The sequence below is a fragment of the Candidatus Photodesmus anomalopis genome, from assembly GCF_000731785.2.
GTDB lineage: Bacteria > Pseudomonadota > Gammaproteobacteria > Enterobacterales > Vibrionaceae > Vibrio > Vibrio anomalopis.
The window spans coordinates 1-115,343 of the sequence record NZ_JGVJ01000010.1 but is presented as its reverse complement, the minus strand read 5'-3'; the positions used below and the strand labels follow the sequence as shown (position 1 = coordinate 115,343).

Below are 115,343 nucleotides of genomic sequence, written 5' to 3'. Positions count from 1 at the left end.
TGTCTTGGTCATCAGGCTATTGCACAAGCTTTTGAAGGAACAATAGTACATGCTCGTCAAATTATGCACGGCAAAACATCACTCATTGTACATAATCGACAGGATATATTTTATGGATTGAAAAATCCATTTACAGCAACACGTTATCATTCATTAGTTGTTGAAAAAAACACGTTGCCAGATTGCTTTGAAATTACAGCATGGACTGAATTAGCTAGTGGTTGCATAGATGAAATCATGGGCTATCGTCATAAAATATTTGCAATTAATGGAATACAATTTCATCCTGAATCAATAAAAACAGAGCAAGGACATCAGCTTTTATTAAACTTTATTCAATAACTAAGTTTATTTAAGTAAAACTAACTTTTGCTGATTTTAGTTTATTAATATAGGAAACTATAATGATAAGCAAGAATCAGGTTCAGGTAGTGCGTAGTTAAATGATGTAATGGTTCATAATCCAATAAAACCAAATCATACTTGCGCTGTAATTATAGAACCTTTAAAAAAGATTAATCTTATCAAAAAATAAATTTATTCAAACCATTAAGCAACTATGTATGTTATTAACACGATTTTTGATTTTTTGATGAAGTACAAACAAGTAATGTTCATACTGGAAACTTTTATGCATACCAAGGTTTAGGGTTTATCCTAAACCTTCTAAGCATAATAGCTAAAATCACCTGGCTGTTTAATCTTAATTAAAGCTAAATTCAAATTATCAGCTTTTATTACTCCTGGAACTATCGATGTTACTAGTATTACTAATTCACTAGATAAAGAATATTTTGGTCCTTTTCTACAAATAGTATCTTACCAAGGCCTAGTTTAGTTTTGCAATTAAATCTTAAATTCACTATATGTCATATGTCATATAACAAATTTGTTAATTCTATTCACTATAATTTTAGTCTTAATCTATGGCTTATAATGTCACAATAACCTTCATAGCTAAAAATATATTATCGTTAAGTATAGATTTATTAAATCTATTAAATATCTAAAAATATTTAATAACCGAAATCAACGAGTACCATAAACCACAATAGTTTTACCATGAGCTGAAATTAGATTCTGCTCTTCTAACATCTTTAAAATACGCCCAACAGTTTCACGAGAGCAACCGACAATCTGTCCAATTTCTTGACGAGTAATTTTAATTTGCATCCCATCAGGATGAGTCATTGCATCAGGTTGTTTAGCTAAGTTTAATAAAGTCTGTGCAATCCGACCTGTTACATCTAAAAACGCCAAGTCACCTACTTTCTGACTAGTAACTTGAAGACGCCTTGCCATTTGTGCAGAAAGATGCATTAAAATATCTGGATTAACTTGAATGAGTTGACGAAATTTCTTAAATGAAATTTCAGCTACTTCACAAGGAACTTTTGCACGTACCCAAGCTGTACGTTCCTGATCTTCTTCAAATAAACCAAGCTCGCCAATAAAATCACCTTGATTAAGATAAGAAAGAATCATTTCCTTTCCTTCTTCATCTTTAATAAGAACAGCAACAGAACCTTTAACGATATAGTACAAAGTCTCTGATTTTTCACCTGCATGAATTAATGTACTTTTTGAAGGATACTTATGAATATGACAATGTGAAAGAAACCACTCTAGTGTTGGATCAATTTGAAGTTTACCTAGAACCATAATTTTCACTTCCTTTAATAGGTAGGCTATAAACCTGACTATTCTAGCAAAATCTAGAACAAACTTACTAGAGTAAAAATAATTTACAAGAGCTAGAAGCCAACTTAATATTTTACTCAATAAGGAAATGAAAAACAATAATATTACTAACTAAATTACAAGATTTCCATCATATTATATTACATTTATAATACCTAAATTATATAGCTAGGCTCTATAACAAACTAGAAGAATCAGTAATATTAATTACTATAGAATCAAACAAAAAATATTTAAATTTAGTATTAATTAATTTTGTACTTAAACTATTGACTCAATATCTTTAGCTAAAAATTTACCAAAAATAAATGCTAAACAGATCTAACGGAAAAAATTTGAACTTTGCTTAAAAATATTAAAAGTAAAAACTACTTGCCCTCCGATTTTTTATCACGAGCTAGTAAATCTTTAGCTGCTAAATGCACATTTTTCCCTTGATATAATACCTGATATATTTGCTCAACAATTGGCATTTCTGCATTCACACGTTTTGCAAGCATATAAACCTCTTTTGTATTATGATAGCCTTCAATAACTTGACCTATTTCTTTTTGAGCTGTAGCTATGTTTTGCCCTGCTCCTACTGCAACACCAAAACGACGATTACGAGATTGATTGTCAGTACAAGTTAATACTAAATCTCCAAGACCTGCCATACCCATAAAAGTTTCAAGTTTTGCACCTAAAGCAAAACCTAAACGTGTCATTTCTGCTAAACCCCGAGTAATAAGTGCCGTACGAGCATTAGCACCAAACCCAATTCCATCTGATATCCCAGCACCTATCGCAATAACATTTTTTACTGCACCACCAAGCTGCATGCCTGTAAAATCACTATTAGCATATACACGAAATGTCTTATTACAATGAATTTTTTCTTGTAATTCTTCTACGAACTGAATATCAGATGAAGCAACTGATATTGCAGTTGGCATCCCCATAGCAAGCTCTTTTGCAAATGTAGGGCCAGATAAAACTGCTAATGAATACTGATTACCAATAACATCATGAACAACTTCTTCCAAAAGACGACCTGTTTCCGGTTCAAGACCTTTAGTGGCCCAACAAATTCTTGTGTCTTTACGGAGATAAGGTTTTATATCCCTTAAAATACTAGAAAAAACATGACTTGGTACTACAATCAATAGATCACGACTAGCCTGAACAAGCTTTTCTAAATTAGACTCAATGATAAGCGTTTTTGGAAAATTAATACCAGGCAAAAATCGATGATTAGCACGATCTTTAATAAGTTGCACCATATGGTCTAACTTATGTCCCCATAATAAAACAATATTATCGCTATTACGAGCTAAAGAAATAGCTAATGATGTGCCATAGGAACCGGCTCCAATGACTGCCATAGAAACTTCGTTAGTATAATTATTATTAACATTTAGAACCATTATTTTTTCGTACCTAATTATATACAACTCAATCTATCTGATACTAGATTAAGCACTAAAATATTTTGCGTTAATAAGGTTCTTTTAATAGAAAAGCAGGTCACATTCAGTGTTTTCCTTTGTTTTCTTGTTTCTTTAAATAATTTATAAATAGTGCATCAAAATTTACTGGATCTAGATTAAGTTGAGGAAAAGTACCTTTAATAACTAAACTTGAAATAGTTTCTCTGGCATATGGAAATAAAATATTTGGACAAAAAGCGCCTAAACAATGAGCTAGTTTATTTGCTTTTATATTATTTACAGTAAAGATACCACCCTGTTGAATTTCACATAAAAAAGCTGTTTCTTGTGCATTAGTAACAACTACTGTTAACCGTAATAAAACTTCATAAGTACTTTTGTATAATTCAGAACTTTTAGCATCAATCTCCAATTTTACATCTGGTTTCCATGCTTTCTTAAATACCTGGGAGGAACTTGGCACTTCAAAAGATACATCTTTTAAAAAAATACGTTTAATTGAAAAATTCTGTTGTTCTTGGTTTTCATCTTCAAGAGCCATCATATAATCCTTAAATAATACATTTTATACTCCTTAGAATAAATTTGCTAAATAAAATCAAATTTATTTTTTTTAAAATACCTCTAAAAAAAGTCTAGTTTATCTACCTATAGGTAGCATACCTCTATATAATATTATTAGAAATTAAAGGAATATTATCTTCCTTCCAAGCGATTAAACCATTTTTCAAGACATTAACTTTTTTAAACTTAGATTTTATCAATAAATGAGCACTTTCTTTAGAAGAGTTACCAGTTTCACAAACTACAATAATTGGTCTGGATTTATAATTTATAAGGTTACCTAAATTGCCTTTTTTAAGGTCTAATGGTAAGATATTAACAGAATTAATAATATGACCTTTTTTAAATTTATCTTGAGAACGGATATCAATTATAATTCCATTTTCACGATTCATTAATAAAACTGCTTCTGAAGTGGTTATTTCTTTATATAAGATATTGTAAGATTTAAGAAAATGAACGATTAAAGCAAAAAAAAGAGAAAGCCATATTAAAAATAAAATCAAATTTTGTTGAAAAAAATCAATATACTCTTGCATATTCCCTGTTCTTGCAATGTTTAAATAAACTTGATATGGAGTATAACGAAAATACTAATCCAAGGCGAGTAAATGAAAGGTTAATTATAATGTAAATTCATGCTTTATAAAATGGGAAGGCCATTACTTGATCAATATTATCACAGCCTAACGCAAGCATGACTAATCGATCTATACCTAAGGCTACACCCGAACAATTTGGCAAACCAGATTGAATTGCATCAATTAAATGATAATCAATAGGGTTACTTGGTAAACCCATATCTATACGAAGAAGATTATCATGTTTAAAACGCGCTAACTGCTCTTTAGGATTATTAAGTTCATAAAAACCATTAGCTAATTCAATACCATTAAAATATAACTCAAAGCGATCTGCTACCCTTTTATCATTGGCATTGATTCTAGCAAGTAAGGCCTGTGAAGATGGAAAATTATAAACAAATATAGGAACTTGTTTATCAAATGTCTTTTCTACAGCAAAACTAAATAGTAATTGAAGTAACATATCCCTATTTGTTAGCAAATTAGAACTATCATGCAAACCAAACCTCAGTGCAGCTTGTTGTAACTGTTCTATAGGATCTTCCAATGGACATATCCCTAAAGCATCGATAAAAGCTTGTTGATAACTAATACGTTCTGCTAATCTGGAATTTAAAATTAACTGAAGTAATTCATCCACTTCATCCATAAGTTGATGATGATTAAAGTCTACTCTATACCACTCTAACATTGTAAATTCTGGACTATTATGAGAACCACTCTCATTATTACGAAATGATTTACAAATTTGATATATAGAACCAGACCCTGCTGCTAATAAACGCTTCATATGAAACTCGGGACTAGTTATTAAATATATTGGAGTCCCATTAGTATAATTAGGACCAATAAAGGATGTTTTAAAACTACTAAGATGAATATCTGTTACTGTTCTATGACTTAAAGATGGAGTATCTACTTCCAAAATACTTCGTTTAGAGAAAAACGCACGAATATTATTAATAATAGTACTACGTTTTTTTAATTGTTCAATTGTTGCTGTAGGTTTCCAAGTTAATTTCATTCCAAATTATTTCCAGCTTTAAATACTATTTTCGTATTTAGATTATGTTACATTTCTATAGTTTATGGAAACTTTAAGTATAGCCTGATTTAGAATTACCAGAATGACCAATAACGATTAGTATCTATTTTTTTTTGACATTTTTTTAATTGCCAACCATAATCTCTTGCCTGTTCTTCCACTTTTTTCGCGATATTTTTTAAAAATAAATTTGATTGATACCTTTTCTGTTTGTAACCACGTCTGCCTTCATGATATGCAATATACTGATTATAAGAATCCCATTTAGATATCCCTAATTGTTTTTGAGTTTCATTAATATACCAACCGATAAACATAATAGAATTATCAAAATTTGTCCTACTAGCACTTGAATTGATTTCATTCTGAAAATCTTTCCAAGTAGAATCTTTTGCTTGTGCATACCCATAAGCAGTACTTAGTCTCCCCCATGGTATAAAACCTAAAATATACTTCTTTGGAGGACGAGCATTATGCTTATAGTTGCTTTCTTGTGCCATAAATGCCATTGCAATATGAATTGGAACCCTAAATTTTTTTTTCATTTTAACAGCAGCAGCATACCAGTTTGGTTTTTCCTGAAAAATTGCACATATATCGTTTTTTTGTTTTGGTGGTGAACTGACACAACCGGAAAATAAAATAGTACAAATAACTACATATAAACACTTTAATTTCATAACTACCTTTTTAAATATGAAAAATATTCTTCTAGATATTCATCAAAACTTTGAATATCAGTTTTCTCCTGATTAGCCTGAGCATATCGAGAACGAACAACTTCATTTTCTAGCTCTTGGCTAGAATATACCTTATATCGATGATTGAGATATGTAGAACGATACTGCTCTCCCAATCTATAACCTACCTCTTTAAAACTACCATATCTCTTAGTCATTTCCAATAATTGACCTGAAACTGTCAATTCCGGATCATTAATCCAAGAGCTTAGCTTAGTACAAATATCTTGATATTCGGTACTAGAATGAACAATGTCCATAGATTTAGCAATTAATAATAAATCCTTGAATATATCTTTAGCGCACTCTTGAAGAGTAATTATTTTTTCATAATGATAATCAATACGTAATTCAAGTCCTATCTTACGACCTTGAAGAACAACTTTTCTCCAATTATCACAACAGTATATAAATTCAGAATAATCCATGTGATCAGAATCAATTAATGATGCCCATGTTAGAAATATGTCTAAAAAACAAATTTGTTCTTTAGTAATACCAATTGGGCTATATGGATTAATATCCAATGAACGAACTTCAATGTACTCAACTCCAAAATTCTTTAATGCTTCTGCAGGTTTTTCTCCATTCTTAGCTATACATTTAGGACGAATTGGTGTATATAGCTCATTTTCAATTTGTAATAAATTGCTATTCAATTGACGATGCTCACCATTTATTTTGACACCAATTTTTCTAAAATTTTCAGAAGGCATTCTAATAGCTTGATTTAAATCATTAAGATATTGCTCTAGTGTATTTAAACTAATTTTAAATGAATTTTGAAAACTATTGATATAACCAAGGTCACTTAGTCGTAATGATGTAGCTTTTGGTAAATACAAAGTTTTACCGATATTTTTAAATGGTAATGTAACATTTTTATCTTTGACAAACGATGAACATAAAGCAGGAGATGCACCAAAAAAATAAGGAATTAACCAACCAAAACGATAATAATTTCTAATTAATCCAAAATATGTTTTAGACTTACTTAATCTTCTTGAAATATTATCTTGTTCTCCAAACAAAGCATCCCAGAAGCTATCTGGAAATGAAAAATTAAAATGTACACCTGAAATAATTTGCATAAGACTGCCATAACGATATTTTAAACCTTTCCGATATAACATTTTCATTTTAGCTGAATTAGAAGAACCATATTGAGCTAAATTAATATCATTTTCATTGCTAATATGACAAGGCATTGATAACGGCCATAATCTTTCTTTACCTAATTTCGTTTGAGTAAAATGATGCATATCTTCTAATTGAGACAATAACACTGAAATATCATTTGAAACAGGAGTGATAAATTCTAAAAGAGACTCAGAAAAATCTGTCGTTATCCACCTATTAGAGTAAGCTGAACCTAGTCCTTTAGGATGTGGTGTTGTTGCTAATCTTCCATTCTTATAGCAGCGTAATGCCTCACGTTCTATACCACGAGTATACTGTCTAAAAACGTCAAGATTCTTCAGTAGTAAATTGAGTCGAGCAATAAAGTTAGACAAAATTTAATTCACTTATTTTAATTTAAATAGTTAAATTTATACTTAACCTAACTAAATAAAAAACCAATTATTTAATGATAACTTTAAAAGATAATCAAGCCATGCAAAAACTCACCATATATTAGTACCAAAATCTTATGAAACAGCGATATGATATTTAGTCCTAGTCCTATTGCACACAATTGATAATAAAATTAAAAACTTTATTTACTAAACAAAGATGAAAATAGGATAGACTTATATGAACAAGATTTTATGAGATTATTTTTATCGGCCTTAAATCGTTGAATAGATTATTGAAATTAAATACAGAAAAACTAGACCTTATTTCTGAATGTACAATTTTTAACTTACTTGTGGTTAAAAATTGTACCCGGCTCCTTTACTAAATAGGAATGCTTATAAAGTATAATATAAATTAATTTCAATCAGTTTAAAAAAGGCTAGAAAAATTATTCAAAAGAGCTAACAATCAAATTAAAGAAAAATACTTTTAAAATCTATCTTTCTAATTAAATAAATTAACCTTGCATTTGTTTCTCTTTAATTTCCTCAAGTGTTTTACAATCAATACAAAGATCAGCTGTTGGACGAGCTTCTAAACGGCGCACACCAATTTCAATACCACAAGACTCACAAAAACCAAAATTATCATCCTCAATCTTAGTTAAGGTTTTTTCTATCTTCTTGATTAAACGACGTTCTCGATCCCGATTTCTTAACTCAAGACTAAACTTTTCTTCTTGAGAAGCACGATCAACTGGATCTGGGAAATTTGCTGCTTCATCTTGCATATGATGAACTGTTCGATTGACCTCTTCTCTAAGTTGATTTCTCCAAGCTTCTAAAATTCTTGTAAAATGCTGAACTTGCTCATTTGACATATATTTTTCGCTTAACCTTTCTTGATAAGGCTGAACCCCAGCAAGCGCTAGAATGCCTAGCGATTTTTTCTTTAATCCTGGCAAAACAACACCCCCCCAAATTAACACTAAGTCAAAACGCCGTGAGTAGCTCATTTCAAGGTAACTATTTCTATATAAATAACAATAACCTAGCGAATAAACTTACTGTTAATGTTGAAGGATGATATTATTACTTCAAATTTATATCGCTATGAGATAACTTACCTTACATTGATCAAGTTAAGCTCAATACCATAGTATAAATTATAACACTTTTGCTCATTCTTAAACAAACCACCTACCCATAGAACTCATATGTTAATATTCTAGTTTGAATTTAAATAATTGCAAAATAATTATCTCAAACTTTTCCCTCATCATTAATAATTTTTATTTAATCTTGGAAATACTCGAACTAATTTAATTCTGTTGTCTTTAAGTTCAATTATTTCCATCGGATAGTTTGCAATTTGAATACTTAAATGACTTTCAGGAATATCTTCCAAATGCTCTAAAATTAAACCATTTAATGTCCTGGGGCCGTCAGTAGGTAATTCCCATTTTAGCCCTTTATTCAAGCTACGAATATTAACACTACCTTCAACTAAAAAACTACCATCAGACTGTTCTATTATTTCTTCAGATAAACTAGGAGCGATAGAAGTAGTAAATTCACCAACAATTTCTTCCAAGATATCTTCTAAAGTAACTAAACCATTAATATCACCATATTCATCTACGATAAGACCTATACGTTCTTTGTTACGTTGAAATTGAAATAATTGAACATTTAATGGAGTACATTCTGGAATAAAATATACCTTATCAGCAGCGCGTAATAGAGTTTCTTTATTATTAAATTCATTTTTTTCTAACATAAAACGATAGGCTTCACGAAGACGTAATACTCCTACTACTTCATCAATTTGATCACGAAAAAGCACAATTCTTCCATGTGGAGAATGTGTTAGTTGACGTACGATTGATTTCCAATCATCATTAATATCAATAGCAGTAATTTCATTACGAGGAACCATAATATCATTCACAGTAACATGCTCTAAATCTAAAATAGAAATTAGCATATCTTGATAATGATGAGGAATAAGATCTCCAGCATTATTAACTACAGTTCTTAGCTCCTCAGAACTTAGATGGTCACTAATATTATATTGAGTTTGAAAACCTAGTAATCGGATAAAACTATTGGCAATAAAATTAATCAATATTACAAGAGGAGAAAACAGTTTCATCAATATGCTTAAAAAAATACTACTAGCATAAGAGATAGGGCCAGGGTAAAGTGCTGCAATAGTTTTAGGTATAACTTCAGCAAAAACTAATATAATAAGTGTTAATGTTCCAGTTGCAATAACTACTCCAAAATCACCATATAATCGCATACCAAGAATAGTGGCAATAGCTGAAGATAAAATATTAACAAGATTATTTCCAATAAGAATTAAACCAATTAAACGATCTGGTCGAATAAGTAACTTTTCGACCCGTTTAGCACCTTTATGACCACTATTAGCAAGATGTTTTAAACGATAACGGTTAAGGGACATCATACCTGTTTCAGAACCGGAAAAATAACTAGAAATTATAATTAAGCAAATGAGTATAACAAATAATAAACTACTGGAAACAGTATCCAAAATGCATATGTCCCTTATTAAATATTAAATTATAATTAAGCGGACAAGTATAACAAAAAATTAAAAATATTAATTTTAAAATCCTATCCATTTTAACCATATAATTTATATCTAACTAACTATTAAAGAATAATTTCTAGAATGAAACGGCTCCCAAAATAAGCAAGTGTTAACACTATAGATCCAGCGACTGAACACCAAGCAACTTTTTTCCCTCTCCAACCTTTGTAATAATGACCTAAAAGCAAAATGGAATAAATAAACCAAGCAATAAAAGATAATATGCCTTTATGTACCTTGCTTTGTGCAAATATATCCTGAACAAAAATGAAACCAGTTAGTAACGTTCCCGTTAAAAGTATTGTTCCAATAGAAATTATTTTAAATAATTGTCTTTCAACCATCATTAAAGGAGGAAGATTTGGATTAATAACTAATACTTTTTTAGCTTTCAATTGATAATCAAGCCAATTCAACTGAAGAGCGTATAAAGCCCCAACAGTTAATGTAGAGTATGAAAACAGTGCAAGAGAGATATGTACCAAAATTTTAGGGTCATTTTCTAAATGAGTAATAAAGGTGCTTGGTAAAAACATGACTAAAGACAGATTAATAACAGAAAAACTATACACAAAAGGCAACAAAAACCAAAGCCTTATTTTCAGCATTGCTATACTCATGACAAGGGAAATAATAAAACTAACCAATAAAGCTACATTAAGAATACTTAGATTTTGTCCATCATCAATCCAAATAAGATTAGCTACTAAAAATCCATGAAGTACCAGTGCCAACAAAGCGCTAATCAAAGCGACATTAGAGCGAACACCTACTTGATATACTAATCCTAGGATAATAATTGCTGTAGAAAACACGTAAAATACAGCTGCAATAATAGCAATTAAATTGTACATTTATTTTACAAATTTAATGGTGTGATAATATAATTATACCCTGCATCAAATCTGTAGGTTATTGTAGTAGACGAGGGATAAAATCCATAGCGAAATTATAATGTCAATATGATAAGTATAACTGAACGAATAGGTATTGTATACTTTATTTAATTCCTGTTACTAAAAGCAAAGGTTATTAATATGTTTGAAAATTTAACTGATAGATTAACCAAAACTCTAAAATATATCACTGGAAAAAATCGACTAACTCAGGAGAATATAAAAAGCACTATAAGTGAAGTACGAGTAGCACTACTTGAAGCAGATGTTGCACTTCCCGTTATACAGGATTTTATAAAAAATTTACAACAAAAAGCAATAGGTATTGAGGTTTCTAAATCTTTAACTCCTAGCCAAGAATTTATTAAAATTGTACAAGCTGAACTTGAAATGATTATGGGCAACTCTAATGAGACATTAAATTTACTTGCTCAACCACCAGTAACTATTTTAGTAGCAGGTTTACAAGGTTCAGGGAAAACAACTAGCGTCGCGAAATTGTCTCGACTATTGCTGGAAAAACATAAAAAAAAGGTACTAGTAGTTTCTACTGATATCTATCGTCCAGCAGCTATCAAACAGCTAGAAGAACTAACCTTTAATATTTCTGTAGATTTTTACCCATCATTTAACAACCAAAACCCAATTGATATTGCTAATTCTGCTCTGCTTCATGCAAAGAAAAATTTTTATGATGCTCTTTTGATTGATACAGCTGGTCGATTAGCTATTGATGCTCAAATGATGGATGAAATTAAAAGTCTCCACAATGTCACTAAACCAACTGAAATGCTATTTGTAGTTGATTCAATGACTGGTCAAGATGCAGCTAATATAGCAAAAGAATTCAATAACCAACTACCACTAACAGGAATTATTCTGACAAAAGTTGATGGTGATGCTCGAGGTGGTGCTGCACTATCAATACGTAGCATCACTGGAAAACCAATCAAATTTTTTGGAATCGGAGAAAAAACTCATGATTTGGAAGCTTTTCATCCCAAACGAATAGCATCTCGTATTTTAGGTATGGGAGATGTATTATCTCTTATTGAAGAGATACAGCAAAAAGTTTCCAATGAACATACTAAAAAATTAGCTAAGAAATTAAAAAAACAAAAAGGATTGAATTTAGAAGATTTTCGAGAACAACTCAAGCAAATGAGTAATATTGGTGGCATCAAAAATATAATTGATAAATTACCACAACTAAGCCATCTATCTAGTAATATTGAAAATCAAATTGATAACGATATGTTTAAACAAATGGAGTTCATTATTAACTCTATGACTATAAAGGAACGAAGATATCCTGAAATTATAAAAAGCTCAAGAAAAAAACGCATTGCCGCAGGTTCTGGCACTAAAGTACAAGATGTTAATTATTTACTAAGGTATTTCAATCAAACGAAAAAAATGATGCAAAAGATGCGGACTAATGGGATGATGCAAAATATCATGCGTGGTAATTTTAATCTTTAGTTGTAATTATTTAAAAAAACATTGCAATAAACACAAATTAGAGTAAACTTCTTCGGAATCAGATTGAAATATACTGTGTTTATCTAGTAATATTCTTATAAAAAATGCAAAAGGAAGACGTATGGTAACCATTCGCCTAGCACGTCATGGCGCAAAAAAACGTCCTTTTTATCAAGTTGTAGTGGCGGTTGCAAGCAGAGCTACAACTGGTAAGTTTATTGAGAAAGTAGGTTTCTTTAATCCTATTAATCAGGATAAGAGGAAAAACTTATTTTTAAAGACACTGCGTATCAACCACTGGATTAGTAAAGGTGCTTCTGTATCTACTCGAGTAACAAAGCTTATCAAAGATTTTGAAAAAATAACTAAAGATTAATTTTTTCTGAGTTAATTAATAGTGAGTAGAAAAAAATCTCGAATTACTGTAGGTAAGTTTGGTTCTACCTTTGGGTTTCTTGGTTGGATTAAAATTTTTTCTTATACAGATCACGCTAAAAACATACTTAACTATCAACCTTGGCTTATTAAACAGAAAAGTGAATGGAAACAGTTTCAATTAGAACAATGGAGATACTCTTACAAAAATATTATAGTAAAAATAAAGGAAGTAGACACCAAACAACACGCACTTACTTTGACAAATTGTATAATTTATATCCATTCTTTATCATTACCAAAATTATTAGCACGGGATGAATTTTACTACCATGAATTATTTGGTATGAAGGTTGTAACAGTCCAAGGTTATAGTTTGGGTATCGTCGTAGATATACTAGAAACTGGTTCCAATGACGTATTAGTGTTACAAGCGCCTGTTGGGGATGCTTTTGGAAAGAAAGAACGTTTAATTCCCTTTCTCAATGGAGAAGTTATAAGACAAATTTCTCCGAATATTCAAGAAATCAAAGTTAATTGGGATCCTAATTTTTAAAATTCAAGTTATATATAGTTCAGGGAAAGGAATATATGTGGATTGGTATCATTAGCCTGTTTCCTGAGATGTTTCGCTCCATTATAGATTTTGGGATCACATCTAAAGCGATCAGGAAAGGAATAATATCACTTAATATTTGGAATCCTCGTGATTTTACTAGTGATAAGTATTCTACTGTAGATGATAAACCATATGGTGGTGCTCCTGGAATGTTAATGCTAGCTGAACCTTTAAGGAAAGCTATAAAATTAGCTAAGCAAACTTCACCAGGTATGATAAAGACTATTTACCTTTCCCCTCAAGGACGTAAACTCAACCAAGCTAGAGTAAATGAACTTGCTTTGTCTAAAAATCTACTTCTTGTCTGTGGTCGCTATAAAGGTATTGATGAACGTATTATAGAGTCAGATATTGACGAAGAATGCTCAATTGGAGATTTTGTAATGACAGGAGGAGAAATACCAGCCATGGCATTAATTGATGCAGTATCACGGTTTATTAATGGCGTACTCAAAAATAATTCATCAGTGAAAGAAGATTCTTTTTTTAATGGCTTGTTAGATTGCCCACATTATACACGTCCTAAAATATTAGATGGTCAAGAAGTACCAATGGTATTAAGATCTGGCAACCATAAAAAAATTCGTCTATGGAGATTAAAACAATCTCTAGGAAAAACTTGGCTTAAAAAGCCAGAACTTTTGGAAAAGCTATCCTTAAGTCAGGAACAAAAAGAATTACTAGCTGAATTTATTAAAGAAAATCATCTACAAAAAATATAACCTATTTTATTTATATCTAGGAATTTTAAAAATGAGTGAAATTATAAAAGCTCTTGAAAAAGAACAAATGAAACAAGATTTACCTAAGTTCTCATCAGGTGATACTGTTGTTGTACAAGTAAAAGTAAAAGAAGGTGAACGAAGACGCTTACAGGCTTTTGAGGGTGTTATAATTGGTATTCGTAATCGAGGTTTAAATTCTGCATTTACTGTTCGTAAAATATCCAGTTCTAATGGTGAAGGTATTGAACGTACATTTCAAACTCATTCTCCGATTATAGACAGCATCCAAATTAAACGTCGAGGTGCAGTACGTCGGGCAAAACTATATTATTTACGTAAGCGTTCTGGTAAATCTGCTCGTATTAAAGAAAAACTGATTAAGAAGTAAAAATAAATAAATTTGGAAATAGAATGTTTACTAAGGTTTCCGATTTACTCAAGGTAAGATATTGGATAATAGTCTTACTATAAATAAGACAAAAAATGGGTTCTATATTTACATACTTAAAAGTATACAGTAAGTAGTAATTATTTTATTATACTTTCTTATTGTTCTTTATTAGCTTGGTGTTTGTTTTTTAAGAATTGTTAAATATTTTTTATGTAATGCAGTAATCTTATATGATAATGCTTTCTCACTTTCGTTATTATTTTTAATTACATCATCAGCAAAAGAAAGTCTTCGTTTCCTATCACTTTGTGAAAAAATAATAGCTCTAACTTCTTGTTCAGAAATATTATCACGCTGAATAGTTCGCTTGACTTGAACTTGCTCATCTACATCGATTACCAAAATTCTATCAACCATATCTTGTAAAGACCTTTCTACTAATAATGGTAGAACAAGTAAAACATATAACGATTCTGCTTTTTCTAATTCTAAACGTATGCCTTCGAGAATCATTGGATGCAAAAGTTGATTAAGCCAATGTTTACTTTCATGATTAAAAAAAATTATCTTTCTTAATAAAGAACGATTAAGATTTCCATTAGAAAGTAAGATTTTTTTACCAAAGTATTTTGCTATAGCTTCTAAACCAGGAGTACCAATCCTAACAACATACCGTGCAATGAGATCAGCATCAATAATATCAATATTAAATAGTTGATTAAAATAATTAGCTACAGTAGTTTTTCCACTTGAAATACCACCAGTTAATCCAATAATATACATTAAATTAATTCTATAACTGCATCGAAATACCAAGCAATAATTGGTTCACCAAATATTAAGCTTATCCAACCTGCTATAACAAGGAAAGGACCAAAAGGAAACGCTTCATTGTTTTTTTTAAATCGAAATTGACTTATACCAAAGCACAAACCAATTAATGAAGACAGAAAAACAACCATTGGTAAATATTGCCAACCTAACCAAGCTCCAAGTGCTGATAATAACTTAAAATCTCCATATCCCATAACATCCTTTCCTATTCCAAGTTTAAACAACCAATAAATATTCCATAAGAATAGATAACCTACTATTGCACCAATTGTAGAATCTTTTAAAGAAACAGGACTAATGTTCATTAATGCTAATAATATTCCAGACCAAACCAAAAATAAAGTTAACTGATCAGGTAACAACATAGTATCTAAATCAATAAATGCAATAATAATTAAAATAAAATTAAAAAATAATAATGAGATAGAAAAAAAACTAAATCCAAAATGTGTAGCAATTAAAAAACTTGTTATTGCACTTAATAATTCAATTAAAGGATAACGAAAACTAATAGAATTGCCACAACTATAACATTTACCTTTGAGCATTAGCCAACTGATAATCGGAATATTATCAATTAATCTCAATTGAGTGTTACATTTTCTACACTTAGAAGAAGGAGAAATAAGTGAATACTCACAATCAGAAAGTATAATTTTATATTCTGGAAAAGATGTTGAACATTCCTTTCTCCATTCATATTCCATAATAATTGGTAATCGATAAATTACAACATTAAGAAAACTTCCAATAATTAATCCAAACACTGTTGCTAATGAGGGAAATAGCCAAGGAAAGTAATTAAATAAACTTATAATACTACTCAAAAATTAACGCCTCATTAATATCAAATCAATCCTGAATCCAACTAATTAATTAACTTAATCTAATATTTATTATTAAATTAATAGATGCAAAGGAAGATATCCTTTATATATTTTTTATAAAACGAAATAAATTATAAAATACTATATCGATATTCAATAATGAGCAACTTTAATAGGTAATAGAGAAATATTTATCAACTAAACAAAAGTCAAGGAATTAAAAAACAAAAAATGATTTGTTCATTCTCACTATAAAAAGTACTAATAAAAAACAGAATTTATGATAATATGTAGAATATAAAATAGTTTTATTAAATTAAATTAATACCCTTTTGATTCATAAATACAAAGCATATTAAGGTAACTATCAGTTAGTTTATTCATTGCAGCTTCATTTGGAACTCGGTTAGCTTGTACAAATAATGAATAACAGATTCCATGGAAAAGTGTTGCTATTGCTTCTGATTCAAGATTATCGGAGATCTCTCCACGATCTATTCCTTTAATAAAAATATTCTTCACTAACATTTGATTAGTGCGATTTGTTGATACAAATAACGGCCAAACCTCATCGCGAGTAGATGCACTCCATTCAAACCAAACCTTTAACCAATAACAATTCTGAATAACTAAATGGACCATTTCTCGAGTAATATTACGCAAATTTACTTTAACATGTAAATCTAGATCAATATTATCTGATAAGAAATTTGAAAATTGACGAACAACATAATTTAGCACATCATCTACTAAATCTTCACGAGTAGGAAAATAATTAAATACCGTAGCAACTGATACTTGCGCTATTTCAGCAATATCAGCATGTCCTCCTCGACCAATCCCCCGTTTTGCAAATACTTCCAATGCAATTTCCATTAATTGCAATTTACGCTTTTGAGGAGAAAAACGAGTGCGTATCCTTCTTTTAAGTATCGAATCCATCTTTTTTATCCTTGCTAATATAAGTTATTATTTTCATTGGGCTAACCTCCCAATAATTATGTATTAATTAATATCTAAACACGAGTGTAATAGCGCATATAGATCAGGTCAATGTTGGAAAGAACTATTTGGAATACTACTTTATGTTACCTTACAAAAGTATTTTGAAATTAAAGTTTATCTATTATTCAATAATTTTACTCATAACAGTTTGATAGGAATCTTCTAATGATTCTTTATTTGAACAACTCATTCCAATATCTTTAAGTTTACCATTATAAATACTATAAATAAGACCATGTATTTTAAGTTGTTGACCACGTTCCCATGCATTTTTTATAATTAATAATCTTCCTAAATTGTACACTTGCTCAGCGATATTGATTTTACATAGTTTATCTGCCTTTTTTTTTTCAGGTATCTTTTTTAACCAATTTTGGTGTTTTAAATACAGTGCACGAATATAAAATAACCAATCATTAATTAAGCCTAATTGAATATTTTGTACAGCAACATTAATACCTCCGCAGTCATAATGACCACAAATAATAATATGCTTTACTTGAAGTATATCTACAGCATATTGAACTACAGAAATACAATTTAGATCGGTATGGATAACTTGATTTGCTATATTTCGGTGTACAAATAATTTACCAAGAGATAAACCTGTAATCTGCTCTGCAGGAACTCGACTATCAGAACATCCAATCCATAAAAAATCTGGAAATTGCCCTTTTTTAAGCTCATTGAAAAATTCAGGACGCTCTGAATTAATTGAATTAGACCATATCACATTATTTTTTAAAATTTGTTTAATGTTCAAATCCTATTCCCTTTTCAATGTTAATTGAACTTTTTTATTCTAAATGCCATTTAATTCTCATTACCTAAAAAGTATAATTTGCTTTTCTAAAATATAGTGTGAAAATTAGTTATATACAAAATATGAATTCATTTACTTATAAATACTAACAAATATCAGTCTATTTATATGCATATTTTTTTAGATAGACAATTATTAAACATTTATTAAGCAATAGAAATTATTTTAATAAAAGGTTGTTTGAATAAGCTAAGTGTAAGAAAAAACCGTTATTAATAAGATGTTTCTTTAATTTTTCTATATTAATATATTTTTAATACTCTTCCTTCCAATTTAATCATTATAATAAAAACTGGCAACCCAAACATTTGAATTAAAATATCTGGAATTTATGAAAAATTATTCCTTATTAGAAACATAAAGATAAAATCCTTTCTATTTAAAACTTTTATACTTAATAAAAAAAGTTTATCTGATTTAAAATTTGACTCGCTAGAAACACAGTGCTATTTTTGTTGCAAAAATAAACTATACATAATGATGGCCTACACATTAGAGTTTATTTCTACAATTAACTATCTATTAGAAAAGAAAAAGTACACTAATAACAAAATCATTGATTTATTATTTTGTGTTTAACCTTCAGGTATTATCTAACAATATTTTCAGTTTAACGTGTATTAAAATATACTTCTTTTTAAAAGAAGTATATTTATTAACTTAATAAAAATCTAAGGTAGGTTCATATGTCTTTTGAAGTATTAGAACAATTAGAAAAAAAAATTCAAACAGCAGTTGATACTATCATACTTTTACAAATGGAAATTGAAGAACTAAAAGAAGAAAAAGAACAGCTAACTAAGGAAAAAAATGAACTAAAGGACAATCGAGAAACTTTAGAACTTAAAACACAACAAATACAACAAGAACATACAGCTTGGCAAGATCGTGTTAGAAGTCTATTAAAAAAAATGGATGATCTTGGTAATATTAATACTCCATAATAATAGTCGACTATAGATTTACTAATCTAGATTCAATCAGCTCAAAGCAAAATTTGCTCTTACACAATTCAAAATCTGAAAAGATATATAAATTCTAAAATAGTTAATCTCTTCTTATAAAGAGTATTTTTTTTCTTGTTTTATTCAGTATTATAATTATAATGGATAATGCTTTCCCAGGTTTTTGAAATTAATAAGTAATTCTTGGAGACTCAGTTTTCCGTAACAATAAGCTTGCTCACCTGGTCAGATCTGGAAAGAAGCAGCCAAAGCATGCAGTTTGTGTACGATAGTTGACTAGAGTCTCCTCCCAACTAGATCTCGTAACCTTTTCTTTCAGATTGGTTAGATTAGTTTATATCTTCAGTAAAATCATTCGGAAGTCTTGTTCTCATATTATCCCAAAGATTTAGGTTTTCTGTTCCATAACGATGTATAATAAATGGAATCTTGTCTAAATTTAAATTTTCTGTTCCTGCCAAAAGTTGATTATAAAAATTCAAAGCTAATTTTCTAGCTTCTGGATTTGAAAAATAGTAGCTACCAACACGATCATATATTTTTTTGAAACCATTAAAGATAAAAGCATAAATTTGGTTACCTGAATGAAATGCTAAACGTTGAAACAATAGATAATCATAAAAATTAAATGTTTTCGCAAGCAAAAGAAGTTGACGTTTTTTTTCATCTTTTTCGGTATTTAATGGATGTTTTTGATAATATTCATTGATATATGAGGATGATTTTAGAAATTCATCCCAGTCTGTTACTTCAAACAATAATTCACAAGAATTAATTACATCTGAAATGATTTTTCTGGCTATACTCTTGCTTCTTTTAAAAGCATAAACAATAAAAATTGAACTTATACTAGTTCTAACTGAAATCAAATCTTCAACAATAGAATTAACATTAGCAACATCTAATGTTATTAATGTATCTAAAATATTTAAACTAGATGTTTCCATAAATTGGTTTACTCTAGTAGGTTTACCATGACGAATAGTTAACCACCCATCACGAGCTAAACGTTGAAGTACTTCACGCAATGTTGTACGAGTAACACCAATTAATTCTGAAAGCTCACGCTCGGCAGGCAAAATAGAACCAGGTGGAAACCGACCATTCCAAATACTTTCAACAATATATTTTTCCGCAAATACTGATGGACTTTTTGCCTTAATAACCATTTATTAACTTCCAATTTTTGTATATCGAAATAAAATCATGCATTACTACCTAGTAAGAAAAAGAGATCAGGAATAAAAAGTTTAAAATATATCTATGAGACTAAATTACTTTAGAAAGCAAATTATCTGATATAGTTATATTAATTTATACTAAAATTTAGTTTTAAAGAAACGTAATCGACTTGCATTACTTACTATCGTAATCGAAGAAAGTACCATCGCTATTCCAGCAAAAATTGGATTTAATAGAAAGCCAAATATTGGATAAAGTGCACCAGCTGCAATAGGGATACCTAGAATATTATAAAAAAATGCAGCAAATAAATTTTGCTTTATATTTTTTACAGTTACCTTTGCAATCTCTATGATTCTAAGTACTGATATAAGAGAAGAATTAAGCAAGGTTATATCTGCGCTTGCAATAGTAATATCACTACCATTACCCATAGCAATTCCAATATCAGACTGAACTAATGAAGGAGCATCATTAATACCATCCCCTACCATAGCAACAATATTACCATTTTCTTGAAACTTTTTGATATATTCCAATTTTTTATTTGGTAATACTTCTGAAATAATTTCATCGATACCTAATTGCTTTCCTATAGAGTTCGCTACTATATTAGAATCTCCAGTTAACATTACGGTATGAATGTGTCGTTTTTTTAAAGAATGTATAACTGCAGCTGAATCCCTTTTAATTGCATCTGATATTGCAACTATACCTACTAATTTACCATTAATAGCAACAGCAATAGGAGTCCAAAGATTATCAAAACATTCTCTAATAGCTACTATTGCATTACTAAGAGAAATCTTCTTCTTTTCAAAGTAATTAATAGAAGCAACTAAAATAGTTTTTCCATTTACTTCTGCAGTTATTCCACGACCTTCTAAATTCTTAAAATTACTTGACTGAAGTAGATCAATCTTATTAAGTACAGCATAATTACAGATTGCTTTTGCTAAAGGATGCTCTGAATATTGTTCAGCACTATATACTAATTGTAGAATATGATTAGTATTCTTTGCTATAAAAGAATATATATGTTGTACATTAGGCTTCCCTTCTGTCAAAGTCCCTGTCTTATCAAATACTGCCACATTAATTTTATTAGCACTTTGCAATGTATCAGCATCCTTAATAAGAATCCCCATTTCTGCTGACTTACCCATAGAAACAATAATGGATAATGGAGTAGCCAAACCTAATGCACAAGGACATGCGATAATCAAGACTGTACTAGTAACTACTAACATATAACTAATCTTTGGCTCTGGACCAAATAAATACCAAATAAAAGCTGAAAACAGGGCTACTAAAATAACTACAGGAATAAAAACAACTAATATTTTGTCAACAAATTTAGTAATAGAAGGTTTAGTGCTTCTAGCTTGTCGAACTAATTGAATAATTTTTGATAAAGCAGTACCAGTAGTCATACTCCTTGCTATAATAGTAAGACTTCCACTTTGATTTAATGTCCCTGCTGAAACTGGATTCCCTGTTTTTTTATAAATACCAATAGATTCACCTGTTAGCATCGATTCATCTACGTAAGAACAACCACTAATAACTTCACCATCCACTGGAATTCTTTCACCTGGTTTTACAAGTAATGACATACCTAATTTGATTTTCCTAACAAGAATTCTTCGAACTCCTTTTGGAGTAATTAAGGTTGTATGTTTTGGTTGTAAATCAATAAGATTTTTCAAAGATCGGCTCGTTTGACTTTTTGCTTTTGCTTCTATATAGCGACCTAATGAAACAAAAGCCATAATCATTACACTAGCTTCAAAATAAAAATGCTGAGCTTTTTCAGGAAATAAACTTGGGAAAATAACTAATAACATTGAGTATAGCCATGCTATCCCTGTTCCTAATACAATTAATATATCCATAGTAATACGTTGATGCATAAGTGATCGAAAAGCATTAACAAAAAAATATTTACCTGATATAAAAAATGAAAAGAAACAAATAACGCCTATTATACTCCATACTATTTGAACTTGCGTTGTTTTTAGCAAAATATATTCGTTTAAATATCCTAAAATCATAAACATCATAGCCATGATGAATCCAATTAAAAAATTTCTTTTGTGCAATTGTTTCTGATCTTGTAATATTTGGTTTTTTTGTTTGAATATAATAGCGGAGTCATTATCGAAAAATTCAGCTTGATAACCAAAATTCTTAAGTACTAATAATAAATTATCTTTAAAATGTTTATCGTTTTTTTCAGCAACTAATAGAACACTTTGTTCAAGTAAATTAAATTGAACCTTTTTAATTTTTGGTATAGATAGAATTGTTTTCTCTATACCAGCAACACAAGCACTACAAGTCATTTCATGAATAAACAGATGCATGACATAATTTTTTTCGTTCAAGGTAATAACACCTTAAGTCTTTTTAAAACAATTTGTCTTAGAAAATTTCTTGATATAGTAATAGTAAGTAATAAAATAGTGAAGTTAGACAACTCTTATAAAATGTATAGAATAACATATATAATACACTAAACCCAATTGGTATGCCTTTAGGCTTCTTAAGTTTTACGATTGTAGAAACTTCTTAGAATAATGTTAAAATCCTTCATCTTAATTCCTTACACCAATTATTTAATTTACACAAAAATTATAGGATATCCTCATGAAAGTTCGAACTCGATTTGCTCCTAGTCCAACTGGTTTCCTCCATATTGGTGGAATACGTACAGCACTTTACTCATGGCTTTTTTCTAAAAAATATGCTGGTGACTTTATACTACGTATTGAAGATACGGACTTAGAACGTTCAACTAAAGAAGCTATAGATGCAATCCTTGAAGGAATGACATGGATGGGACTAACATGGAACGAAGGTCCTTACTACCAAACTAATCGTTTAAAACGTTATAATCAAATTATAGATAAACTCATTTTTGAAAATAAAGCATTCAAATGTTACGCTTCTAAAGAACTATTAGAGGAAATTCGTACAGAACAAATACTTAATAAAGAAATACCGCGTTATGATGCAAACCATCCAAAAATTAAACTGTTAAACCAAACTCCAAATGATAATACTCCTCATGTAGTTCGTTTTCGTAATCCAAAAACAGGCAGTGTAGTATTTAATGATAAGATTCGTGGTCGTATTGAAATTCATAATCAACAATTAGATGATCTAATTATCCGTCGATCGGATGGTATACCTACTTATAATTTTTGTGTAGTCGTTGACGATTGGGATATGGGAATTACACATGTCATTCGTGGTGAAGAGCATATTAACAATACACCTCGTCAAATTAATATCTACCAAGCTTTAGGAGCAAAGATACCAATATATGCACACTGCTCTATGATTCTAGGTGACAATGGTGCTAAACTATCTAAACGACAGGATGCTGAATCTATAATGCATTACCGAAATAAAGGCTATTTACCTAATACACTTAATAATTATCTAATTCGCTTAGGCTGGTCTCATGGTAATCAAGAAATTTTCTCAATAGAAGAACTTATTCATTTATTTAGCTTTAAAGCAATTTCTAAATCCTCCGCTATCTTTGATCCTAAAAAATTACTTTGGCTGAATAACCATTATATCAAAACTTCAACACCTGAGTATATAGTCCAACATCTTCAATGGCATCTAGACCAACAAGGTATTAATAAGGACAATGGTCCTAATATCATAGAGGTTTGCAAATTAGTACGTAACCGTTGTAATACTTTAGTTGAGCTAGCTGATCAAATACATTACTTTTATAAAAAATATCCAAATTTTGAAATGAAAATTGCTCAACAATATTTATCTCCAATCGCAAAAAAACCACTACAACTTGCACTTATTAAGGCAGAAAACTTAGCAATCTGGACAACAGATAACCTTAAAAAAATGATTACTGAAATATGCTCAGAACTTAAAATTAAAACTCACAAGATAGGGATGCCACTACGAGTAGCAATAACAGGAAGAAGTGAGTCTCCATCAATTAATGCAATAATGCAACTTATTGGACAGAATCGAGTCATACTTCGAATTAAAAAAGCTTTAGAATTTATCAATAATAAAAGTTAAAAGAAAATCAAGAAAACCCGATACTCAGACTCTTTAGAGTCTGAGTATCAAACTTCATCTATTTCATCTACTTTAATAATAACTTAATATCCGTAGATATAGTATAAACATCATGACATAAAACTACATCATTCCGCCCATACCACCCATTCCACCCATATCAGGTGCTGAAGGTGTTGAAGTTGCTGAAGAAGAATCTTGAGGTTTCTCAGTTACCATAGCCTCAGTTGTAATCATTAGACCTGCAACTGATGCTGCAAATTGTAGTGCAGAACGAGTAACTTTAGTTGGGTCTAAAATGCCCATAGCTATCATATCGCCATATTTCCCTGCTGCAGCATTGTAACCATAATTACCCTCTCCAGCACGAACATTATTAGCAATAACAGACCCTTCATCACCTGCATTATTAGTAATCTGACGAATTGGAGCCTCCATAGCTCTAAGAGCTACACGAATTCCTACATTTTGTTCTTCATTATCTCCTTGAAGTTTCGAAACTTTTGAAGCAGCACGGATTAATGCAACACCACCGCCAGCAACTACACCTTCTTCCACTGCTGCACGAGTTGCATGCAACGCATCTTCTACTCGATCTTTCTTCTCTTTCATTTCTACTTCAGTTGCTGCACCAACCTTAATGACTGCAACACCGCCAGCTAATTTTGCTACACGTTCTTGCAGTTTTTCTTTATCATAGTCTGAAGTTGCTTCTTCAATCTGCTGACGAATTTGGGTAACACGACCTTGGATCATACTTTCTTTACCTGAACCATCTATTATAGTCGAAGTTTCCTTAGTAATTGTTAAACGTTTAGCTTGACCTAAATCATTTAAAGTAACTTTTTCAAGTTCAAGACCAATCTCTTCAGAGATAACCGTACCACCAGTTAGGATAGCAATATCCTGCAACATTGCTTTACGACGATCACCAAAACCTGGAGCTTTAACAGCAGCTACTTTTACGATCCCACGCATGTTATTCACAACCAAAGTTGCCAACGCTTCACCTTCTAAATCCTCAGCAATAATTAATAAAGGACGAGATGCTTTTGCTACTATTTCTAGAATCGGTAAAAGTTCACGAATATTAGAAATTTTTTTATCAATTAATAGAATAAAAGGATTTTCAAGGTCTACAGAACCTGAATCCTGATTATTGATAAAGTAAGGAGATAGATAGCCTCGATCAAACTGCATACCTTCTACCACATCTAATTCGTCCTGTAGACCTTGACCTTCTTCTACTGTAATAACTCCATCTCGACCTACCTTTTCCATTGCTTCCGCAATAATTTTACCTACTGTAGAATCAGAATTAGCAGAAATAGTACCTACTTGTTCAATTGCTTTAGCATCTTCGCATGGCACAGATAGCACTTTTAATTCTTCTACTGCTGCTGCTACTGCTTTATCGACACCACGCTTAAGATCCATTGGATTCATACCTGCAGCTACAGCTTTCAAACCTTCAGTAATAATTGACTGAGCTAAGACTGTCGCTGTTGTTGTACCATCACCAGTAGCATCATTTGCTTGCGATGCTACTTCTTTTACCATTTGTACACCCATGTTTTGGAATTTATCTTCCAGTTCAATTTCACGAGCTACAGACACACCATCTTTAGTAATACTTGGTGCACCAAAAGATTTATCTAAGACAACATTGCGTCCTTTAGGACCTAATGTTACTTTTACCGCATCAGCTAAAACATTTACACCTTCTAGCATTTTAATACGTGCTTCATTACCAAATTTAACATCTTTAGCAGCCATCTTTAATTTTTCCCTTTCTTAATTCGATTTTTATATCTATGCGTTTTGAATCAGAGCAAAAAATTACTCGACAATCGCCATAATGTCGTTTTCAGACATAATCAGAACTTCTTTACCATCAATTTTTTCTGTTTTTGTACCATAACCATCAGAAAAAACAACAACATCACCCACTTTTACATCTAGTGGCTGAAGTCTACCGCTTTCTAGAACACGGCCTTTACCCACAGCTACAACTGTACCGCGAGTTGATTTTTCTGCAGCAGAACCAGTCAAAACAATGCCACCCGCTGATTTAGACTCAACTTCTTGGCGCTCTACAATAACTCGATCGTGTAATGGACGAATCTTCATCAGTCCTTTCTCCTGAAAATTTCTATATGATTTTGATAAATTATGCACTAGTCAAATTAACTGATTTGGAAGTGCCTCGCCGAGAATATGTGGGGTATATTAGATAAATCCAAGGGGTAAAAGTAAAATTTTGTGACCAATACATCAAAAAATATTAATTATAACTAATCTATCACCATTTACAGTAGCTTAGCAGCTGAAAAGGAATATTAAAATAATTCTAGGAAAGATAATGTGTAATATTATAATTATTTAATTACATATCTAATCCTAAAAAATTGCAAGAAATTCTGAGGATATTAAAACTATTCTAAATTTAAAAACACATTGTAGTTAATTATCTAAACAAACATTGTTTCTTAATAATTTTTCTATAAATTTTAATACTTATTGACTGATTAAGTAGATCAAAATTAACTCTAACTTTCTGTCTTTTAACTGAAACATATTTATAAAGATGTTTCTTTTGATAAGAACTAACAGGGTACTGTCTTACTAGCTTGAATTGCAGTCAAAGCAATAGTATAAACGATATCATCTACAAGTGCTCCACGAGATAAATCATTGACTGGTTTTCGCATACCTTGAAGCATAGGACCAATGGATAATAAATCTGCAGAACGTTGTACAGCTTTATAAGTAGTATTTCCTGTATTCAAATCGGGAAATATGAATACGGTTGCCTTACCAGCTACAGGAGAGTTAGGTGCCTTAGAAGCAGCAACATTTTCCATAATAGCAGCATCATATTGCAAAGGGCCATCTATTATAAGATTAGGGCGTTTCTTTTTAGCAATTTGAGTTGCTGTTCGAACTTTATCTACATCAGTACCTTTAGCAGATTCACCTGTAGAGTATGAAATCATTGCTACACGTGGTTCAATTCCAAAATCGGCTGCAGAATCTGCAGATTGAATAGCAATTTCAGCTAGTTGTTCTGCATTCGGATCTGGATTAATTGCGCAATCACCATATACTAAAACTTGTTCTGGTAGCAGCATAAAAAAAATTGAAGATATAATAGATGTACCTGGTGCTGTCTTAATAATTTGAAATGGAGGAATAATAGTATTTGCAGTCGTATGTACTGCACCAGATACTAAACCGTCAACTTCGTTTCGTTCAAGCATCATAGTTCCAAGGAAAACAGAATCTTCTAATTTTTCTCGTGCGACTACTTCCGTCATGCCTTTTCCTTTTCGAAGTTTAATTAAAAGAGAAATATAATCTTCACGCACTTCATCAGGATCAATAATTTCAATTCCAAAACCTAACTTAATACCCTGTTGCATGGCAACACGATGAATTTCTTTAGGATTTCCAAGAAGGACACATCTTGCAATACCACGCTCTGCACAAATAGATGAAGCTTTAACTGTACGTGGTTCAGTACCTTCAGGAAGAACAATACGTTTTTCTACCTTACGTGCATATTCAGTTAAATAGTAACGAAAAGCTGGTGGGCTTAAACGTCGATTTCTCTGAACACCTTCAGATAATGAATTGATCCAGGTAGAGTGAATATGACTAGCAACATGATCGCTAATAAATTCAATACGTTCTTTATCATCAACTAACATTTCAAGATTACAGCTTTCTAAATTTAAAGCTGTTTGCCATGTATTCGACTCTACTTTAAAAATGGGCAAACCAGTTTCAAATGCTGGTTTACATAACTCAAAAATTTTTTTTGGGATACCATAACCACCAGTAAGTAAAATAGCAGCAATTTCAATACCATTTTTTGCTGCTAGTGCAATTGCAACAATAACATCTGGACGATCTCCTGAAGTTACAAGCAAAGCACCTGGTTTAAAATGCTTTATCATATTCGGTAAAGAATGTGCGCAAAAAATAATACTTTTGATACGTCGAGTTTCAATTTCACCTTTATTAATAATTTCGGCACGCAAATGTTTAGCCATATCAACGGCACGTGTCGCTATCAAATTAATATTCCAAGGGATGCATCCAAGAACACGAATGGGACTGGAATTAAAAATATTTATTATCTCAAGATTTACTTGTTGAATTCTATCTTTACTAGAAAAAAAACTAGAAAAATCAAGACGAATACGACCTTCTTCATCAATAGGAGCATTTAGCTTATTAATAATAACACCTGAAATATTTGCATTTTTAGCACCTCCAAAATTTGAAAAAGTAACTTCAACACGCTCCTTCAATTTTTCTAACTCATCAGTATCTGGAATTGCTACAAAAACAATTTCAGCATCAAGTGTTTTTGCAATCTCCGCATTCACTTGATTTGCAAATAGATGTTTTCTAGTTGATACAAGTCCTTCTACAAGAGTAACTTCAGATCTTTTTTTTACTTTATTATATTGCTCCATAACAAAATCGAGAAGCATATCTATTTTTTCATTACCAATTAAATTTTCAGCTGTAGTAATTAAAGTAGGCTCACCTACAACCATATTACTATTTGTTGCAATAATTGTTGAAGTAAGATCAGATTGGTTTCCACCATGACTAAGTTGGGCAATCGGTTTATAGAAAGAAACATTTACACCTTGCCTTTCCATGGCACGAAGGATCCCTATGCTTACACTAGTAAGACCAACTGAAGCACTTGTAGGAATGAGCATTATAGTGCGTGACATCTGTTTGAATACCTATACTATTTATCTAATTTCATATTCAGATACCTAATAAATGAGCAGTCTCTTCCGCAATAATTAACTCTTCATTAGTAGAAATAACGATTGCTGGAATACGACTGTTTTTTTCAGTTATAAACCCTTCACGACCAAAACGAGCTTGTAAATTTGCTTCTTTATCAACTTTAACATCTAATAAACTTAAACGATCCAAAACTTTTTCACGAATTAATGCTGAATTCTCACCTATACCACCAGTAAAAATAATAGCGTTTAAATGTCCATCAAATAATGTGCTATAACCTGCGATATATTTAGCTAATCGGTGACAAAATACTTCTATTGTACGGGTTGCTTCCTTTGTTTTAGCATAATTATTTTCAATAAATCGACAATCAGAAGAACATTGAGTTAATCCAAGAAAACCAGATTCTTTAGTTAACATATGCTCAATTTCTTTCATAGAATAGCCAAGAACATTATACAAATGAAAAATAATCCCAGGATCAATATCGCCGCAACGAGTACCCATTACTAAACCTTCAAATGGAGTTAACCCCATAGATGTATCTACAGATTGGCCAGTTTTAATAGCACAAACTGAAGCACCATTACCTAAATGACAACTAATAATACTTGTTTCTTCAATTTTTTGATCTAATATGCTTGCACATTTACGAGTAATAAATAAATGAGAAGTACCATGCATACCATATCGACGAATACCATGTTCCTTATATAAAGAATATGGTAAGGCGTATAAATAAGATTGTTCAGGCATAGTTTGATGAAAAGCAGTATCGAAAACAGCAACATTTTGAAGTTTTGGAAAAGCTTTTTGAGCTGCTTTAATACCTATAATATGAGCAGGATTATGAAGTGGTGCTAATTTTGAACAATCTTGAATTCCTTTTAGAACTTTATCTGTAATAAGAACAGATTGAGTAAATCTTTCACCTCCATGCACAATCCGATGACCAATAGCCTTCACATTTTTAGAAAGCTCTGTCTTAGAAGAATCTAAAATGCTTTCTACAATAAATGATAATGCTTCTTCATGAATCGCATTATCACTAAGCTTAGCTTCATATTTTCTATGTAATTGCCATTTAATCCTGGCTTCTTTAAGATATAAGCATTCTGCAAGACCACTTAGGTGTTCTATACCACGTTTTGCATCCACAATAGCAAATTTAAGAGAAGAACTACCGCAGTTTAAAACAAATACTAGCTTAGACATGAAAAAAACCTGTATGTTATATTATCTAACAATTAATTAAAATGCAAAAACAAATATAGGAGGGTGATATTTATAATTCGTTGATTGCTAAGTCAAAAAACAAAATGGAAACCATGTAAATATCAAACTAATTTACTTTACCTAAAGGATTTCTTACTTTGAGCCTTGATATTTGGAAGATCAGTAATACTACCTTCAAATATTTCTGCAGCTAAACCTATAGATTCATGTAAAGTAGGATGAGCATGAATAGTTAATGCAATATCTTCAGCCTCACAACCCATTTCGATAGAAAGAGCAATCTCACCTAAAAGCTCGCCAGCATGCATTCCTACTACAGCGCCACCAATTATTCGACGATTATTTTTATTAAAAATGAGCTTAGTCATACCCTCAGAATAATGAGACGCGATTGCTCGACCTGAAGCAGACCAAGGGAATATTGCAATTTCATAATCAATACCCTCTTCTTTGGCATCTTTTTCTGTTTTTCCTACCCATGCTACTTCAGGTTGAGTATAAGCTATAGATGGAATAACTCTAGGGTCCCAATAATGTTTTTTACCTGAGATTACTTCTGCAGCTAAATGACCTTGATGAACACCTTTGTGAGCTAGCATTGGTTGACCAACAACATCACCAACAGCGTAAATATGAGGAATATTAGTACGCATTTGTTTATCAACTATTATGAAATTGGATCCATCGATCTTAACACCTGATTTTTCAATATCAAGGAAATTAGTATTTGGCACACGACCAATTGCAACTAAAACCGCATCGTAATATTTAGAACTAGGTATAGAATTTTCTCCTTTCATTGAAACGTATATTGCATTTTCTTTAGCTTCTATTGAAGTTACTTTTGTCTTTAACATTAAATTAAACTGGCTTTTAATCTTTCTGTTATAAATAGAAATAACATCTTTATCTGCTAAAGGAATCAATTGTCTAGACATTTCTACAATATCAATTTTAGACCCAAGAGTATGGTAAACTGTTGCCATCTCCAATCCAATAATTCCACCACCTATGATCAATAATTTTTCTGGAATATTTTTTAATTCTAGCGCATCTGTAGAATCCCAAACACGTGAATCTTTATGTGGAATAAATGGCAGTTGAATTGGTTTAGAACCTGAAGCTATGATAGCGTACTCAAAATTGACATTTTTTTTACCTTTTTTAGTATCTACTACAATTGAATTAGGTCCTGTGAACTTGCCAAATCCATTTAGAATCATAACATTACGTGTCTTAGCCATAGAATAAAGACCAGAGGCTAGTTTAGTAATCATTCTCTTTTTCCAAGAACGAATACTTTCTATATCAGCTTGAAGTTTACCAGAAACAATACCGCACTCAGCTAACATTTTTGCTTCTTCCATAACTTTAGATATATGCAATAGTGCTTTTGATGGAATACAACCTAAGTTTAAACAAACACCACCAAGAGAGTCATTGCGCTCAATAAGAATGGTTTCTAAACCTAAATCTGCACACCGAAACGCAGCAGAATAGCCGGCAGGACCTGCACCAAGCACTACTACTTTTGCTTTAATTTCATTGCTCATATTGACCTCTCATGATCATTCTCTTTGTAAGATACAATTATATTCTGAATATTATCAGTACACTCAAAGTTAGTATTACCTCTAAGGAGCTATTTATAGCAAATCAAAATTTAATGCTTTCTCCTTCATAGAATTAAACGACGAACATCCGATAATATACTATTTAAGAAGGTGATAAAACGTGCACCTTCAGCACCATCAATGACTCGATGATCATATGATAAAGAAAGCGGCAGTTGTAATTGTGGCTGGAATTCATTGCCATTCCACACTGGCTTGATTTCAGATTTAGATATACCAAGAATAGCTACTTCTGGAGCATTGATTATTGGAGTAAAACTTGTTCCACCAATACTCCCAAGACTAGATATAGTAAAACCGCCACCTTGCATATCTGAAATTTTCAAAGTACCAGCACGAGCTTTCCTAGAAATAGAAATTAAATCTTCAGATAACTTATAAATACCCCTTTTATTTACATTTTGAAAGACAGGAACTACTAAACCATTTGGAGTGTCAACTGCAATACCAATATTTATATATTTTTTAATTATTAAACTTTCTCCATCGTTAGATAAAGAAGAATTAAATGTAGGAAATTTTTCTAACGCTTTAGCAACAGCTTTCATTATAAATGATAGCAATGTAATTTTTCTAGCACCGTTCTCCATAGAGTTATTGATGTTCTGTTCCTTTCTAAATTCCTCTAATTTAGTAATATTGACACTATCCCACTGTGTTACATGAGGGATCATTACCCAATTACGATGTAAATTGGCTCCAGATTTTTTTTTCACACGAGGAATAGGGCTAGTTTCTATTTCACCAAACTTGCTGAAATCTACCTCTGGCCAAGGAAGCAAATTCAAAAGATTCTTCCCATCTTCTTCCCTTCCATCTTCTTCCCTTTTTATCAATTTCCCTTTATCAGATTTTACTCCTTCAACATAAGCTTGAATATCTTCCTTTAAAATACGACCTTTACGACCAGTGCCAAAAATTCTGGATAGATCAATATCCAATTCACGTGCTAGACGACGAACAATTGGAGAAGCATAAACATAGTGATCGCTATTATCTTTAGAAGATATTTCTTTATGTACATCATCTGAAATAAAATTTTCACTTTTTTCAATACTAAAACTCATGAATGGTGAACCTGAAGAGACTTTATCACCTACTAAAACTTGAATTTCTTTTATCACACCTGAACAGGGGGAAGGAATTTCCATTGAAGCTTTATCTCCTTCAACAGTAATTAGAGACTGATCTTTTGAAACTGTATCGCCAATATTGACTAAAATCTCAGTTATTTCAACCTCATCAGAACCAATATCAGGTACGTTAATTTCGATTATCATCGTGTTTTACCTTATGCATATTGCGGATTAATTTTGTTAGTATCAATATTAAATTTCTTAATTGCCGCAGCAACTACAGTTTGTTCAAAGTCCCCTCGTTTAACTAATTCAGCTAATGCAGCAACAACAACATAGCTAGAATTAATTTCAAAATGGCGACGTAAATTTTTACGACTATCAGAACGTCCAAAACCATCAGTGCCTAGTACTTTATAAGACTCAGCTGGAATAAATGGGCGTATTTGCTCTGCATAATTTTTTATATAATCAGTAGCAGCAATAGCAGGCTCTTTTCCTAAAATCTGAGCAACATATGGGACTTTAGGTTCTTTTTCTGGATGTAACATATTGTGACGTTCTACTGACTGACCTTCACGAGTCAATTCATTATAGGAAGTGACAGAATAGACATCAGATTCTACCCCGTAATCATGTTTTAAAATTTTAGCGGCTTTACGTACTTCATTCATAATACTACCTGAGCTAAGAAGTTGAACTTTCCTGATACTTCCCCTATTCATATCAACATGTTTATCTTTATAAGATTCTAATTTATAAATGCCCTTGCAAATACCCTTCTCAGCACCTTCTGGCATTGCTGGCATTGAGTAATTTTCATTCATCAAGGTTAAGTAATAAAAAACATTCTCTTGACTTTGTCCATACATACGACGGATCCCGTCCTGAATAATTACTGCAATTTCATAAGAAAATGTTGGATCGTAAGAGATACAGTTAGGGATTATATTAGCTTGGATATGAGAATGACCATCTTCATGCTGTAATCCCTCACCATTCAATGTAGTTCGACCAGATGTAGCACCTAATAAAAAACCACGAGCTTGCTGATCACCTGCCATCCATGCCATATCACCAACTCGCTGAAAACCAAACATAGAGTAATATATATAAAAAGGAATCATGGGTAAATCATTTGTACTGTAAGAGGTTGCGGCAGCTAACCAAGAAGACATGGCACCTAATTCATTAATGCCTTCTTGAAGTATTTGGCCTGAAACAGATTCTTTGTAATAAGAAAGCATCTTGCTATCCTCTGGAATATATTTCTGGCCATTAGGATTATAAATACCAATTTGACGGAATAAACCTTCCATTCCAAAAGTACGAGCTTCATCAGCAATAATAGGAACAATATGTTTACCAATATTTCTATCTCTAAGAAAGAGATTTAATGTTCGTATAAAAGCAATAGTTGTAGAAATCTTCCGTTTTTGCTCAGTTAAAAGTGAAGAAAAAACTTGAATTTTAGGAATTGTTATTTTTTTAGTAAATTTAGGCAACCGATTAGGCATATAACCATATAATTCTTTTCGGCGAGCATGAAGATACTTATACTCAATAGAACCTTCTTCCAATTTTAAATAAGGAAGTTCTTCAAGCTCTTTTTCAGAAATAATATCTTGCAAATTTAAATGATTACGTAAATATCGAATATCTTTTATTTCCATTTTCTTAATGCTATGAGCTACATTTTTCCCTTCAGCAATATTACCCATACCATAACCCTTCACTGTTTTGGCTAAAATTACAGTAGGTTTGTTTTTTGTTTCTTTTGCATTTTGAAACGCAGCAAATAATTTAGATGCATCATGTCCGCCACGTTTAAGAGAAAAAATTTCATCATCAGTCATATTAACAACAAGTTCAGCTGTCTCTGGATATTTACCAAAAAAGTGCTTACGTATATAAGCACCATTTCTAGATTTTAAAGTTTGATAATCACCATCAAGAGTTTCATTCATAAGTTGAATAAGCTTTCCTGTAGTATCATTAGCAAGTAATGTATCCCATTCACTACCCCAAATAACCTTAATTATATTCCAACCAGCTCCTTTAAACACCCCTTCTAGCTCTTGAATAATACTTCCATTCCCTATTACTGGACCATCCAAACGCTGAAGATTACAATTAATCAAAAAACATAAGTTATCGAGCTGTTCTCTAGCAGCAAATGAAAGTGCACCTCGTGACTCTGGTTCATCCATTTCACCATCTCCCAAAAAGGTATAAACTCTTTGAGCAGAAGTATCTTTCAAACCACGACTACTAAGATATTTTAGAAACCGTGCTTGATAGATAGAAGCAATAGGGCCTAAACCCATTGATACTGTTGGAAATTGCCAAAATTCAGGCATTAATTTAGGATGAGGATAAGAGGAAATGCCTTTACCGTCGACTTCTTGACGAAAATTATCGAGCTGTTCTTTACTTAATCGACCTTCAACAAAAGCACGAGAATAAATACCAGGAGAAGTATGACCTTGATAGTAAATTAAATCTCCTCCATCTGACTTATTTGAAGCACGAAAGATATGGTTAAAACAAACTTCATAAAATGTTGCTGAAGATTGATAAGATGCTATATGACCACCAAGATCTAAACCTTTTCTAGATGCACGTAACACAATTGCCATGGCATTCCACCGAATGATAGAACGGATACGAGACTCAATAACTAAATCGCCAGGATAAGGGGGCTCTTGTGAAACTGGAATAGTATTAATATAGCTCGTGTTAATACTTGATATATTGATACCACTTGAAGATGCTTTCTCTAGAAGTTGTTCAAGTAAATACTGAGCACGACTTGTACCTTCCTCACGAATAACCGACTCAAGTGATTCAAGCCATTCTTGAGTTTCTAGTTTGTCTATATCATATTTCACATCAGACATCGTTTCATCCTTATAATTGATCTGCTTTGCTCAATTTAACAAGTGAATACTAATCATAACTAGTTGCTTTGTTTTAAAATTTCACTTAAATAAACTTTTAACTTCTGGTTGAAATTGAATTCAACAACACGATAAACTGTTACCAGTAAAATAGAACATGGAAGAACTTTCGAGTTAATTAATCATTAAATCAACTACTATTAATCTAGAAACCAACAAAACTATTGAAACACAATTAATCTAAAGACTTTTTCATTTCTTTGAAGGTTAAAAAACCAGGCATAAGAATAAGTTAATACAGGGAAACCGCATAATACGTACTATTCTTCAAATACTATGATAATTCCTAATTTTAAACATATACTATAGATATAAGGTAAAATTAAAATAAATTTACAACAGTTTCTTTTACAGTTTTTCAGTAAACATCAATAAGTTTTTAGTAAAAAGCAACTCGTTTATTTTTCTAATTCTCACTAATAATAGTAATATAAATCCCACTTTATTTCTGAAGCTAACATAATTAAAACATAGATGTCTAGCCAAAATTGATTTTTCAAAATTGAAAAATCAATTTTGTTTTTCTGCATTAATAACCACACTAAACCTAAAAAGCCATAAAATCTAACAAAAAAAATCATATATATTAAAATACTATCGTTTCAATATGCTCAATTATCAATTGTAACGAATGACTTCCACTAAATTCATTAACATCAAGCCTATATACTAATTGAACAAATTTTACTGAGCTATTAGGCCAATAATTCAAATCTGCATTAAACATAATTCCATCTATAATAGTTCGATTGAAACAATCCTTAAATATAGGCTCAAGCAATAACCGTATGTGCTTTTTCCCTACCAGTTTTTGATTGATAACTTTAAATTTACCATCAAAAACTGGTTCAGGAAATCCTTCTCCCCATGGACTAGCAAATTTTAATAATTTTGCAGTGTGTATGGAAAAATCTTTTTCTTTCAATTTCCCATCACTTAGTATGATATTTTTTAATGCTAAATCACCTAATTCCTTACGTACTGCTTGATCAAATATTTTAGCAAAATTATCAAGGTGTTCTTCTTTAAGAGTTAAACCTGCTGCCATAGAATGACCACCATACATAATAATTAATCCAGGATTTTGAGAATTAATATTATCAAGTACATTAAAAAAATGGAATCCAGGAATAGATCGGCAAGAACCTTTGAGTATCCCTTTAGCATTATTAGAAAAAACAACAACCGGACGGTGAAATTTCTCTTTCATTCGTGACGCAAGAATACCAATTATACCTTGATGCCATCCGCGCTGGTATAAAACTAAACCAAATGGAAATTGAGAGTTTTTATTTAATTGAATCTTATTACAAAAAGCTATAGCTTCTTTCCTCATATTTTCTTCAATTTTTTTTCGAGTTTGATTTAAAGCATTAAGCTGTTTTGCTATATAACGTGCCGTATGAATATCATCACTTATCAATAGCTCTACCCCAAATGACATGTCATGCAAACGACCAGCTGCATTAATTCTTGGTCCTAGTGCAAAACCAAAGTCAGATGCCACTAAATTTTTTCTATTAAGATTAGCTACTTCAATAAGAGCTTGAATACCTGGCCGTGTTTTACCTGCTCGAATACGTTGTAACCCTTGATAAACTAAAATGCGGTTGTTTTTATCCAATGGTACAACATCAGCTATAGTACCAAAAGCAACTAAATCTAAGAATTTCATAAGCTTAGGTTCAAGCATATTATTTAGAATGAACCAATCCTTATCTCTCATATACACACAAAGAGCCATCATTAAATAAAATACAACACCAACACCAGATAAAGTTTTTAAAAAAACACCAGAACTACAAATATTTGGATTTACTATTGCGTCGACATTAGGGAGTCTATGACCAGGTAAATGATGGTCTGTTATTAAAACTTGTAAGCCCTTTTTATTAGCATAACTAACTCCATCAATAGATGAAATCCCATTATCTACAGTCATAATTATATCCGCGCCTAACTTGATAGCTTGATCAACTACCTGAACACTGAGACCATAACCGTCCTTAAAACGATTTGGGATTAAATAATCTACATTTCTAGATCCCAACATACGTAGTGCCAATACAGATAAGGCTGAACTAGTTGCCCCATCAACATCAAAATCACCAACAACGATAATCCGTTTATTTTCTTGAATAGCTAAAAATAACAATCGTACCGCTTTATGAATACCTGGTAATTCTTTATATGAACATAGTGCTTTAGTTGTAGTTTCTAATTGATTAATTGATTGTATACCACGATTTATATATATACGTTTTAATATAGGATGAATTGTATCAGGAAGAAGACTAAGATCAGCTCTAGGCCGACGTTGAATTTTTATCATCATATTAAATAATAAAGCATAGAGAATGAGTATGTACTGACTAATACCATAAACAACCTGGATGATGGTTACTATGAAATTTTTTGAGTCGATCTGCAGCTACATGGGTATAAATTTATGTGGAAAATAACTAGCTTTGACCAAGCAGCATCTGAACTACTCCAAGTTCTGCAGCATGATTTAGTAAATATGTAGCAAAAGCATGCCTCAAAATATGAGGAGATAACAGTTTTATATCAATTCCAATAATCTTCCTATAATATTTAACATGATAGCAAAAAGTTTGCCTTGTCATCACTCTAGCACGTTTACTTGGAAAGAAAATATCAGATTTTAATGAACCTAGTAATATAGGCCTACTATTCTTTAAAAAAAGTGCCGATCCAATCCATTGCATCTTCTCCTATAGGTACTAATCGCTCTTTATTTCCATTACCTATTATACACACTACACCTTGACATAAGTTAATATTTGCTATTTCTTTAAGAGAACAATATATCTAGTAGCATAGAGTCTATGCATTGATTTATCTCTCAATCTAATCACCTCATTAAGATTTGATGCATTTAATAATAAATTAACTTGTTCTTCCGTCAAATCTTTAGGTAATCGTTTAGGAAGTTAGGATTTCTAATTAATATTGTAGGTTTATCTAAATGAATTTCTGTTTGATTCAAATACTGATCGTTGACCTCATTCTAGAATGAGGTCTTAGCTTACACTTTTGATCCGTTAACCACATTTAGTATTTTGCAAACTAGATAATTGAATAGTATCTAATTGGTAATTAGATTGAAAACCATATGCCATACATATAGAATTGATAAATTGCCAATACTATCTTAAACAAAAAGCAGATGAAACCTTTAATTATATCAAACAATTATAAATTATTGTTTAGTATTTAATAAATCTAATTATATCAATAATTTTCTTTAAAAATATTTAATTATTACTATAATCAATAGAGATTCGATTATACGTAAAAGAACTACCATCGATAAATTGAAGTATTGTTGTTTTTCGTAAGATTTTTTTACTTCCTTAATTATTTTTGATATGAAAAAAACACATAACATCCGAGAACGCCTTAATTATTTAAAACAAATATTACCAACAGAAATTACTCGAACTGTAGCTCATTCTTTAACAGAAGACCTTGGTGGAAGTATCTATCTTTCTTCAGATATTACTTCAAATTTAATTTCTGAAGGAACTCATGGAAAGGCAATTATTATTAGTCGAGAAAAAGGAGTTTTTTGTGGACGAGATTGGGTTGATGAAGTATTTACACAATTATCAAGTCATGAAAATAAGCTGAATAAAAAAGTCAAAATTGAATGGTATGTAAAAGATGGTGATAAAATAAAGGTCAATCAGATATTATGTAGACTTTCTGGCTCAGCACGTACAATATTGACTGGTGAACGTAATGCAATAAATTTTATACAAACTTTTTCTGGCTGTGCAACTACTACTTATCAATATATTAAAAAAATTGCAAATACCAAATGTTGCTTACTAGATACCAGAAAAACTATCCCTGGTTTGCGTTATGCGCTAAAATATGCAGTGGTTTGTGGTGGTGGGAAAAATCATCGTATAGGACTCTTTGATGATTATTTAATCAAAGAAAATCATATAATATCATGCGGTGGTATTGTACATGCCATCTCAAAAGCAAAAAAACTACATCCCCAAAAAACCATTCAAATCGAAATTGAAAATTTAAAAGAACTAGAACAAGCCATAAATTCAGGTGCAGATGTAATAATGCTTGATAACTTTGATATTGATATGATACGTCGAGCAGTACAAATTAATGCAGATCGAACAATCCTAGAATGCTCAGGTAACATTACTTTAGAAAATATTAAAGAATATGCAAATACAGGCATCGATTATATTTCTATTGGAAGTCTAACAAAGGATTTAAAGACGTTAGATCTTTCTATGCGTTTTCAATAAATATAATAAAATTCACTTTTGATAAATCCCTTCTTTTAATTTAATTTTCTGATATAAAAACCTATTTTTAGGTACTAAGATACCATGTTTTTCTGCTTTAGAAATAAGATACCCTGTAATGAAATCAATTTCCGTTTTTCTTTGAAAAAAAACATCTTGCTGCATTGAAGAAAAATTTTTCTCAGTATTTTTAATTGTTTTACCTAGAGCAAAAGACAAATCAAAAAAATTTGTCTCAATTCCTTCTTCATGCATCACAAGTACTATTTCATTTAATAAATTAATCAATAAATGTTCATATCGTTTCTTAAATAAGATGCCATTAGCACATTGCTCTAAAGCTGTAATTGGATTAATCACGCAGCTAATTGCCAATTTATTCCATAAAGTGACTTTTATTGAAGAAGACCAAATCACTTCAGGTAATGCATGATCTAGGAGTTTAACTAAAAAAACACAATGTTTGCCTTTATCATTATACCCTCCTAATTTTGTGATTCCCTTACCCGTATGAAATACTTGCATTGAATTAGGCTTGTAAACTCCATGTGTAGTAGTTGCCAATAAAATTGGATGATGGCTAATTTTATTACAGATATGTTCAATAACTCCCATACCATTGTGCATGAATACAATTATACAATCTTTATGAAGATAAGAAACAATAGGTACCAAAGCATTTTCGACTTGCCAAGCTTTGACAGTAATTATAATTAGTTCTGAATTTGCCAAATGTTGTTTATTACAATTAGAAAATAAGTGAGGCTGTTCTTTATTAATCCGTAAACTAATAGTTGAAGATAAACTTTTCCCCCAAATAGAAACATGATGTCCAGAATTCACTAACCTGCATGCTAATAAAGTACCAATTGCCCCAGGACCAATTATCGAAATATTCATAACTCATCTTTATTTTTTGTTTAACAGTAAAATTTAGTTTGTAGTGATAATAAGAAAATAAATTCAATATAATAAAAATTTGCGCAATTTAATAGCACATAAAAGATAACTTAAGATTTAAATAAACTTAGATCCTATCAGCAACTATAGCAAATAGCTATTTCTTAAGATTACAATTAATAAATATTTTATTTATTGCTCATTGTAAAAATGCACCTCAATTAATTTAATATTATAAGAATTTATAAGAATAAAAATTGATACTAGATAAAGAAAAACTGTAATATACTTCTTCTTACTTAGATAAGAGACTTAAATTGGAAACAAAATGGTAATCAATTGTAAAAAAACGTCTTCTAAATATTTAGATCGCATAGATCTCAGTATCCTTAATGAATTGCAAAAAGATGGAAGGATATCTAATGTAGAACTTTCCAAACGAGTAGGACTTTCTCCAACACCATGCTTAGAAAGAGTTCGTCGCTTGGAAAAACAAAAATATATCATAGGCTATACAGCACTTTTGAATCCAAAGAATCTTGAAGCATCATTATTGGTTTTTGTTGAAATTACACTTAATAAAAATGCACCAGATATATTTGAACAATTTAATACAATGGTAAAAAAACTAGATGGTATTCAAGAGTGTCACTTAGTATCAGGAGATTTTGATTATTTGCTAAAAATCCGTATACCTGATATCACCGCTTACCGAAAACTTCTTACTTGTACATTGCTGCACCTTCCTGGTGTTAATGATGCTCGTACCTATGTTGTCGTAGAAGAAGTTAAACAGACAAATCAATTAGTTATAAAAAATCGTTAGTTGTATTTATAATAAATTACTATTAATCTTAAATATACACACTTTAAATTGCTAATTTATCTAATTAAACTTACTTTTATGCTTAAGAACTTATTTCAAAAAAAAAAGGATGCTACTATCAGAAAATTAACTAAAGAATCTAAATATTCTCGTTTAAATAGTTTCCAACGATTAAAAGAATGCGCTTTAATACTGACTGTTTTATCATCTATTTTATTATCAATATCCTTATTTACTTTTAGTCCTTCAGATCCATCTTGGTCACAAACTAACTGGGGGGTGGATATTCAAAATGCTGATGGAATATTAGGGGCATGGATAGCTGATACGCTCTTTTTTATTTTTGGCTCTCTTGCTTACCTAATACCAATTCTTTTACTAATAATAGCGTGGTTATTTCTAAAAAAACGCATTCATGATAAAAACTATCCTATAGATTTAATGTTATGGGGTGCTCGTTTACTTGGTTGCGTAATACTAATTTTAACTAGCTGTGGTCTAGCAGATATCAATTTTGATGATATTTGGTATTTTTCATCTGGAGGGATAATTGGTGATATTACTACAAATATTATCTTACCTAGACTAGGTTTATTAGGAACAATATTAGTTTTTCTTTTCTTTTGGGGGGCTGGGTTTACACTTTTAACTGGAATCTCTTGGTTATCAATTGTTGAATGCTTAGGAAAACAAACCATCGATGTATTTTGTTTTATTAGAAATTTTCTAAAGAAAAAAAGAAATACAACGGCATTATTACCAGAACAATTTAAAAATCAACAAAAATCAACTACAACAAACTCTGAAAATCTTAAACAAAACTCGTTATATACTGATAATTCAATTTCTAATAATAAAGAATCGGTTTCTTTCGATAATAAATCATATTTGGATAGTCAGACAAAAGCACATAATAACTCTCATGAAGAGTCTAAATTTAATGAACCTACAAATCTTGAAATAATCCTACCAGAAACAAATCTGAATGAAAAAAAAAACCAAAATTATAAAAAACACATTTCCAAACTAAAATGTGGCTTAACAAAAATAGAAAAAAAATCAATGCCATCTTTGGATTTACTTTATCATCCTAAAAAACATAAAAACTGCATTAACCATAACATTCTTGAAAATATTGCTCGTCTTATTGAAGCTAAATTATTAGATTACAAAATAAAAACTAAAGTAGTAGAAATTTTTCCAGGTCCCGTAATTACTAGGTTTGAACTTGATCTTGCTCCTGGTATCAAAGTTAGTCAAATTTCTACTTTATCTATGGACCTCGCACGATCACTTTCAACAACGACAGTACGTATTGTTGAAGTAATCCCTGGTAAGCCTTATGTTGGAATTGAATTGCCTAATGTTAATCGAAAAACTGTTTATTTCTCTGAAGTCATTAATAGTCAAGCTTTTATAAAAGCTAAATCACCAACAAGCATTGTTCTTGGTCAAGATATTGGTGGTAATGCAATTGTCTCTAATCTATCTAAAATGCCACATGTTTTAGTAGCAGGTACTACTGGTTCAGGAAAATCAGTTGGTGTGAATGTGATGATTCTTAGTATGCTTTATAAAGCAACACCTGAAGAAGTTCGGTTTATTATGATTGATCCTAAAATGCTTGAACTTTCAGTGTATGAAGGAATTCCTCATTTATTATCTGAAGTTGTAACTGATATGAAAGATGCATCAAATGCATTACGTTGGTGTATAGCTGAAATGGATCGTCGATACAAGATCATGTCAACCCTCGGTGTTCGGGATATAACAACTTTCAATAAAAAAATCAATATAGCTATTAAGGCTAATCAGCCTATAAAAAAACCGAGTTGGTATCATGATGATACCATAAACACGGGATCTCCCTACTTAGAAAAAATACCTTATATTGTTGTTATAGTTGATGAACTTGCTGATCTAATACTAGTAGTTGGTAAAAAAGTTGAAGAATTAATCATAAGATTATCTCAAAAAGCTCGTGCAGCAGGCATCCACCTTATCCTTGCTACCCAACGTCCATCTGTAGATGTAATAACAGGTTTAATTAAAGCAAACATACCAACTCGTATTGCATTTACAGTTTCAACTAAAACAGATTCACGAACAATCCTTGATCAAGGAGGAGCAGAATCATTACTTGGAATGGGAGATATGCTTTATCTTCCTCATGGATCAAATCATGCTATACGAATACATGGCACATTTGCACCTGATGATGATGTTCATTCAGTTGTGAAGCACTGGAAAAAATTAGGTAAACCAAGTTATATTGATAAAATTACTTAAATACACTTTAAAGATTTTGGGTACTGAGCCATCCTTGTTTATAAAAATAGACTGTTATAGGTTCAACAAAAAATAAGATAGCCAATAAACCTACTAATGATAAAACTAAAGTATACGGCAAAGCCATTATTATCATACGGTAGTATGATAATCGAATTATAGGTGCTAAACTTGAAGTTAGTAAAAATAAAAATGCTGCTTGACCATTTGGAGTTGCAATAGAAGGAAGATTAGTACCTGTATTAATTGCAACCGCAAACAAATCAAATTGTTCTCGACTAATCAGACCTTCAATTAAAGCCGTTTTAGCTTCATTTATATATACTGTCCCTACAAATACATTATCTGATACCATCGATAACATACCATTTACAATATAAAACAATGCAAGTTGAATACTCTTATTTTCAATATACAATAGCATATCTATAATTGGCCTAAACAACCCCTGTTCAACTATTACTGCAACAATAGAAAAAAAAACTGTTAATAATGCAGTAAACGGCAAAGCTTCTTCAAAAGCTTTACCTAAAGAACGTTCTTCGATAATTCCACTAAATGCAGTTACTAAGATAATAACTGAAAGACCAATTAAACCAACAGCCGCTAAGTGCATAGAAAGAGCAATAACTAACCAAACAGCAATAATACCTTGTACCAATAATTTAGCAATATCTTTTCTTGTCCTAGTTCTACGCGCTTCATTATTATAATTAATTAAAATTTGACGAACTTTATTTGGTAAATTTTTTCCGTACCCAAATATTTTAAACTTCTCAATTAATAAACAAGTTATCAAACCAAAAATTAAAGTTGGAACAGTAACTGGAGACATACGAATAATAAATTCACCAAATTTCCACCCAGTTTGATCAGCAATAATAAGGTTTTGAGGTTCACCTACCATTGTCATAACTCCACCTAATGCAGTACCAATGCACACATGCATTAAAAGTGAACGAAGAAAAGCTCTATAATCTTCTAAATCTAAACGATCAGATGCATATTCATTTGGTATATTTTCTTGCTGGAAATTATTACCCATCTTTGAAACTACTTTATGGTAGATTGAATAAAAACCAACTATAACACTAATTACGACTGCAACTACGGTTAAAGCATCTAACAGAGCTGAAAGCAAAGCTGAAGTAAAACAAAATATAGCTGAAAGTAATACTTTGGAAGTTGTGATACCAAGCAATATTTTTGTAAAAATAAGTAGTAAAAGTTGCCTCATAAAATAAATACCAGCAACCATAAAAATCAGCAAAAATAATACTTCGATATTAGCAAGAAGTGTATTCTCAACTTGTTTCGAACTAGTCATTCCAATAATTATAGACTCAATGGCAAGTAAACCTCCTGGCTGCAAAGGATAACATTTTAAAGCCATAGCTAGAGTAAAAATAAACTCTACTACTAAAAACCAACCAGCACAGAAAGGGCTAATTAAAAAGAATACGATAGGATTTATAATAAGAAATAAAACAATAGAAAACTTATACCAATTCGGTGCTTTACCTAGAAAATTCATAAAAAAAGCACTCTTAAGTGACATAGCCATAATACTAGGTAACCTTGATAACAATTTGTGGAAAATAGAATTTTTAAAAAAATTCTGAGACAAGTTCTTCTTCAATCACTATTTAACTATTTAGATCAATTCAATAAACTATTTGGTTTTTCTAAACTTCGACTTTATACTTATTCAATAACTTCTAGTCAACCTAAAAATCAAATTAATAATTATAGTAATTGAATAAGCATTTAAAAATAATTTTGCATCATACTAAATTATTTAGTTTTTTTAATTTATTCACTAAACCACTTGAACGTTGAATCTTAGTATTAATAGAACGTTTTAAAATACTCATGCTTGCATATAGAAATAAAGAACTCTTTGCGCGAGTAATTCCAGTATAAACTAATTCTTTTGTTAAAATTTTACTAAACTTTAATGGTAAAACCATTAAAACTAAATCAAATTCACTTCCTTGAGATTTATGAATAGTCATTGCATAGGCAGTTTCATGCTCAGGGAGACGGTTAGGAGAAAAGGATCTTATATTTCCGTCTGGTAATTCAAAAAAAACTCTTAAATGAGAAGTAACATCAATTCCGTTACAAATACAAATTCCAATATCACCATTAAAAAGTCCTAATTCATAATCATTTTTAGTAATCATTATGGGTCTTCCATGATACCAAGTTTTACCTTTAATTTGAATTAATTGACTGGATATCAAAGCATATTCAATATGTTTATTTAAAGTAACAACACCGAAATCACCCATACGGACTGCACATAATAAACGACATCGAGAAAAAATTTTTAGTACTTTTTTAGCTTCCTGTTTTTGAGTTTCTAATTTCCCTACATCTTTAGATAATAGAAACTGATTAAGACTTTTCAAATAAGTTCCATACTCTCTAACAAGAACGCGTAATATATGATTATAATGTCCATGTTTAATTGAAAAATACCGAATATCAGTGAATTTTTTTTTCAATATAGATTCAACCTTACTAATTTCCCCAAAATTCACAGCTTTTGCTAACTGACCAATGCCTGAACATGAATCAAATCGATAATTTTTTGTTAGCATACATAAACTATCAGAAATAGAATTTTTATTTTTAACATTTTGTATAAAAAAAGATTTATGACTGTAACCTGTTAGCGTAGCTATTAACTGAGCCTGATTGTAGCTAAATCCATATTGATAAAATGAGCAAACATCCCCTAATACAGAACCTGCTTCAACAGAAGACAGCTGATCTTTATCACCAAGTAAAATTAAACGTGCGTGTTTTGGAATAGAATTCAATAAGTTGAACATCATAGACAAATCAACCATAGATGCTTCATCAACAACTAAAATATCTACATTTATCGGATTACGTTGATTATGATAAAAATTGACACTATTAGGAATCATACCGAGTAAAGCATGTAATGTACTTGCTTCAGTGGGGAAATAACCCTTCAATTCTGGTGCAATAGAAACAATATGTTTAAGCGAAACACCAATAGATTGAGTTAAATGAGCACTTGCTTTTCCTGTTGGAGCAACTAATTTAATAATTGGAGTAATTGCTTTCTGTTGAAATTGATAAATTAATACAGCTAAAAGTTGAGTTACTGTAGTAGTTTTACCTGTACCTGGACCGCCTGATATTACCAAAAAATTTCTAGTTAAGGCTATTGCTGCTGCAACCTTTTGCCAATTAAGACAAGATGATTGAGGAATAAGTGTATCTAGCACTTTCAAATCCTCTGCGTATATAGCATTTATTAAAACTTTCTCTATTGCTTTCCAATTTAATCTATCAAAACTAATAACGTCTAAATACTCATATAATATTTTTTTTCTTTGAATGGAACAGCTTAATTTAGAAAGTTTATGAAATAAAATATCATAATCTCGATAAATTATCTGATCTAAAAAACTACCTAATAACTTTAGTTCAGAATATTGAAGATTTCTTGATACACTAAAATTAGTTAAAAATAATGCTAAGTTATATTCATATTGCCAATAACGCTGTAAATAAAGCCTTAGTCCATCAAATATTAATGGATGAGATTCATCTTGGAACCCAATAAGATAACAATCTTTTATAATTTGAGACCAATCTGTTTGTAATATCTTCTTATTTAATTGCAACATAATATCGCTAGACAGATTAAATTTACTTACTACATCTAGTAGATTCTTTTCTCCTTTATCATTAATAAACAATAAACATACATTACCTTGACCTAATTCATAGCTAAGTAAAGCAGAGATAAAAGCAATTTCATCTGAATTTTGATATACCTGATCGGACATAAAACGCGCAAACTGATAATCAAGCAAGCGAACTAACCCTTTTTCAGAAAGCAATTTTAAAACATCTAAAAATGTAATTTCCATAATTAATTTAATTTTATAGAATTTGGATCATTTTTTTTCAATGATTAAATCCATCAATCAAATTATCTAAATCTTCTAAAAATTCTAGTTCTGGCTTAACATAAAAAACACCATGATCTGATTGACCATCCATACCACGCACGAATAAATAATATACACCACCAAAGTACTCTTCATAGCTATAATTGCCTATACGACTACGTAAAAAACGGTGTAACGCTAATGAATAAATTTGATACTGAAAATCATAACGATATTCTACCATCGCATCTTTTAGAGCTTGTTTATGATAATAGGAACTACTATCACCTAAATATGTCGATTTCCAATCGAGCAAATAATATTTCCCTTGATGTTCAAAAACCAAGTCAATAATACCTTTCAACATACCTATTGCAGTTTGAAAGTTTAAATTACCTGCCTGAAATGAAAGTGAATCATAGTGTTGAGCTATCTTATTAAATGAAGATGCACTTAACATTTCTATGGGTAAAAAAAACTCCAATTCAATTAATCTTTGATTGGGAGGCTTTTGATTTAATAGCAACTCTTTACCATTCAATGGTGTGCTCAATACTGTAGTAATAAGATCTTGAATAATTGGCAACCAATCTAATTCTAATTGCATACTTTCAATTAACTCTTTAATTAAAGAAATATTTCTTTCACTGAAAGCAGATTGTGTAAATTCTATTTTTTCAAATAAATTATGAAAAAAAACACCTGCTAATGCACCACGTGGAAAGGTAAAAATTGAATATTTATTTTTTTTTATTTCCAAATCTACTAATTCATTCTGAATGTGTATGACATTTAAATCATTAACAAAATCATTCCTTTTCAGAGAAAAATTTTGTTTTACTAATTTTGAATAACTTGTGATACTCCACGATTGATTAATACTTCGTTTTAGTTCTTTTGAAGAAATTAATTCAAAAGAACTATCTGTGGTAAACACATTCTTGTCAATAAATGGTAATTTTAAAACTATCAATCCTGGATTATGATTAACCTGAAACTTAAGGGATTCTGCTAAATGATCAGTATCACCCTCTTTACCATCTTGTAATAAATAACCTATAGCACTAAGATGAACAGAGGTTTTATTTTTGCTAGAATCAAGATTTTGAATTGGTGAAACTCCAATAAAACAACCATATACTGAACGTGTTAAAGCTACATAAAGCAATCGCAAGTCTTCAGCTAAACGTTTCTTATCAGCTTTTTGAAAAGTATTATCCTTACATTCAATATCTAAAATAACTTTTTTTTCTTCCTCATCATAGTATACATATTCACTAGCTCTTCGATAACTGAAAATAAACGGCAAAAACACTAAATTATATTCTAATCCTTTTGCTTTATGTACAGTAACAATTTTTATTAAATTTCTATCAGATTCAATACGTTGTACTTCTTCTTCTATACAAGTCAATCCTTTTTCTGCATTGCTAATTTTTTCAACTAACCAACGCAATAAAGCATGATTGCTAGTCAAATTTTTATTCGATTTCTGCAAAAGCTCACTGATATGCATCAGATCTATTAACAAACGTTCACCATTAACTTGTTTCAATAAATATTCAGCAATCTTACGTTGTGTCATAACTGATCGAATCATGGGAAATACACCATATTTTATTAAAATTTTACGATAGTTCTTAAATTCATCAATCACCTTATCCAATAATATTTCATTACTATTAATATTACTTAACTCATTGAGATCTAAAGAAAAAAGATTTGTAGCAAGACTTGCCATCAAAACTTTAGTATTTTCTGGCATTAAAACAGCTTTGATTAAATATTGTATATCTCTTGCAATTGTACTAGAAAATACACTATTGTGATTTGAAAGATAGACGCAAGCAATTGCTTGCTTTTCTAGTCCTTCTTTAATAATCTGAGCTTCATTGGCAGTACGTACTAAAATTGCAATATCACTAGCTTGAATTGGAACTTTTTTATTATTACACAAAAAATTCGCTTGACCTTGTTGGGAAGCAGTTAAAATTTTTTTGATTTGGCTAGATGTAGCATCTAACATCGTATTGTAATATTCACATTTTTTAACTGCTTTATGTTCAAACCAACAAGTAATTGCAGGTTGCCTATCACCATTTATTAACCAGAAACGTTGATGAGCATCAGGACTACACTTCACTGGTAAAAATGGAATATAGTGATCATAAATAAATGGGCTTTTAGCTGAAGAAAATATCTGATTTACTGCCATTACCATCTCAGAACTTGATCGCCAATTAGTGCTCATCGTATAATGAGAAATAGCTTCTTTACGAGCCTTTATGTAAGTAAAAATATCTGCTCCTCGAAAACCATAAATTGCTTGCTTTGGATCTCCAATCATAAATAAGCCACATTCAGGTTTATTTAGGTAGATACGACTAAAAATATTATATTGAACTGGATCGGTATCTTGAAACTCATCAATCATTGCAATTGGATATATAGTTCGAATTTTTTTAACTAATAAAGGTTGAGTATCAACTGAATTTGAAAGTTGAATTATTAAATCATCAAATGATAATAATTGCTTTTCATTCTTTTCTTTAGCCAATAGAATTCTGCAATGTCTTATTGCGTGTGCTACTATTTGTGTCTTTATATTACTTACTGGATTAGTTAAAAAGTCTTCAATAGCAGAAAACATGAAATGAATTGGTGCATTGCTATTTGAAGTTGTCTTAATTAAAATGTTTTGTGCAAACCTGTGTAAAGCATGAGGGTAATTGTATTCCCTTGTTTCTGTTAATGACCATGATGAAATAGCACTGAACCATTTAGGTAAATTATTTTTGTTATAAATGGATTTATTAATACCAGAGTTCCAAATTAAGTCAAGACAACTGTCTTTATACTTTAACCAAAGAACTTTTAATTGCTCAATGCGTTTTAGAGTACTTTTATGCAGTTCAAGCAAATCAAAATTAATTTCTTCAATAAATATGCTACGTTGTGACATAGTTAAATAATTATTAATTTGATTTAGTAAATCTATAGGACTAGACCATATTTTTTTTATTTCATTTAACAAACTTTGAGGTAATGAATAAAAATTGCGTCGCCAGTAATCAGAAATTACCTGGAATTTTAAACAACTATCATCAGTAATAAAATTGGTATCACTGAAATCGATACCAGATTCAAATACATTCTGAGTAAGCATACGTTTACAAAAACCATGGATAGTATAAATTGCAGCCTCATCCATTTGCCTTTCTGCATTTAATAAAATATCTACAATTTTTTGATGATCAGTTAACTCTTCTAAAAAAAAATTAATTAGTGGATCATTACTTTTATTATATAAAAATGCCATTCGAACATCATGAATTTTTAAACGAATGCGTTCTCTAAGTTCAGCCGTGGCAGCTTCAGTAAACGTTACAACCAAAATTTGATTCACAGTCAATGGCTTATGATATCTAGTTTTCACATTACCATGACCAAGCAATAAACGTAAATATAATCCAACTATAGAAAAGGTTTTACCTGTTCCTGCAGATGCTTCTATTAAACGTGCACCATGTAAAGGAAATGTCATAATTTCTAATGGAATAATCGATCGAAAAGTCAAAATTTTAAAAAACCTAAATCAATATTACGTTATTTAATTTGTTTAATTGCTAATCTAGGAGGAATCATTACTAAATCTGATAATAATTTTACTTGATGAGCTAGTTCGCTATTCCATTTAGGCCAAATACGTGCAATATAGGGATTATTCCCCTCTCCGTATCCAAGATAAGTATCATTAAATATATTGGCCATTCTTTTTATAGCTTTCCCTTCATCATTAATCCAATTACCTCGGTTTTGACCTGCCTCCACAGCAGCAAGTGCAGTTTTTGGAAAATAAGGTAATGGTTTTTTTATACCTTGACAGAATAAAAAAACTAACTGTTCAAACCAATTTTTTGCTTGTATATGATCTGAAATAGGTAAATACATAAAATGCAGCAATTTATCTTTTTTATAATCATAACCAATAATATGAGTTGATTTACTGTGCCCAATTACAGCCATTACCAAATGGTCTATCCATGCAGAAAGATAGTCTTGAGATCTAATCTGACCATTACGATAACGAACTAATCCAGATGGGTAATTTTTTTTGATCCTACCAGTAAGATGAATATTTTTATATTGATCTAAAAAATCTATAGTAGTATCAACTTCATATTTGTTTTGATCAGAATTTCTGCATAAAAAAATTAATTTATCTAATAAAATTTTCACTGGAATAAGATTTTTTTCAAAAACAATTTCACCAAAATTACCAACAGGAAGGATCCCTTGTGCGCGCTTCTGCTTAAAGAAATTATAGGCTAGTTCATCTAAATTGAATAACTGAACTGTTTCTTGGCAAATTAAATACTCTTGAAATAACATATCTAACAATTGTTCTCGAATTTGATAATTTTCTAAATAACTTAACATAAACGGTTCATTATCTTCCAATTGGGTAAAAGATAAATCAAATACTACTTTTAAATGATAATTAAAAAAATATTGAACTGGCAAACGCCAAAAACGATGAAATTCAGCCAGTTTAATTTTCAATGGATTGCTTAATTTAGGAAAGTGCTTACTTAATTTATAATTTAATTTTGAAGCTGTTTCTTCTTTTTTTACATTTATTTGGAAATCTTTTTTTTGAATTTGAATTAATGCCGAAGGAACCCAATCTTTAGCATAGCTACCAGTACTTGTATAAAATGAAGAAGGAGAAAAAGGAACCATAGCATGGTACTGAAGTAACTTTTTTAAAAGTTTATCACTAGACAACTGACTTTCTAGTAATTCTGTTCCCTTTAAACAATAATTATTTTTACAATAATCAACTAATTCAGAAACTAACACAGAAGGAAAAATCTCACTATTATCTCTAATTGATCTTCCAATGTAGCTAATATAAAGTGCATGTTTCGCTGATAAAATTGATTCTAAAAATAAATAACGATCATCGTCACGGGTAGTTCTATCTCCAAGCTGAATTTTTCCTGACATTAAGTTAAAACTATCCGGTAAACTAGAACGCGGATAAGCTCCATCATTCATGCCAAGTAAACATACTACCTTGAATGGAATCGAACGCATAGGAATTAAATTACAAAAGTTTACCCCTCCAGATAAAAAATGTTCACTATTGCATTTGATTAATAATTCACTTTCTAAATACTTAACGATAACAATAGATTCAACATTTTTCTGATACCCCGCATCGTTTAGGTCCTTTTTCAATTGATAAATACAATCACGAATCGACTGTAAAATCATCTCTCCTTCAAGATCAACAGAAAAAAAATCACCTAATAAATTAAATAATATTTTTACCCAACTATCAATAGGCTGACTTTGTTTAAGTAATAGACGATAAAAACTAATTTTTTCGATAAAATAGGATATCTTACCAGCTATTTCTGCTTTCATCCCTTGTACTTCATTATATGGAAAAAACATAGTATCTTTTGATTTAAACAATCCAGATTGTTCGGACATAGCATATCCTAAAAACATTCGTGAAATACCAGATTTCCAAGTATTTTGGTCAGAAACAGGCAAATTAAATTCGTCAGCAATACTAGAATCTAACCCCCAACGAATTCCTGATTCTTGAATCCATTTTTTAATGATATCAATTTCCTTTTCACTAAATTGAAATTTGGCCATCACGGCAGGCATTTCAAGAAATTCAAATAATTCAGATGCTGAACAACGCATATTTGGCAAAACTAATAATCGCATAAATAGAGATAAAATTGGATGTTCTTGAAAAGAAGAGTAATCAGAAATAGAATACGAAATATAATGTTTATCAGATACACTATTAAATGCAGCATGAATAAAAGAGCGATAGGTATCAACATTAGGCATCATAACAATGATATCATTCGGAGTTAAGTCAGAATTAGCGTTAAACATTCTTAATAATTCATCATGTAGTATTTCTAATTCTCGCATAGGAGTATGACAAATATGTATAGATAACGACTGGTCATCTAAATCTACTACTTGTTTATGAGCACTTGAATTTAAATTATAGTTATTTTGACGTTCTTCTAAATTAAGAATATCGGCTTGCAGATTATGTAATAATGTATCACGCTTAATATTAATGAAAAAGTCATAAACTTCACTTTCTAACTTTGATAATATATAAAGACTATCTCTCCCTAACTTTCCTATTGAAGCAAGTAAACTATTACCAATAGAATTCTTTATATGTAAACTATCTTGGTTTATTTCTTGATTAATTTTTTCTTGAAATTGTAAAACTGTATCTTTAGCATTACTGAATTTGCTATCTGATATTTTTATTTCTTTTTGATTTTGATCTATTTTAGTTAGATGATTCCTATCACAAATATCTCCCCAATAATGCTTACAAGGATTATGAAACATAAAATGTATATCAATATATTTTCCTAAAGCTTCAAGAATATTCATATAATGTGTTGGTAAAGAATTGATACCAAAAATAAATAGACGACTAGGAATATTTTTGATATCAATTTCGCTTGATGTAAGTTTTTTCATCAATTTATTACATAAATTAGCGTGATTATAATTTGATTTACCTTGTTTGAAGGTATACTGGCACAATTTTTTCCATAAAATCGATTGCCAGAAATATTCACCATCACATTCCTTTACCCCAGTATTATTTTCCCAATTTATAATCCACTCTGGACGATAAAGAATATAATCCACAAAAATATTTGCGATCTTTCTAGAAAGCTGATAAAGGTTATGATCGTTTTCCCCTTTTTTAAAATAATTGAGTAGCACACCAAATGTTGGATCATCTAATGTAGACGGTAAAATATTCATTAATTTCCATGTTATAATGTTCCTATCAAACAAAGTATACTTAGGAACATTAGATAATGTTTGAGTAAAGGTCTCCCAAATAAAAGCATTAAAAGAAGAAAACTTGATATTAGCAATAATGCCCATCTCTTGAGCTAACTTGATCTTTAACCACTTAGACATACCTGTACTTTGCACGAGTATTTGATCTTTATCAAAGGGATTGCAAAGTGGATTATTTTTTATTAGATGCACTAATAGAATTTTTAGCGTATCAATTTTATTAGAATGATAGACCGTAAACAAAACTTCCCAACACTACTATGAGTATAATTAAACTAGCAACAGATTGATTTTAAACTATTCTAATTCTTCACTACCTGATAGTAAGAAAATAGTCATTAATACTAGCATAATAAATAGTTTCCATAATTTTTAGTTAGACAATAATTATATAAATATAGTATAACGATTTAATAATCTTTTTAGTTATAAGTATTATATTTTAAAATGAAAAAGTGTCCAATTTTAACTTTTGCAAAAGATCTTATTAGACGAAAATCCATCACTCCAGAAGATGCTGGATGTCAGTTACTAATGATTGCACGTCTAAAGAAATTGGGGTTTAAGATTGAAATAATGAATTTTAAAAATACAAACAATTTTTGGGCTCGTCGCGGCAAAAATTCTCCATTATTTGCCTTTGCAGGACATACAGATGTGGTTCCATCCGGACCATTAAAACAATGGAATACCCCTCCATTTAAACCGATTATTATTGATGGAAAACTTTATGGACGAGGGGCCTCAGATATGAAAGGTGCGCTGGCATGTATGATTATCTCAGTTGAACAATTTCTCACTAAATATCCAAATCACAAAGGTTCAATTGCATTTTTAATTACTTCTGATGAAGAAGGAGAGTTTATTAATGGAACAACACGAGTAGTTACTACTCTTATGGAACGTAATGAAAAAATTGACATGTGCATTGTAGGAGAACCCTCAAGCAGTCATCAAGTTGGAGATATAATTAAAAATGGTCGAAGAGGCTCAATTACAGGTAATCTTTATATAAAAGGAACACAAGGTCATGTTGCTTATCCTAACCTAGCAAATAACCCTATACATCAGAGCTTACCAGTATTAAATGAATTTATAAATACTCAGTGGGATAATGGAAATTGCTTTTTTCCACCAACAAGTTTTCAAATTTCAAATTTACATTCAGGTGCAAGAACCCCCAATATCATTCCAGGGGAATTAGATATCCAATTTAATTTTCGATTTAGTACTGAACTTACAGATAAAAAAATAAAACAACGTATCTATTCTATACTAGATAAACATAATCTAAACTACAACTTAAAATGGACTCTTAGTGGTCAACCATTTTTAACCTCTAAAGGACAATTATTGGAGGCAGTAAGCAAGGCAATCCATGAAATTAACCATAAAAAACCAAAGTTACTAACAACTGGAGGTACTTCTGACGGTCGTTTTATTGCAAAAATGAAAGGACAAATCATTGAACTTGGTCTTATAAATACCTCTATTCATAAAGCAAATGAAAATGTAAATGTAGCAGATTTAACTAAACTAACAAATATGTACAGAAAAACTCTAGAAAAACTACTGGGGTAGAAAAATTATCACTTTTTATGAGCTTCCTTTTCCTTCATACTAACTAAATTCTAATTTTTGTAATAGTTTTTTTTAAACTGAAGTTTTTTAAAAATCTAAAAATCATTCTGATTTACATAAAAATATTTTATTTTCTTTGTACTACTTCATCTATTAAACCATAAACAACAGCTTCATCTGCACTCATGAAATTATCTCTTTCTGTATCTTGTTCAATTTGTTTTATCATTTTGTTAGTATGTTTTGCTAAAATTTTATTTAAATTAGCTCGTAACTTTAAAATTTCATTAGCATGTATGCTAATATCTGTAGCTTGTCCTTGAAATCCTCCTAGAGGTTGATGAATCATAACTCTAGAATTTGGAAGAGCAAGTCTCTTTCCTGATTCCCCTGCTGCTAAGATAAAAGCTCCCATACTAAAAGCTTGTCCCATACAAACAGTAGAAACCTTTGATTTTACATGTTGCATTGTATCATAAATTGCTAATCCAGCAGTCACAGAACCACCAGGAGAATTAATATATAAAAATATATCCTTCTTAGAACTTTCAGAATCTAAAAAAAGCAATTGAGCACAAATAATATTTGCAACATAGTCATCAACAGGTCCAATTAGAAAAATGATACGTTCTTTTAAAAGTCTCGAATAAATATCATATGCTCTTTCTCCTTTACTTGTTTGTTCAACAACCATAGGTATAAGATTTGATCTTATATCATTCATAATTTCCCTTTATATACTTTAGTTTGTGCTTACTATATAGAAACGCTGACTAAAATTAATACTATCAAGTATTTTAAGTTTGATAACCACTTTAGAAACGGAGATGACTTTAACATATTTTTCTATAAATTTATGTTCATAAATATACTTTGCTATAAAGTATGATAAAAATCACATATTTAATTTTATTATTGATTTTTTTAAGAAAGCGTAATAGTATTCTATTGTTTAAACAGTTTTATCCCTTTAGTTCTACTGCTAATTGATTTTATCCATATCTGAAATCTAAATTTTGTAACTGAGGACAGAATTAAAATAAAAGTCTAAATAAGTAATCATCTCTTTTTATATGTTCTTAGTATGCTTGATATACAAAAGATAATCATGGCCCCTTAGCTCAGTGGTTAGAGCAGTCGACTCATAATCGATTGGTCAACAGTTCAAATCTGTTACGGGCCACCAACTACTTTCACTTTGTCATTGGTAGCACCTATTCTTGATGGAAAAGATTACATCATCCTTATCCTTTTCATCTATTCTTCTTCAAGAATACCTAGAAATTTAGTATCATCTAAATTTGATAGAAGCTTCTTAGAAGGAAAATGGTTTATGGGCATAATACCTTTGACACAAAAACGTCAATATTATCGATTAAAATATCCGAGAAAGGCAAGACCTGCTTTTCGAATTAAAGGTAAGTATTATTATGCTAATGAGTTGTCCGAAAAAGGCATCCGGATAGCCGTAACTGTAACTACTGATGGCTATAAATTATTTTATCGTGGTTTAAGAATGAATGGGCTTCTCAAGCTTAATTACAAAGATAATCAAAATTATATTGAAGGATTAATTATACGTATAGACAAGCAAGAGCTAATCCTTCGACTAACTAAAGGAGTAAACTTCAGAGATATACTTAATGAACAAAGATATATTCATAATAAATACCCAGCCTATTTTAGCTAATTTGTTTTGTTTTATTTTTAACATACCATTGGTACAGATATAGACCTGTATACCTGCATATTTTTAATAAACATATAATTAGTAATTAAAAATAGAATGCTTTCGTACCAAACTTGATATCAATAATTGCTCTTTTTCATTTTTAGTTGCCATTTCCAAGCAGTTATGATTATTTCTTCCATGCTTCGTGTTGCTTCCCAACCAAGATCTTTTTTAATTTTTTCCGTACTAGCCCAAGACTCAGCAACATCTCCTAAACGAGGCGGACAAATCTGATAAGGAACTGATAGTGAACATGTCTGGCTAAATAATTTAATAATCTCAAGCACACTAAACCCTTTACCAGTACCTAGATTATATATATGTAACCCTGGTTTCTTATTAAAGTTTTTTAACGCTACAATATGACCATCTGCTAAATCCATTATATGGATATAATCGCGAACTCCTGTACCATCCTTTGTAGGATAATCATCACCAAATACAGAAAGAAATTTTCGATAACCTGTAGCAACCTGGATAATTAAAGGCATTAAATTATTTGGAATACCTTTTGGATCTTCACCTATTATCCCTGATGGATGTGCACCTGCTGGATTAAAATAACGCAATAAAGTAATACTCCAATCAGATTCTGCTAGCAACAAATCGCTAAAACAACGTTCAATCATATATTTGCTGAAACCATAGGGATTATTTGTTCCGTCTGTTGAAGCTTCTTCAGTAATAGGAATTAAATTCGAATTACCATATATCACTGCTGATGAACTAAAAATTATGTTTTTAACACCAGCTCTTCGCATCGAACGCAAAAGCACTAAAGAACCATTAACATTATTATCATAATACTCTAATGGTTTAATTATTGATTCAGTAATACTTTTAAACCCTGAACAGTGAAAGACAGATTGAATATCATTATTTCGAAATATTGCATCTACAAAACTTTCATTGCGAATATCACCTTGATAAAAATCTGGTTGTTTCCCAGTTAACTTTTTTATTCTACTTAATACTTCAATTTTAGAACTAAATAGATTATCTATTATAATAGGTTGAAAACCCTCCTCAATCATTTGGATACAAATATGACTTCCTATATATCCCATACCACCAGTTATTAATACTTTCAATAATTACAACCTCATTTTCCATTCATATTAAATTAATATAGCATAGTTTCTCTCCAGTTTTAATAATCTATATCTTAGAAACTGGATAATAAAAAAGGAAATCTTGTCTAAATAAAATCAAGCTCTATTGAGTACTATATTTTATAGTTAATTAAATAAAAGAACTTACAGACAAATTTAAAGATAGAAGCTTCATAGCACATTGATCGCATTTAAATCAGAAAAAGCCTGTTCAAGACGAGAAACCATAGAAATTTGTCCAGCACGTAACCAAACACGAGGATCGTAATATTTTTTATTTGGAGAAAATGAACAAGTTGAACTACCTATTTGATTTTGTAAATACTTACGATATTTTAATTCATACATTCGAATACCGTTCCAAGTTGCCCATTGTGTATCAGTATCAATGTTCATTTTTACAACACCATAACTAATAGATTCTTGGATATCATCTTTAGTAGAACCTGAACCGCCATGGAATACAAAATTTAAAAAATTAGGGGAGAGACCAAATTTTTTTGCACAATAAATTTGAGAGTCTTTAAGAATAGATGGAGTTAAAACAACATTACCTAATTTATAAACACCATGAACATTACCGAAAGAAGCAGCAATAGTAAAACGTGAACTAATACAGCTTAATTTTTCATATGCATAGGCTACATCTTCTGGAGAAGTATAAAGTTCAAGTTTATTAATATTAGTATTATCAATACCATCTTCTTCTCCACCAGTACAACCAAGTTCAATTTCAATTGACATGCCAATTTTAGCCATACGTTTTAAGTATTTAGAACAAACTGCAATATTTTCCTTCAGAGACTCTTGGGAAAGATCTAACATATGAGAAGAAAACAAAGGCTTATTCATTTGTTTAAAAAAACATTCGCCAGCATCTAGTAACCCATCAATCCAAGGTAGAAGCGTTTTAGTAGCATGATCAGTATGCAATATAACTGGAATACCGTATACTTCAGCAGCAGAATGGATATACTTAGCTCCGGCTATAGCACCAAGAATCTGAGCTTCGTGATTTTGGAGTTTGATTCCTTTCCCAATAAAAAAAGCAGCACCGCTACTAGAAAATTGAATAATAACGGGGGAGCGTACTTTGGCAGCAGCTTCAAGTACAGCATTAACAGAATCTGTTCCAATTACATTTACAGCAGGAAGAGCAAACTGATTTTCTTTTGCAATTTTAAATATTGTCTCTACATCATCACCAAAAATTACACCAGGTTTTATAAAATCGAAAATTTTAGACATAGACTAATCCTATTTACACATCTGCTATTTTTTTAAAATTGATAACTATGCCAAATCAATTTAAAATAAGAAAGTATTTAGATTCAAATAACTCATAGTTAAGTCAAGAAAAAATAATACACACTTAATTTTTAAATTGGAAGAAAACATATAATACTGGTTAAATTATAATAAAACCTTATTAAATAATAATTTAATTTAATTACTCATAAAGCACGCTCCTGAAGCATATCTAAAACCGGTAAAGATTTACCTTCAACAAATTCAAGAAACGCACCACCGCCAGTTGAAATATATGAAATATCAGATTTAATTCCAAACTTATCAATAGCTGCTATAGTATCACCCCCACCTGCTAAAGAAAAAGCTGAAGATTTAGCAATTGCTTTAGAAACAGCGATTGTACCAGATGAAAAATTCTTAAATTCAAAGACCCCTACAGGACCATTCCAAAGAATAGTTTTTGCTTTACTAATAATTTCAATAAGATTAGATATTGAATTAGGTCCTAAATCAAAAATCATATCATCATCTTGAACATCAATAAGACTTTTAATCTCCGCTTTAGCATTTTCATCAAATACTTTTGCACAGGCTACATCAGTCGCTATTGGTATAGAAGAATTTCTCATTATTTTTTTAGCTGTTTTAACCAAATCTACTTCATATAATGATTTACCTATATTGTAACCAGAAGCTGAAATAAAAGTATTTGCGATCCCTCCTCCAACAATTAAATAATCTGCTATTTGAGATAATTTTTCAAGAATACTAAGTTTACTAGACACTTTAGAACCACCTACAATAGCAACAAGTGGACGTTCAGGAGAAGCCATTGCTTTACTTAATGCATCTAATTCAGCTGATAATAAAAGCCCAGCACAAGAAATAGGAGCTTCTATGCCTACACCATAAGTTGATGCTTGAGCGCGATGAGCAGCACCGAATGCATCCATTACGAAGATATCACATAACGCGGCATACTTTTTAGATAATTGCTTTTCATTAGATTGTTCACCGCTATTAAAACGAACATTTTCAAGAACAACCAATTCACCTGAATTTAAATATAAACCATTTATATAATCCTTAACTAAACTCACTTTTCTATTAAATATTCTACTTAAGCAAGCAACAACAGGAGATAATGAAAATAGTTCATCATACTCACCTTCAGTCGGACGCCCTAAATGAGAAGTAACCATTACTTTAGCACCAGCATGAAGACAATGCTCAATAGTAGGCAAAGATGCAAGAATTCTCACATCAGAAACTACTTGGCCATCTTTAATTGGAACATTTAAGTCAGATCGGATTAAAACACGTTTACCTGCTAATTCCAGGTCCGTTATTTTACGTATAGACATAGTTTACCCTCAAATTTCTAATAAAATTAACTCTAACTATAATTTTAATAAAATGCACGTGATTACTAATCTTTTCGAAAAAAAAACTAGTTTTTCCAATTATCTTTTTTGTTTTAAATAATTTAATACTATCGTATGGTGTTCTTTAGTCTTAAATTTACTAAATACATATTCAATTATTCCTACTTCATTAAGTAAAAAACTAAATCTGTGTAATCCATAATAACTTTTACCCATAAATTTTTTCTGACCCCAAACACCAAATTGTTCTGAAACAATATGATTTTCATCAGAAAGTAAAGTAAAATTTAGATTTTGGCAATCGAAGAACTTCCGTAAACGTTTTACAGAATCAGTACTAATACCTAAGATTACTACATTATATCTATCTAACTCTGATTTACTATCACGCATACCTTGTGCTTGTAATGTACAACCAGAAGTCATAGCTTTAGGGTAAAAATAACACAAGACTTTTTTTCCTAGAAAATTAGATAGAGTCACTACTTTTCCATATTGGTTTAACAAAGAAAACTTTGGAGCTAACATACTTGCTATTAATGTATTCATCCATATCCCCATATCATTTAAGTATTGTTTTAAGACATTAAAACATTTAGAATAAAAGTCAGGTTTTAGTTTGCAAACTTATTAAGCCTTAATTAGTCTAACTATATTTTATAAACTATAAAAAACCTTAAATTTAATAATCACTTTGACATTTAATAAAATCAGCTTGAACTATAATGAATCTATGATTTTTGATAAAGATCAATTTGATAATAATTATTTAAATTAATTTTAAAATACTTGTTTTTATTAAGCTAAACTAAAAGAATTTAATTCTTACTAACATGGTATAAATTATGTTTTCAGGAAGCATAGTGGCATTAATTACACCACTTGATCCAAACGGTGGGATAGATTTTATTAGCTTGAAAATACTAATAGATTATCATGTGAAATCTGGAACTGATGCTATAGTGGTTACGGGTACAACTGGAGAATCTGTAACATTAACTTTAGAAGAACAGATTAAAATTATCAATAAAGCTATTGAATTTGCTGATGACCGTATTCCTATTATTGCTGGAACTGGAACAAATTCAACTCATAAATCAATCGCCTTGAATCAACTGCTAAATAATACAAACATTGCTGCATGTCTAAGCGTAACACCTTACTATAATAGACCAACTCAAGAGGGATTATATCAGCACTATAAAATAATTGCTGAAGCAACAGATATACCACAGATATTATATAACGTTCCTATTCGAACTGGAGTTGATCTTTTACCAAAAACTGTTGCTCGTCTTGCTAAAATTAAGAATATAGTTGCCCTTAAAGACGCAACAGGTGATCTAGATAGAATTGAAATACATCATAAACTTTGCGGGAAAAATTTTATTTTGCTAAGTGGCGATGATAGTTCAGCTTTGCAATTTATTCAACGAGGTGGACAAGGTGTTATTTCTGTTACTAGCAATGTTGCAGCTAAAGATATGGCTAAAATGTGTGACTTAGCAAAAAAAGGCCAATTTGAACAAGCTAATACTATAAATAAACGTCTAATGCCACTGAATCACAGTTTATTTATAGAGTCAAACCCAATTGCTGTAAAATGGGCAGCCTATAAAATAGGTTTAATTTCTACAAGTAAACTGCGATCACCACTAACACAATTATCTAAAAAGGCCCGCCCTATTGTATCTAACGCAATGAAAAAAGCATGTATTTATGACATTAAAAATGTTTAACTACTAACAAATTAGAATAAGCCTTTATTAAATTTTAAAGTAAGATATTTTTATATATAAAATTTTACAAATCTCTTTTACAAACACACAGCATACACTGGAATAAACTCCTAATGAGCAAAATAACTGTCCTTCTACTTTACGGTGGAAATCAATCAGAACATGCAGTATCTCGTATGTCTGCCAATTATCTACAAACTCAACTGAAACTAACACCTTCATTCTTTGTGATTCGTATAAGAATTCAATCAAATAACTGGTATGATGATAATGAAGATAGGGTATACTTGGATTTTAATAAAGCTGAATTATATAGCAACAAACTTGATCCAATTAAAATAGACTTTATTATCCCATGTATACATGGCTATCCTGGTGAAACAGGTGATATTCAGTCTATGCTTGAACTAGCTAAAATTCCTTATTTAGGTTGCGGACCAGAAGCTAGCATTAATAGTTTTAATAAAATAACATCTAAACTTTGGTATAATGCATTGGGTATTCCCAATACTCCATATATATTCCTTTGCAAAAATAGCAAAATATCTATTAAACAAGGAGAAATAGCATTTAAACGTTGGGGTAAAGTTTTTGTAAAAGCTGCTAAGCAGGGATCTTCTATTGGATGTTATAAGGTGACTAATATTAAAGAAATAGGGAAATTTATCAACTTAGCATTCACTTATTCAGACCAAGTATTAATTGAAAAAGCACTACAATCAAGAGAATTGGAAGTATCAGCCTATGAATTTAATGGAAAACTTTATATTTCAAAACCAGGAGAAATTCTTACACCAGATAATAATTTTTATTCATACAAAGAAAAATACAATCAAGACAGCAAGTCTATTACCAAGATTGAAGCATCAAATTTAACAATAAAACAGAAAAAAATTATATCTAATAACGCTCGAAAAATTTTTATTCAAATGAAACTAAAACACTTATCACGTCTAGATTTCTTTTTAACAAAAGATAACAAGATCTACTTAAATGAAGTCAATACTTTCCCTGGAATGACATCTACCTCAATGTTTCCTAAAATGCTCGAGAACAACGGACATCGTTTTTCTCAATTCCTAGCTAATTGCATTTTCTCTTCCATTGTAAAAAACTGATTGTAAGATTAAAAACATATTTTTTACTATTAATCCTGTAAAAAAGATTGTTCTTCATATTCATAATTTGGCAATACATTCCAAACTGCTTTTACTAAAGTTGCTAGCGGAATTGCAAAAAACACTCCCCAAAAACCATAACAACCTCCAAATATGAGAATAGCAATAATAATTGCTACTGGATGCAAGTTCACTGCCTCAGAAAACAAAATTGGAACTAAAACATTCCCATCTAATACTTGAATTACAGCATACGCAAACATTAACCAGTAAAATTGAGAAGTTAATCCCCACTGAAAAAGCCCAACAATTGCTACTGGAATAGTCGCTACAGCTGCACCGATGTAAGGAATCAATACTGAAAGTCCAATTGTAACAGACAATAAAACAGAATAGCGAACATTTAATATTATCAAAGTAACATAACTAACAACACCAACAATAAGAATTTCTAGAACTTTACCGCGAATATAGTTAGAAATTTGTTTATTCATTTCATACCAAACTTGATTAGCTAGTTTTCTATTTTTTGGTAGTAAATAACTAGCTATATCAATCATCTCTTTCTTATCTTTTAATAAAAAAAACACCAGAATCGGTACCAAAATAAAATAAACTGCTAATGTTACGATACTCACTAAAGATGCAAGTGATTTTTTTAAGACATTTTCACTAAAACCAATAACTTGATTTTTAATATTGATTACTAAAAGTTCCATAATATGTAAACTTTCTAATTCTGGATAATATTTTGGTATAGAAGAAATAAAATTTTGTAATCCTAAATACATGTTGGGTATATCATTAATCAAATTTATAACTTGTTCCCAAATAGTAGGTATCAAAACAAATACTGCTAGAAACATTAAACTTGAAAAACTTAGAGTCACTAAAATAACAGATATAATACGACAAATACCTAATCTGGTGAGTTTATTAACCAACCATTCGAGCAAATAAGCAATGACTATGGCTACTAGAAAAGGGGCAATTAAACTTCCGAAAAAATAAATCGTAATAAAACCAAATAATAAAATAGCTGCTAGGCTAACTGCATGGGGATCGGAAGAAAACCGTTTACACCAACGACTAATCATTTCTAATACTTTTAAAATAAGTCATAAAATACCATCTCATAGTGTATTCCATTTATAATTCTTTGCTTAAATAAACAATACTTACTTACTCTAAGTATAATTAAATTATACATTTCATAAATACTTAATCTATCAATAATATTCTTTATATAAAGACACACATCAAGATAAAAATTACTAAACATTATCTAATCCTAAAGAATTTTTATTATCATCACATGGTTTATTACAACTACATATACCATTTAAACTTATAGAAGCTAACTGACTGCAACTACTTTTGATTGCCTTTTTTTTAAAAATATAACCTATAGACATTGAAAACATTACAATTAAGAAAGAAAAAAAAGCAAAGATAAATGTACTCATATAAAACATATCTCTAAATATTCATAATAGATGACTTATATGCATTAGAAGCTAGTTCCATAAAACCATTTTTTGTTTTAATAATCATATATACTGGAATTTTGTACTGATTTGCTAGCTCCATTCCCTTATCTTTTCCTAGGACCATTAAAGCAGTAGACAAACCATCGGCAGTCATTGATGACTTATCAAAGACAGTAACAGATGCAATATTATTTTCAATAGGTTGTCCTGTTTCTGGATTGATAATATGAGAATAATAAACACCATTATGCTTAAAATAATTGCGATAATCTCCTGATGTTGAAACAGCTGTATTACCCGGTTCAATAATGGTTTGAATAATTCGCTGATCTGGAATCGGCTTTTCAATAGCAATTCGCCAAGGTTGACCTTGTTGATTTACCCCTTTCAGATGCATTTCACCACCAACTTCTACTATGTAATTCTCAATTCCAACAGATTGCATATAATTAGCAAGTAAATCGACAGCCCAACCCTTAGCGATTGTGGATAAATCGATGTATAAATTAGGTATTTTTTTTCTAAGAGTAGAATCAGTTACACTCAAATTATGAATACCAATGTTTTTTTTATACTTAGCTAATTCAATATCTGTAGGTACCTTCTTTAAGCGATTTTCTGGCCCAAATCCCCATAAATTTACTAATGGACCAACAGTTATATCTAATGCCCCTAACGTTAAATTACTCAAACGAATGGCCTCTTTTACTACAATTGTAATTTCATGAGATACTGGGAATGGTGCAGTTCCTTGATACTGATTAAACTGAGTTAATTCAGAGTCTTGACGATAAGTTGACATCTGATTATTAACTTTCTCAAGAATAGTATTGATCTCCAAACTTAATTTTTCTGAAGTTGGAATACCTTTTATTTCAAGATATTTTATATTGTAGATTGTTCCCATAGTTAAGCCAGTTAAATGATTTTGTTTAACTGTTTCCTTTTTAGAAGCAAATAAAACAAAGAAACAAAATCCCAATGCTAAAAACAAACAGGATCTTAAAAAAATAACTCTATTAAACACAGAAAATAACATACAAAGTATAACCTAAACCATTTATAAGTACACAATCTTTAAAATTACTAATGAACCTAGCTTATTACTTATCCCCCAAAATCATCTAGCAAAATATTCTCATCTTCAACACCAAGGTCTTGTAACATACGAATAACTGCATTATTCATCATTGGTGGACCACACATATAATACTCACAATCTTCAGGGGTTTCATGATATTTTAAGTAATTTTCATAAATTACTTCATGGATAAAACCTGTATAGCCATCCCAATTATCTTCTGGAAGAGGATTAGATAAAGCTACATGCCAAGAAAAATTATCATTTTTATCTTGTAAATCATCAAATTCTTCGATGTAAAACATTTCACGTTTCGAACGAGCACCGTACCAATAAGTGATTTTACGTTTAGATTTAAGTCTTAGTAATTGATCGAAAATATGTGAACGCATCGGAGCCATTCCTGCACCTCCACCAATGAATATCATTTCATTATCAGTGTCTTTAGCAAAAAAATGACCAAATGGACCAGATATCATGCACTTATCCCCAACTTTTAATGACCAAATGTACGAAGACATAATACCTGGCGGAATAGAAAGATCTTGAAAAGAAGGTGGAATAGCAATACGTACATTGAGTTTTATCAAGTTTTTTTCTTCTGGATATGAAGCCATTGAATAAGCGCGAACAATTTTTTTATTAAAAATAGATTCATAACGAAATAAACCAAGTTTTTCCCAATCACTACGATATATTTCAGGAATATCAAAATCACTATATTTAACATGATGAGGCTCTGATTCAATTTGAATATAGCCACCTGCCTGAAATTCTATCTTCTCACCTTCAGGAATTTTTAACACAAGTTCTTTAATAAAAGTCGCTTTATTATCGTTGGAAATAACAGTACATTCCCACTTTTTAGTGCCAAAAATCTCTTCAGGAAGCTCAATATCCATATTTGATTTTACAGATACTTGACAAGCAAGGCGTTCTCCATGATTTGCTCTCTTTTTAGTAATATGATTAAGTTCAGTTGGTAAAATAGCACCTCCTCCACTTTTTACTTTTATTCGACATTGACCGCAAGTACCACTGCCACCACATGCAGAAGAAATAAATATACCTTTATCAGCCATAGCAGCAAGTAGTTTTTTACCTGGAGTAGTGACAAAACTCCTACTTAAATTACCATTAACAGCAATTGTGACTTCACCTGATATTATTAACTTAGATCTAGCAAAAAGAATTGCTAAAACCAATATTGATACGGTAAAAGTCAGTACAAAAACACCAAGAATAATATCCATGTATTATTCCTCAATATTATGCTTATGCTGCATCATTTCTCAACCTTATAATTGAATACCTGAAAAAGACATAAAACCTAATGACATCAAACCTACTGTAATAAATGTAATACCTAACCCCCGTAAACCATCAGGTACATTAGAATACTTCATTTTTTCACGAATACCTGAAAGTGATAAAATAGCCAACATCCAACCTAAACCAGAACCAAATCCGTAAACGATTGACTCTAAAAAATTATAATCGCGTGTTACCATGAATGATACACCACCAAAAATTGCACAATTTACTGTAATCAAAGGTAAAAAAATACCTAAAGCGTTATACAAAGACGGAAAAAAACGTTCTACTACCATTTCAAGAATTTGTACAAGTGCAGCTATAACACCAATGAATACAATAAAATTAAGAAAACTAAGATCAACTCCTTGCATTAATGAATTTTCTTTTAAAATAAAAGTATAAATTAAATTGTTTAATGGTAAAGCAATCGTCAATACCGTAACAACGGTAATACCTAAACTAAAAGCTGTTTTAACTTTTTTAGATATAGCAAGAAATGTACACATGCCTAAGAAAAAAGAAAGAGCCATATTTTCAATAAAAATTGATTTAACTAATAAGCCAATATAGTATTCCATAATTAGATTACCTATTTCCTTCTATTTGTTCCGTCCTAAATGTTCGAATAATCCAAATTAAAAAACCAATTAAAAAAAATGCAGAAGGTGCTAATAACATTAAACCATTTGGTTGATACCAACCATTATTATTTACTAAAGGAAACAATTCAAAACCAAAAATTTTGCCTGAACCCAATAACTCTCGAAAAAAACTAATAGTAATAAGGATGAAACCATATCCTAAACCATTGCCAATACCATCAAGAAAGGAAGCTATTGGATCGTATTTCATAGCGAAAGCCTCAGCACGACCCATGACAATACAATTGGTAATTATTAAACCAACAAAAACTGATAACTGCTTAGAAATATTATACAAATATGCTTTAATTATCTGGTCAACAACAATCACTAAAGATGCGATTATAACCATTTGAATAATAATACGTATACTGCTAGGAATATAATTACGAATAATTGAAATAAATAAACTAGAGAATGCTGTGACACAGATGACTGCTAATGTCATCACCAATGCTGTTTCTAGTTTAGTAGTTACTGCAAGAGCAGAACATACTCCAAGGATTTGTAGTGCGATAGGATTCTCATCTAATATAGGGTTTATTAATGCTTTCTTTTTTATATTTTCTTTAGAATAAATCATCGATTAATAGCTCCTTGACGAACCTTTGATAAAAAAGGACCAAAACCCATGTTACCTAGCCAAAAGTCAAATGTATTCTGCACTCCATTACTAGTTAATGTTGCCCCTGAAAGACCATCAACACTATGATTAGAATCATATTTTTCATTGCTACTATGAATAAGTCTTATTGCAGGTTCATTATTTTCATTAAATAACTTTTTACCTATAAATTGAGAAGACCATATTGGGTTTTCTACTTCACCACCAAGACCTGGAGTTTCTTTTTGTTCATAATAAGTAATACCAGAAATAGTATTTCCATCCATATTTACCGCAATAAACGCATACATCATTGACCATAAACCGCTACCATGAACAGGAATAATAATTTTAGATACTTTATCAAAATTCTTAACTAAATACACAACACCAATATTAGCTCGACGAAAAATCTTAGCCACATCTTGTTTAGATGTAAGCTTAATAGATTGTGAATTGTTTTTTGCTGCTTTTCGTTGATCATAAACCATTGCATCACCATCAACAAAACTTCCAGAATCGAAGTCAATTAAACGGGGCTCAATATACTGAGAAAAAACTTCGGAAATTTTTTTATCTGAAACATCAAGACCAGCAAGCTCAATAATCTTGCTTTGCTGGTCTAATAATGCATTTGCTTTTTGTTTATCACGCAATCCAACAGAAATTGACGATACAATAATTGAACATACAAAACTTAATAAAAAAATAACAAAAAGATTTTTTTTTATACCTTGATTATCACTTACCATATCGTGCTAACCTTCTTTTAATATTATTTTCAATCACAATATGATCAAATAGCGGTGAAAATAGATTTGCAAATAAAATAGCTAACATTATACCTTCAGGATAAGCTGGATTAATAACACGAATTACTACACACATAGAACCAATTAAAAAACCATATGCCCATTTCCCTTTGTTAGTAAATGAAGCAGATACAGGATCTGTTGCCATGAAAAACATACCAAATGCAAAACCACCCAAAACTAAATGCCAATACCAAGGCATACTAAACATCGGATTAGTATCTGAACCAATAACATTAAATAATGTTGATAATAAAATCATACCAATCATCACACCAATAATTATTCTCCATGAAGCAATGCCAGAAAAAACAATTATACCTGCACCTATAATTAGAGCTAAAGTTGATACTTCACCAATGGAACCCGATATCTTACCAAGAAAAGCATCCATCCAAGTAATAGAATGATTTGTAATTACATTTACTAAAGTATTTTCACCTGTTTTTGCCCATTGACTAAGCACAGTTGCACTAGAGAATCCGTCAGCGGCAACCCATACTTTATCACCTGAAATTTGAGCTGGATATGCAAAAAATAAAAAAGCACGACCTGCTAATGCTGGATTTAAAAAGTTACGTCCGGTTCCACCAAAAATTTCTTTAGCAATAACAACACCAAAAGTAATACCTAAAGTAGCCTGGTATAAAGATATGGTTGGAGGAAGAATAAGTGCAAATAAAATTGAAGTAACAAAAAAACCTTCATTAACTTCATGCTTACGCACTATGCAAAATAATAATTCCCAAAAACCACCAACAATAAACACTGTTAAGTAAATTGGGAAAAAATAAGTTGCACCAAGTAACATTTTATCAAACCAACTAGCATCATAAGACAATGTTCCAGTTAGCATTTCAGTTAAAGAATAGCGCCAATTATTAGCAATAATATCTACAAGTTCAGTTTCTGAATAAATATGATGTAAAGCAGAAATAGCTTGTTCACCTACATTATATATTCCCCAAAATAATGCGGGTAATACTGAAATCCAAACTATAATCATAATACGTTTTAGATCAATAGCATCACGAACATGAGAACTTTTTTTTGTAACTAAACCTGGAGTATAAAAAAATGTAGCTATGGCTTCATAAAGTGCAAACCATTTCCGATATTGACCATTTGATTGAAAATGATGTTCAATATCCTCAAGGATTTTTTTAAGCATAGTGTTATCCTTCCTTGACAATTATATCTAAACATTTACGAAGTAAATAACCATACTCATATTTGCTAGGACATACGAAAGTACATAATGCTAAATCTTCCTCATCTAACTCTAATATACCAAGGCGTTGAGCACTATCAGTATCACATACACATAAATCACGAAGCAATAATGTTGGTTCTATATCTAATGGCATCACTTTTTCATAGTTACCAATAGGAACCATAGCACGATGACTTCCATTGGTAGTGGTCGTCATCCTGAATAAACGTTTTTTAAAAAACGAACTTAAAAAAGAACGAGTAATAGAAAACTTATTTTTACCAAATGAAGCCCAACCAAATAATTCTTTCTTTCGATCTTCACATAGAACAGAAACCTGCATATGATAGCGACCTAAATAAGCATGAGGACCATAAGCTTGTGTACCAGTTAACACTGAACCAGAAATTATACGAACATCATCAGATACTAATTCGTTACGAGTTATTTCGTTTAAATTCACACCTAAACTAGCTCGAATAAGACGAGGATTATTCACTCCTGGACCTGAGAGCGAAATCACCCGATTAGTATACAATATCCCTGTTAAGAATAATTTCCCAACTGCAATAACATCTTGGTAATTGATAGACCAAGCTACATTTTTTAAATTAACTGGATATAAAAAATGCATATGAGTACCCGCAAGACCGGATGGATGAGGTCCATTAAAGATATGCTCTTGAACATTAGATTGATTTGATCGAGGAAGACTAGCAGAAGATTTACATACATAAACCGTACCTTCTGTTAATGCAGATAGGATATCTAAACCTGAAATAAAAGCATCTTTTTGCTCATTAATAATTAATTCAGGCCTTGCTGATAAAGGATTCGTATCCATAGCAGTAACAAAAATTGCCTTAGTTGACGAATTAATTTCTGGAATTCTACTAAATGGACGTGCTCGAAAAGCAGTCCAAAGACCAGACTCAACTAATTGAGATTTAATAATGTTTCTATCTAAATTAACTAATTCAGAAGAGTTAAATTTTTTAAAAAAAAACTGTTCGTTTCCTTGAACTTTAATTACTACAGACTGTAAGACACGTTTTTCACCTCGGTTAATTTCAATAACCTTACCACTCGCTGGTGCAGTAAACTTAACACCTGGATTCTTTTTATCTTCAAATAATATTTGAGCTTTTTTTACCCTTTCTCCAACACGAACATGCATAATAGGACGCATACCAATATATTCTTCACCAAGTAAAGCAACTTTATTGATGCATTTTGCATTATCAATCACTTGTAATGGATTGCCGGAAATAGGAAGATCTAAACCTTTTTTTATTGTAATCATAAATACTTATTACTCACCTTAATCCATAAGAAAAAGATTCTTTAATGTTGATAACCTTTTCATGGATAAATGCAGACCTTACTTCAGAGCTATTTAAAATAGTTTACGTAATATTTAAAAACAACCATTCTATCTTTAGGATAAGAGCAAGGCCTAGAGAGCGAATAAGTTTAACATAAACCTGATATTAAACCCAACAACTAGAATTTTGGTTTCAAAAGTTTATAACATAGGCATAACCTTATTTTTTTTACTTTGCATAAAAATTAGCCTTTTCCATGAACATTGGACTGCTAGAACTAACTCCTTGACATAATTCCCATTCTTCTAATGTATAAACCTGAATTGATATTGCATGAATATGATTTGCTAATTCATCACATAACAGCTCATAAATTTCCTTAAACGCTTCCCCAAAAAATGCTGACTCACTATTATTATTTTAAAATGAGTTTCAAATTTCTCAGAAATTCCATGCATTTCACTTTCATTGAGTACTTGCAATACAACTGGGGGAAGATGTTGTTTTAATTTTTTTCAATTGATATTTTTATCATAAAAGCTTTTCTTATTCCATAATATAGAAAGAGTAATTTTATCTACCTAGTTCTTTCGCAATTTATTTAAAGTTAGAGATAAAAAATACACATAAATAAAAAAATCTTAACTAGCAGTTAGTGAAAACTTTTCTTCCTTAAACAATAAAATTTACTCTAGAATGATAAATTATATTAATTAGTTGACTATTTACCGAACCTAAATTCCTCAAAAAATAAACCAGTTTAAAATGGGATATCATCATCAAAATCAACTGATTCTTCATCATCCTGAGATTTAGAATGAAAAGATTGCTGAGAATCTGAGGGTTTTTTATCTGTTGATTGCGTATGAGTACGACTTCCTAAGAATTGCATTACACCATTAAAACCTTGAACAACAACTTCTGTTGTATAACGATCCTGGCCATTTTGATCTTGCCACTTACGGGTTTTCAGTTGACCTTCTATATAAACCTGAGAACCTTTTCGTAAATATTCACCTCCAACTTCAGCTAACTTCCCAAATAATGCCACTCTATGCCACTCAGTTTTTTCGCGCTGCTCACCAGTTGTCTTATCACGCCAAAATTCGGATGTTGCGATTGCAATGCTCACAACAGCAGCACCATTTGGCATGTAACGAGTTTCTGGATCCTTACCTAAATGACCAATTAAAATAACCTTATTTACACCACGACTTGCCATTTTATCATCTCCGTTCAAGTACCTATATTCTATTTGAATGCAATTAAAATCAGAATAGCACATGCTTAGTACTCAAAGAATTTTTAAGTACCGTCACAATATATATTATGCTTTCCAGTAAATGATGAAAACATATTATGTATAAAATCAAAAAATGACTCAATAAAGAACAATTCTAAAAACAATACGCTACAACAGAAAAAAACATTTTTCTGTTGACATTGAGTAATAAATTGAAAATATTAAAGTATCTGTTAAAGTTAGATGGAATAAACAAACTATAACTTTTATCAACGAATATAAAATTAATCTGTTATTGAGCAGATTTTATTCGTAGTTAATAAAGAATGTAATATATAATTTATATTATACTATACTAAATGCTGTAAATTATTCTAAAAATTAAAGAAAATTCTTGTTTTTCAATTATTTTTGATCATAGTTTAGGAAACTAAAAGCTTACTAGGTCAATAAAACCTAGCAACTATGAAGTAAGGAAATTGTTATGGAAACTTTGTCCTATCATACATCGATAAAATCACCTTACATAGAAAAAACCGGCATTGAATTTTCATACAACTCACATAACAACATTGGTTTGTATGAAAATTCAGAGAGGATCACTAATGAAGAAAGTTCTAAAGTAGTTCAAAATATAGCCAAGATTCCAACAGAAGAATATAGCAAAATGCTAGAACAAATGAATGAATTCATTTCCTTTATAGGTACTTTTTTATCTTTTCGTATTGATGAAACATCCAAAAGAAACGTAGTTACCGTTTACGAAGCTAGCACCGGCAATGTTATTCGTCAAATACCTGGAGAAGAAATGCTAGAGATAATACGAAACTTAAAAAACCAAGCAACTCATTACTCATCAGGACTATTGATAGATAAAGTTTAATTAATCTTGGAGGATTTTTTAATGAATGCAGGATCTATAAAAATCAATACTGGCGATATTGATTTTATTATCAATAGAATTGTTGAAGCAGAACGACTACCAAAGCAACAATATATTGACCGTGAACTATCTAATATTAGTTCTAGTATTAGTGCTTATGCACAAATACTAGAACTATTGCATCAAATGAAAGATCTAGTAGAATCCTTTCGTCAAAAAAAAGCCTTTTCTGCAAGAAATATTAATACTTCTGACAAAAATGTTTTAGCTATACTAACAAATGATGCTGTAGAAGCTAAGTATTCTATCAATGTATTACAGCTTGCCCAAAAACATAAAATAATATCTAACCTAGTATCTAAAAAAGAAAAATTTGGACCAGGAATAGTACAAATTCAGCTGAATCAAAAACAATTTTCAATTAAAGTAAGACCAAATTCTAAGTTGACAGATATTATGGAACAAATCAATAAATCAGATAATAATCCTGGTATTCAATCATCAATTATTAATGAAATCAAAGGACAACGACTTCTCATAGCTTCAAATATATCCGGAGAGGAAAATGTTATCACCATAAAAGTGAATACACACTTTCGCAATTCACTAAATAAACTGAATTATCATAATCATGTACAAAAAGGAACCTCGACCAAACTAAAAGAAGGTACAAATTTAAGCATGATTCAGGTCCAACAAGCAAGAAATTCAAAAGCAACTATTGATGGTATAACTACTATTTCCAATCCTGAGAATATCATCGAAAATTCTATTTTCGGAGTAAAATTCATTTTGAAGAGTACAACGAAAGAGAATGAACCAGAAACAGAAGTAGAGGTAACACATAATGAAAAAAAAGTCTTGAAAAGTATAGAAGAACTTGTTGAATCCTATAATCAATTATATAAAAAATTAAAGGCATTTGAAGAATTTAACCCAAAGACTGGAAAATCCGGAGTATTAGCTTCAGATAATGTAATTAGAAACATAAATTCTAATTTTAAATCACTTTTCTCATCAAAAATAGAATCGGATAATAAGGAGATACAATCCTTAACTGAATTAGGTATTACTACCACACGTCAAGGAACACTTGAAATTAATTATGATATACTCAATAAACAACTTAAAACTAATTTTAATAAACTTTCTAACTTTTTTAATGGTAACCAAGGTTTTTTAAGACGCACAGAAAATACTATTGAAAATATGATGAAAATAACTGGAGCAATTCGTGTACGTGAAAAAAGTCTAATGAAAAAAAATCATCGTCTATTGGATGAGCAGTTAACATTAGATCATCGTATGAAGGCATTAGAAAAACGTACCCGCGCCAAATTTACATTGATGCAAAATGCAACTAATAAAATGGAGTATCAATTATCAGGAATGATAAATATGATGAGTCGGTAAGTATGACTACATTAGAAATCATACATAATATAGACCAAAAAATTAGTTCTATTTTAACTGATAAAGAGACTCACTTTCACGAGATCATACTACTAATCAATAAAAGGGGAGAAGCATTGCAGCATATCTTTCCTTTTGTAAAGGAAACACCCAATTTAACTAAAAGTAAAAAATGGCTCTTATTGTTGGAAGAAACTAAACAGCTTGTAGAACAATTTCATTCCAAAACAAATCAACTAGCTCAAGAATTAATGAAACATCGCTATAATAATCAGTCTATTCAGCAGTACAAAAAGTTTTTATAAGGAAAAAATTATGCGTAGTTCTCTACAAACATACAAGAAAGTATCTGTTGATAGCCAGATCAGTTCAGCTTCACCACATAAAGTAGTTCAAATGCTTATGGCTGGATCGATAGAATACCTGATTGAAGCTAAAGTAGCTATGAAACAAGGAAATATTTCTCTTAAAGGAGAAAGTTTAGGAAAAGCTCTAGATATTATAATTAGCTTACGAAATTGCTTATCCATGGATGATGGAGGCGAGATAGCAAAAAACTTAGATCAGCTTTATGAATTCATGATTACACAAATTTCAACAGCTAATCAAAAAAATTCTCCTCAAACTATCGATAATGTCATTGATATCATTAGAGAAATTAAATCTGCTTGGGATCAGATTCCTCAAGAATATCATTATCTTACCTCAGCTAATATCAATATGTAAACTCGCAAATTGTTCTTGAAAGTTATCTGCTAATATCAATATCACATCTAGTATAGTAATTGCGCAGTTGCCTTATTTTTTTTATAACATAAAATAAAGGGAGTTAAATAATCAGAACGTTGATTTTTTACTATGTAACTTAACCAGTAAGTTTTTAAAAATTTAAAGGAAACTATTCTTATCCTATGCCAGGTTTAGCGGAAATACTTTTAATTGAAGATGATATAAAAATTCGAACCAATCTAAGCAATATTTTAGAATTTGTTGGTGAACGATGCAAAATACTTGCTTCTAATAAAATTAATGAACTAGATTGGTCAAAACCATGGGCAGGCTGCATTATTGGCTCATTAGATTTAAGTAACAAACAAATTTCTGACCAACTTCATCAAAAACTTATTAAAGCCTATCATGTTCCTTTATTAATTACTGGAAAACATTCATACTTTATGAAAAATTATCCACAATACATTGGTAACTTAGAATTTCCTTTAAATTATGCTCAATTAAGTATAGCTCTCAAGCACTGTAAATATTACTTATCTAATCAAACTGTACATATAGAGAAAAACAGTCAATTTTATACTCTTGTTGGTGAAAGTACTGCTATTCGGAAAGTTCGTTATTTAATTGAGCAAGTATCAAAGACTGAAACCAATGTCTTACTAATTGGAGAATTAGGTACTGGTAAAGAATTAATTGCTCGTAATATTCATAACAATTCTTCTCGTAGTAATTCTTCATTTATACCAGTTAATTGTACTACCATACCATCAGAACTTTTAGAAAGTGAATTATTTGGCTATGAAAAAAATATTTTCACTGGAGCTATCACATCTAGAAAAGGTTGTCTTGAACTTGCTGAAGGTGGTACATTATTTTTAGATGAAATTAGTAATATATCACTCCCATTACAAATTAAATTAGTTCATTTTATTCAAAAATGTAGCTTTAAACGTGTTGGCGGAAATACTACTATTACGGCCAATGTTCGTATTATTGCAACAACGAATCAAAATCTAAAGGAACTAAGAAAAAATATTTTTTTTCGAGAAGAACTTTACTATGAATTGAATGCTTTTCCTATTGAAGTGCCTTCACTACGAAATCGTAAAGAAGACATTCCTTTAATATTACAAAACGTAATTAAACAAATAAGCGCTGATAATAAACAACCTATCAATTTTACTTCCCGTGCTATTCACTCTTTAATAAAACATGATTGGCCAGGTAACATTCAGGAGCTTTTAAACTTAGTAAAACGTATGATTATTTTAAATCCAAATGAGTTACTAGATATAAATCATTTACCATTGAATTATCGACATGATAATAATATCCCAACATTTCAGCCAAGAAAAAATTTATTTAATTTCATAGAAGAAGAAGAAGAAGAAGAAGAACGTAATGCATTAGCAGATATTTTCTCTGAAAACTTTAATTTTGAACAAACAAGCAACTATCAAAATCATCTTGAAACATATCAACCACTTCCTACAGAAGGTATTAACTTAAAAGATTTTTTAGCTGAAGTAGAGGTACACATGATAAATCAAGCGCTTGAAACTCATGATGGTATTGTTACCAAAGCTGCAAATATACTTGGAATACCTCGAACTACACTAGTAGATAAAATGAAAAAATATAATTTGCATCGATAATAATTCAGTGTAAATAATAAAATGAGTTTAAGCTTCCACTTTAATAAAGAACAAGTTTATTTCGATACTCTTAGAAATCAAGCAGCATGCTCATGCTATAAAGAAGCATTAAATATAATATTTACCTGATTAATTCTACTTAATAAACAATGTGCTATAGTAGAATATATAAGCGTACTACTTTTTACTACTCGAACTTACAAGATAGGTTATAAAATACAGGGATAGTGAATATATTTTGCTTTATCATAAAACACAGTTAGAAATAATTTCAGAACAGAAAAATACTGAAGTTTGACTATGTATATTCCATTTTAGTATAGTACGTAAAATTATATATTCTTAATAACTACTTATACTGACATTAAGAATGCATTTTCATCAATAAAAGTTGGTACTTCCGATTATATTACAAAAATCATCAAATGATACTGTAATGGCTGATTTAAAAGCCTATAATTACCTATAATTAATAAATAATACTTGCTAGCAAAAGCTAATATATAGAATAAATACTTGGATCTAATATAGATTATAAAGGAAAAATCAACTAATCGAAAAGATAACCAATTTTTTATTATTAACTGCGCTGCAATTGCTGGAGCAATACTATCTTATCCAAAAAAACAAACAAGCTTAAAATAGGATAATTTTACTTGATTAGATCAGTGAAATAAACTTAAATTTACAAGCTAACTTATTGAGAATTCTTCAAAAAAGATAAAGAAACTATAAGAGGTCTTTCAGAAAAGTTTATATTATCGGTTAACTGTTTTTCGAATAAAGCAGTCTAAACTATAATTTTTAGGTGATATTGAACCTTTCAGTAAATATTTCGTTCAAAAAAAAATAGACTTAACAATTCCAAAGGCAAGTCAAATCGATACTAAAACTACTGAACTAGAAATGTATGTGAACTTGATATTAATAAATGCAATACTAAATGATAACGAAACAAAAATTTTTAGTCAAAACACACGATGAAGGAATAAATATTTATAGATAGATTTATTCTTACCTTTATATAACACACAGCATATCTTTACTAATTAACGTACAACGAAGAATTAGCTCAGGAGATAACAATGGAAATTTACAACTTGAACAATGAAATTAAATCGATGACCTTAGAAGCAAGAAACATTGGCAAAAGCACAGTCATTCAGAAAGAAACAAACCTTAGCTTTAATGATATGCTAACTAAAGCAATCAATGATGTAAATACCTTTCAAAAAGATTCTAGCAACTTGCAAATGCGTTTTGATTATGGTGATAACAATGTATCTTTATCTGATGTCATGATTGCTCGTAATAAAGCTAGTGTTACATTTGAAGCTACGATTCAGATACGTAATAAAATTGTTGAAGCATATAAAGAATTGATAAATATGCCTGTTTAATAATAAGCTAGGTAGAAATAGTGATAGACAATATAACATTTTCTAACTCGACAGATGAACAAGTAAAGATAAAAAATCCTAATCCTAAAAAAGAACAGAAAGAATCTATTTTAAACAGAAAGAACTTTCCTAAATTTACCTTTCCAATAAGCGATTTAGATATCTTACGTCAAATAGTCTCCGTTTTGTCTATTTCCATTTGTGTGGCACTAATCATTATGCTTTTTCTCTGGGTAAAAGAACCTGAAATGCGTCCTTTAGGTGAATATGAAACCAATGAACTAATTCAAATTTTAGAATATTTAGATCGACAAAAAACCACCTATAAACTTAGTGGTAATACTATTACAGTTCCTACAAATAAATACAGTAGGTTAAAACTTGATCTTGCCCGAGCTGGATTAAACCAGGAAAAACAAGCTGGTGATGAAATTTTATTACAAGATATGGGTTTTGGAGTATCTCAACGCTTAGAGTTAGAACGAGTTCAACTAAGCAGAGAACGTCAACTTTCTAAAGCTATTGAAGAAATGAAACAAGTACGTAAAGCAAGGGTTCTGCTTGCACTCCCAAAACAAAGTGTTTTTATTCGTCATCATAAAGAAGCATCAGCTTCGGTTTTTTTAATACTTCGTACTGGTTCAATGCTAAAACAGGAAGAGATTTATTCAATAGTTGATATGGTAGCAAGCGCCGTTCCAGGGATGAAACCAACACGTATTACAGTAACTGATCAACATGGTCGTTTACTCAGTTCAGGTTCTCAAAATATTGCCTCTTCCATACAACAAAAAGAACATGAATTAGAGCGTAAACAAGAACAGGCATTACGTGAAAAAATTGACTCTGTACTTATTCCAATTTTAGGATTTGGTAATTACACAGCTCAAGTTGATATCGAATTAGATTTCAGTACTATTGAACAAACACAAAAATATTTCAATCCAAACACACAATCTACTAGAAGTGAACATATTGTAGATAGCTATAATGATAATAATACAGCTTTAGGTATACCTGGAGCTCTTAGTAACCAACCTCCAACAGATTCTTCAATCCCAGAAAATTTAACTAATGTGAAAAATAATTTAACTTCTAAAGGAGGTTCAACTCATAAGGAAGCAACTCGTAACTTTGAATTAGATGCTACTATTAGTCATGAAAAACGTCAAACAGGCTTTATTACTCGACAAACCATTGCAGTAGCAGTTAAACATCGCTCATCAATTGATCCAAATAATGGGAAAGTTAATTATACTCCTCTGTTAAATACTGAACTAGACTCAATTCGTCAAATATTGATTGGTACTGTTGGTTTTAATAAAGATCGAGGCGACTTATTACATGTTCTCAGCATGCAATTTGCAGAACCTGAAATAGAATCGATAGTTTCTGATATACCACTTTGGGAACACCCTAATTTCAATTATTGGATTCGTTGGTTTTCTAGTGCTTTAATAATAATTGTTGTTATTATTCTTCTTATTAAACCAGCGATGAAAAAATTAATGAATCCAGCGACTTCTGATCAACAATCACATAGTTTAGACACTTTAAAAAATAAAAACTTAACCACTAATAAAAATGTTAAAAATGATGAATTACTTGGATTGGCTTCAAATTTTGATTTACCTAATTTACAAAAAGATGAAGATGTACTTAAAGCAGTGCGAGCTTTAGTTGCCAATGAACCTGAACTAGCAGCTCAAGTGATAAAAAACTGGATGAAAAATGCCTAAAAACAATAAAAATAATAATGAGGGGGGGAAACCTATCAAAATTTCTAATATTATTGGAGATGAAAAAGCAGCTATTTTACTTTTAAGCCTTAATGAAGACGATGCAGCAGGAATTATTCGTCATTTAGAACCTAAACAAGTACAACGTGTAGGCAGCGCTATGGCACGTGCATCAGATTTAAGTCAAGAAAAAGTAGAATTAGTTCATCGAGCTTTTTTAAAGGATATTCAAAAACACACTAATATTGGAATGGGTAGTGAAAGTTTTATGCGCAATACACTGATTACAGCTCTTGGTGAAGATAAAGCTAACAATTTAGTAGATCAAATCTTGTTAGGAACAGGTTCTAAAGGCCTTGATTCTTTAAAATGGATGGATCCACGTCAAGTGGCTAGTATTATCATCAATGAACATCCTCAAATCCAAACAATCGTATTATCATACTTAGAAGCAAATCAATCTGCTGAAATTTTATCCCAGTTTTCTGAGCGTGATCGTCTTGATCTCATGATGCGAATTGCTAACTTAGAAGAAGTTCAACCTTCTGCACTTGCCGAATTAAATGAAATTATGGAAAAACAATTTGCTGGTCAAGCTGGGACTCAGGCAGCTAAGATTGGAGGGTTAAAAGCTGCAGCTGAAATAATGAATTATATGGATAATAATATTGAGACTGCTTTAATAGATCAAATACGCAATCAAGATGAAGAAATAGCAACGCAAATTCAAGATCTTATGTTTGTTTTTGAAAATCTAATTGAAATTAATGACCAAGGTATGCAAAAGTTATTACGTGATATCCCACAAGATATATTGCAAAAATCACTTAAAGGTGCTGATGATACTTTGCGTGATAAAATATTTAAAAATATGTCTAAACGTGCAGCTAAAATAATGTTAGATGATTTGGAGGCGATGCCACCAGTAAAAGTATCTGATGTAGAAGCAGCTCAAAAAGAAATTCTTACTATCGCACGTCGTATGGCCGATAATGGAGAGATTATGCTTTCAAGCAGTCCAGATGAGTTTTTATAGTTTTTTTAGAATATTCTAATATATTAAGGAAATTCATATGGTTAATAAAAAAAAACAAGGATATTTTCATTTTAATCAAAATAAAAATACTGCTCAAGCAAAAAGATGGGTACTCGTTAACTATCCTGAAATAACAGACAAAAAAACTCATAAAAACACTGCTATGAACTATCATCCTAACTTGCTAACCAATATAAGTACTAATAAAAAGGAAAAGCAATATATAGTTAACAAAAAAAATAATGAACTACTTAAAAAAGAGGCTTATAAAAAAAGTTTACTTAAAGGTCATGAGGATGGTTTCAAAAAAGGTTATGATACAGGCCAACAAAAAGGTATAAAAGAGGGTCAAAAACAAGGATTTGAATCAGGGAAAGTTGAAGGAATCAAGGAAGGGGAGAAAATCATACAAAAACAAGTAGACATTTTGGTAAAATTAGCAAATCAATTTTCTGAACCCTTAGAAGAACTGCAATCTAAAATTGTAAAACAGCTAGTTGATATGGTACTAATTTTAGTTAAAGAAATTGTCCATATTGAAGTAAAAACCAATCCAAAAATTATTCTGGATACCGTCAAACAATCTATTAAAGCTTTACCAATTCTAGAAACTAGTATTATAATTAAGCTTCATCCTGATGATCTAGCAATAATTCAATCTGTTTACAACAAAAAAGAACTTGATCAAAATAATTGGATTTTATCTCCTGAACCGAAACTTAATCGCGGTGATATTCAAATGAAAACAAATGAATCAAGTGTAAGCTATAAAATAAAAGATAGAATTGAAGATGTTATTCATAATTTCAAAATATCTAACCATCAGTTATGATAACACTTTCTGAACGTTTAAAGCAATATAAAATTCAAGGAATTACCTGCCGACCAGTTGTATCAGGAAAATTAATTCGTGTTATAGGTCTAACTCTTGAAGCAAAAGGATGCCAAGCTCCAATTGGTAGTTTATGTGAAATAGAAACTATAAATGGTACAATGGAAGTAGAAGTTGTAGGTTTCTCTGAAAACAGTCTGTACCTTATGGCAAACGAACAAATTACTGGTGTTTTTCCAGGAGCAAAAATAACACCATTAAAAAGAGAGCTTAGTATACCTGTCGGTACAGAGATACTTGGTCGTGTAATTAATAGTATGGGAAATCCGCTAGATAATTTGGGACCAATTCATATTACAGAACATGCTGCATTCTCTGCTAAACCTATTAATCCTTTAATACGTAAACCGATTACTGAACCACTTGATGTTGGTATAAAGGCAATCAATGGATTATTAACTATAGGTAAAGGACAACGCATTGGTTTATTCGCTGGTTCTGGAGTAGGAAAATCAATTACACTTGGTATGATGACTAAAGGAACTATTGCCAAAATTATAGTAGTAGGATTAATTGGTGAACGTGGACGAGAAGTAAAAGAATTTATTCAAGAAATATTAGATAAAGAAAAATATAAATATTCAGTAATAATTGCTGCTCCTGCAGATACTGCACCTCTCATGCGTATCAAAGGAGCCCAATCTGCATTAACAATTTCGGAGTACTATCGCGATAAAGGATTTGATGTGCTCCTTCTAATTGATTCACTAACTCGTTTCGCACAAGCACAACGTGAAATTGCTCTTTCAATAGGAGAACCTCCAACTACTAAAGGATATCCCCCTTCAGTTTTTACTAAATTATCTTCACTTATTGAACGTGCAGGGAATATTAATACTCAGGGTTCTATTACAGCGTTTTTTACAGTTTTAACAGAAGGAGATGATCTGCAAGATCCAATTGCAGACGCAGCACGTGCAATCCTTGATGGTCATATTGTACTATCTAGAGAAATAGCCGATTCAGGACACTACCCTGCTATTGATATAGAAAAATCTATTAGCCGAGTCATGCCTAACATCACAACAAAAGAACACATGTTAATGTCTAGAAAAATAAAGAAAGTACTATCAATTTGCCGTCAAAATCAAGACTTACTATCTATCGGAGCTTATAAACCAGGAATAGATCCCATCGTTGATAATGCATTTAGTTTAAAACCTAAAATTGACCATTACTTACAGCAAGATACTCAGGAAAGTGTACCATATGAAATGTGTATTACTATGCTAGAAAATATTCTGAAATAATAAAAATGTCAAGTATTAAAAATAAGTTAAACTATTTATTAGAGCGATATAAAAAAGAAGAAAACAAAGCGTTCTTAGCATTAAATTCTTCTCAATTAGAATTAAAAAGCTATAATAAAAAACTGTCAAAAATTCAACAATATCGTCTCTTCTATTATCAACAGTTAATCGAGAAAAGCAAGCTTGGATTAGCTGCAAATGAATATTTACATTTGCAAAAATTTTTAAATCAGATTGATATAACTATTGCTAAACAAAATCAATATCAAACTCATTTAAAAACTCAAATAGATAATTGCCAAAAATATTGGTCAAAAATACAAAAACAACGTCGTACTTATGAAGTACTAATTGAAAAAAAACACAATGAATACCAAAAACGTCAAAATCTCTACAAAGAAAAACTACTTGATGAATTTTTTATGTCTCAATTTAATTACAGTAAATCTTATCCAACTCTGTTTTAACATAATAATTTCAAATAATTAACATGTTCTTTGCGTTATTTACTAAATTATTTTTAATTTAAAGAGCACATATATCATATGCATGTACACTTGCCTCTAGTTTCAGAAACTAGTAAATCAGATGAAACTACAAATAAAATTAACGATACTATTTTAGAATCTAAAGAGAAAAGTTTTTTTTTGACTGAGCTTATCTCTTTAATAAATAAGCAAATGAAAGAAAAAGCAAATAAAAAAAATGTTGAGCATGCTTTAGTTCAAAAGAAGATTATAAACCTAGATAATTTCAATAATATACTCCAATCTGAAGATGAAAAATCCAATAATATGTACAAATCAGATGAAAATGAAAACCTGATTTTTTCTATTCTGTTTACACAAATAAAAAGTGAGGGTTCTATGGAAGATATGAAAAACCAAGATTCTAGAACTTTACTAGATCCAGAGAACTTATTTAAATTTATTTCTGATTCTGACTTCAAACAAAAATATATATTAGAAGAACAAATAGGTAAAAAAACATTAAGCAACATCCAGGAAACTAGCATTAATGACAAATCTAATCATAAAATGAGGATATCTCAAGCTACAGCAGAGCCTAGCGAAAATTTTCTATTAAAGAAAGAATTACAGAATCTAACTATATCATCTGAAAAAATAAACAACAAAACTACTGATAAAAGCCTAAATACATATGATCATTTACTAAAAATTATAAAGAACACTCATAAAATTAATCAAAATATTGCTAATCAACAAAATCAAATAATTGAATCAAGAGAAGCATTTCAAAAACATAACCACTTACAAATGCTTATTCTTTATAAGAATAAAGTCAAAACATTACCAATAATCTTAACAATGCCAACAAGTTGCAAAAAACAAAAGCATCAACAGTTACTTAACACAACCATACAAACCAAACATGAATCATATAATCCAATAATAATACCTAAGACTAAAACAGATATAAGTGAAGAAATAAACCAAAGTCTTTTTACAATATCTAATTCACAACAAATAATAAATAACTCTAAAATTCATACGGAATCGTTAAGTCAAACCAATCATTGTAATTCCCTACCCAATTCTGCTGTCGCATTCTCTAAACCAATACTAGTAGAACAAGTTGCAGAACATATACAGATAATGATATTGAAGAACCTAAAAAATATCGATATTAGACTTGATTCTCCAGAATTTGGCAAATTAAAAATTCATATGAATATGAATAATGATAATAGCACTTCTATACACTTCTCCGTACTCAACCAACAAATTAAGGAAATGATCGAGCAATCTATACCTAGATTGCGAGATATTCTAGCAGAACAAGGTATCCATTTGGATAATACTTTCATCCAACAACAAAGTTTAGGAGAAAAACAAAGTTCCTATTCAAGCATTTTTAGAAAAAAATCTAAAAAATCCACTAAAAATGAAGATGATATTAATCTTAAATTAAACTTAATATCACAAAAATCTAAAAGTAATGGTATTAGCTGTTATGCTTAATTATGAAAATCTATAGAACATAAATTCATTTTTTATACTTAGCATTTATTATCATGTTTTAATATTAATTAGGTAAGTTGATTATTTAGATAATAGTTTTTCTTATGCTTTATAATATTAATGATAAACAAGTAAGAAACAAGTAAGTTATTTAAAAAAACCACTACAAGATTAAGTACATATACTTAATCTCATAAATTCAGTAGGTATAAAATGACTGATCTATTAAGCCAAGATGAAATTGATGCTCTTCTTCATGGAGTTGATGAAGTTGAAGATGAGATAAAAAATAAAAAAATTGATGACTCCATTATTAGTTTTGATTTTTCTTCTCAAGATCGTATTGTACGTGGAAGAATGCCAACATTAGAATTAATTAATGAACGTTTCGCACGACATTTAAGAATTAGCTTATTTAATATGCTTCGGAAAACTGCTGAAGTATCTATTAACGGTGTTCAGATGCTTAAATTTAGTGAATACCAAAATACTTTATATGTACCAACAAGTTTAAATATGGTACGTTTTAGACCACTAAAAGGAACTGCATTAATCACTATGGAAGCACGGTTAGTATTCATCTTAGTAGAAAATTTTTTCGGTGGAGATGGTCGGTTCCAAGCTCGTATAGAAGGACGAGAATTCACACCTACTGAACGTCGTATTATACAGCTTTTACTAAAAATTGTTTTTTCAGATTATAAAGAAGCTTGGTCTCCAGTAATGGAAGTAGCATTTGAATATTTAGATTCTGAAGTAAACCCAAGTATGGCTAATATCGTTAGCCCAACTGAAATTATTGTAACAAGTTCATTTCATATTGAGGTTGATGGTGGAGGAGGGGACTTTCATATTGTAATGCCATACTCTATGCTAGAACCAATACGTGAGTTACTTGATGCAGGTGTTCAATCTGACAAAATGGAAACAGATATCCGATGGAGTTCTGCGTTAAGAGAAGAAATAATGGATGTCTTAGTAAAATTTAGAGTTAACTTATTAGATCAAAACATTTATCTACGTGATTTAATGGAATTACAAGTTGGTGATATAATTCCAATTTCAATGCCAGAACATGCAACTATGTTCATTGAAGAACTTCCGACATTTCGTGTCAAACTAGGACGAGTTGGTGAAAACATGGCAGTACAAATTTCTGAAAAAATTAAACGTCCTGATATTATTAAAACAGATTTTAAATTCCTTGAACAAAATATTGTTCCAGAATTTACAGAATATAATAATAATGATTAATATATAGGTATTAAATAATGGAACAAAATAATGAACAAAAGTTAGTTGATGAATGCTCTAATACTTTAAATCAAAATCTAGAAAAAAAAAATGATTCAAACAATATTATCTCAGCACCATTAGACGAATTAAAAGAGTCATCTTCATCTATTTCGGAAGAAGAGCGACAGAAATTAGATACTATTCTAGATATTCCTGTAACTATTTCTATGGAAGTGGGAAGATCTCAAATTAGCATTCGTAATTTATTACAGCTTAATCAGGGTTCAGTTGTAGAATTAGGAAGACTTGCTGGAGAATCCCTTGATGTACTTGTAAATGGTACTTTAATTGCTCATGGAGAAGTAGTTGTGGTTAATGATAAGTTTGGAATACGTTTAACAGATGTCATTAGTCAAACAGAGCGAATTAAGAAACTTAGATAAGTATTTTAATCATAAAGTAATTGATTTTTAAAAGGACAGTAATAATGCAGTGGAGAATCCTATGGTTCATTTTATTACCATTTACTCTGTTAGCTGATACTGATAACCCACTGAATTTAATTAAAACTTTCAGTTCTCTTTTATTCATTATTATCTGCATATTATTTTTTGCCTGGTTACTTAAAAAAACACAGTTACCGGTAATAATGAACCAAAAAAGCTTGAGTATTATTCAACAGTTAAATATTGGAACTAAAGAGAAAATAGTAATAATTCAAGCAGGAGAAGAAAAATTTCTTGTCGGTATAACTTCACAATCAATTCAACTTATCTCCAAATTAGAAAAATCCATAAACCTAGAGCAATCATAATTAATATTATGACTCAACTATTGAAAAGAATGAAAAACCTTAACTATCTCATTAGCATTGTATGTATTTCTTCTATCTTTATGTCTTCATATTCTTTAGCTGTTATCCAGTCAAATTTTATTCATGTTTCAAATATTCCAAGTATTACTGATGATATTATTGAACTCAATATCCACCAATTAAAAATAAATACTGGAATTCCAGCCTTTACAATGAAAACTAATCCTAATGGCGGTGAAGATTATTCAATAAATCTACAAATTATTGCATTAATGACTATATTAAGTTTTTTGCCTGCTATGGTTATTTTAATGACATCATTCACTCGAATCGTAGTAGTGATGTCTATTTTACGTCAAGCTATAGGTCTGCAGCAAACTCCATCAAATCAAGTTATCATTGGTATTGCGATATTTTTAACTTTTTTTATTATGTCTCCTGTACTTAATAAGATTAATGAAGAAGCTATCCAACCTTATATCAACGAACAAATATCATCTCGTCAAGCATTTGAGATAGCTCAAAAACCAATGAAAAACTTTATGCTTAAACAAACACGAATAAAAGATCTAGAAACCTTTGTTAATATTGCAAATAGTAAAATAATTAGTCCAGAAGAGGTTTCAATGCCTATTTTAATTCCTGCTTTTATCACTTCCGAACTTAAAACAGCATTTCAAATTGGTTTTATGTTATTTTTGCCATTCCTAATTATTGATCTTGTTATTGCATCAGTTTTGATGGCGATGGGAATGATGATGCTATCACCAATGATTGTATCATTACCATTTAAACTAATGTTGTTTGTGCTAGTAGATGGATGGAATTTAATTTTATCTACATTAGTTGGTAGTTTTGCCTTATAAGTAGTAATCTGATAATTGTGAGCAATACTGAATTTTTTATCAATCTATTTCAAGACTCATTATGGATAATATTACTTATAGTATCCGTAATTATTATTCCAAGTTTGTTAATTGGATTGATTGTAGCAATTTTTCAAGCTGCGACATCAATTAATGAACAAACATTAAGCTTTCTTCCTCGTTTAATTATAACATTAGCAGTACTGATATTATGCTCACATTGGATAGTAGAACTATTAATGGATTTTTTTTTCAATATTATTAACCAACTCCCACATGTGTTATACTAAGAACTAAGAAGAATTATGGAATATCCAAGCAATAGTATCTTAAATTGGGTTACAAATTACTTTTTACCGTATGCTAGAGTTTCTTCAATGTTAATGGTTATGTCAGTAACAGGAGCTAAATTCGTATCTAGCCGAATTCGTCTCTACTTAGGTCTTGCAATAACTTTTATTATAAGTGATATAATTCCTCAGGTACCTGATAGCATTGTATTATTTTCATTTAATGGATATCAGGCTTTATTAGAACAAATAATTATTGGTATTTCAATGGGAATAATTACCCGATTTACCATCCAAGCCTTTATTATTCTAGGACAAATATTAAGTATGCAATCAAGTTTAGGGTTTGCTTCTATGATTGATCCTGCCAACGGACAGAATACACCACTTCTTGGACAATTATTTATGTTTTTATCTATAATGTTTTTTCTATCAACTGATGGACATTTAAAAATGCTCCAACTTATAGCAATAAGTTTTTCAAGCTTACCAATCCAACTAAACTCAATACAGGTTATTACTTTTCGAGAAATAGCATTATGGTTTTCTACGATGTTTCAAGTAGCACTAAATATGTCTCTGTCTGGAATTATTTCACTATTAACAATTAATTTATCCTTTGGAATAATGAACCGAACTGCACCTCAATTAAATATTTATTCGCTTGGTTTTTCATTCACATTATTACTTGGACTTTTGCTTTGTTGGTATATCCTTGGAGGTTTATACAGCCATTATGAATGGTTATATACTCAAGCTGAACAACAAATATGTCGTTTAATTAAGTTAAACTGTAACTAAAATTGAACTAAATATAAGAGGGAAAAGTTTATTGCCAAAAGCAAAAGGTCAAGAGCGAACAGAACCTGCTACACCTAAACGATTACAACAAGCTAGAGAACAAGGACAGATTGCTAGATCAAAAGAACTTACATCAGCATCAGTACTGATTATCGGTTCAATTACGCTGATTTTATTCGGTAAAATATTAGCAAATGAATTATTTGTTATAATGAGTCGTTTATTTACACTTAATCATGAAGAAGTATTTGATTTTTCTAAATTAGGATATATTGCTTTAACTTCTTTAGCCAATTTATTCAGTCAACTGATACTAATCTTAATTATACTATTTTTTACTGCATTTATTAGTTCAATTAGCGTTGGGGGAATCATTTTTTCTGTACAAGCAACAATTCCAAAACTATCTAAAATTAATCCATTAAATGGATTTCAGCGAATGATTGGTCTTCAAAGTTGGATAGAGCTTATAAAAGCTATTTTAAAAGTCTTATTAATCTCTGGAACTGCATTTTATTTAATATATATCTCTAAGTCAGATTTATTTCAATTAAGTATAGATATATTTCCCCAAAATATCTTCCATTCTATTGATATTTTGCTTAATTTTATTTTAATAATTAGCTGTTCTTTACTAGCAATAGTAATTATAGATATTCCATTTCAGATTTGGCAACATTCTAATCAATTAAAAATGACTAAACAAGAAGTTAAAGATGAACAAAAAGAAATCGACGGTAAACCTGAAATAAAAGGACGTATTCGAAAAATACAACGTGAAATAGCTCAGAGACGAATGATGACAGATATACAAGAAGCTGATGTTATTATTATTAATCCGGAGCATTTCTCAGTAGCGATACGTTACAAACCAAATAAAGATAAAGCACCAATTGTACTAGCAAAGGGTATTGATTACATGGCATTTAAAATACAAGAAGCGGCACGAAAACATGATATTCATATTATTCTAGTTCCAGAACTTGCTAGATCCTTGTACTACAGCACAAAATTAGGCCAAGAAATACCAGATGGTTTATTCATGGCAATAGCTCAAATATTAGCATATATATTTCAACTTAAACAATATCAAAAATATGGAGGGGAACAACCTATATTACATAAAGAAAATATAAAAATTCCACAAAATCTTAAATACTAGATCTTAGGAAGATTTTTTCAAAGAAAAGTCTTCTTCCAAATTAGTTCACAACCTTGACCAGAAAACTTTTTATCCACAAAAAGCCCAGCAACTGCTACAACCTGAGAAGAAACAACTAATATCGGTATTCTACGTCTTAACCAACTTGGAATAGAATATTCTTGAAATATTTTTTTTAACTTACGACTATGTTTTTTCCCTAAAGGATGAGCAGATAATCCTTCTGGATTAAAAATAATATTAATTTTTTTCTTTCCAATAGAATGTAATGATATAGTCCCAAGTCGGCTGTTTTTTTTAACAGAGAAAAATCCTAAATTATCTGGCAATTTAATAGTATCTCCAAGCTTTAATGAGAAACTTAAATTACTAATATCTATCATATGATCAAGCAAGTATAATCGTTGTTTAAAACGTCTAATCTCTCCATCAGAAAAACGCAGTAAAGGATTTGCATCTTGTTTTGCTAAGGCTACTTGTTGCCAAATATGTCTAAGACACTTTCCATTTGGCATTAATCGACAGAACTTCTTAAACCACATTCGAATAATTCTATTTCGTGCCAATTGGCTATGTTTATTTAATTCTTTAATTAATAAACTACCATCTGGATATAGTGCTGCCTGAAATGATGAAGAAAGCAATTCATCAAGTAATATTTCTTGATCTGCACATAACATAGCACTTTGATTAACTGACTGAGAGAATGAAGACCAACGCTTAATAAGAGTTGGTAATACTTGATGACGAATAAAGTTACGATCGAAACGAAGGTCATTATTACTTTCATCTTCAATCCAACATAGTTGTTTTTTTTGAGCATATTTCTGGATTAAAGTACGACTGAAACTAAGCAATGGACGAAGAATAAAACCAGAATGATATGGCATATACTGAGGCATTGCAGATAATCCTTTAGGACCACTGCCTCTTTTAAGTGCTAAAAAAAAAGTTTCCACCTGATCATCACTATGATGACCTGTAAGAAATAAATCACCAGTTTTAATATATTTTTTAAAAATTTGATAACGAATATCCCGAGCTACTTTCTCTAAACTAGGACTTGAAACATTTAGCTGAATCCTTTCAACATGACATGGAATAGCTAAATCAGCACACCAACGTACACATTGTTTAGCCCAATTATCTGAAAATTGACTTAAACCATGGTCTACATGCACTGCAATACAACGTATTCTATGACAATCACGATATCTAGCTAGCAGATCAAGCATCACTCGAGAATCTAAGCCACCACTTAAACCAAGTATTATTTTAGTATTATTAATATAGTAGTTATTAATAATATGAGAAAAATAACCATATAAGTGATTCATTCCAATCCTTTAGAATACCTCAAAAAAACTAACTATTAAAAAAATTTAAAAAACCTTATAACCTTCCTTATCTAAAAAAACAGATAACGTATGTGTACTTAACAATAACCATAGTCCATTAAACGTTGATAACGACGCTCTATAAGAAAGTTCTTATCCCAATGTTTCAACCTTTCTAGCTGATTTACTAAAACTATTTTTATATTAATTGCAGCTTTTAAATGATCCCGGTGAGCTCCTCCTAGAGGTTCTTTAATAATATTATCAATTAGATTTAGTTCTTTTAAACGAGAAGCAATCAGGCACATAGCTTCAGCTGCCTGAGGGGCTTTGTTAGCATTTCTCCATAAAATAGAAGCACAACCTTCTGGTGAAATAACTGAATATGTTGAGTATTGAAGCATATTTATATAATCACCTACACCAATAGCTAATGCTCCACCAGAGCCCCCCTCACCTATAACATTACAAATTACTGGAACTCGAATGGCAGACATTACTTTTAAATTGGTAGCAATTGCTCCTGATTGACCACGTTCTTCTGCACCAACTCCAGGATAAGCACCTGCTGTATCAATAAAAGTTAAAATTGGCATATTAAAACGTCCTGCCATTTCTATTAGCCGTAAAGCCTTACGGTAACCTTCTGGTTTAGGCATACCAAAATTACGTTTCACTTTTTCCTTTGTTTCACGTCCCTTTTGATGACCTATAATCATTACTGGTGTACCTTCTAAACGAGCAATCCCTCCAATAATAGCTTTATCGTCTGAAAACAAACGATCACCAGATAATTCATCAAACTCAGTAAATATATTTTTAATATAATCTAAGGTATATGGCCTTAGAGGATGACGTGCTAACTGTGCAGTTTCCCAGGCACTAAGATCACTAAATATTTTCTTTGTTAAATCATGACTTTTCTTTTCAAGAAGTTCAATTTCTTTATCTAAATCAACTATAAAATCACTGTCATGGCGAGATAAATTGCGCAATTCCTCAATTTTTACTTCAAGTTCTTCAATTGGTTTTTCAAATTCTAAGAAATTTAAAGTCATCTTCTTCTATAGACTCTTTATGTTACTTTCTAGTTTAATAGGAAATTTAAATTCGAGTTCTACTTGTTTTTTACCACATAATTTTTCTAATTCATCCAACAATTTATCACTTGGTATTACTTTCCACTTGTTTCCAAGTATTACACAAGCCTTAGCATCTGAACGTTGATAGTATACATTAATAGGAATACAATCTGATAGATGATTTAATAATATCTGTCTAAAAGCATCTAGAAAATTTGAATCTATTTGTGATTCTGTAATCGTAACAGATACATTACTAACATATTTTTTACGAGCAGTTAACAAATCCATTACTTCATTCGCTAATATTTTAAGAGTACCTTTAAAATTATCAAAGTCAACGTGTCCAGAAATTACTAAGATCTGATCTTTTTTAAATTTTTCTACATATCTGCTGAAAAGCTTAGAAAAAACTATAACCTCAATACAGCTAGACCGGTCATCCAGTGTCATTAAAGCCATTTTCTTTCCATATTTAGTTGTAGTGATTCTAATCGCAATCACTAAACCACAGATAATAATGCGTTGCTGTTTAGCAAGTTTTATATCTTTTATTTGACAATTAACATAATGACTAATTTCACTAAGATACTTATTAATTGGGTGACCAGTTAGATAAAGACCAAGTGTACTTCGTTCACCTTCTAACCAAACTTTCTCTTCCCAAGGAGATACTTTAAAATATCTGCTCTTTGTTGAGTTTCTCAACACACCAAACATATCGGTCTGACCAGATGATTTATCTTGATTATGTTGGCTAGCTGCTTTAATGGCATCATTTAATGATGCCATTAAAGCAGCACGATGTGGACCTAATTGATCTAAGGCACCAGAATAAATCAGTTTCTCAATTACACTTTTATTAATCTTTCTAGAGTCAATTCTAGCACAAAAATCAAATAAGTCGTTAAAATAACCACCTTTAGTACGAGCGTCAATTACAGAATTAATAGCTCCTTCACCAACACCTTTTATTGCACCAATACCATAAATAATTACTCCAGCATCATTGACATGAAATTGATAAAACCCTAGATTGATATCAGGAGGAAGTAGTTTAATATTCATACGAAGACATTCATCAACTAAAGCAACAATCTTCTCAGTATTATCCATATCAGCTGTCATTACGGCTGCCATAAACTCAGCTGGATAGTGTGTTTTTAACCATAATGTTTGATAGGAAATTAATGCATATGCAGTAGAATGAGATTTATTAAAACCATAACTTGAAAATTTTTCTACTAAATCAAATATTTTCATAGATAATGTAGAATCTATACCATTTTTTTCTGAACCATCCTTAAAAATAGAACGTTGTCTATCCATTTCTTCTGGTTGTTTTTTACTCATAGCACGACGAAGTACATCTGCACTACCAAGCGTATAACCAGCAAGAACTTGAGCAATTTGCATTACTTGCTCCTGATACAAAATAATTCCATAAGTTGAGATAAGTATCTCTTTTAATGATTCATGTTGCCAAGTTTCATCGGGATAAGATATTTTTTCACGTCCATGTTTACGATCAATAAAATTATCAACCATTCCTGATTTTAAAGGTCCAGGACGAAATAATGCTACTAAGGCAATAATATCTTCAAAACAATCAGGTTTAAGTCGTTTTATCAGATCTTTTATACCAGAGGATTCAAGTTGAAATATTCCAGTTGTTTCAGCATTCTGCAATGCTTTGAAGGATGCTTGATCATTAAGTGGAATAGAATCAAGTCTAATAGACTCTTTATTTTCTTTTTCTAAACGAAGGTTAACTAAAGAAAGAACTTCATCAATTATAGTTAAGGTACGTAACCCCAAAAAATCAAACTTGACTAAACCCACCATTTCAATATCATTTTTATCAAATTGAGTAATAGGGAAATTACCTTCTGAATCACAGTGGATAGGAGAAAAATCAGTAATTCTAGTAGGTGCAATTACCACACCACCAGCATGTTTACCTACATTACGAATACAACCTTCAAGAATTTGACATTTATCAATTAGTTCTTTAATTTCTTCATCATGATTATATAATTCAGATAACTCAGATTCACCATCTAGTGCTTTAGCTAAAGTCATTCCAACATCAATAGGAACTAACTTAGAAATCCGATTTACAAAACTAAACGGATAACCTAATACACGACCAACATCTCTAATTACTGCTTTTGCAGTCATCGTACCAAAAGTAATAATTTGCGATACTGCATCGCGACCATACATATCCGCAACATGATCAATGACTTGATCACGTTTTTCCATACAAAAATCTATATCAAAATCAGGCATCGATACACGTTCTGGATTTAAAAAACGTTCAAATAACAAACCATATTCTATTGGATCTAAATCTGTTATTTTTAGTGAATAAGCTACTAAAGAACCAGCACCTGAACCACGTCCTGGCCCGACTGGAATAGAATTATCTTTTGACCATTGAATAAATTCCATAACAATCAAAAAATATCCTGGAAAGCCCATTTTATTAATAACTTCTAGTTCAGTATATAAACGTTCTTTATATTTTTTCTTATGCTTTTGATACTCTTGTTCACTAGAAAAAAGATATCTTAACCGTTCTTCCAATCCTTCTTCTGCTCGCTTAACCAAAAAAGTCTTAATCTCCATTCCTTCTGTAGGAAAGTTTGGAAGAAAATATTCTCCTAGTTGAATAGTTACATTGCATCGTTTCGCAATCTCAACACTATTTTGTAGTGCTTCAGGAATGTCAGAAAAAAGTTCACACATTTCTTTTTGTGTACGAAGATATTGTTTTGGACTATAATTCTTTGTACGGCGGTGGTCATTTAATGTAAAACCGTTATGAATCGCGACGCGAATTTCATGAGCATCAAAAAAAGCCTGATCCAGAAAAACTACTTCATTAGTTGCAACAACTGGTAAATTAAATTTCTCAGCTAATTCTAATGCAAAATATAGGTAATTTTCTTCATTTTCTCGATCAGTTCGAATTAATTCTAAATAAAAGTGATCTGGAAAATATTTCAGATAAAAATTGATGCATTGTTCAACTAAACGATATTTTTTTTTTAAGAAAGCCTTACCAAGGTCACCACTTTTACCTCCAGATAAAAGAATTAATCCTTTAGAATGTTCAACTAACCATCTTTTATCTATAGCAGGTTTATTTTGAATATAACCTCTTAAATATGCTTTTGAAATTAATAAAGTAAGATTTTTATACCCCTCATTATTAGCTGCTAAAATTGTTAAGTTAGTAAACTCATTAATAAATTCAATAGATCGGACTAAAAAATCTGCTCCTATAATAGGTTTGATACCATAACTTTGAGCAGAAAGATAAAATTTTACTAAACCACATAGATTAGTAAAATCAGTTAACGCCATGGCAGGCATACCAAATTGGGAAACTCTTTTAACTAAGGAGGGAATTTTAGATAAACCATCAACCATTGAAAAATCACTATGGATTCGAAGATGGATGAATTTTGGATCTAACATTAATTATTCCTAAAGATAATAAAATATTACAAAACAATAGTCTTGAACATATTGAAGTTTTTCATTTTACTTTATAATTTAGTATTCGTTGTATTGGTTTGAAGCTTTTTCTATGTTCTTCAATTATGCCATACTCTTTGAGAGCAGATAAATGAAATTTAGTTGGGTAACCTTTATGTTTAATAAAACCAAATTGAGGATACTTTTGATCAAGCACCTTCATTTCGCGGTCACGAATCACTTTAGCTAAAATTGATGCAGCAGAAATCTCTGATACTTGTGCATCACCTTTGATTACTGCAATAGAATCCATCGGTAATTTTGGTACTTGATTACCATCAATTAACGCGAGATCTGGTTTGATTTTAAGGTTTGAAATTGCTCTTTGCATTGCAAGCATTGTTGCTTGCAAAATATTTAATTGATCAATTTCTTGTGCTGAACTATGACCAATTGACCATGCCAATGCTTTTTCTTGAATCTTGGGGAAAATCATTAATCGTTTTTTTTCAGACATTTTTTTTGAATCATTTAGACCTTCAATTAAATTATTTGGATCAAGAATAACAGCGACGGCTACAACGCTACCAACTAATGGACCACGACCTACCTCATCCACACCAGCTATATACTTATAACCTTCAGGATAATTAAAAAAAGGGAATCTTGGTTGTTTTTTTACAAACATGATGATAAAACTTCACTTACTAATTAATTTGAGAACAGCTTTAGCAGCTTCTTTATCAGCATTTTTTCTAATCGATTGATGTAGTTGATTAAAACGTTCTATTAAAGTTGTATGATCAGTTCTAAGCATATTATCTACTGCAGGAAAAAGAAATTCTGAAGTACACTCATTTAAAACAAATTCTTTAACTAATTCTTCTCCAGCTAAAATATTTGGCAATGAGCAAAATTTTATCCTAACTAATCTTTTAAGTAACCATGCTGTTAATAGATTCACTTTATAGCCAACAACCATTGGACGTTTGAACAACATACACTCTAGTGAAACTGTACCAGAAGCTAGTAATACTGAATCTGAAGCAATGATCACATTGTGAACTTCATCTCTTACTATTATAAATTCTAAATCAGGTGCAAGAAAATTCCAAATCATCTTAAATTCTTGTTCTAGCTTTTCATTTGCAGCAGCCACTAAAAATCCAATATTTGGATGCTTCTTTCTTACCATAATACAAGTTTCAATAAATGGTTTAGATATTAACCGAACCTCTTGTAATCGACTACCTGGCATGACTGCTAGCCATTGTTTATTATGATCTAATTGTAATTTTTTCTGAGCTTTTCGTTGTTTTGAGTGCATAGGGATTATATCGGCAAGCGCATGACCAATAAACTTACATGAAATTTGATACTTATCATAAAACTCTTTTTCAAATGGGAATAATACTAATACTAAATCTGTTGCTGAGGCAATTTTTAAAATACGTTTTGGTCTCCATGCCCAAACTGAAGGACTTACATAATGAATAGTTTTAATACCAATTTGTTTTAAAGAAGATTCTAACCGCAAATTAAAATCTGGCGAATCAATACCAATAAAGATATCTGGTTGATTTTTTGTAAAATATTGCACTAATGCAGTTTTAATTTTGAGTAATCTAGGTAGCCTTAAAAATATCTCAAATAATCCCATGGTTGAAAGTTCTTCAATATTATATAGAGATTGTAATCCTTGGTTTTTCATTTTAGGACCACCAATACCAACAAATTTTGAATTAGAATATTGAATTTTAATTTCTTTGATTAAACCTTCACCTAGATTGTCACCAGATAATTCACCAGCTACAATACCAACGGTTAAGCATCTTTTCATTTAAAAAATCCAATTTTTTTAGTTCAAAAATAACAAAAAATGAAACAAAACTTTTTTCTGTCAGCGAATAATACCGCGAGTAGAACTTTCAATTAATCTAGTAAATAAAGCAATTGATGGATATTCCTTTGCCATATTTTTTAAAATAGGTTTTACTTCTGATATCGTTTTACCACTACGATAAATTTCTTTATATGCAATACGAATTGCACGAATTTCAAGCTTTTTAAAACCACGACGCTTTAGTCCCTCTATATTGATACCAAAAGGTTTACAATGATTCCCTTGAGCCATAATATACGGAGGTACATCCTGAACTACAACAGAGGCACCACCGATAAAACTATGTGCCCCAATAGTACAAAACTGATGCACAGGAGATAAAGCTGAAAGAACGGCATAATCTTCAATTTTTACATGACCTGCTAAAGTAGCATTATTTCCAATAATAATATTATCTCCTATAATACAATCATGAGCGATATGAACATTAACACAAAACAAATTATCGTTACCGACCAAAGTCATCCCTTTATCTTGTGTTGTACCTCGATGCATTTGCACACTTTCTCGAATGACATTTCTATCGCCAACAACTAACCGAGTATTCTCTCCTTGATATTTTTTGTCTTGACAATCTTCACCAATAATTGCAAACGGAAAAATATGATTATCTTTACCAATAATTGTTGGTCCTTTAATAACTACATGAGACATAATCTCGGTACCCTGACCAATTTTGGCATTAGAAGCAATGTAAGTAAAAGGACCAACCACCACATTAGCTCCAATCACTACACCGTCCTCTACCACCGCACTTGGGTGGATTTGAGCCGTTTCATGAATCATATTAAAACTCTCGACGAGCACACTTCAATTCAGCAGAACAAACAACATCACCATCAACTTTTGCTACACAATTAAATGCAGCAATCCCACGACGTCCTTTTAAAAACCTAACCTTAATTATTAATTGATCACCTGGTATTACAGGTTTACGAAATTTAGCTTTATCAACGCTAGCAAAATAATATAACTCGTTATCTGCTGGTATACCAAACGACTTAAAACCTAATAACCCAGTTGCTTGAGCCATTGCTTCAAGAATTAATACACCAGGTAAAATAGGTAGCTTTGGGAAATGACCAACAAATTGAGATTCATTTACTGACACATTTTTGATAGCAGTCAAATATTTTTTTTCTTGAAAATCTATAACACGATCAATCAATAAAAACGGATAACGGTGGGGAAGAAGTTCCTTAATTTCCATAATATCCAGCGTCTTCTTTTCAGTAATCAAAGTAACATTCCTATAAAAATCTATTTAATATTATCCACTACAAGCGATAGGGCGTACATTATTTGATAAGCTTTTATATAAGAAAAGCAAGATAATTAAGATTCCGTTTTACTTTCTTTAAATAACCTTTCCAGCGCTTTTAAACGTTTATTCATCTCATCAATACGGTGAACTCGAGTTGCAGTTTTACGCCAGTCCTTATTAAGTTGCAATGGAATACCTGATGAGTAGACTCCTTTTTTAGAAATTCCTCGTACTACCATCGACATACCTGTAATTGTTACACCATTAGTAATTTCAATATGCCCATTAATTACACTCCCACCTCCAATAGTACAATACTTTCCTATCCTAGTACTACCAGCAATAATTGTACCACCAGCTATAGCTGTACCATATCCAATTTGCACATTATGAGCAATCTGTAACTGATTATCTAAAATAACATTATCTTCAATTATAGTATCTTCTAATGCACCACGGTCAATGGTCGTACATGCACCAATTTCAACTCGATTTCCAATGCGAACTGTACCTACCTGAGGGATCTTAATCCACTCACCTTTCTCATTAGCATAACCAAATCCATCGGAACCAATCACTGCTCCAGATTGAATTAAACACTGATTACCAATAATTACTTCATGATAAATAGTAACGTTAGCCCACACTGTAGTATTCTTACCGAGAATAACATTCCTACCAATAAAGCAACCTGGACCAATGATAGTGTTATCTCCTAATTTAACACCTGACTCAATTATTGAATGAGCTCCAATAGAGACACTCTTCCCAAAGAGTACATTTTCATGTACAACAGCAAAAGTAGAAATATTCTCTGATGGTTTTGGTGTAATATCAAAAACTTGAGCTACTTTTGCAAATGCTACATAAGAATCATCTACAAGCAATACACTTCCCTGGAACTGTTCATACCCAATCTTCTTGTCAAATATTATGGCTGTTGCATTACAATTTGCTAAGTATTTCTTATATTTAAGATTTGATAAAAAAGTAATACATCCCTTTGTTGCCTTATCTATTGGAGCTACTGATGTAACAATTGCATTAGCATTTCCATATAACTTCCCACCAGTTATAGAAGCTAATTCAGCTAAAGTTAATTTTATCATAGGTATTTATTTTTTTAGTGCTTCTATTACTTCTTGAGAAATATTGAAATTAGGCTTAGCATAGATAAATGCTTTTATATCAAGAATCATGTCATAATTCCCTTTTTCTGCTACTTCTTTTACAGCATCTTGAATTACTTTAAAAAGCTTCTGTTTCTCTTCAGCTTCACGAAGGCTAGAAGCTTTTTCCAATGCTTGAAATTTAATCTTGTACGTACTTTCCAATTGACTAATCTCTATGCGAAGTTTTTCTATCTCATCTAAACTCATTAAATTAGAATCACGGTTTAATTTATCAATTTTAATCCGAGCATCAGATTGAATGATTTTTAACTCATCTGCCTTATCTTTAAACTCCTCCTTCATTTGCCTTAGAACAAGTTCAAGTTGTGGTAATGTTTGAAAAACCTGAGTAGTATCAACATAACCTATTTTTTGAATAACTTCATCTGCACTAGACAAAAACGAAGACTTTAAACAAATGAGACCAATAGAAAAAAAAATTATTATTTTATTCAAGGTATATTCCTTTCAGTTATTAAAAAGTTCTAGCAATATCAAAAGTAAAAAATTTTCTATCATCACCCTGATAAATTTTAATTGGTTTAGCAAATGAAAATACTAAAGGTCCTAATGGAGAATGCCATTGAACTGTGAGACCATATGAAGCACGATAATTTAATGGATTTGAGTAATCGTAATAGTACTCTTTTCCAGCATGGATATTAGAAACGTAATTAAACTCAGTATCCCAAACACTTGCTATATCAATAAATAAACTAGTGCGTACCCGATCAGCCAATGTATTTGATGAAGATGGAGTTGGAACAATCAATTCCATTCCCCCTAATATGATAGCATTACCACCAACTGGACGACGAGTTGCAGTGTAAAATCCATTATTTGAATCTGAAAAATCATGATACACAGCTTTTGGACCCGCAGAGTTTTGAGCAAACCCACGTAAAGTGCTAAATCCTCCTATATGATAATTTTCGTAAAACGGTAAAAGATGATCCTTATTGTTCCTTTTACCATAACCATTACCATAACCAATTTGAGCACGCATTAACAATACAAATTTATGATTTTTAGTTAATGGAAAATACTGTCTTAAATCGTACTGCATTTTAAAAAAACGAACATTAGAATTAGGCAAAGTCATCTTATAAAATGCATGTTGATAATTACCCTCAGTTGGAAAATAAGTACGGTTTAAGTTATTTCGTGTCCATGCTATATTCATGGCAATATCATTGATTTTAAGCAAACCATTACTAGAAATATTATTAGATTGTGAAATTAAAAATTGTTCTACTTGGAGATAAGGAGATAAATTACCAATGTTACTACGAGTATAACCAATACTAACTTCGAAAAAATTAAGCTCGTCAAATGGGAAACCCCAGTTAAGTTCAGCACCATAACTTTGGCTAGTATAATCGACAATTCCTGCTGCTAAGGCTTCAAACTCATCGTAAAAAATTTTCCCCCCAAAACTAATACCATCTAAATTAAAGTATGGTTCTCTATAATCTAAAGCAATATTCTTCTGATAACGGTTTATCTTTACATTAATAGCTAAATGATTACCAGAACCGAAAAAATTCTCTTGTTTTAATCCAGAATGAAAATTTATACCAGACTCACTACCGTAACCAATCCCTAAATTTAGATTACCAGAACGGAGCTCTTTAACTTTATATATCACATTTACTTTATCTTCAGTTCCTAGAACAGGAACAATCTGAACATCTACTGTTTCAAAGAATCCAAGACGATAAAGACGCATTTTGCCCATATCAACTAATGCAAGATTTAGTAAACTTCCCTCCATTTGTCGCATTTCACGACGCAATACGCTATCTTTAGTTGCATAGTTACCAAAAAAATGAATATTATTCACATATATACGATTTCTATCTTGAATATTAACAATCAAAGAAACCTCTTGATTTTGATCATCAAACTTTATAGAGGTCTGAACTTTAGAATGGAGATAACCCCTTTCATCAAGAATAAGCTCAATTTTTTCTTCAAAATGTCTTAAAAGGGATGAATTATATATTTCACCATATTTGAATGGTATAGCATCTTTAAATTTATCATCTACCTCAATAAAATTATTTTGAAAACGAACTTCTTTGACTGTATATGGTAACCCTTCATCAATCCATAAAGTAATATAAACACCTTTTTTATCAGGAGAAAGACTTACTTGAGTTGAATTTATTTTAAACTTTATATAACCCTGATTAGAGTAAAAAGCTTTTAAAGCTTCAATATCACGTGCTAAAATTTGCTCTTGATATTTGTTATTTCCTGAAATATTCCACCAAAGTAAGTTAACATTTAATTTAAATTGACTAAGCAATTCTTGTTCAGTAAAAACTTCATTACCAATAAAATTAATTTGATAAATTTTAGCAGGAACACTTTCAGTAAATGAAAATGTTAAATCAACGCGATTATGAGGCAAAATATTTATAATAGCTTTAACTGTCGTATTATATCTCCCTACGCTAGAATAAAATTCTTCAAGCTTTCTCTCAATCTTAAAAAGGGCAGCCTTGTCTAAAGAATTACCAATAGTAATACCTAAAATATCTAAATTTTGTTGCAATTTATCCGTTTGAATCAGCTTATTACCAGAAAATGAAATACTGGCTATGATTGGTCGTTCTTTAAGCTGAATAATCAATATATTATCATCACGTAATACTTTTATATTTTCAAAGACACTTAATTCATAAAGAGATTTAATAATATTAGTTACATCTTTTTGATAAACAAGGTCACCAATTTTAATTGGTATCTTTAGCAAAGCCAAATCAAGTTCAATACGTTGTAATCCCTCTACTTTTATATCTTGAACGATGAAAGGAAAAGAATCACTCTCAGTACTATACGCTAATAGACTGATTATAAGCAAACTTGCAAACAGGATATTTTTCATTATATTATATCTAACGCAGTTATTCCTTTTATAAACGAGAAAAATCATTTAAAAGTGCTATACTCATTAGGAAGAAGATAATTACCCCCCCTATGATATATCCTATTTCTTGCACTTTTTTAGAGATTGGTCGACGAATAATTGCTTCTATAATAAGAAAAAATAAATGCCCACCATCTAGCATGGGAAGTGGAACTAAATTTATAACACCAAGATTAATACTGATTAAACCTAAAAAGCTGAGAAAATATACAAAACCATAGCTAGCTGTGGTCCCTGCACTTTTAGCAATTGTTATCGGACCACTAAGTTGATCTAAACCTAAATCTTGAACTAATAGTTTTATTAGGAGACTAACTGTCAACTTAATAAGGTTTTTTGTTTTTTCTATAGCTTTACCTATAGATTCAAATATACTGTATTGCAACTTAAATTGATAATTTTCAGGCCACTTATCAGTTTCAGGCACTAAGCCAGCAACACCTACTATCTCTCCAAATCGGTTTTTTTTACTGTCAGGTATTAAAGGCAACTCCAATTTTTCTCCATTTCTGTCAATAACAAACATTAAAAACCGATTTGGATTTGAGCGTATCAAATTAACCACTTGATCCCATTTTTTAATTAGTATTCCATTCACTGAAACTATTGAATCTCCCGATTGAAACCCAGCTCTATCTGCCGCGGTTCCTTCCAGTACATGAGATAAAGTTAATAAAATATCTGGAAAATAAGGTACTACTCCAAGAGATTCAATAACAGTCTCTTCATTTGGTTTAAAATTCCATAAAGCTAAATCTAATACTTTCATTTCATCATGAAAAAAGTATTTATTGCTTTCAGATTTCACTGTCAAGGTAAGATGCTTATTACCAATATTAGACATAAGAGCTATATTCACTGCATTCCAATCAGGGGTCTGAATATTTGAAATAGAAGTTAATTCCATCCCAACTTTTAATCCACCATAATCAGCAATTGAATTAGGTTTAACATTACCAATAATAGGCTTAATAGCAGAAATTCCGATTAAAAATACAAAAAAATAAATAAATATTGCAAAAAGAAAATTTGATATTGGTCCTGCGATCACTATGGCAATACGTTTCCATATCTTCTGTTTATCAAAAGCAAAACACTGTTCCTCTTTTCCTAATTTATTAACTCTAGTATCGAGCATTTGGATATATCCCCCAATGGGGATCATTGAAAAACAATATTCAGTACCATGCTTATCTACTTTTTTCCAAATAGATTTACCCAAACCTATAGAAAATTTCTCAACTTTAACACCAAAAAAACGCGCAACTAAAAAATGACCCAATTCATGAACAAAGATCAAAATACCTAATGCAATGATAAAAGATATAAAATTCCATAATATAACTATCATAAAGAGTGCTCACGTACAATTTCATGTGCTATACAGGAAGACATTCTATCTAGCTCTAACAATGTTTCCAAGTTATAGCAGGATAATTGAGTATTGATGGAACACATTTTGGACATAACTAATTCATTAACTAATGCAATATCAGTAAATCGTAACTGATTATTTAAAAATGCATCTACAGCAATTTCATTTGCAGCATTTAGAATAGTAGTTAGATGCTGACCTTCAGAGCATGCATCAATAGCAAGCTGTAAGCATGGATAACGCCTATAATCTGGTTCAAGAAAAGTTAATTCTCCTATTTGAGTAAAATCAAGAGGTTTTACACCTGTATTAAATCGCTCTGGGTAAAACAGAGCAAATCCAATTGCAGTTGCCATATCAGGTCTACTCATTTGAGCTAATACAGAAGAATCTCGATACTGTACCATAGAGTGAATAACAGACTGCGGATGAATAAGAACTTTTAATTGAGATTCAGAAGCATTAAACAGCCATTTAGCTTCGATAAATTCTAAACCTTTATTCATCATAGTAGCAGAATCTACTGAAATTTTTTTACCCATAGACCAATTTGGATGTATGATTGCTTCCCTTGGCGTTACTTCTTTTAAAGTTGTTATATCATTGCAACGAAAAGGACCACCTGAACCAGTTAAAAAAATTTTTTGAATACCATAAGCATCTAAATCACAATGACCTAAATTATTTTGAATACCAGTTGGTAAGCATTGAAAAATGGCACTATGTTCGCTGTCAATAGGCAAAAGCTCACCACCATATTGCGCAACAGAATCCATAAATAATTGTCCTGACATTACCAAAGCTTCCTTATTTGCAAGCAATACTTTTTTCCCTGCTTTTAAAGCTGCCATAGTAGGAATTAAACCAGCAGAACCAGAAATAGCCGCCATTACAATATCTACTTCATCCTCTGATACAACACTGCACATTGCTTCCTGACCAGATAAAACTTTAGTATTAGGTGAAAGAGAAATTAACATCTCTTTAAGTGACCAAGCAGCAGCAGCAGTTCCCATAACAACATACTTAGGTTTCCATTTCATACAAAACGTTGACATTCTGCAAATGTTTTTATCTGCTATTAAAGCGAAAATAGAAAAATGATGTGAATATTGTTCAATTATTTTTAAAGTACTAAACCCTATTGAACCTGTTGCACCAAGAATTGTTACTTTATGCATAAAAAAACCTTTGATTAGTATTAGATATAATAAGTTATATAATCCTTAAAATATAAGATAAAGAAAAGCAAACACTGGAAAAGCAGCAGCTAAACTATCAATACGATCTAAAATACCACCATGACCTGGGATAATACTGCCACTATCCTTGATACCTGATACCCGCTTAAACATGCTTTCTACAAGATCTCCCATAACTGAAACTACTATAGTAAAAAATATAATTACCGCCATAGAAATAGAACTTGAAAATTTAATACAAAAAAATTGAGAAAAAAAGTAAGATACCATCAGTGAAGTGACAACACCACCAATTAACCCTTCAATTGTTTTGTTAGGACTAACTAATGGAGCCATCTTGCTTTTCCCTATGATTTTCCCAAAAAAATAAGCTCCTATATCAACTGACCAAACAATTAGAAAAACAAATAACACTAACCTAGCCCCATAGCTAGAGTATGTATTAGATTCTACTGCTCTTAATAATAAAACACTCCAAAAAAAAGGGAGCAAAGTACATATTCCAAATACATGATGCAATGCACTTGAAAAGCACAAAAATTTACTTGAATTAGGATAAGTAATAACTAAAGCGCTAGCAATTAGCCACCAAATTACTCCAATAGCTAAGATCACATAGTGAATACTAATCTGCTTATTTAAAAAGATATTATTTAAAAAAATACCAGTTATATTGCAACCACTAAATATTAATGCTAGTATGATAAACTGAAGAGGATTAAATTTCCTTCTAAGAAACCGATGCCATTCAAAAAAAGCAAACATTATAATAGCAGATAAGAACATCACAAACATAAACCAAGGAAGTTTAAAGATTGCTATTACAACTAAAGGAAGCAAAAACAATGCAGTAAAAATCCTTTGTTTCATTAAGTAAGTACCCTTTATTCACTTTCTATAAACGCTTGAACTTGCTTACTAGTGCAACCAAACCTTCTTTCACGTCCAATAAACCAAGTTACTGCATCAATTAAATTTTTTTCTTCAAACTCTGGCCAATAAACTGGTGTGAAATACATTTCTGCATATGCTAACTGCCAAAGCATAAAATTGCTAACCCTACATTCTCCGCTAGTTCTAATTAATAAGTCAATTTCAGGTATGCGTGATGTTATCAGATAATTAGAAATCATATTTTCACTGATATCCGAAGGGTGTATTTCTCCGGAATTTACCTTGATGGCAATCCTTTTCATCGTTTCAACAAGGTCCCATTTACCACCATAGTTTACTGCAATATTTATAATCATTCCTGTATTCATAGCTGTCATTCGTTCAGCTTGAATAATTTTCTTCTGCATTTTTTTATTAAACCGACTTTTATCACCAACAATTCTTAGACAAAGATTATGCTTATGCATATCATTAACTTCTGCAGACAATAATGTAATTAACAGTTCCATCAATACTTCTACCTCTTCCTTAGGTCTATGCCAATTTTCGCGGCTGAAAGCAAATAATGTAACCACCCCTATATCTAACTTAGCTGCAGCAGAAATAGTTTTTCTAATTGCGATTAAACCATTTTTATGACCGAATACCCGAGGTTTCCCCTGTGACTCAGCCCAACGACCATTACCATCCATAATAATTGCAACATGTTTAGGAAGGTTATCTTTAGAAAATTGAAACTGTTTCATAAAGGAATCTATAAAATAGTCTAAAGTAAAAAATTAAAAAAACAGTATAAAACACTATATCCTCACAATTACTTTCAAATATAACACTTAAAATTCTGTTAGCTCTGTTTCTTTTTTAACTAAAATAAGTTCAATTTCCTTTATTGATTTATTTGTTATGTTTTGGATTTCATCTTGCCCTCTTCTTTCTTCATCTTTTGAAATTTTTTTATCTTGCAGTAATATCTTCAGTTCACTATTCGCATCACGACGAATATTACGAATAGCAACACGTCCGCTTTCGATTTCAACGCGAACAATTTTTACTAAATTTTTTCGCCGCTCCTTTGTTAATGTAGGAATTGGAACACGAATAACTGTACCAGAAGACATTGGATTTAAACCTAAATCAGACTGAAGAATTGCCTTTTCTACTTTGGATACTAGTCCCTTATTAAAAACTGTAATTGCAAGAGTACAAGCATCTTCAGCAATAATATTAGCAATTTGATTTAAAGGAGTAACACTACCATAATATTCGACAGAAATACCAAATAAAATGCTAGGCTGTACACGTCCAGTACGGATCTTAGTAAGGTTATTTTTCAGTACTTCAATACTTTTATTCATACGCTCTTTTGCATTATTTTTAATATTAAAAATCATAGTATTACCTTAATATTATAGGAAATGTGTAACAAATATAAAAATGGCATAAACATATGCATTCTTCAATTTTATTCATTACAAATTAAAGTCCCTTTTGCTTTACCCATAACAACTTTGTATAACATTCCTGGCTTGTTCATGTTAAAAACATAAATTGGCATTTTATGATCCCGAGCTAATATAAAAGCTGATAGATCCATTATTTGTAATTCTTTTTTTATCACATCATTATAAGATAATTGTTTATATAACTTTGCTCCTGGATTACTTATAGGATCCTCAGAAAATATACCATCAACCTTCGTTGCTTTTAGAACTATATCAGCTTCAATTTCAATTCCTCGAAGACAGGCTGCAGAATCAGTAGTAAAAAATGGATTACCAGTACCAGCAGTAAAAATCAATACATATCCTTGATCTAACTGGTTAATAACATCAATAAAATTATAATTATCACATATACTATTTAAAGATATAGCAGATACTAATCGAGTTTTTATAGAAAGACGTTGAAAAGTATCATATAGCGCTAAACCATTCATGACGGTAGCTACCATACCCATATGATCAGCCATAATTCGGTTCATACCTGCTTTTTCAAGAGCTGCACCACGAAATAAATTACCACCACCTACAACAATACCAATTTGAACTCCAAGTTTAACTATCTCTTTTAATTCTTTAGCTATACGATGAAGAATAACAGGATCAATACCATATTTCTCTTTTCCCTGTAAGGCCTCTCCACTCAATTTTAATAAGATACGATGGTAAATTGGTTTTAGGTTCATTATCATGGAAATCACCCAGATTAATTAAAATCAGAATAAATTGTACTAACTCTAAATCAAACTAGGAAAAAAAAGACCGTGGCCTTAGCTACGGTCTAAAATAAGCTAGTCACAAAAATAAAAATTAATACTAATTTCTCTGAACTTGTGCTACTTCCTCAGCAAAGCTTATCTTTTGAGTTTTTTCTATACCTTCAGCTAGTTCCAAACGTATGAATTTAGAAACTGAAGTAAGATTTTCTTTAAGAATTTCACCTACTGTTTTTTTCGGTTCCATAACAAAATTTTGCGAAGTTAGAGAGATTTCATTCACAAACTTTTTCATACGACCTAATACAATCCTTTCTACAATTTCAGATGATTTATTTTCATTCATTGCAATTTCAAATTGAATGGCTTTTTCCTTCTCAAATAAGCTAACAGGTACATCTGTTGGATATAAAAATTCAGGTCGAGATGCAGCTATATGCATCGCTATATTCCTAAGTATCTCAGAATTTCCTTCCCCAGAAATTACAACACCAATCCTATTAGTGTGGCAATAAGATGCCAATACCTTACCCTTAACATATTTTACACGGCGAATATTAATATTTTCACCAAACTGAGCAACTAAACTAATACGCTCTCCTTCAAACTGAGTTTTTAGCTTTTCGATAGAAGGTTGAGAAATTAATGCTGCTTCAAGCACCTTATTTGAAAAAGCTATAAACTTTTTATCCTTAGCCACAAAGTCAGTTTGACAATTTACTTCAAGAATCACTGAAAGAGAATCACTTTTCTTAACTAATACAAGTCCCTCTACTGCAATGCTAGCACTTTTTTTCTCTGCGGTTAATACACCAGACTTACGCATATTTTCAATTGCTACTTCTATATTAGCATTCGCTTTAATAAGAGCTTGCTTGCATTCCATCATACCAGAACCGGTACGCTTACGTAATTCCATCACTAAATTAGCATTTACATGGACCATTCCATCATTTCCTTAATTTTATTTAAATCAGAAGGCTAAATTGGTAGAACTACAAAACAAATAACTTCTGATTTTTTTAAAAAATACTATTTAAGCCTCTATAAAACTATCTTCATCTTCAGAAGTAAGAATTGGAAATACATCTTTATTATGTCGACTATCAATAATAGTTTTAGTCACAGCATTTAAGTAAAGCCGTATTGACCGAATTGCATCATCGTTTCCTGGAATAATAAAATCAACACCATCTGGATCAGAATTAGTATCAACAATGGCATATACTGGGATGCCTAGTTTATTTGCCTCTGAAATAGCAATACGTTCATGAGTAGCATCAATGATAAATAAAGCATCTGGTAAACCACCCATATCCTTAATACCACCAAGAGATTTTTCTAATTTTTGCATTTCACGAGTTCGTATTAATGCTTCTTTCTTAGTTAATTTACTAAAAGTACCGTCCTGTGCTTGCGATTCTAAGTCTTTTAAACGCTTAATAGATTGACGAACAGTTTTATAATTAGTTAACATACCACCTAACCAACGATTATTAACATAAAATTGTTCACTTAAAGAAGCAGTCTCCCTTACTATTTCAGAAGCGGCACGTTTAGTACCAACAAAAAGAATTTTGCCTTTCTTATCACTAATTCTAGATAATGAAGCTAAAGCTGTTTTAAACATTGGAAGTGTTTTTTCTAAATTGATAATATGAACTTTATTACGTGAACCAAAAATAAATGGATCCATTTTTGGGTTCCAATAACGAGTTTGATGACCAAAGTGAACACCGGCTTTAAGCATGTCACGCATTGATATATGTACCATTATAAAAATCCTCAATGGGGTTAAAACCTCCATATTTCCATGCACCTGACCTTTTTTACTTTCTAATATTAAGCTTAAAGGCACCCCGAAGCATGTGTCGAAATATGTGTGAATTTAGAAAACAATTCCCATATTATATCAAATATAAGGAAAATCAACAAAATAACCTAATTTTATCATTCTCTAATAATATAACTATTTATAATATATTTCTATAAAATTTTAATAGCAATGAAGAGTTTTTAACTTTAGAAGTTGATTTTTTATATTTTAAATATGCATAGCTAATCTACACATTCTTACTTTTTCCTGTTATCATTTTAGAAATTACTACCCTTAGAAGAAAAGATAAGTTTATGTCTATAAAGATAAAAACAGCTGAAGAAATAGAAAAAATACGAAAAGCAAGTAAAGTTGCTGTTGAAATACTTGAAATGATAGAACCTCATATTCAGGAAGGTGTTACAACTAATACTCTTAATCAGATTTGCCATGATTATGCTTTAAAAAATCGAACTTACCCTGCTACACTCGATTACTATGGTTTTCCTAAATCAATCTGTACATCGATTAATCACATTGTTTGTCATGGTATTCCAGCAAATAAAGATAAATTTAACAGCAAAGGGATAATGAAACCAGCAGTTTTAAAAAATGGAGATATAATTAATATTGATGTAACTGTGATTGCTCCAGATGATAAAAATGCAGATCTCTTAACACGTCCTATAGGTTACTATGGTGATACATCAAAAATGTTTTTAGTAGGTCAAGAAGAAGTATCCCAAGCTAATAAACGATTGTGTATGGTTGCCCAAAAAGCCTTATATATCGGAATTAAAAAGGTTAAACCAGGAGTTAAAATTGGTGAAATTGGTAGTGCTATTGAAAAGTATATTAAAGAAAATAATAAACTAAATCCACGATCTAAATATTCTATTGTAAAGGATTTTTGTGGCCATGGTATTGGTAATGAATTCCATGAGGAACCACAAATCATGCACTATAAAAATGATAATTCATATCTCCTAAAAAAAGGAATGTGCTTTACTATTGAACCAATGATAAATGCTGGCAAGTCTAATTGCATTATTGATTCCGATGATAATTGGACTGTTTATACAGAAGATGGAAAAAATTCTGCACAATGGGAACATACTATATTAGTGACATCTAGTGGTTATGATATTTTGACTCTGCGAACTGAAGAAACTATTTCTTAGTTAAGATAACTTACCAAGATAAGTACTTGCTTAAACAAAAACATAAAAAATCGCTATCATTGCTCAATAAAGAAATAATTTAAAATTTATATTATTTCTAATTTAAAATAAAGTGCTATGAATTCATATGTGCACAAGAATCCAACCTGAATGTTTTCCAACAAAATATAAAATCACACTAGCTATCATACCAGCAACAATATCATCAATCATAATACCTAGGCCTCCATTTATATTTTTATCTAACCAACTAATTGGCCATGGTTTTAGAATATCTAAAACACGAAAAACAATGAAACCAGCTAGTAACCACTTCCAATCGATTATCGAAATATTTAAGAAAGGTAAAACCGACATAGTAACCCAGAAACCAATAAACTCATCCCATACAATTGAAGCATGATCTTGACCACCTATATCGTCAGAAACAACTTGACACGCCTTAATTCCTAATATAAATAAAATTATTATAATAAAAATATAA

The 115,343-nt window shown here is 30.7% G+C and carries 97 protein-coding genes, 1 tRNA gene, 1 other RNA gene and 4 pseudogenes (1 of these 103 running past the window's edge); 38 read left to right on the top strand and 65 right to left on the bottom strand.

The features are described 5' to 3' along the window. Positions 1 to 342 carry the 3' portion of an aminodeoxychorismate/anthranilate synthase component II gene (locus CF66_RS01195; protein ID WP_034411465.1) on the top strand. Its footprint begins 234 nt before the window's first position, so the window shows 342 of its 576 coding nt (coding positions 235-576); its start codon lies beyond the left edge, outside the window; its stop codon occupies positions 340 to 342. A 687-nt stretch (positions 343 to 1,029) separates the two neighbouring features. Here the strand turns inward: CF66_RS01195 and crp are convergent. From crp to CF66_RS01145, 10 genes are all read right to left on the bottom strand, one after another. After that, positions 1,030 to 1,662, bottom strand: a complete 633-nt coding sequence (crp, locus tag CF66_RS01190) for a cAMP-activated global transcriptional regulator CRP (protein WP_016503635.1) — start codon at positions 1,660 to 1,662, stop codon at positions 1,030 to 1,032. A 407-nt stretch (positions 1,663 to 2,069) separates the two neighbouring features. Next, entirely contained in the window at positions 2,070 to 3,107 is a 1,038-nt protein-coding gene (gene gpsA / locus CF66_RS01185; protein WP_016503636.1) for an NAD(P)H-dependent glycerol-3-phosphate dehydrogenase, read from the bottom strand. Positions 3,108 to 3,213: 106 nt separating this feature from the next. Next, positions 3,214 to 3,672, bottom strand: a complete 459-nt coding sequence (gene secB / locus CF66_RS01180) for a protein-export chaperone SecB (RefSeq protein WP_016503637.1) — start codon at positions 3,670 to 3,672, stop codon at positions 3,214 to 3,216. Positions 3,673 to 3,796: 124 nt separating this feature from the next. Further along, positions 3,797 to 4,234 carry a rhodanese-like domain-containing protein gene (locus CF66_RS01175; protein WP_034411277.1) on the bottom strand — a complete coding sequence of 146 codons (438 nt, stop codon included), beginning with the start codon at positions 4,232 to 4,234 and terminating at the stop codon, positions 3,797 to 3,799. A 97-nt stretch (positions 4,235 to 4,331) separates the two neighbouring features. After that, positions 4,332 to 5,303 (bottom strand): elongation factor P--(R)-beta-lysine ligase, encoded by a 972-nt coding sequence (gene epmA, locus CF66_RS01170; RefSeq protein WP_016503639.1) that lies wholly within the window; start codon positions 5,301 to 5,303, stop codon positions 4,332 to 4,334. 95 nt (positions 5,304 to 5,398) lie between these two features. Next, positions 5,399 to 6,004: a transglycosylase SLT domain-containing protein gene (locus CF66_RS01165; RefSeq protein ID WP_016503640.1), complete on the bottom strand. Its 606-nt coding sequence runs from the start codon at positions 6,002 to 6,004 to the stop codon at positions 5,399 to 5,401. A gap of 2 nt (positions 6,005 to 6,006) precedes the next feature. Next, the gene (gene gshA / locus CF66_RS01160; protein WP_016503641.1) at positions 6,007 to 7,578 is read right to left on the bottom strand and encodes a glutamate--cysteine ligase; all 1,572 of its coding nucleotides are present in this window, start codon (positions 7,576 to 7,578) and stop codon (positions 6,007 to 6,009) included. Between the two features lie 521 nt (positions 7,579 to 8,099). After that, complete coding sequence (dksA, locus tag CF66_RS01155; protein WP_016503642.1) at positions 8,100 to 8,546, bottom strand: RNA polymerase-binding protein DksA; 447 nt, start codon at positions 8,544 to 8,546, stop codon at positions 8,100 to 8,102. Positions 8,547 to 8,863: 317 nt separating this feature from the next. Beyond that, the gene (locus CF66_RS01150) at positions 8,864 to 10,141 is read right to left on the bottom strand and encodes an HlyC/CorC family transporter (protein WP_034411275.1); all 1,278 of its coding nucleotides are present in this window, start codon (positions 10,139 to 10,141) and stop codon (positions 8,864 to 8,866) included. A 122-nt stretch (positions 10,142 to 10,263) separates the two neighbouring features. After that, positions 10,264 to 11,055, bottom strand: coding sequence for a cytochrome C assembly family protein (locus CF66_RS01145; RefSeq protein ID WP_034411272.1), 792 nt, complete (start codon positions 11,053 to 11,055; stop codon positions 10,264 to 10,266). A gap of 183 nt (positions 11,056 to 11,238) precedes the next feature. Here CF66_RS01145 and ffh point away from each other — a divergent pair, with 183 nt between their 5' ends. The 5 genes from ffh (at position 11,239) to rplS (ending at position 14,686) form a co-directional block, all read left to right on the top strand. After that, positions 11,239 to 12,579 carry a signal recognition particle protein gene (gene ffh / locus CF66_RS01140; protein ID WP_016503645.1) on the top strand — a complete coding sequence of 447 codons (1,341 nt, stop codon included), beginning with the start codon at positions 11,239 to 11,241 and terminating at the stop codon, positions 12,577 to 12,579. A gap of 121 nt (positions 12,580 to 12,700) precedes the next feature. After that, entirely contained in the window at positions 12,701 to 12,955 is a 255-nt protein-coding gene (gene rpsP / locus CF66_RS01135) for a 30S ribosomal protein S16 (protein ID WP_016503646.1), read from the top strand. 21 nt (positions 12,956 to 12,976) lie between these two features. Further along, positions 12,977 to 13,510, top strand: a complete 534-nt coding sequence (gene rimM, locus CF66_RS01130; RefSeq protein WP_016503647.1) for a ribosome maturation factor RimM — start codon at positions 12,977 to 12,979, stop codon at positions 13,508 to 13,510. A gap of 35 nt (positions 13,511 to 13,545) precedes the next feature. Then, positions 13,546 to 14,295 carry a tRNA (guanosine(37)-N1)-methyltransferase TrmD gene (gene trmD, locus CF66_RS01125; RefSeq protein ID WP_016503648.1) on the top strand — a complete coding sequence of 250 codons (750 nt, stop codon included), beginning with the start codon at positions 13,546 to 13,548 and terminating at the stop codon, positions 14,293 to 14,295. Positions 14,296 to 14,326: 31 nt separating this feature from the next. Beyond that, positions 14,327 to 14,686, top strand: coding sequence for a 50S ribosomal protein L19 (rplS, locus tag CF66_RS01120; protein ID WP_016503649.1), 360 nt, complete (start codon positions 14,327 to 14,329; stop codon positions 14,684 to 14,686). A 171-nt stretch (positions 14,687 to 14,857) separates the two neighbouring features. Here the strand turns inward: rplS and coaE are convergent, their stop codons facing one another. The 4 genes from coaE to can all read right to left on the bottom strand — a co-directional run bounded on the left by coaE (position 14,858) and on the right by can (position 18,118). After that, entirely contained in the window at positions 14,858 to 15,472 is a 615-nt protein-coding gene (gene coaE, locus CF66_RS01115) for a dephospho-CoA kinase (RefSeq protein WP_016503650.1), read from the bottom strand. Then, on the bottom strand, positions 15,472 to 16,338 hold the full coding sequence (locus tag CF66_RS01110; RefSeq protein ID WP_034411461.1) for a prepilin peptidase: 867 nt from the start codon (positions 16,336 to 16,338) through the stop codon (positions 15,472 to 15,474). The genes coaE and CF66_RS01110 overlap by 1 nt, the downstream gene beginning before the upstream one ends. Positions 16,339 to 16,671: 333 nt before the next feature. After that, positions 16,672 to 17,292 carry a LuxR/HapR/OpaR family quorum-sensing transcriptional regulator gene (locus CF66_RS01105; RefSeq protein WP_034411269.1) on the bottom strand — a complete coding sequence of 207 codons (621 nt, stop codon included), beginning with the start codon at positions 17,290 to 17,292 and terminating at the stop codon, positions 16,672 to 16,674. A 184-nt stretch (positions 17,293 to 17,476) separates the two neighbouring features. Next, positions 17,477 to 18,118 carry a carbonate dehydratase gene (gene can / locus CF66_RS01100; RefSeq protein ID WP_016503653.1) on the bottom strand — a complete coding sequence of 214 codons (642 nt, stop codon included), beginning with the start codon at positions 18,116 to 18,118 and terminating at the stop codon, positions 17,477 to 17,479. 746 nt (positions 18,119 to 18,864) lie between these two features. Between can and zapB the strand changes: the two genes are divergently transcribed. Together zapB and ffs are read left to right on the top strand one after the other, a co-directional pair. Beyond that, positions 18,865 to 19,122, top strand: a complete 258-nt coding sequence (gene zapB / locus CF66_RS01095; RefSeq protein ID WP_016503654.1) for a cell division protein ZapB — start codon at positions 18,865 to 18,867, stop codon at positions 19,120 to 19,122. Positions 19,123 to 19,331: 209 nt separating this feature from the next. Further along, positions 19,332 to 19,425: signal recognition particle sRNA small type (gene ffs / locus CF66_RS01090), an RNA gene on the top strand. A 47-nt stretch (positions 19,426 to 19,472) separates the two neighbouring features. Here ffs and fadR read toward each other — a convergent pair. Then, positions 19,473 to 20,312 (bottom strand): fatty acid metabolism transcriptional regulator FadR, encoded by an 840-nt coding sequence (gene fadR, locus CF66_RS01085; RefSeq protein WP_016503655.1) that lies wholly within the window; start codon positions 20,310 to 20,312, stop codon positions 19,473 to 19,475. A 150-nt stretch (positions 20,313 to 20,462) separates the two neighbouring features. Further along, positions 20,463 to 22,712, bottom strand: a complete 2,250-nt coding sequence (locus tag CF66_RS01080) for a heavy metal translocating P-type ATPase (protein WP_016503656.1) — start codon at positions 22,710 to 22,712, stop codon at positions 20,463 to 20,465. 262 nt (positions 22,713 to 22,974) lie between these two features. Here CF66_RS01080 and gltX point away from each other — a divergent pair, with 262 nt between their 5' ends. After that, positions 22,975 to 24,390, top strand: coding sequence for a glutamate--tRNA ligase (gltX, locus tag CF66_RS01075; RefSeq protein ID WP_016503657.1), 1,416 nt, complete (start codon positions 22,975 to 22,977; stop codon positions 24,388 to 24,390). Between the two features lie 123 nt (positions 24,391 to 24,513). Here the strand turns inward: gltX and groL are convergent, their stop codons facing one another. From groL to CF66_RS04700, 9 genes and pseudogenes are all read right to left on the bottom strand, one after another. Next, a complete protein-coding gene (gene groL, locus CF66_RS01070; RefSeq protein WP_016503658.1) occupies positions 24,514 to 26,166 on the bottom strand; it encodes a chaperonin GroEL in 1,653 nt (550 codons plus the stop codon). Positions 26,167 to 26,229: 63 nt separating this feature from the next. Beyond that, positions 26,230 to 26,520, bottom strand: coding sequence for a co-chaperone GroES (locus CF66_RS01065; protein ID WP_016503659.1), 291 nt, complete (start codon positions 26,518 to 26,520; stop codon positions 26,230 to 26,232). 476 nt (positions 26,521 to 26,996) lie between these two features. Next, positions 26,997 to 29,144, bottom strand: coding sequence for a phosphate acetyltransferase (pta, locus tag CF66_RS01060; RefSeq protein ID WP_016503660.1), 2,148 nt, complete (start codon positions 29,142 to 29,144; stop codon positions 26,997 to 26,999). A 37-nt stretch (positions 29,145 to 29,181) separates the two neighbouring features. After that, positions 29,182 to 30,381 carry an acetate kinase gene (locus CF66_RS01055; protein WP_016503661.1) on the bottom strand — a complete coding sequence of 400 codons (1,200 nt, stop codon included), beginning with the start codon at positions 30,379 to 30,381 and terminating at the stop codon, positions 29,182 to 29,184. Positions 30,382 to 30,518: 137 nt separating this feature from the next. Further along, a complete protein-coding gene (gene lpdA, locus CF66_RS01050) occupies positions 30,519 to 31,955 on the bottom strand; it encodes a dihydrolipoyl dehydrogenase (protein WP_034411265.1) in 1,437 nt (478 codons plus the stop codon). A 125-nt stretch (positions 31,956 to 32,080) separates the two neighbouring features. After that, positions 32,081 to 33,307: pseudogene (locus tag CF66_RS01045) on the bottom strand (2-oxo acid dehydrogenase subunit E2); the annotation flags it as partial. 20 nt (positions 33,308 to 33,327) lie between these two features. Next, positions 33,328 to 36,012: a pyruvate dehydrogenase (acetyl-transferring), homodimeric type gene (gene aceE, locus CF66_RS01040; RefSeq protein WP_034411263.1), complete on the bottom strand. Its 2,685-nt coding sequence runs from the start codon at positions 36,010 to 36,012 to the stop codon at positions 33,328 to 33,330. A gap of 646 nt (positions 36,013 to 36,658) precedes the next feature. After that, positions 36,659 to 38,404, bottom strand: a complete 1,746-nt coding sequence (gene recJ / locus CF66_RS01035) for a single-stranded-DNA-specific exonuclease RecJ (RefSeq protein WP_034411458.1) — start codon at positions 38,402 to 38,404, stop codon at positions 36,659 to 36,661. A 130-nt stretch (positions 38,405 to 38,534) separates the two neighbouring features. Then, positions 38,535 to 38,801, bottom strand: a complete 267-nt coding sequence (locus tag CF66_RS04700; RefSeq protein ID WP_052541653.1) for a tyrosine-type recombinase/integrase — start codon at positions 38,799 to 38,801, stop codon at positions 38,535 to 38,537. Between the two features lie 663 nt (positions 38,802 to 39,464). Between CF66_RS04700 and nadC the strand changes: the two genes are divergently transcribed. After that, positions 39,465 to 40,373: a carboxylating nicotinate-nucleotide diphosphorylase gene (gene nadC / locus CF66_RS01025; protein WP_016503667.1), complete on the top strand. Its 909-nt coding sequence runs from the start codon at positions 39,465 to 39,467 to the stop codon at positions 40,371 to 40,373. 12 nt (positions 40,374 to 40,385) lie between these two features. Here the strand turns inward: nadC and CF66_RS01020 are convergent, their stop codons facing one another. Continuing rightward, complete coding sequence (locus CF66_RS01020; protein WP_016503668.1) at positions 40,386 to 41,273, bottom strand: 2-dehydropantoate 2-reductase; 888 nt, start codon at positions 41,271 to 41,273, stop codon at positions 40,386 to 40,388. Positions 41,274 to 41,601: 328 nt separating this feature from the next. Between CF66_RS01020 and lrp the strand changes: the two genes are divergently transcribed. From lrp to CF66_RS04715, 3 genes and pseudogenes are all read left to right on the top strand, one after another. Further along, complete coding sequence (gene lrp / locus CF66_RS01015; RefSeq protein WP_016503669.1) at positions 41,602 to 42,099, top strand: leucine-responsive transcriptional regulator Lrp; 498 nt, start codon at positions 41,602 to 41,604, stop codon at positions 42,097 to 42,099. Between the two features lie 78 nt (positions 42,100 to 42,177). After that, positions 42,178 to 42,840, top strand: a pseudogene (locus CF66_RS04720) (DNA translocase FtsK 4TM domain-containing protein); the annotation flags it as partial. A gap of 321 nt (positions 42,841 to 43,161) precedes the next feature. Beyond that, positions 43,162 to 44,382 (top strand): annotated as a pseudogene (locus tag CF66_RS04715) (DNA translocase FtsK); the annotation flags it as partial. Between the two features lie 13 nt (positions 44,383 to 44,395). On the opposite strand, the gene nhaB reads toward CF66_RS04715, so the two are convergent. The 4 genes from nhaB to recC form a co-directional block, all read right to left on the bottom strand. Then, positions 44,396 to 45,952 carry a Na(+)/H(+) antiporter NhaB gene (nhaB, locus tag CF66_RS01000; protein ID WP_016503671.1) on the bottom strand — a complete coding sequence of 519 codons (1,557 nt, stop codon included), beginning with the start codon at positions 45,950 to 45,952 and terminating at the stop codon, positions 44,396 to 44,398. A gap of 220 nt (positions 45,953 to 46,172) precedes the next feature. Then, complete coding sequence (gene recD / locus CF66_RS00995) at positions 46,173 to 48,305, bottom strand: exodeoxyribonuclease V subunit alpha (protein WP_034411261.1); 2,133 nt, start codon at positions 48,303 to 48,305, stop codon at positions 46,173 to 46,175. A gap of 37 nt (positions 48,306 to 48,342) precedes the next feature. Next, positions 48,343 to 51,870 carry an exodeoxyribonuclease V subunit beta gene (gene recB / locus CF66_RS00990; RefSeq protein WP_420887550.1) on the bottom strand — a complete coding sequence of 1,176 codons (3,528 nt, stop codon included), beginning with the start codon at positions 51,868 to 51,870 and terminating at the stop codon, positions 48,343 to 48,345. 62 nt (positions 51,871 to 51,932) lie between these two features. Next, positions 51,933 to 55,445, bottom strand: coding sequence for an exodeoxyribonuclease V subunit gamma (gene recC / locus CF66_RS00985; protein WP_034411259.1), 3,513 nt, complete (start codon positions 55,443 to 55,445; stop codon positions 51,933 to 51,935). Positions 55,446 to 55,649: 204 nt separating this feature from the next. Between recC and dapE the strand changes: the two genes are divergently transcribed. Continuing rightward, complete coding sequence (gene dapE / locus CF66_RS00980) at positions 55,650 to 56,783, top strand: succinyl-diaminopimelate desuccinylase (protein WP_034411257.1); 1,134 nt, start codon at positions 55,650 to 55,652, stop codon at positions 56,781 to 56,783. A 127-nt stretch (positions 56,784 to 56,910) separates the two neighbouring features. On the opposite strand, the gene clpP is transcribed toward dapE, so the two are convergent. After that, positions 56,911 to 57,507, bottom strand: coding sequence for an ATP-dependent Clp endopeptidase proteolytic subunit ClpP (gene clpP, locus CF66_RS00975; RefSeq protein WP_016503676.1), 597 nt, complete (start codon positions 57,505 to 57,507; stop codon positions 56,911 to 56,913). Positions 57,508 to 57,893: 386 nt separating this feature from the next. Between clpP and CF66_RS00970 the strand changes: the two genes are divergently transcribed. Both CF66_RS00970 and CF66_RS00965 read left to right on the top strand, forming a co-directional pair. Next, positions 57,894 to 57,969: transfer RNA gene (locus tag CF66_RS00970), tRNA-Ile, on the top strand. A gap of 12 nt (positions 57,970 to 57,981) precedes the next feature. Then, positions 57,982 to 58,473, top strand: a complete 492-nt coding sequence (locus CF66_RS00965) for a hypothetical protein (RefSeq protein ID WP_141631647.1) — start codon at positions 57,982 to 57,984, stop codon at positions 58,471 to 58,473. A gap of 119 nt (positions 58,474 to 58,592) precedes the next feature. Here the strand turns inward: CF66_RS00965 and galE are convergent, their stop codons facing one another. The 4 genes from galE to bcp form a co-directional block, all read right to left on the bottom strand. Further along, positions 58,593 to 59,606 (bottom strand): UDP-glucose 4-epimerase GalE, encoded by a 1,014-nt coding sequence (galE, locus tag CF66_RS00960; protein WP_016503678.1) that lies wholly within the window; start codon positions 59,604 to 59,606, stop codon positions 58,593 to 58,595. A 192-nt stretch (positions 59,607 to 59,798) separates the two neighbouring features. Continuing rightward, a complete protein-coding gene (fbaA, locus tag CF66_RS00955; RefSeq protein ID WP_016503679.1) occupies positions 59,799 to 60,875 on the bottom strand; it encodes a class II fructose-bisphosphate aldolase in 1,077 nt (358 codons plus the stop codon). A gap of 206 nt (positions 60,876 to 61,081) precedes the next feature. Then, positions 61,082 to 62,242: a phosphoglycerate kinase gene (locus CF66_RS00950; RefSeq protein WP_016503680.1), complete on the bottom strand. Its 1,161-nt coding sequence runs from the start codon at positions 62,240 to 62,242 to the stop codon at positions 61,082 to 61,084. Positions 62,243 to 62,341: 99 nt separating this feature from the next. Further along, entirely contained in the window at positions 62,342 to 62,812 is a 471-nt protein-coding gene (gene bcp / locus CF66_RS00945; protein ID WP_016503681.1) for a thioredoxin-dependent thiol peroxidase, read from the bottom strand. A gap of 296 nt (positions 62,813 to 63,108) precedes the next feature. Here bcp and dapA point away from each other — a divergent pair, with 296 nt between their 5' ends. Together dapA and CF66_RS00935 are read left to right on the top strand one after the other, a co-directional pair. Then, positions 63,109 to 64,002, top strand: coding sequence for a 4-hydroxy-tetrahydrodipicolinate synthase (gene dapA, locus CF66_RS00940; RefSeq protein WP_034411254.1), 894 nt, complete (start codon positions 63,109 to 63,111; stop codon positions 64,000 to 64,002). Between the two features lie 113 nt (positions 64,003 to 64,115). Further along, positions 64,116 to 65,120, top strand: a complete 1,005-nt coding sequence (locus tag CF66_RS00935; protein WP_016503683.1) for a D-alanine--D-alanine ligase — start codon at positions 64,116 to 64,118, stop codon at positions 65,118 to 65,120. Positions 65,121 to 65,149: 29 nt separating this feature from the next. Here CF66_RS00935 and CF66_RS00930 read toward each other — a convergent pair whose 3' ends face one another. The 11 genes from CF66_RS00930 to ssb form a co-directional block, all read right to left on the bottom strand. Then, entirely contained in the window at positions 65,150 to 66,217 is a 1,068-nt protein-coding gene (locus CF66_RS00930) for an AI-2E family transporter (protein ID WP_034411252.1), read from the bottom strand. A gap of 177 nt (positions 66,218 to 66,394) precedes the next feature. Then, the gene (gene nqrM / locus CF66_RS00925) at positions 66,395 to 66,586 is read right to left on the bottom strand and encodes a (Na+)-NQR maturation NqrM (RefSeq protein ID WP_034411250.1); all 192 of its coding nucleotides are present in this window, start codon (positions 66,584 to 66,586) and stop codon (positions 66,395 to 66,397) included. Between the two features lie 13 nt (positions 66,587 to 66,599). Next, positions 66,600 to 67,649: an FAD:protein FMN transferase gene (locus CF66_RS00920; protein ID WP_016503685.1), complete on the bottom strand. Its 1,050-nt coding sequence runs from the start codon at positions 67,647 to 67,649 to the stop codon at positions 66,600 to 66,602. A gap of 68 nt (positions 67,650 to 67,717) precedes the next feature. Next, positions 67,718 to 68,944, bottom strand: coding sequence for an NADH:ubiquinone reductase (Na(+)-transporting) subunit F (nqrF, locus tag CF66_RS00915; RefSeq protein ID WP_016503686.1), 1,227 nt, complete (start codon positions 68,942 to 68,944; stop codon positions 67,718 to 67,720). Positions 68,945 to 68,989: 45 nt separating this feature from the next. Beyond that, complete coding sequence (gene nqrE, locus CF66_RS00910) at positions 68,990 to 69,586, bottom strand: NADH:ubiquinone reductase (Na(+)-transporting) subunit E (RefSeq protein ID WP_016503687.1); 597 nt, start codon at positions 69,584 to 69,586, stop codon at positions 68,990 to 68,992. Positions 69,587 to 69,593: 7 nt separating this feature from the next. Then, positions 69,594 to 70,232: an NADH:ubiquinone reductase (Na(+)-transporting) subunit D gene (locus tag CF66_RS00905; RefSeq protein WP_016503688.1), complete on the bottom strand. Its 639-nt coding sequence runs from the start codon at positions 70,230 to 70,232 to the stop codon at positions 69,594 to 69,596. Further along, a complete protein-coding gene (locus tag CF66_RS00900) occupies positions 70,229 to 71,005 on the bottom strand; it encodes a Na(+)-translocating NADH-quinone reductase subunit C (protein ID WP_034411247.1) in 777 nt (258 codons plus the stop codon). Before CF66_RS00900 ends, CF66_RS00905 begins: the two co-directional genes overlap by 4 nt. Beyond that, positions 70,995 to 72,236, bottom strand: a complete 1,242-nt coding sequence (locus CF66_RS00895) for an NADH:ubiquinone reductase (Na(+)-transporting) subunit B (RefSeq protein WP_016503690.1) — start codon at positions 72,234 to 72,236, stop codon at positions 70,995 to 70,997. The genes CF66_RS00900 and CF66_RS00895 overlap by 11 nt, the downstream gene beginning before the upstream one ends. A gap of 4 nt (positions 72,237 to 72,240) precedes the next feature. Then, positions 72,241 to 73,581, bottom strand: coding sequence for a Na(+)-translocating NADH-quinone reductase subunit A (locus CF66_RS00890; RefSeq protein ID WP_034411245.1), 1,341 nt, complete (start codon positions 73,579 to 73,581; stop codon positions 72,241 to 72,243). A gap of 369 nt (positions 73,582 to 73,950) precedes the next feature. After that, a complete protein-coding gene (locus CF66_RS04710) occupies positions 73,951 to 74,061 on the bottom strand; it encodes a hypothetical protein (RefSeq protein WP_420887239.1) in 111 nt (36 codons plus the stop codon). A gap of 302 nt (positions 74,062 to 74,363) precedes the next feature. Then, positions 74,364 to 74,756 carry a single-stranded DNA-binding protein gene (gene ssb, locus CF66_RS00880; RefSeq protein WP_420887549.1) on the bottom strand — a complete coding sequence of 131 codons (393 nt, stop codon included), beginning with the start codon at positions 74,754 to 74,756 and terminating at the stop codon, positions 74,364 to 74,366. Between the two features lie 574 nt (positions 74,757 to 75,330). On the opposite strand from ssb, the gene CF66_RS00875 reads away from it, so the two are divergent. From CF66_RS00875 to flhB, 19 genes and pseudogenes are all read left to right on the top strand, one after another. Then, on the top strand, positions 75,331 to 75,729 hold the full coding sequence (locus CF66_RS00875; protein ID WP_016503693.1) for a flagellar protein FlaG: 399 nt from the start codon (positions 75,331 to 75,333) through the stop codon (positions 75,727 to 75,729). A gap of 21 nt (positions 75,730 to 75,750) precedes the next feature. Further along, positions 75,751 to 77,142, top strand: coding sequence for a flagellar filament capping protein FliD (fliD, locus tag CF66_RS00870; RefSeq protein ID WP_034411243.1), 1,392 nt, complete (start codon positions 75,751 to 75,753; stop codon positions 77,140 to 77,142). Positions 77,143 to 77,144: 2 nt separating this feature from the next. Then, positions 77,145 to 77,447, top strand: coding sequence for a hypothetical protein (locus CF66_RS00865; protein ID WP_034411240.1), 303 nt, complete (start codon positions 77,145 to 77,147; stop codon positions 77,445 to 77,447). 10 nt (positions 77,448 to 77,457) lie between these two features. Then, the gene (gene fliS / locus CF66_RS00860; RefSeq protein ID WP_016503695.1) at positions 77,458 to 77,868 is read left to right on the top strand and encodes a flagellar export chaperone FliS; all 411 of its coding nucleotides are present in this window, start codon (positions 77,458 to 77,460) and stop codon (positions 77,866 to 77,868) included. A gap of 185 nt (positions 77,869 to 78,053) precedes the next feature. Next, positions 78,054 to 79,529, top strand: a complete 1,476-nt coding sequence (locus CF66_RS00855) for a sigma-54-dependent transcriptional regulator (protein WP_034411239.1) — start codon at positions 78,054 to 78,056, stop codon at positions 79,527 to 79,529. 1,085 nt (positions 79,530 to 80,614) lie between these two features. Beyond that, positions 80,615 to 80,929 carry a flagellar hook-basal body complex protein FliE gene (gene fliE / locus CF66_RS00850; RefSeq protein ID WP_016503697.1) on the top strand — a complete coding sequence of 105 codons (315 nt, stop codon included), beginning with the start codon at positions 80,615 to 80,617 and terminating at the stop codon, positions 80,927 to 80,929. A gap of 20 nt (positions 80,930 to 80,949) precedes the next feature. Next, a complete protein-coding gene (gene fliF, locus CF66_RS00845) occupies positions 80,950 to 82,668 on the top strand; it encodes a flagellar basal-body MS-ring/collar protein FliF (protein WP_016503698.1) in 1,719 nt (572 codons plus the stop codon). Further along, a complete protein-coding gene (gene fliG / locus CF66_RS00840) occupies positions 82,661 to 83,704 on the top strand; it encodes a flagellar motor switch protein FliG (protein WP_034411236.1) in 1,044 nt (347 codons plus the stop codon). Before fliF ends, fliG begins: the two co-directional genes overlap by 8 nt. A 37-nt stretch (positions 83,705 to 83,741) precedes the next feature. Further along, positions 83,742 to 84,536 (top strand): flagellar assembly protein FliH, encoded by a 795-nt coding sequence (locus CF66_RS00835; RefSeq protein WP_016503700.1) that lies wholly within the window; start codon positions 83,742 to 83,744, stop codon positions 84,534 to 84,536. Then, positions 84,533 to 85,846, top strand: a complete 1,314-nt coding sequence (locus tag CF66_RS00830; RefSeq protein ID WP_016503701.1) for a FliI/YscN family ATPase — start codon at positions 84,533 to 84,535, stop codon at positions 85,844 to 85,846. The genes CF66_RS00835 and CF66_RS00830 overlap by 4 nt, the downstream gene beginning before the upstream one ends. A gap of 5 nt (positions 85,847 to 85,851) precedes the next feature. Next, entirely contained in the window at positions 85,852 to 86,313 is a 462-nt protein-coding gene (gene fliJ, locus CF66_RS00825) for a flagellar export protein FliJ (RefSeq protein WP_016503702.1), read from the top strand. 78 nt (positions 86,314 to 86,391) lie between these two features. Next, a complete protein-coding gene (locus CF66_RS00820) occupies positions 86,392 to 87,828 on the top strand; it encodes a flagellar hook-length control protein FliK (RefSeq protein WP_016503703.1) in 1,437 nt (478 codons plus the stop codon). A gap of 213 nt (positions 87,829 to 88,041) precedes the next feature. Next, entirely contained in the window at positions 88,042 to 89,082 is a 1,041-nt protein-coding gene (gene fliM, locus CF66_RS00815) for a flagellar motor switch protein FliM (RefSeq protein ID WP_016503704.1), read from the top strand. Between the two features lie 17 nt (positions 89,083 to 89,099). After that, a complete protein-coding gene (gene fliN, locus CF66_RS00810; RefSeq protein ID WP_016503705.1) occupies positions 89,100 to 89,507 on the top strand; it encodes a flagellar motor switch protein FliN in 408 nt (135 codons plus the stop codon). A gap of 44 nt (positions 89,508 to 89,551) precedes the next feature. Next, entirely contained in the window at positions 89,552 to 89,878 is a 327-nt protein-coding gene (gene fliO / locus CF66_RS00805) for a flagellar biosynthetic protein FliO (RefSeq protein WP_016503706.1), read from the top strand. A 191-nt stretch (positions 89,879 to 90,069) separates the two neighbouring features. Continuing rightward, positions 90,070 to 90,744 (top strand): annotated as a pseudogene (gene fliP / locus CF66_RS00800) (flagellar type III secretion system pore protein FliP); the annotation flags it as partial. A 17-nt stretch (positions 90,745 to 90,761) separates the two neighbouring features. Further along, a complete protein-coding gene (gene fliQ, locus CF66_RS00795) occupies positions 90,762 to 91,034 on the top strand; it encodes a flagellar biosynthesis protein FliQ (RefSeq protein WP_034411234.1) in 273 nt (90 codons plus the stop codon). A 15-nt stretch (positions 91,035 to 91,049) separates the two neighbouring features. After that, complete coding sequence (fliR, locus tag CF66_RS00790) at positions 91,050 to 91,835, top strand: flagellar biosynthetic protein FliR (protein ID WP_016503709.1); 786 nt, start codon at positions 91,050 to 91,052, stop codon at positions 91,833 to 91,835. 31 nt (positions 91,836 to 91,866) lie between these two features. Next, positions 91,867 to 92,997, top strand: a complete 1,131-nt coding sequence (gene flhB / locus CF66_RS00785) for a flagellar biosynthesis protein FlhB (RefSeq protein ID WP_034411232.1) — start codon at positions 91,867 to 91,869, stop codon at positions 92,995 to 92,997. A gap of 17 nt (positions 92,998 to 93,014) precedes the next feature. On the opposite strand, the gene tilS is transcribed toward flhB, so the two are convergent. From tilS to rpsB, 18 genes are all read right to left on the bottom strand, one after another. Further along, on the bottom strand, positions 93,015 to 94,334 hold the full coding sequence (gene tilS / locus CF66_RS00780; protein WP_034411230.1) for a tRNA lysidine(34) synthetase TilS: 1,320 nt from the start codon (positions 94,332 to 94,334) through the stop codon (positions 93,015 to 93,017). 98 nt (positions 94,335 to 94,432) lie between these two features. Next, on the bottom strand, positions 94,433 to 95,392 hold the full coding sequence (gene accA, locus CF66_RS00775; RefSeq protein ID WP_016503712.1) for an acetyl-CoA carboxylase carboxyl transferase subunit alpha: 960 nt from the start codon (positions 95,390 to 95,392) through the stop codon (positions 94,433 to 94,435). Positions 95,393 to 95,398: 6 nt separating this feature from the next. Then, positions 95,399 to 98,902, bottom strand: coding sequence for a DNA polymerase III subunit alpha (gene dnaE, locus CF66_RS00770; protein WP_052541651.1), 3,504 nt, complete (start codon positions 98,900 to 98,902; stop codon positions 95,399 to 95,401). A 61-nt stretch (positions 98,903 to 98,963) separates the two neighbouring features. After that, positions 98,964 to 99,590, bottom strand: coding sequence for a ribonuclease HII (gene rnhB, locus CF66_RS00765; protein ID WP_034411228.1), 627 nt, complete (start codon positions 99,588 to 99,590; stop codon positions 98,964 to 98,966). Positions 99,591 to 99,602: 12 nt separating this feature from the next. Next, positions 99,603 to 100,742, bottom strand: a complete 1,140-nt coding sequence (lpxB, locus tag CF66_RS00760) for a lipid-A-disaccharide synthase (RefSeq protein ID WP_016503715.1) — start codon at positions 100,740 to 100,742, stop codon at positions 99,603 to 99,605. A gap of 60 nt (positions 100,743 to 100,802) precedes the next feature. Next, positions 100,803 to 101,591 carry an acyl-ACP--UDP-N-acetylglucosamine O-acyltransferase gene (gene lpxA / locus CF66_RS00755; RefSeq protein WP_034411225.1) on the bottom strand — a complete coding sequence of 263 codons (789 nt, stop codon included), beginning with the start codon at positions 101,589 to 101,591 and terminating at the stop codon, positions 100,803 to 100,805. A gap of 1 nt (position 101,592) precedes the next feature. Further along, the gene (fabZ, locus tag CF66_RS00750; RefSeq protein WP_034411223.1) at positions 101,593 to 102,045 is read right to left on the bottom strand and encodes a 3-hydroxyacyl-ACP dehydratase FabZ; all 453 of its coding nucleotides are present in this window, start codon (positions 102,043 to 102,045) and stop codon (positions 101,593 to 101,595) included. 95 nt (positions 102,046 to 102,140) lie between these two features. Beyond that, the gene (gene lpxD / locus CF66_RS00745) at positions 102,141 to 103,178 is read right to left on the bottom strand and encodes a UDP-3-O-(3-hydroxymyristoyl)glucosamine N-acyltransferase (protein WP_034411221.1); all 1,038 of its coding nucleotides are present in this window, start codon (positions 103,176 to 103,178) and stop codon (positions 102,141 to 102,143) included. A gap of 6 nt (positions 103,179 to 103,184) precedes the next feature. Next, positions 103,185 to 103,697 (bottom strand): OmpH/Skp family outer membrane protein, encoded by a 513-nt coding sequence (locus tag CF66_RS00740; protein WP_034411219.1) that lies wholly within the window; start codon positions 103,695 to 103,697, stop codon positions 103,185 to 103,187. Positions 103,698 to 103,716: 19 nt separating this feature from the next. After that, positions 103,717 to 106,134, bottom strand: a complete 2,418-nt coding sequence (gene bamA / locus CF66_RS00735; protein ID WP_034411218.1) for an outer membrane protein assembly factor BamA — start codon at positions 106,132 to 106,134, stop codon at positions 103,717 to 103,719. A gap of 28 nt (positions 106,135 to 106,162) precedes the next feature. Beyond that, on the bottom strand, positions 106,163 to 107,527 hold the full coding sequence (gene rseP / locus CF66_RS00730) for a sigma E protease regulator RseP (RefSeq protein WP_034411216.1): 1,365 nt from the start codon (positions 107,525 to 107,527) through the stop codon (positions 106,163 to 106,165). Next, positions 107,524 to 108,732 (bottom strand): 1-deoxy-D-xylulose-5-phosphate reductoisomerase, encoded by a 1,209-nt coding sequence (ispC, locus tag CF66_RS00725; protein ID WP_016503722.1) that lies wholly within the window; start codon positions 108,730 to 108,732, stop codon positions 107,524 to 107,526. Before ispC ends, rseP begins: the two co-directional genes overlap by 4 nt. A 45-nt stretch (positions 108,733 to 108,777) precedes the next feature. Further along, positions 108,778 to 109,623, bottom strand: coding sequence for a phosphatidate cytidylyltransferase (locus CF66_RS00720; RefSeq protein WP_034411214.1), 846 nt, complete (start codon positions 109,621 to 109,623; stop codon positions 108,778 to 108,780). Positions 109,624 to 109,637: 14 nt separating this feature from the next. Next, a complete protein-coding gene (gene uppS / locus CF66_RS00715; protein ID WP_016503724.1) occupies positions 109,638 to 110,393 on the bottom strand; it encodes an undecaprenyl pyrophosphate synthase in 756 nt (251 codons plus the stop codon). 87 nt (positions 110,394 to 110,480) lie between these two features. Further along, the gene (gene frr / locus CF66_RS00710; protein ID WP_016503725.1) at positions 110,481 to 111,038 is read right to left on the bottom strand and encodes a ribosome recycling factor; all 558 of its coding nucleotides are present in this window, start codon (positions 111,036 to 111,038) and stop codon (positions 110,481 to 110,483) included. A 71-nt stretch (positions 111,039 to 111,109) separates the two neighbouring features. Continuing rightward, complete coding sequence (gene pyrH, locus CF66_RS00705) at positions 111,110 to 111,838, bottom strand: UMP kinase (protein WP_016503726.1); 729 nt, start codon at positions 111,836 to 111,838, stop codon at positions 111,110 to 111,112. 124 nt (positions 111,839 to 111,962) lie between these two features. Beyond that, positions 111,963 to 112,808, bottom strand: a complete 846-nt coding sequence (tsf, locus tag CF66_RS00700) for a translation elongation factor Ts (RefSeq protein WP_016503727.1) — start codon at positions 112,806 to 112,808, stop codon at positions 111,963 to 111,965. 90 nt (positions 112,809 to 112,898) lie between these two features. Next, complete coding sequence (gene rpsB / locus CF66_RS00695) at positions 112,899 to 113,636, bottom strand: 30S ribosomal protein S2 (protein WP_016503728.1); 738 nt, start codon at positions 113,634 to 113,636, stop codon at positions 112,899 to 112,901. 356 nt (positions 113,637 to 113,992) lie between these two features. On the opposite strand from rpsB, the gene map reads away from it, so the two are divergent. Beyond that, positions 113,993 to 114,859, top strand: coding sequence for a type I methionyl aminopeptidase (gene map, locus CF66_RS00690; RefSeq protein ID WP_016503729.1), 867 nt, complete (start codon positions 113,993 to 113,995; stop codon positions 114,857 to 114,859). A 123-nt stretch (positions 114,860 to 114,982) separates the two neighbouring features. Here map and CF66_RS00685 read toward each other — a convergent pair. Further along, on the bottom strand, positions 114,983 to 115,343 hold a 361-nt coding region (locus CF66_RS00685), incomplete at its 5' end, for a phosphatidylglycerophosphatase A (RefSeq protein ID WP_034411211.1).

Bases quoted from the DNA above. Each gene is read 5' to 3' on its own strand.
- crp (WP_016503635.1), bottom strand. From the start codon at position 1,662: ATGGTTCTAGGTAAACTTCAAATTGATCCAACACTAGAGTGGTTTCTT.
- gpsA (WP_016503636.1), bottom strand. From the start codon at position 3,107: ATGGTTCTAAATGTTAATAATAATTATACTAACGAAGTTTCTATGGCA.
- secB (WP_016503637.1), bottom strand. From the start codon at position 3,672: ATGGCTCTTGAAGATGAAAACCAAGAACAACAGAATTTTTCAATTAAA.
- CF66_RS01175 (WP_034411277.1), bottom strand. From the start codon at position 4,234: ATGCAAGAGTATATTGATTTTTTTCAACAAAATTTGATTTTATTTTTA.
- epmA (WP_016503639.1), bottom strand. From the start codon at position 5,303: ATGAAATTAACTTGGAAACCTACAGCAACAATTGAACAATTAAAAAAA.
- CF66_RS01165 (WP_016503640.1), bottom strand. From the start codon at position 6,004: ATGAAATTAAAGTGTTTATATGTAGTTATTTGTACTATTTTATTTTCC.
- CF66_RS01145 (WP_034411272.1), bottom strand. From the start codon at position 11,055: ATGTACAATTTAATTGCTATTATTGCAGCTGTATTTTACGTGTTTTCT.
- ffh (WP_016503645.1), top strand. From the start codon at position 11,239: ATGTTTGAAAATTTAACTGATAGATTAACCAAAACTCTAAAATATATC.
- rpsP (WP_016503646.1), top strand. From the start codon at position 12,701: ATGGTAACCATTCGCCTAGCACGTCATGGCGCAAAAAAACGTCCTTTT.
- trmD (WP_016503648.1), top strand. From the start codon at position 13,546: ATGTGGATTGGTATCATTAGCCTGTTTCCTGAGATGTTTCGCTCCATT.
- rplS (WP_016503649.1), top strand. From the start codon at position 14,327: ATGAGTGAAATTATAAAAGCTCTTGAAAAAGAACAAATGAAACAAGAT.
- coaE (WP_016503650.1), bottom strand. From the start codon at position 15,472: ATGTATATTATTGGATTAACTGGTGGTATTTCAAGTGGAAAAACTACT.
- CF66_RS01105 (WP_034411269.1), bottom strand. From the start codon at position 17,292: ATGGATTCGATACTTAAAAGAAGGATACGCACTCGTTTTTCTCCTCAA.
- zapB (WP_016503654.1), top strand. From the start codon at position 18,865: ATGTCTTTTGAAGTATTAGAACAATTAGAAAAAAAAATTCAAACAGCA.
- fadR (WP_016503655.1), bottom strand. From the start codon at position 20,312: ATGGTTATTAAGGCAAAAAGTCCATCAGTATTTGCGGAAAAATATATT.
- gltX (WP_016503657.1), top strand. From the start codon at position 22,975: ATGAAAGTTCGAACTCGATTTGCTCCTAGTCCAACTGGTTTCCTCCAT.
- groL (WP_016503658.1), bottom strand. From the start codon at position 26,166: ATGGCTGCTAAAGATGTTAAATTTGGTAATGAAGCACGTATTAAAATG.
- CF66_RS01065 (WP_016503659.1), bottom strand. From the start codon at position 26,520: ATGAAGATTCGTCCATTACACGATCGAGTTATTGTAGAGCGCCAAGAA.
- pta (WP_016503660.1), bottom strand. From the start codon at position 29,144: ATGTCACGCACTATAATGCTCATTCCTACAAGTGCTTCAGTTGGTCTT.
- CF66_RS01055 (WP_016503661.1), bottom strand. From the start codon at position 30,381: ATGTCTAAGCTAGTATTTGTTTTAAACTGCGGTAGTTCTTCTCTTAAA.
- lpdA (WP_034411265.1), bottom strand. From the start codon at position 31,955: ATGAGCAATGAAATTAAAGCAAAAGTAGTAGTGCTTGGTGCAGGTCCT.
- aceE (WP_034411263.1), bottom strand. From the start codon at position 36,012: ATGTCTGATGTGAAATATGATATAGACAAACTAGAAACTCAAGAATGG.
- recJ (WP_034411458.1), bottom strand. From the start codon at position 38,404: ATGATAAAAATTCAACGTCGGCCTAGAGCTGATCTTAGTCTTCTTCCT.
- CF66_RS04700 (WP_052541653.1), bottom strand. From the start codon at position 38,801: ATGCAATGGATTGGATCGGCACTTTTTTTAAAGAATAGTAGGCCTATA.
- nadC (WP_016503667.1), top strand. From the start codon at position 39,465: ATGAAAAAAACACATAACATCCGAGAACGCCTTAATTATTTAAAACAA.
- CF66_RS01020 (WP_016503668.1), bottom strand. From the start codon at position 41,273: ATGAATATTTCGATAATTGGTCCTGGGGCAATTGGTACTTTATTAGCA.
- lrp (WP_016503669.1), top strand. From the start codon at position 41,602: ATGGTAATCAATTGTAAAAAAACGTCTTCTAAATATTTAGATCGCATA.
- nhaB (WP_016503671.1), bottom strand. From the start codon at position 45,952: ATGGCTATGTCACTTAAGAGTGCTTTTTTTATGAATTTTCTAGGTAAA.
- recD (WP_034411261.1), bottom strand. From the start codon at position 48,305: ATGGAAATTACATTTTTAGATGTTTTAAAATTGCTTTCTGAAAAAGGG.
- recB (WP_420887550.1), bottom strand. From the start codon at position 51,870: ATGACATTTCCTTTACATGGTGCACGTTTAATAGAAGCATCTGCAGGA.
- dapE (WP_034411257.1), top strand. From the start codon at position 55,650: ATGAAAAAGTGTCCAATTTTAACTTTTGCAAAAGATCTTATTAGACGA.
- clpP (WP_016503676.1), bottom strand. From the start codon at position 57,507: ATGAATGATATAAGATCAAATCTTATACCTATGGTTGTTGAACAAACA.
- fbaA (WP_016503679.1), bottom strand. From the start codon at position 60,875: ATGTCTAAAATTTTCGATTTTATAAAACCTGGTGTAATTTTTGGTGAT.
- CF66_RS00950 (WP_016503680.1), bottom strand. From the start codon at position 62,242: ATGTCTATACGTAAAATAACGGACCTGGAATTAGCAGGTAAACGTGTT.
- bcp (WP_016503681.1), bottom strand. From the start codon at position 62,812: ATGAATACATTAATAGCAAGTATGTTAGCTCCAAAGTTTTCTTTGTTA.
- dapA (WP_034411254.1), top strand. From the start codon at position 63,109: ATGTTTTCAGGAAGCATAGTGGCATTAATTACACCACTTGATCCAAAC.
- CF66_RS00935 (WP_016503683.1), top strand. From the start codon at position 64,116: ATGAGCAAAATAACTGTCCTTCTACTTTACGGTGGAAATCAATCAGAA.
- CF66_RS00930 (WP_034411252.1), bottom strand. From the start codon at position 66,217: ATGATTAGTCGTTGGTGTAAACGGTTTTCTTCCGATCCCCATGCAGTT.
- nqrM (WP_034411250.1), bottom strand. From the start codon at position 66,586: ATGAGTACATTTATCTTTGCTTTTTTTTCTTTCTTAATTGTAATGTTT.
- CF66_RS00920 (WP_016503685.1), bottom strand. From the start codon at position 67,649: ATGTTATTTTCTGTGTTTAATAGAGTTATTTTTTTAAGATCCTGTTTG.
- nqrF (WP_016503686.1), bottom strand. From the start codon at position 68,944: ATGGATATTATTCTTGGTGTTTTTGTACTGACTTTTACCGTATCAATA.
- nqrE (WP_016503687.1), bottom strand. From the start codon at position 69,586: ATGGAATACTATATTGGCTTATTAGTTAAATCAATTTTTATTGAAAAT.
- CF66_RS00905 (WP_016503688.1), bottom strand. From the start codon at position 70,232: ATGATTTATTCTAAAGAAAATATAAAAAAGAAAGCATTAATAAACCCT.
- CF66_RS00900 (WP_034411247.1), bottom strand. From the start codon at position 71,005: ATGGTAAGTGATAATCAAGGTATAAAAAAAAATCTTTTTGTTATTTTT.
- CF66_RS00895 (WP_016503690.1), bottom strand. From the start codon at position 72,236: ATGCTTAAAAAAATCCTTGAGGATATTGAACATCATTTTCAATCAAAT.
- CF66_RS00890 (WP_034411245.1), bottom strand. From the start codon at position 73,581: ATGATTACAATAAAAAAAGGTTTAGATCTTCCTATTTCCGGCAATCCA.
- CF66_RS04710 (WP_420887239.1), bottom strand. From the start codon at position 74,061: ATGCATGGAATTTCTGAGAAATTTGAAACTCATTTTAAAATAATAATA.
- ssb (WP_420887549.1), bottom strand. From the start codon at position 74,756: ATGCCAAATGGTGCTGCTGTTGTGAGCATTGCAATCGCAACATCCGAA.
- CF66_RS00875 (WP_016503693.1), top strand. From the start codon at position 75,331: ATGGAAACTTTGTCCTATCATACATCGATAAAATCACCTTACATAGAA.
- fliD (WP_034411243.1), top strand. From the start codon at position 75,751: ATGAATGCAGGATCTATAAAAATCAATACTGGCGATATTGATTTTATT.
- CF66_RS00865 (WP_034411240.1), top strand. From the start codon at position 77,145: ATGACTACATTAGAAATCATACATAATATAGACCAAAAAATTAGTTCT.
- fliS (WP_016503695.1), top strand. From the start codon at position 77,458: ATGCGTAGTTCTCTACAAACATACAAGAAAGTATCTGTTGATAGCCAG.
- CF66_RS00855 (WP_034411239.1), top strand. From the start codon at position 78,054: ATGCCAGGTTTAGCGGAAATACTTTTAATTGAAGATGATATAAAAATT.
- fliE (WP_016503697.1), top strand. From the start codon at position 80,615: ATGGAAATTTACAACTTGAACAATGAAATTAAATCGATGACCTTAGAA.
- fliG (WP_034411236.1), top strand. From the start codon at position 82,661: ATGCCTAAAAACAATAAAAATAATAATGAGGGGGGGAAACCTATCAAA.
- CF66_RS00835 (WP_016503700.1), top strand. From the start codon at position 83,742: ATGGTTAATAAAAAAAAACAAGGATATTTTCATTTTAATCAAAATAAA.
- CF66_RS00830 (WP_016503701.1), top strand. From the start codon at position 84,533: ATGATAACACTTTCTGAACGTTTAAAGCAATATAAAATTCAAGGAATT.
- fliJ (WP_016503702.1), top strand. From the start codon at position 85,852: ATGTCAAGTATTAAAAATAAGTTAAACTATTTATTAGAGCGATATAAA.
- CF66_RS00820 (WP_016503703.1), top strand. From the start codon at position 86,392: ATGCATGTACACTTGCCTCTAGTTTCAGAAACTAGTAAATCAGATGAA.
- fliM (WP_016503704.1), top strand. From the start codon at position 88,042: ATGACTGATCTATTAAGCCAAGATGAAATTGATGCTCTTCTTCATGGA.
- fliN (WP_016503705.1), top strand. From the start codon at position 89,100: ATGGAACAAAATAATGAACAAAAGTTAGTTGATGAATGCTCTAATACT.
- fliO (WP_016503706.1), top strand. From the start codon at position 89,552: ATGCAGTGGAGAATCCTATGGTTCATTTTATTACCATTTACTCTGTTA.
- fliR (WP_016503709.1), top strand. From the start codon at position 91,050: ATGGAATATCCAAGCAATAGTATCTTAAATTGGGTTACAAATTACTTT.
- tilS (WP_034411230.1), bottom strand. From the start codon at position 94,334: ATGAATCACTTATATGGTTATTTTTCTCATATTATTAATAACTACTAT.
- accA (WP_016503712.1), bottom strand. From the start codon at position 95,392: ATGACTTTAAATTTCTTAGAATTTGAAAAACCAATTGAAGAACTTGAA.
- dnaE (WP_052541651.1), bottom strand. From the start codon at position 98,902: ATGTTAGATCCAAAATTCATCCATCTTCGAATCCATAGTGATTTTTCA.
- rnhB (WP_034411228.1), bottom strand. From the start codon at position 99,590: ATGTTTGTAAAAAAACAACCAAGATTCCCTTTTTTTAATTATCCTGAA.
- lpxB (WP_016503715.1), bottom strand. From the start codon at position 100,742: ATGAAAAGATGCTTAACCGTTGGTATTGTAGCTGGTGAATTATCTGGT.
- lpxA (WP_034411225.1), bottom strand. From the start codon at position 101,591: ATGATTCATGAAACGGCTCAAATCCACCCAAGTGCGGTGGTAGAGGAC.
- lpxD (WP_034411221.1), bottom strand. From the start codon at position 103,178: ATGATAAAATTAACTTTAGCTGAATTAGCTTCTATAACTGGTGGGAAG.
- bamA (WP_034411218.1), bottom strand. From the start codon at position 106,134: ATGAAAAATATCCTGTTTGCAAGTTTGCTTATAATCAGTCTATTAGCG.
- rseP (WP_034411216.1), bottom strand. From the start codon at position 107,527: ATGATAGTTATATTATGGAATTTTATATCTTTTATCATTGCATTAGGT.
- ispC (WP_016503722.1), bottom strand. From the start codon at position 108,732: ATGCATAAAGTAACAATTCTTGGTGCAACAGGTTCAATAGGGTTTAGT.
- CF66_RS00720 (WP_034411214.1), bottom strand. From the start codon at position 109,623: ATGAAACAAAGGATTTTTACTGCATTGTTTTTGCTTCCTTTAGTTGTA.
- uppS (WP_016503724.1), bottom strand. From the start codon at position 110,393: ATGAAACAGTTTCAATTTTCTAAAGATAACCTTCCTAAACATGTTGCA.
- frr (WP_016503725.1), bottom strand. From the start codon at position 111,038: ATGATTTTTAATATTAAAAATAATGCAAAAGAGCGTATGAATAAAAGT.
- pyrH (WP_016503726.1), bottom strand. From the start codon at position 111,838: ATGATAATGAACCTAAAACCAATTTACCATCGTATCTTATTAAAATTG.
- tsf (WP_016503727.1), bottom strand. From the start codon at position 112,808: ATGGTCCATGTAAATGCTAATTTAGTGATGGAATTACGTAAGCGTACC.
- rpsB (WP_016503728.1), bottom strand. From the start codon at position 113,636: ATGGTACATATATCAATGCGTGACATGCTTAAAGCCGGTGTTCACTTT.
- map (WP_016503729.1), top strand. From the start codon at position 113,993: ATGTCTATAAAGATAAAAACAGCTGAAGAAATAGAAAAAATACGAAAA.